This window comes from Lysobacter oryzae DSM 21044 (assembly GCF_059568595.1).
In genome coordinates this window covers 112,547-225,421 of the sequence record NZ_JCANTQ010000012.1, presented here as the reverse complement: position 1 = coordinate 225,421, position 112,875 = coordinate 112,547, and the positions used below count along the sequence as shown (strand labels likewise).

Here is a 112,875-nt window from a genome sequence, read left to right as displayed (position 1 = left end):
CCGCGGATTCTAGCGGGGGCCGGCGAGCTAGGCAAGCCCGCCCTACCGCGGCGGCGTCCATGGGCAACGGATCGCCGGCGCCGCGGCTGTGGATAGCAGCCGGTCCGGCGCCGTGGCGGCGCGGGGTAGAGCCGATTTCCCGCCTGTGGACAAGTCCTGTTCCGCGCCCCGTTCGCGGTGATAGTCTGGCCGCCTCCCGCCCCCTTCCCGACGCGATGCGCGCATCGCGTTGAGCCCCTTTTTCGCCGCGGCCACGGGCCGCGGGCCGATTGCGAGTAGTCCTCCCCGATGGAAGCCTGGCCCCGCTGCCTCGAACGCCTGGAAGCCGAATACCCGGTTGAGGACGTCCACACCTGGCTCAAGCCGTTGCAGGCCACCCGCCGCGACGACGTGACCGTGCTGTACGCACCGAATGCCTTCGTGGTCGAACACGTGCGCGAGCGCTACCTGGGCCGCATTCGCGAGCTGCTGGGGTATTTCGCCGGCAGCAGCGAAGTACAGCTGGAGATCGGCGCCCTGCCCCGCGCCTCCGCGCCGATCGCCGCGAACGAGGCGATTCCGGTTCGCGGCGGCAGCGACGCCGCGCGCAGCGAGCCGTTCGAGGGCAACCTGGACGCGCACTACACCTTCGACAATTTCGTCGAGGGCCGCAGCAACCAGCTCGGCCGCGCCGCCGCCATGCAGGCCGCCGCGCGTCCCGGCGATCGCGCGCACAATCCGCTGCTGCTGTACGGCGGCACCGGCCTGGGCAAGACCCATTTGATGTTTGCCGCCGGCAACGCCATGCGCGCGGCGAATCCGAAGATGCGCGTGCTGTACCTGCGCAGCGAGCAGTTCCTGGCCTCGCTGATGAAGGCGCTGCAGGACAAGACCAATGGCATGGCCGCGTTCAAGCGCCAGTTCCAGCAGGTCGATGCGCTGCTGATCGACGACATCCAGTTCTTCGCCGGCAAGGACCGCACCCAGGAAGAGTTCTTCCACACCTTCAACGCGTTGATCGACGGCAAGCAGCAGATCATCCTTACCTGCGACCGGTTCCCGCGCGAGGTCGACGGCCTCGAGCCGCGCCTGAAGTCGCGACTGGGCTGGGGCCTGTCCGTGGCCATCGATCCGCCCGATTTCGAGACGCGCGCGCAGATCGTGCTGGCCAAGGCGCGCGAACGCGGGGCGCATATCCCGGAGGACGTCGCGTTCCTGCTGGCGAAGAAGATGCGCAGCAACGTGCGCGACCTGGAAGGCGCGCTCAATACCCTGGCCGCTCGCGCGAACTTCACCGGCCGGACCATCACCACCGAATTCGCACAGGAAACGCTGCGCGACCTGCTGCGCGCGCAGCAGCAGGCGATCGGCATCCCCAACATCCAGAAGGTCGTCGCCGATTACTACGGCCTGCAGATCAAGGACCTGCTGAGCAAGCGCCGCACGCGCTCGCTGGCGCGCCCGCGCCAAGTCGCGATGGCGCTGGCCAAGGAACTGACCGAACACTCGCTCCCGGAGATCGGTGACGCCTTCGCCGGGCGTGATCACACCACCGTGCTGCATGCCTGCCGCCAGATACGCACCCTGATGGACACCGACGGCAAGTTGCGCGAGGACTGGGACAAGCTGATCCGCAAGCTCAGCGAGTAGCGCTAACCGGGCACGCGATCGGCACTTCTTGTGCCCCGACGGTGCGTCAGCCGCAATATTTTCGGTTCCCCGCTACGCGCCGTGGCCGCGTCGCGGTATCGTTCACCCCTGCGCGGCCGGCATGTGGGTAACCCGCCCGCGAGCCAGTCGGGTAAACGGTTGCAGCCTCCGGACGGCGGTGGACAAGCAGTGGATAGCGGACTTGCCCACAACGGTCTGCGGATGAACCGCCCGGAATCTGTGGATAACTCGGGTGCCGAGTCTGGCGCGCAAAGTTGTCCACAGCTTGTGCCCCGGCTGGCTGGCAGTTCTCACAGGCTTTTAATTCTAGTTTTTCCTTTACGGATCAAAGTGTTGTAATGGTTTTCCGCAGATTTTCGCGGCTCCATCATCACTATGCTTTTGATTTATTCACTACTTTTGTTTTGGGAATGGGGAGCAGCATCGAATGCGTTTCAGCCTGCAACGCGAAGTGTTCCTGAAGCCATTGGCGCAAGTCGTCAATGTCGTCGAGCGCCGGCAGACCTTGCCTGTCCTTGCCAACCTGCTCGTCCAGGTGAAGGGGGGGCAGCTGTCGCTGACCGGTACCGACCTCGAAGTCGAGATGGTGTCGCGCATCGGCGTCGACGACGCGCAGGACGGCGAGACCACGATCCCGGCGCGCAAGCTCTTCGAGATCGTTCGCGCACTGCCGGACGGCAGCAAGGTGACGGTCTCCCAGACCGCGGAGAAGATCACCGTGCAGGCTGGCCGCTCGCGGTTCACCCTGGCCTCGCTGCCGGCCAACGACTTCCCGTCGATTGACGAGGTCGAGGCGACCGAGCGGGTCCGCGTCGCCGAGGCCAGCCTCAAGGAACTGATCGAACGCACGGCATTCGCGATGGCCCAGCAGGACGTGCGCTACTACCTCAACGGGCTGTTGTTCGACCTGCGCGAATCGAGCCTGCGCTGCGTGGCAACCGACGGCCATCGTCTTGCCCTGTGCGAGGCAGCCCTGGACGGCGGTGCGAACACCAAACGCCAGATCATCGTCCCGCGCAAGGGCGTCACCGAGCTGCAGCGCCTGCTGGAAGGCGGCGAGCGCGAACTCGAGCTGGAGATGGGACGCAGCCACCTGCGGGTCAAGCGCGACGATGTCACCTTCACCAGCAAGCTGATCGACGGACGCTTCCCCGATTACGAGGCGGTGATCCCGATCGGAGCCGACAAGGAGGTCCGGATCGACCGCGAGGTCCTGCGCGCCTCCCTGCAGCGTGCGGCGATCCTCTCGAACGAAAAGTACCGCGGCGTGCGGATTGAGGTATCCCCCGGCCAGTTGAAGATCAGCGCCCACAATCCTGAGCAGGAAGAGGCGCAGGAGGAAGTCGAGGCCGAGACCCGGGTCGGCGACCTCGCGGTGGGCTTCAACGTCAACTATCTGATGGACGCCTTGTCTGCCTTGCGCGATGAGACCGTCGTCCTGGCCCTGCGTGATGCCAATTCGTCGGCCCTGGTGCGCGAGGCTTCCAACGAGCGCTGCCGCCACGTGGTGATGCCGCTCCGCCTCTGACGTCTCCGAAATGTTTCACGTGGAACGCCCGGCCCCGGCCGGGCGTTTTGTTTTGGCGTCCTCAAGCGCCCTTGTTCGCGAAGGATCACGGTAGATTTCCCCAATGCACGTCACTCGCTTGGACCTTCGCAACCTGCGTCGCTTCGAAGATGAAACCCTGCGCCCCGGGCCGGGCCTCAACCTGCTCCTCGGCGACAACGGCGCGGGCAAGACCAGCGTTCTGGAGGGTCTGCACCTGATGGCCTACGGGCGGAGCTTTCGTGGCCGGGTCCGGGATGGACTGATCCGGGCCGGCAGCCCGGCACTCGAGGTCTTCGTCGAGTGGAGCGAGCGCGCTACTACCGGCGCCAGGGTGGCGGAATCCGCCGACCAGTCAGCCGCGACGTCGATCGGGCGCTCGCGCAAGGCCGGCCTGCGCCACAGCGGCCAGGAGTGGAGCGGGCGACTGGATGGCAGTACCGTCAGCCAGTTGGGGGACCTGTGTGCGGCCCTCGCGGTCATCAGCTTCGACCCCGGCAGCCACATACTGATCAGCGGCGGTGGGGAGCCGCGACGACGTTATCTGGATTGGGGGTTGTTCCACGTGGAACCGGAGTTCCTGCCGTTGTGGCGCCGGTACTCGCGGGCGCTGAGGCAGCGCAACGCCCTGCTCAAATCGAGGGCCGGTGGGGCCCAACTCGATGCCTGGGACATGGAACTGGCGGACGCCGGCGAACCACTGACCCGCTTCCGGCAGGGCTATCTGGACGCGCTGCTTCCGCATTACAGCGCTCTCCTGGCGGACTTGGCACCCGCCGTGGGCATCGGGACACTCCAGTACTCGCCAGGCTGGCGGCGCGAAGAGATGTCCCTGGCTGATGCGCTGCTGGTCCAGCGCGAGCGCGATCTGGCCAGCGGGCACACCTCGGTAGGGCCGCATCGGGCCGACTGGGCCCTGTCGTTCGGAGCCCTGCCCGGGCGGGAAGCGCTGTCCCGGGGTCAAGCCAAGCTCACCGCCCTCGCCGCCCTGCTCGCTCAGGCGGAGCACTACGCCACCCGGCGCGGGGAATGGCCGGTGATCGCGCTGGATGACCTGGGATCGGAACTCGACCGCCCTCACCAGCGGCGCGTGCTGACGCGGCTGCTGGCCAGTCGGGCTCAGGTCTTCATCTCCGGAACCACGGCTCCGGCGGGTCTGGAAGACTTGGGAGCGTCACACTCCACGTTCCACGTGGAACATGGCCATATCCAGAAGCTCCCAACTTGACCTCGCGCCAAGCTGGCTCGCGCCCAACAGGACCCGCTCGCCGCAGTTCCGTACAGGCCCGGAGGCCACTCGCGGCGGCTATACTTCGCGTACATATATCTAAAGTAGCTCGGCGCGACGCGGCCTTCGTGGTCCGTTGTGCCGCAGGAGCCTGCTGCACCCCATGATGAGCCAGAACGAGCACGATCCCGCGCAAGACGCCATCCCCGTCGAACCCTCCCAGACCTACGATTCCAGCAAGATCACGGTGCTCCGTGGCTTGGAAGCGGTGCGCAAGCGTCCGGGAATGTACATCGGCGACGTGCACGACGGCACCGGCTTGCACCACATGGTGTTCGAGGTCGTCGACAACTCGATCGACGAAGCCTTGGCCGGTCACGCCAATGAGGTCGTGGTGACCCTGCACGAGGACGGCTCCTGCTCGGTCTCCGACAATGGCCGCGGCATCCCCGTCGACATCCACAAGGAAGAAGGCGTGTCCGCGGCCGAGGTGATCCTCACCGTGCTGCATGCCGGCGGCAAGTTCGACGACAACAGCTACAAGGTTTCCGGCGGCCTGCACGGCGTGGGCGTGTCGGTCGTGAATGCCCTGTCCGAGCACCTGTGGCTGGAGATCTGGCGCGACGGCGGCCACCACAAGCAGGAATACGCCCTGGGTGAGCCGCTCTACCCGCTCAAGCGCTTGGAAGATTCGAACCAGCGCGGCACCCTGCTCCGGTTCAAGCCCTCGGTCGAGATCTTCACCGACGTCGAATTCCACTACGACATCCTGGCCAAGCGCCTGCGCGAACTGTCGTTCCTGAATTCGGGGGTGAAGATCACCCTCATCGACGAGCGCGGCGAAGGCAAGAAGGACGTTTTCCAGTACGAAGGCGGCATCCGTTCCTTCGTCGAGCACCTGGCCCAGCTCAAGACCCCGCTGCACCCGAACGTCATCTCGGTGTCGGGGGAAATGAACGGCATCACCGTGGACGTCGCCCTGCAGTGGACCGACGCCTACCAGGAAACGATGTTCTGTTTCACCAACAACATCCCGCAGAAGGACGGCGGCACCCACCTGATCGGTTTCCGCGCGGCCCTCACGCGCACGCTGTCGAACTACATCGAACAGAACGGCATCGCCAAGCAGGCCAAGATCACCCTCTCCGGCGACGACATGCGCGAAGGCATGATCGCGGTGCTTTCGGTGAAGGTGCCGGATCCGAGCTTCTCTTCGCAGACCAAGGAAAAGCTGGTCAGTTCCGAGGTCAGGCCGGTAGTTGAAAGCACGTTCGGCGCACGTTTGGAGGAGTTCCTGCAAGAACACCCCAACGAGGCCCGCGCCATCGCCGGCAAGATCGTCGATGCGGCGCGTGCTCGCGAGGCGGCGCGCAAGGCGCGCGACCTGACCCGCCGCAAGGGGGCGCTGGATATCGCCGGCCTGCCCGGCAAGCTCGCCGACTGCCAGGAGAAGGATCCGGCCAAGTCCGAGCTGTTCATCGTCGAGGGTGACTCCGCGGGCGGCTCGGCCAAGCAGGGCCGCAACCGCAAGACCCAGGCGATCCTCCCCCTCAAGGGCAAGATCCTCAACGTCGAGCGCGCCCGCTTTGATCGCATGCTCGGCAGTGCGGAGGTCGGCACCCTGATCACCGCGCTGGGCACCGGCATCGGCAAGGACGAATACAACCCGGACAAGCTGCGCTACCACCGCATCATCCTGATGACCGACGCCGACGTGGATGGCTCGCACATCCGCACGCTGCTGCTGACGTTCTTCTACCGGCAGATGCCGGAACTGCTCGAGCGCGGCCACATCTACATCGGCCTGCCCCCGCTGTACAAGATCAAGCAGGGCAAGAACGAGCTGTACCTGAAGGACGATGCCGCGCTCGATGCCTACCTCGCCGGCAACGCGGTCGAAGGCGCCGCGCTGATTCCGGCCGATGGCGAACCGCCGATCGCCGGCGAAGCGCTGGAGAAGCTCTTGCTGGCGTATGCAGGCGCACGCGACGCGATTGCCCGCAACGCTCATCGCTACGATCCCAGCGTGCTCGAGGCGCTGATCGATTTCACCCCGCTCGATGCCGCCTCGCTCGCCACCAACACCGACGAACGCCAGGAACTCGACGTGCTGCAGGCCCGCCTCAATCGCACCGGTTTGGGCAAGCCGCGTTACAAGCTCGAACTGCACCCGGCGAGCGATTCGCGTCAGGCGGCGCTGCTCTTGCACCGCAGCCACATGGGCGTGGAACACACCCAGGTGCTGCCGATGGCCGCGTTCGAAGGCGGTGAACTGCGCGCGGTACGCGAGGCGGCGGCGCTGCTGCACGGCCTCATCCGAGGCGGTGCGAAGATCGTCCGAGGCAATCGCGAACAGCCAGTGCACAGCTTCGCCGAAGCGCAGGCGTGGCTGCTCGAAGAAGCGAAGAAGGGACGCCAGATCCAGCGCTTCAAGGGCCTGGGCGAAATGAACCCTGAGCAGCTGTGGGACACCACGGTCAATCCGGAAACGCGCCGCCTGCTGCAGGTGCGCATCGAGGATGCCGTTGCCGCCGATCAGATCTTCTCGACGCTGATGGGCGACGTGGTCGAACCGCGGCGCGACTTCATCGAGGAGAACGCGCTCAAGGTCGCCAACCTGGACGTGTGAAATCGCACGCCAGTCCCTGGTCTCCGCGGCTGTTACACCGGCATCGCGAGTACGCCCCGAATCGTTGACAAAGCGTTAATACGACCGGGGCTACAACCGGATCACCCATTCAGGAATATCGCGATGAAACGCTTGCTGCTTGCGGTTGCCGTTGGAGCTTTGCTCGCGGGTTGCGCCACCACAACGTCCCCTACCGGCCGCACGCAGGTCGTCGGTGCGGTATCCGAAGAACAGCTGGCGCAGCTGGGTGCGCAGGCCTTCGCCGAAACCAAGGCCAAGACCCCGCAATCCAGCGACGCGCGCGAATCGGCGTACGTGCGCTGTGTCGTGCAACGCGTGGTCGAACAACTTCCGCAGGAATGGCAGAACATCGGCTGGGAAACCGCCTTGTTCGTGGACAACTCGCCCAATGCCTTCGCGCTTCCCGGCGGCAAGGTAGGCGTCAACACGGGCATCTTCACCGTCGCGAAGAATCAGGACCAGCTCGCCGCCGTCGTCGCGCACGAAGTGGGTCACGTCTATTCGCACCACCACAACGAACGCATTACCAAGCAGATGGGGGCGCAAGGCGCCCTGCAGCTGCTGGGCGCGCTGGCAGGCTCCCGCTATGGCGAGGGCGCGGCCAATGCCGTCGTCCAAGGAGGCAGCATCGCGGCGCAGGCGGGCTTCCTCCTGCCCAACTCGCGCACGCAGGAGAGTGAGGCCGATGTGGTTGGCCAGCAGCTGATGGCACGCGCGGGCTTCGACCCTCGCCAGGCCGTGAACCTCTGGGAAAACATGATCGCTGCCAGCCGCAGCCGTCCGCCGGAATGGCTTTCGACCCACCCCAACCCCGAAACCCGCATCCAGGAACTGGGCAGCCGGGCGCAGAGTCTGGTGCCCGTGTACGAGCAGGCGCGGGCCAGTGGCCGTACGCCCAGGTGTGGATAAACGCCACAAGTACCGCACACAAAACCCCATATCACCGGACCGGCCGTTTCTGCTAGCGTGGCGGCCCCTTGGCCCGACCCTTCCACACGGGCAGCAACATAGGTGACTGTATGACTTCCACTTCTTCCCGTAGCACCGTCCTGGCCGCTGCTGTCGCTGCCGTGCTCGCGTTCGGCGCGGTGTCCCAGGCCAATGCACAGAGCGCCGCCGAACGGGCGCAGCAGCGTCGCGCCGAGCGCGAGGCAGCCAAGGCAGGCAAGGCAGGCAAGGAAGAGAAGAAGGAAAGCAGCTACCCCAACGCCACGCGCAAGGAGCCGAGCACCAAGGCGTCCGCGAAGGCCACGCCGAAGCTGCAGAAGATGATGAAGCTCTACGACGCCGACAAGGCCGCCGAAGCACGCGCCGCCGCCGACGAGATCATCGGCACCGAATCCTTCAACGCATACGACCGCGCATTCGCGGCGCAGATCGCCGCGCAGATCGCCTACGAGTCCGATGACAGCAAGGGCGCCATCGCCTACCTCGACAAGGCGTTGAGCCTGGACGGCCTCGACAACAATGGCCACTACAACGCGATGCTGATGAAGGCGCAGTTGCAGCTGCAGGAAGACAAGTACGCCGAAGGCCTCGCGACCATCGACCGCTTCCTCACCGAGACCAAGAGCCAGAATCCGGAACACCTGGTCATCAAGGGCAATGCCCTGTATCGGATGGAGAAGTTCCCGGAGGCGGCTGCGGTGCTCAAGCAGGCGGTGGACGCGAGCCCGGATCCGCGCGCCGACTGGCAGCAGCTCCTGATGGCGGCTTACGCGGAAAGCGGCCAGGCCGACCAGGCCATCGCCATGGCGGAAAAGGTCGCCGCCAAGACCCCCAACGACAAGCGCGCGCAGATGAACCTCGCGGCGATCTATCTGCAGTCGGACAAGTACGACAAGGCTGCGGCAGTGCTCGAAAAGCTGCGCGCCGCGGGCCAGTTCACCGAAGACCGCGACTACCGCCAGTTGTATTCGACCTACCTCAATTCCGAGGGCAAGGAAAAGCAGGCCGCCGCGGTGATCAAGGACGGTCTCGACAAGGGCATCCTCAAGCCCGATCACCAGGCCTATCTGGCGCTGGCGCAGTCGTACTACTTCTCCGACCAGCCGATCCCGGCCATCGACGCCTACAAGAAGGCCGCGCCGCTGGACGATGACGGCGAGACCTATCTCAACCTTGCCCGCCTGTTGTGGCAGGAAGAGCGCATCCCCGAGGCCAAGGAAGCCGCCAAGCAGGCCATTGCGAAGGGATTGAAGAAGCCGGATGACGCCAAGAAGATCCTGGCGCTCCCGGCAAAATAAGAGCCGCACAGCACAAAAAAGCCTATTCGCGCTTGGAAGCCCCGGCGCGAATTGGTATATGCTAGGAGGTTCCTGCGATCTCGCCGATGCGAGCGCGCCGGAATCGAACACCGCCCGCGGCGCTCTGGCGTCCGGATTTACTCCCCGAGCTACGGCGCATGACGCAAGCCCTCGAAATCCATACCCACGACGACGAGCCCGAAGGTCTTAATTGGGCGCGTATCACCGGCATCAGCATGGCGCTTGCCGTCCACGTCGGCGCCCTGCTGTTGCTGCTTGCTCCGCTGGCCGCACCGCCGAGCGAAAAGGCGAAAGAAGAAACCACGATCGTGAACATCGTGCGTCCGCCGCCGCCCCCGCCGCCGCCGCCGCCGCCGCCGCCGGAAGAGCCCAAGCCGCAGCCGGTCCGCCAGCTGTCGCCGCCGCAGCCGACGCCCCTGCCGCCGCCGCCGGAGCAGCCGCCGATCGAGGTCGAAGACCCGAGCCCGGTGGACCTGCCGCCGGTGCCGCCGTCGCCTCCGGCGCCGCCCCGCCCGACCGAGACCATCGCCGGCTCGATCGATCCGTCCTCGCAGCGCATGAACCCGCCGGATTACCCCGCGGCCGCGGCTCGCGCCGGCGCGACCGGCACGGTCGTCCTGCTGGTCGACATCGACGCCCAGGGCAACGTGATCAACGTCCGCGTCGAGAAGTCCAGCCGCAACCGCGATCTGGACCGCGCTGCCCAGGACGCTCCGAGGAAGAAGAAGTGGCGCTTCAACCCCGCCAAGGAGAACGGGCAGCCGGTGGCCAGCACCGTGCGCGTCCCGGTCGTCTTCAATCTCTAAGTTTCAAACCCCGGCTTCGGCCGGGGGCCCTGTAGTAATTAGCAATTCCACCTTCCACGACTAAAAGGTAAGCGTCATGTTGCAGGAAACCACCGCCGCCGCTGCGGCACAAACCGGGGGCTCCAACGCCGCCGCTCTGTCGCAGATGGGCTTCGGCAATCTGCTGCAGGAAATGATCAGCAACCCGGGCCACTACGCCGTTTCCTGGGCCGTGTTGCTCACCCTGACCCTCATGTCGGTCCTGTCGATCTATTGGATCGTCACCAACTTCATCAAGAACGTGCGCCTGAAGAGCACGTCCGACCGCGTCATCAGCACGTTCTGGGAAACCCCGAACGCGCAGGACGCCATCCGCTTCATGGAAGAGCAGCCGCGCTTCGAGCCGTTCTCCAAGATCGCCCTCGACGCCGCCCAGGCCGCCGCGCACCACCAGCGCCATGAAGGCTCGCGTCTGGTCGAGTCGCTGAACCGCTCCGAGTTCGTCGACCGCGCCCTGCGCCAGGGCGTCACCCGCGAATCCTCGCGCCTGGAAGCCGGCCTGACCGTGCTCGCCACCGTCGGTTCGACCGCGCCGTTCGTCGGCCTGCTCGGCACCGTGTGGGGCATCTACGGCGCGCTGATCCGCATCGGCGCCTCGGGCAACGCCTCGATCGACGCCGTCGCCGGCCCGGTGGGCGAAGCGCTGATCATGACCGCGATCGGCCTGTTCGTCGCGATCCCGGCGGTGCTGGCGTACAACTTCTTCACCCGCCTGAACCGCGTGACGAACAACAAGTTCGACACCTTCGCCCACGACCTGCACGACTTCTTCGCCACCGGCTCGCGCGTCGGCGAAGTTGCCAAGCGCTGATCCCGGCGTTAGTCCCAAAGATCCGTCAGTAGTCGCTCCGGAGTTCGAACATGGCTTTCAGTTCAGATAGTGGTGGTGGTCGCCCGATGGCGGAAATCAACGTCACGCCGCTGGTCGACGTGATGCTGGTGCTGCTCATCATCTTCATGATCACCGCGCCGCTGATGACGCATAAGGTCAAGGTCGATCTGCCGGAAGCGAACCTGGACCATCGCGACGAAGAGACCATCAAGGTCACTCCGATCACGATCGCGGTCGAGGACACCGGCGCGTTGTACTGGAACGACGAACCGGTGACCAAGGGCGTGATCGAAAGCCGCTTCTCGGTCGAGGCGCAGAAGACCCCGCAGCCGCAGATCAACGTGCGTGGCGACAAGACCGCCAAGTACAAGCTGGTGCAGGAAGTGGTCCAGATCGCCCAGCAGCAGGGCATGCGCAAGGTCGGCTTCGTCGCGATCAAAGATCGCTCGGGCCAGCAGTAACCGTAACCGGAGAAACAAGTCATGGCATTTGCAAGTGGTTCCGGCGGCGGTCCAATGGCCGACATCAACGTCACGCCGCTCGTCGACGTGATGCTGGTGCTGCTGATCATCTTCATGGTGACCGCGCCGATCCTGTCCTATCCGATCGACGTCAACCTGCCGCAGCGGACGCTCAATCCGCCGCAGAACCCGAAGACGCCGCCGCCGCCGATCAGCCTGCGCATCGACGCCAGTGGCACGATCTACTGGAACGACTCGCCGATCGACATGCGCGTGCTGCAGCAGCAGATGATCAACGAAGTGGCCAAGGATCCGACCAACCAGCCGTTGCTCGAAATCGATGTGAACCCGGATGCCGATTACGGCATCCTCGCCAAGGTGCTGGCGCGGGCGAAGAACGCCGACATGCAGAAGATCGGCTTCGTCCAGCCGCAGTAAGCCTGGCAAACGCTTCAACGCTTACCGCAACAAGTCGTGAAACGCCGCCTCCGGGCGGCGTTTTTTTATGCGCACGCAGCCTGACCAGCAGCGCTGGCGCGTGTTGGAAACCGTTCACTGGTTTCAACCCCAACCATCCCTTGCCGCCGTTGCAAACCAGGGCGTAGCGTGAAACCGGGCCTTCGGTGTTCACCGGCGCACCCGCCGGCGGCACCAAGGCCGGCAGCGGCATCCAACGTCAGCACAGGAGGGGACCATGGCGACTTCGGTATTTGCAGGCGACTCCCGCGAACCGCACCGGGCGATGGCGGAAATGAACATCACGCCGTTGGTGGACGTGATGCTGGTGCTGCTGATCATCTTCATGGTCGCCGCACCGATGGTGGCGCGATCGATTGACCTGCGCCTGCCCCAGGCTCCGCCCATAACCCAGGCGGAGAAACCGCCCCACGTGAAACTGCGGGTAGAGGGCGAGGGAAGCTTCGTGCTCGATGGTGTGCTGCTGGGCGAACGCGGCTTGGCCGCGGCGTTGGGCGATGCCGCGCATGCGGCGCCCGGCACGGTGCTCGAGGTGGCGGTGGACGAGGACGCCGACTACCAGGCATTTACCACCGCCCTGGCCACCGCGCGCCGCAGCGGCTTGACCAACATCGCGATGCAGCAGTGATGAAGGAGCCGTGCCGCGGCCAAACCGCGGCACCGGCTTCAACCCAGCGGACGGCAGGTCATACCGGCGGAGCCGCGATCGATGGCTGCAGGCACCGCGGACCGGCGTTTCGCGCCTGTCGCCTCAGACCGCCGCAAGAATGGCGATATAGCGCCGCACGGTGGCCTCCAGCCCGGCGTACAAGGCCTCGCCAACCAGCGCGTGCCCGATCGACACTTCCTGAACCTCAGGCACCGCGCGCAGGAAATCCCTGAGATTGTCCTGGCTGAGGTCATGGCCGGCATTCACCGCCAGGCCGGCGTCGCGCGCCCGCTGCGCGGTGGCGGCGAAGCGATCGAGCACGCTAGCAGCCGCGCCCGCGGCGTGGGCCTCGGCGTACGGGCCGGTGTACAGCTCGACGCGATCGGCACCGATCGCGGCTGCCCGCTGCATGTCGTCGCTCGCGGCGACATTGGCGTCGGCAAACAGGCTGATGCGGCAATGCAGTCCCTTCAGTCGCGCCACCAGCGGTTGCAGGGCGGCCGCGTCGTGGGTGAAATCGAAGCCGTGGTCCGAGGTGAGCTGCGCATCGCCATCGGGGACCAGCGTCGCCTGCGCGGGACGCACCTGATCGCACAGCGCCAGGAAGCCGGGATAGCCGGCGCGGGGTGGCGCGAACGGATTGCCTTCGAGGTTGAACTCGACACCGTACTCGCGGGTCAGTTCGGCGAGCGCGTACACGTCATCGGCGCGGATGTGGCGCGCATCGGGTCGGGGATGCACGGTGATGCCGTGGGCGCCGGCATCCAGGCAGGCGCGCGCGGCGCGCACCACGTCCGGTTCGGCGCCGCCGCGCGAGTTGCGCAGGACGGCGATCTTGTTGACGTTGACGCTGAGGACGGTCATCGCCGCAGTTTACGCCAGCAGTCCGCGTCGCCCCGGTCCGCGCGGCGCGGCACGCGCTCAGCGCACGGTGTCGTTCTGGGAGGCGGCGGCGAGCTTGCGGGCTTCGGCCTGTTCGCGCAGACGGCGCAGTTCTTCCGGGTCGAGGATCAGGTGCTCATCGCGGGCGCGGCTGCCGATGCGGTCGGAAGCCAGCTTCAGCACGAATGCCACGAACAGGCCCAGCGCCACGAGCAGGGCGAGGATGAGCACCACGGGCGAGGAGGTAGTGAACGCCACCCAAAGGGCGCCAAGGGCAAGCAGCAGGAACAACCAGGCCATGGGGCAACTCCGTATCGCACTGGGTGCAGTGTAACGCGCCTCCCGCCGCCGGATTTGTGCGCTTGCGCAGGCCTGCAGCCGCCGCTCGCAACGAGCCGGACCCGCGTCCGGCGCTGTTACAGCACCGGCGAAACCAACCGGGCCAACGCCTCGGGCAGGCGCACCGAAAACAGCGGCCGCTCGCGGCCGATCCGCACTGCCGGCGACGCGGCACATTCGCGTTCCAGCAGCGCCGCCAGCTCGGCGCACAACGGCGCGTCCGCGAACAGCAGCGAGACCTCGAAGTTGAGCCGGAAACTGCGATGGTCGTAGTTCGCGCTGCCGATGATCGCCAGGTCGTCGTCGCACAGCAGCGCCTTGCTGTGCAGCATGCGCGGGCCGTACTCGTAGATCTTGACCCCGGCGGACAGCAACTCGTCGAAATACGAGCGCGCCGCAAGCGTGACCAGCCGGCTGTCGCTGCGTCGCGGCACCAGCAGGCGAACGTCGAGCCCGCCCAGCGCCGCCGAGGTGAGGGCCATGCGCGCGGCCTCGCCCGGCACGAAATACGGCGTGGCCAGCCACACCCGCCGCCGGGCCGAATGGATCGCGCCCACGTGCACGCGATGGATCGCCTCCCACGGCGAGTCCGGTCCCGACACCAGCACCTGCACCGGCACGTGGCCGCGTTGCGGCGTCGGCGCGGGCAGGCTCAGCGGCGGCGTGGCGGTGGCGTAGGCCCAGTCCTCGATGAAGACCAGTTGCAGCGAGGCCACGACGTTGCCTTCCACGCGCAGGTGCAGGTCGCGGTAGGCGTCGTCGCGCAGGCGCTCGTCCTCCTCGTCGGTGACATTGATGCCGCCGGTGTAGGCGATGCGACCATCGATCACCACGATCTTGCGGTGGCTGCGCAGGTTCAGCCACGGGCGCTTCCAGACCTGGCCGAACCGGGCCGGATGAAACCAGGCCAGCTCGCCGCCGGCGGCGAGCAGCTCCTGGAAGAAGCGCGCCGGCGTCCGCCCGGAGCCCACCGCATCGAGCAACAGGCGCACCTTCACCCCGGCGCGCGCGCGCTCCACCAGCGCGTCGCGCAGCGCGGTGCCGGTGCGGTCGGGACAGAAGATGTAGTACTCCAGGTGCACGTGTTCCCGCGCTGCGGCGACGTCGCGCAACAGCGCCGAGTACTTCGCGCCACCGTCGATCAGCAGGCGGGCGTCGGTGGCGGTGGTCGGCGGCAGGCCGGTGGTGGCCTGGCCCAGGCGCGCGAGCTCCATACTCTCCGGACTGGGATGGAATCCGCCCGGCAGCGACGGGAACTTGGCCTTGGCGCGCACGCGGCGCAGGCGCTGGCGATGGATGCGCTGCGGACCGAGCAAGTAGTAGATCAGGAAGCCCAGGTACGGAAGCGCCGCCAGGCTGACCAGCCAGCTCAGCGTCGCCACCGGCTCGCGCTTCTGCAGCACGATCCAGCCCCCGAGCCACAGCAGGTACACCGCCCATGCCAGGCTCAGGTAGAGCTTGAGGTGGGGCACGGCGAGGAGCGTGGACCAGAGGTCGCGCAGGGCGTCGGGCATGCGGATCCGCGAGCGGTACGAGGGAAGGTCGCCATGCTGCGCGACCGCCCGAGGGTACCCCATGGCGACGAATCCGCAGCCGCGGCCCTGTCACGCCCGTATTCAGCAGGCCAGGCTTGCCGATTAGTAATAATGCTAATAGGCTCGTGCGACCGCCATCACCCGGCGCCAGCGAACACGGGCTGGCGCGATCGCAATGGAAGACGCCTACAAACCCAAGGCGCCCATCAAGGGCCGAGGCGCCGCGTCCTACGTGCACGGCCGCTACGCCGTCACCACCACCGAGGGCGCCGACGACGGCTGGGGTTCGGTGTACGCGGAGATCGCCGAGACCCCGCGGCCGGCGACCACGGTCACCGAGGAGCAGGCGCGCAGCATCGTCAGCCGCAACGATTCCCCGGACGTCGGCTTCGCCGCGTCGGTGAACCCGTACCGCGGCTGCGAGCACGGTTGCGTCTACTGCTTCGCCCGGCCCTCGCACGCCTACCTGGACCTGTCGCCGGGCCTCGACTTCGAAACCCGGCTGTTCGCCAAGACCAACGCCGCCGAGCGCCTGCGCGCGGAGCTGGCGCGGCCATCGTACCGGTGCACGCCGCTCGCGCTGGGCATCAACACCGATGCGTACCAGCCGATCGAACGCCGCTACCGCATCACCCGCCAATGCCTGGAGGTGCTGGCGGAAACCAGGCACCCGGTCAGCTTCGTCACCAAGAGCGCGCTGATCGAGCGCGACCTCGACCTGCTCGCGGCGATGGCGCGCGAGCGCCTGGTGAGCGTGTACTTCTCGGTGACCACGCTCGACAACCGGCTGGCGGCGAAGATGGAACCCCGCGCCGCGGCGCCGCACGCCAAGCTGCGCGCGATGCGCGCCCTGCACGAAGCCGGCGTGCCGGTCGGCGTGCTGGCGGCGCCGATGATCCCGATGATCAACGACCGCGAGCTCGAGCACATCCTCGAAGCCGCGCACGCGCACGGTGCACGCGCGGCCGGCTACGTGCTGCTGCGCCTGCCGCACGAGCTCAAGCAGATCTGGCGCGAATGGCTGGAGCTGCATTACCCGGACCGAGCCGCGCACGTGATGAGCCTGGTCCAGCAGATGCGCGGCGGCAAGGATTACGACAGCGCGTTCGGCAAACGCATGCGCGGCGAAGGTCCGTTCGCGCAGCTGTTGCAGCAGCGTTTCGCCAAGGCGCACGCGCGGCTCGGCTACGGGCGCCTGCCCCCGCTGGACGCGAGCCGGTTCATCCCGCCGCGGGCGGCGTCGCCACAGGGCGAGCTGTTCTAGCCGACCGGGCGGTTGCGCCGGCGCGCACACGCCGACGCATCGGTTCTGCGACCTGGACGCACGCGCGCGGCAGCGGCCGCGCCATAATCGCCCCGACCGTTGCCGACGTCCCCCATGACCGCAGACGCCTCCCTGCAGCAGGCCCACGCCCAGCTCGAAGCCGCGCGCCGGCAACTCCAGCTCCTGACCGATGCGATCGCGCACGACCTGCGCGCGCCGGTGCGCACGATCGACAGCTTCGCCGGGCACCTCGCCGCCAGCGCGCACGAGCGCCTGACGCCGCGCGAAGGCGAGCAGCTGCAGCGCATCCGCGACGCCGCGGTGCGCATGGGCGCGCTGCTGGACAAGCTCGGCGAGTTGTCGCGCGCGACCCACGCGCCGCTGCAGCCGTGCACGGTCGACCTCAGCCTGCTCGCCGAATGGATCCTCGCCGACCTGCAGGCCAACGAGCCCGACCGCATCGCGCAGCTGCACGTGCAACCCGGGCTGGCCGTGCATGGCGACGAGCGCCTGCTGCGGCAGCTCCTCGCCGAACTCCTGCACAACGCCTGGAAGTTTTCCGCGGGCGCCGCGCAGACCCGCATCGAGGTGCGCGGCGAGCATCGCGGCGGCATGCTGCACCTGACCGTGCGCGATGCCGGCATCGGCTTCGATCCGGCCTATGCCGGCAAGCTGTTCGAGCCGTTGCAACGCCTGCACGCGGTGGAACAGGGCGCGGGCCACGGCCTCGGCCTGGCGATCGCGCGGCGCATCGCCGAGCGCCACGGCGGCGGCATCTCCGCGGTTTCACAACCCGGTGACGGCGCGGACTTCACTGTCCAGCTGCCGGACGCATGAGGGCGGCGCATGGCGCACAAAGACATCCTGCTGGTTGAAGACAACCCCGACGACGTCGAGCTGACCCGGCTCGCCTTCGAGGAGGCCAACGTCGCCAATCGCATGATCGTCGTGCGCGATGGCGCCGAAGCGCTCGACTACCTGTTCGCGCGCGGCCAGTACGCGGGCCGGGATCCGAACGAGCTGCCCTCGATCGTGCTGCTCGATCTCAACCTGCCCAAGCTCGATGGCCGCGAAGTGCTGCAGGCGATCCGCGCCGAGCCGGCCACGCGCGAATTGCCGGTAGTGGTGCTGACCACCAGCGCCGAGCCGTTCGACGTCGAGGCCAGCTACGCGCTGGGGGTGAACAGCTACATCCAGAAACCGGTGGATTTCGAGCAGTTCGTGTGGGCGGTGCGCCAGGTCGGCCTGTACTGGCTGGTGCTCAACCAGCCGCGCGTGGCCTGAGCCGCGGCGTCAGGCCGGCGGGCCGAACAGCGCTTCCGCGCGCTGGAACAGGATCCAGCTGGTGGCAATGAACTTGTCGCCGCCCTGCGGGCGGTTGCCGCGGTGGGTGTGGGTGAATGCCGCCGGCGCGATCAGCAGCGAGCCGGTACGCGGGGCGATCCGGCGCTGCTGGTAGAGGAACTCGGTCTCGCCCTCGCCGAAGCCGTCGTTGAGGTAGATCGTCCACAGCAGGTGGCGGTGCAGGGTCTCGCCATGCGGGTCGCGCGGGTACAGCTCGCAGTGCCAGTACGGATAACCGCCGCGCCCGCCGGCGTAACGCTGCAGGTTGATCGCGCCCGGCCGCAGCACGGTCTGCACCACCGGCGTGAGCGTGGCGTCGTCCATCGCCTGCAGCCGTTCGGCGGTGAGGCGGTGGCGCGCGCCGTTCTCGCCGGGCACCTCCAGCATCAGCGGCGCGATCAGGGTGTGCGGGTATTTGCGCAGATACGCGAGCAGGCCGCGGAACACCGCCTGGTTCAGTTGCGCCTCGGCATCGCGCCACTCCGGCTTGCCGCTGATGGAGATGTCCAGGCTGTCCTTCAGGTCGGGCAGTACACCGCCGCCGACCCGGCCCGGTTGCGCGGCGTTGCTGGCGGCGAAGCGCGCGACCAGCGCGGCGCACGCCTGCGCCGGCAGCGCGTCCTCGAACACTTCGATGAAGTCGGCCTGGGTCATGCGCGCGGTCGGGGCGGGGAAGCTTGCAGTCGGAGCAGTAAAGCAGATTCCCCGCGCCGGCTGGATTCAGGCGACCGCAGCCGCGCCGTGCGCGGCGTCGTGCTCGCGGTGGTAGCGCGTGGCCGCTTCCACTTCCTGCTTCGAGCCCAGGAACACCGGCACGCGCATGTGCAGGCCGGTCGGCTGTACATCGAGCATGCGCACGCGGCCGGTGGTCGCCGCGCCGCCGGCCTGTTCGACCAGGAAGCTCATCGGGTTGGCTTCGTACATCAGCCGCAGCTTGCCGCCCTTGTCGCGGCACTTGCTGTCGAGCGGATAGCTGAAGATGCCGCCGCGGGTGAGGATGCGGTGCACGTCCGCGACCATCGACGCCACCCAGCGCATGTTGAAGTCCTTGCCGCGCGGGCCTTCCTTGCCGGTGAGCAGGTCGCCGACGTACTGCTGCATCGGCGCCTCCCAGAAGCGCTGGTTGGACATGTTCACCGCGAACTCCTTGGTTTCCGCCGGGATGGTCATGCCGCGCGTGGTCAGCACGAACGAACCGACCTCGCGATCCAGGGTGAAGGCATGCGTGCCGTGGCCGACGGTGAGCACGAGCATGGTGCTCGGGCCGTAGGTGCAGTAGCCGGCCGCGACCTGCGCGGTGCCGGGCTGCAGGAAGTGCTCGTCGGTGGGGTGGGTCACGCCGTCGGGACAGCGCAGCACCGAGAAGATGGTGCCGACCGAGATGTTGACGTCGATGTTCGAGGAGCCGTCGAGGGGATCGAACAGCAGCAGGTAGTTGCCGCGCGGGTACGCGTCCGGGATCGGGTGCGAGGTGTCCATCTCCTCGGAGGCGAGGCCGGCGAGGTGGCCGCCCCAGGCATTGGCTTCGAGCAGGATCTCGTTGCTGAGCACGTCGAGCTTCTTCTGCGCCTCGCCCTGGATGTTCATGCTCGCAACCCCGGGCGTGCCGGCGTCGCCGAGCACGCCGCCCAGGGCGCCCTTGCCCACGGCGATCGAGATGGTCTTGCAGGCGCGGGCGACGACCTCGATCAGCAGGCGCAGGTCGGCGTTGATGTGGCCGGCGCGCTCTTCCTCGATCAGGAAGCGGGTCAGGGAAATGGAACTGGACATGGGGCGGGGCAGGGTGGCGGCGGAAGGACCGCCATTGTCGCCGATGCCGGACGGCATCGCCCGCACCAGCGGGCGGCTGCGGCTGGGTCCCGCGCCCGCGCGGAATCGATCAGGCGACCTGGCGGGTCGCCCGCGCCGCGTGGCGATGCACCACCGTGGCCAGGGTCTGCCGCGCCATCGTCAGCATCAGCAGCGGCGCGGCCGGGTCGGCCGAGGTCAGCACCCGGCGCGCCGCTTCCAGCACGTCGTTGACCATCTGCCCGGTATCCGCACCGAGCAACGCGCGCAACCCGCGCGACGCGCTCTCCAGGTGCCGCTCGCAATCCGGCCCGCAACCGCGGCCGGCGCGGCGCACGACCATGCCCATCGCGGCATCGAGCCGGGCGAGGGCCTGCAACAGTTCATCGGAGGAGGCGGTGGCGTAGTGGGTGTTCATGCGGATCAGTCTCGACGGAAGCAGTCGCAGCGGTTGAGATGCGGTCCACCCCTGAGTACGCAGTCGGACCGGGGCGACGGACACCAAGCAGCGTGCGGGGCCGCCGGTGGGTAAGTGGTGAAGACGCGCGTCACCCCGGTGACTTGTTCAGCCGGCACCTGGATCCGCGCCGCCGCGCCCTGCTGCCAGCAGGCTGGCAGCAGGCGGCGCGCAGGCTGGCGGTTCCGATTCCGAGGACGCCCGCCATGCCCAATCCTTCCCTTGCCGCCGGCCACGGGGCGCCCGACCCCGGCCACGACGGCCGCCACGATTTCGATTTCCTCCACGGCCAATGGCAGGTGCAGAACGAACGCCTGCGCGAGCGCCTCGCCGGCTGCACCGATTGGGAGGTGTTCGGCGCCCGTGTCGAATGCCGGCCGTTGCTGGGCGGCGTGGGCAACCTCGAGCAATTCCACACCGCGTGGGACGGCGGCTACGAAGGCATCGCCCTGCGCCTGTACGACATCGCCGCGGGCCAATGGCGCATCCACTGGGCGAGTGACCGCAGCGGCGTGCTCGACCCGGCGCTGAGCGGCCGGTTCGCCGCCGGCGTCGGCACCTTCCATGGCCACGACCGGCTCGGCGGCCGCGCGGTGCAGGTGCGCTTCCGGTGGGCACAGACCAGCGCCAACAGCGCGCACTGGCAACAGGACTTCTCCGGCGACGCCGGCGCCAGCTGGGAAACCAACTGGCACATGTGGTTCCGCCGCCTCGACGCCGACGGCCACCTGCTGCACGACGACCGCGTGATCGAACTGCGCCAGTACACGCTGCGCGACGGGCAGCGCGACGTGCTGGTCGAACTGTTCGAACGCGAGTTCGTGGAGACGCAGGAAGCGGTCGGCATGCACGTGATCGGCACCTTCCGCGACCTCGACGCGCCCGGGCGCTTCGTCTGGCTGCGCGGCTTCGCCTCGATGCCGGCGCGCCGCGACGCCCTGCAGGCGTTCTACGGCGGACCGGTCTGGCAGCGGCATCGCGATGCCGCCAACGCGACCATGATCGACAGCGACAACGTGCTGCTGCTCAAGCCGGTGCCGGACGCCGACGGCGCAGTGCTGGCGCCGCCGCGCCCGCGCGTGGACGAAGCGCGCGCGCCCGGCGCGTTCTGCCTGGGCACGTGCGCACTGGACGCGCCGGCGGAGCAGGGCTTCGCCGCGCGCTTCGACCGCGAACTGGCGCCGCTGCTGCACCGGTACGGGGCGCGCCTGGTCGCGCGTTACGTCACCGAGGCCAGCGCCAATACATTTCCGCGCCTGCCGGTGCGCGAAGGCGAACGCGTGCTGGTCTGGCTGGCGCGCTGCGACGATGCCGCCGCGCTCGATGCGCACCTGCACGAACTGGACAACGACCCCGACTGGCACGAGGCCATCAACGCCGCGCAGGCCGCCGGACTGCGGCAGCCGCCCGAGTTGCGCCGCCTGCTGCCGACCGCGCGCTCGCAACTGCGCTGAAGCGGCCGTGCGCGTTCTCATCGCCGCGCATCCACGCCATCATGGTGCATGCGCCGCGCCGACCGCCTGTTCCTGCTCATCCATGCCCTGCGCGGACGCCGGGCCGCGATCACCGCGCAGCAGCTCGCGCAGACGCTGCAGGTGTCGCTGCGCACGGTCTACCGCGACGTCGCCGACCTGCAGCTGTCGGGGGTGCCGATCGAGGGCGAAGCCGGCGTGGGTTACATGCTGCGCAAGGGCGCCGACATCCCGCCGCTGATGTTCAGCGCGGACGAGCTCGAGGCCCTGGTGGTCGGCACGCGTTTCGTCCGCGCCTTCGGCGGCGAACGCCTGGGCCGCGGCGCGACCGCGGCGCTGCTGAAGATCGAGGCGGTGTTGCCCGAAGCGCTGCGCGAGCGCGCCGCGCGCACCCGCATCTTCGCGCCGCAGGTCGACGACCGCATCGAGAACACCGGCCTGATCGACGCCCTGCACGCGGCGATCCTGGGCGCACGGGTGCTGCGCCTGGACTATCGCGACGGCAACGGCCTGGTCAGCGCGCGCGAGGTGGAACCGCTGGCGCTGGCGTTCTGGGGCGGCAGCTGGACCCTGGGCGCGTGGTGCCGGCTGCGCGGCGATTTCCGCAGTTTCCGGCCCGACCGGATCGTGGCGCAGGCCGCCACCGGCGAGGTGTTCGCCGACAACCCGGCGCGCAATCTGGATGCCTACCTGCGCGCGGTGGCGCCCGCGACGGCGCGTGCGGGCTGAGCCGGGCGCACGGGCGCGGTCTTCACCCGGCGCACACATCGCCTGCGGCCTATGTGCGAGATGACACAGGGGACCTTCAAGACTTCCGCGGCACGTGCTCCGGAAAGCGACGACACGCCGTACCGCCTGCTGGTGGAGTCGGTACCGGACTACGCAATCTTCATGCTCGATCCAGAGGGCCGCATCCGCACCTGGAACCAGGGCGCGCAGCGGATCAAGGGCTACGCCGCCAGCGAAGTCATCGGCCGGCACTTCTCCCTGTTCTATCCCGAAGAGAAGGTCGCCCAGGGCTGGCCCGAGCACGAGCTGGCGATGGCCCGCGCCAACGGCCGCTTCGAGGATGACGGCTGGCGCGTGCGCAGGGACGGGTCGCGCTTCTGGGCCAACGTGATCATCAACCGCATCGACAACCCCGACGGGTCTCTGCGCGGCTTCACCAAGGTCACCCGCGACCTCACCGAGCGCCGCGAGCACGAGGAGCGCCTGCGCCGCAGCGAGGAGCGCTTCCGCCTGCTGGTGGAAAGCGTGCGTGACTACGCGATCTTCATGCTCGACACCAACGGCTGCGTCGCCAGCTGGAACGCGGGCGCCGAACAGATCAAGGGCTACCGCGCCGACGAGATCCTCGGCCGCCACTTCTCCACGTTCTACACCCCCGATGCGCTCGCCAGCGGCTGGCCGCAGCGCGAACTGCAGATCGCACTCGACGAAGGCCGGGTCGAGGACGAGGGCTGGCGCGTGCGCAAGGACGGCACCCGCTTCTGGGCCAGCGTGGTGATCACCGCGCTGCACGACGACGAAGGCCGCCACGTCGGCTTCGCCAAGATCACCCGCGACCTCACCGCGCACCGGCGCATCCGCGCGCTGGAGGACGAAGGCCACCGCCTCACCACGTTCCTGGCGATGCTCGGCCACGAACTGCGCAATCCGCTGGCGCCGATCTCCAACGCGGTGCAGATCATGCGCATGGAGGCGATGGAATCGGAGACGCTGCGCCATTGCCGCGACGTGATCGCGCGCCAGATCCGGCAGATGAGCCGGCTGGTGGACGACCTGCTCGACGTGGGCCGCATCACCAGCGGCAAGATCCGCATCGCGCGCAACACGCTCGACCTGCGCGGCGCGTTCGCCGACGCGGTGGAGACGGTCGAGGCCGATGCGCGAAGGCGCGCGCAGATCCTGCGCGTGGAGATGCCGGAGACCCCGGCCTGGGTTTCGGGCGACCACGAGCGGCTCGTCCAGGTGCTGGGCAACCTGCTCAACAACGCGGTCAAGTTCACCCAACCCGGCGGTGTCATCACCGCGAGCCTGCGCGAGGCGGACGGCTGGGTGGAATGCGCGGTCCGCGACAACGGTCCGGGCATCGCTCCGGAGCACCTGGTCGACGTGTTCAATCCCTTCGTGCAGGGCCAGCAGGATGCCGCCCGCAGCCAGGGCGGGCTCGGCCTGGGCCTGAGCCTGGTGCAGCAGCTGATCAGCCTGCACGGCGGCGAAGTCAGTGCCTCCAGCAGCGGCCAGCCCGGCGAGGGCGCGGAGTTCCGGATCCGGCTGCCGCGGGCCGGCGCGCCTGGCGCGGTGGCGAGCGGTCCCGCCCCACCCGCAACCACCGCAGCGCGCCACCTGCTGATCGTGGACGACAACCACGACGCCGCCGACTCGCTGCGGGTACTGCTGCAACGCGTGGGCTACCGCTGCCACGTCGCCTACGACGGAGACGGCGCCCTGCAGGCCGTGCGCGGCACGCGCTTCGACGCCGTGATCATCGACCTGGGCCTGCCCGACTTCAACGGCGTCGAGGTCGCGCGCGTGCTGCGTGGCGAGCTGCGCGCCGCGCCGCCGTTCATCGCGGTCACCGGTTACGGCCAGGACAGCGACCTCGCGGCCACGCGCGCGGCGGGTTTCCATGCCCACCTCACCAAGCCGGTGGCCGCCGAGCAGATCACGCGCACGCTGGCGGTGCTGTTCGAGTAGGCGTCCGGGCGCGGCTCAGGCCTTGGTCAGCCGCCGGTATTGCGACATGTGCCGCAGCGCCTGCTTCGCCTGCCCCTGCTCCTCGTACAGCAGCGCCAGGTTGTAGTGCGCGTCGGCCAGCTCGGGATCGCTGCGCAGCGCCGCCTCGTACTCGAGCATGGCCTCGTCACCGCGGTCGAGGTCGTCGAGCAGCACGGCCAGGTTGAAGTGGAGCAGGGCGGCATCGCCGCGATCGGAGTAGTTGCGCTCCGAGCGCACCAGCGCGAACGCGTCGCGATAGGCGGCCTCGGCCTCGTCATGGCGCTCCAGCTCGTGCAGCAGGCGGCCGAGGTTGATGCGCGCGTCCAGGCGCATCGGATCGGCGGCGACGGCGCGTTCGTACGCCAGCAGCGCATGCTCGGCGTTGCTGCGTTCCAGCGCCGCGCCCTGCGCCTGCCAGTCGCCGGTGTCGGCGGCCGCCCCGGCCGGCGGCGGTGGGGTCTCGATCACCCGCAGCGTGCCGTGCGCCGGATCGCCTTCGAACGACAACAGGTACTGCCCCGATTCGGCCATCCAGCGCGCCTGTCCGTCACGCACGACCACGTGGTCGGCGAAGGCGCCGATGCTCAGCCCCGACAGCGGCATCTCGTCGGGCAGGCGGCTGCGCAGTTCGCGCAGGGCGCGCAGGATGCGCCGGTGCGGGATCTTCGCCGCGGCCAGCGTCTGCGCGGTGCGCAGCACGATCAGGTCGCGGAAGGAAAAGCGCAGCGCGTTGCGCGGCCCGCGCTCGGGCGAGACGAAGCCCGCCGCGATCAGCGAACGGATGGCGCTGCGCGGCAGGCGGAGCAGTTTTTCGACGTCGCGCACGCCGTAGGAATGCATGCGGAGGCGCTCGCTACTTGGCCCGCTTGCTGGCCTTGCGCTTGGGCGCCGCGGCCGGTTCTTCCACCTCCAGCGCCTGCACGCGCTTGGCCGGCTTGCGCGCGGCCTTGGTCGCCGCCGCGCCCTTGCGCGCCGGGGCGGCGCCGCCTTTCTTCTCCAGGCTCGCGCGCAGGGCCTCCATCAGGTCGATGATCTGCGCGCCGCCCTCGGGCTCCTCGGCCAGGGTGATCTGCTCGCCCTCGACCTTCTTCTGCACCGCCGCCTCGATCCGGCTGGCGACGTCGTCCTTGTACTGGCTGGGATCGAAGCTGTCGGCGCTCTGCGAATCGATCAGCTGCTGCGCGAGCTTGAGCTCGGCCGGCCTGACCTCGGTGCGCGGGATGTCGAGGTCGGCGATCGAGCGCACCTCGTTGTCGTACAGCAGCTGCTGCATCACCAGGCCGTCCTCGACCGGGCGGATCATCACGATGTAACTCTTGCCGCGGGTGGCCCAGTGCCCGATCGCGCAGCGTCCGGAGTCGCGCAGCGCCTTGGCGAACAGCGCGTACGGCTTGGCGCCGCCCTTGTCCGGCGCGAGGTAGTAGGCCTTGTCGAAATACACCGGATCGATCGCCGCGATCGGCACGAATTCGACCACGTCCGCGCTGTGCGTGCCCACTTCCTCCAGCGCCTTGAGCTCGGCCGGCTCGAACATCACGTACTGGTCCTTGGCGAACTCGTAGCCCTTCACGATCTCGTCGCGCTCGATCGGGATGTTCTCGCGCGCGCACATGGTCTGGTAGCGCACGCGCGAGCCGCACTTCTTGTGCAGCAGGTTGAACGAGATCCCGCCCTTGGACTCGGTGGCCGTGTACAGCTTCACCGGGATGGCAACCAGGCCGAAGGAAACGGTGAGTGACGCGATCGAACGTGCAGCCATGACTGCTCTCCGATGGATCAGGCCTTGCCGCCCTTGGGGGCTTTGCCCGTGAGGGCCTGCGCCAGGTCCTGCTTGCGTGTGAGGGCGTCGCTCCAGCGGTCGCCCGTGCGTTGCAGCCGCTTTATAACACCGGGGATGCGGAAGTCGAGTGGATGCGCCGTGGCCAGTTCGTCCCACGAAAGCGGCATCGAAACCGGCGCCGCAGGCTCGCCGCGCGGGGAGTAGGCGACGTTCAAGGTCTTGCCGCGCACGTTCATGTTGTGGTCCATGAAAATCTTGCCACTACGTTTAGGGACGCTCCACTCCATGGTGATGTCCCGGGGGTGCTGCCGCATCAGGTGGCGGCTGACCAGTTCGGACACGTGGCGGGCGGCATCGAAGTCGATGGTCCGCCGGATCGGGACAAAAACATGCAAGCCGGTCTTGCCCGAGGTCTTCACGATCGGCTCCAGGCCCATGCCCTGCAGCAGCTCGCGCAGGGCGAAGGCGATGTCCTTGCCCTTCTCGAAGGCGACGGTGTTGAGCTCGGGTTCGGCGCCCTTGGCCTCCTGGCCCGAGTAGATGTACGGGTCGATGTCGAAGATCACGTAATCGGGGTAGTTGAGCACCGAGGCTTCCAGCGATTCGAGCGACGTCGCGTAGTCGGTCGCCTTCGACAGAGCATCGGGACCGACCTTCGCGCGCGAATGCCAGACGTGGAATTCCAGCGTGCCCGACTGCGCCAGCCACAGCAGCGTGGGCAGGTTGTTGCACAGCAGGTACTCGTGCTCCTCGTCCTTGCTGCCGGACCACACGGTGACGGTTTCGACGAAGTCCGGCCGCGCCTGCTCCCAGTGCTTCTGGAAGAAGCGCTGCCCGCCGATGCCATCGGGCATGCGGATCATGGTCAGCGGCCGGTCGGCGAGGTGCGGCAGCATCAGCGGCGAGACCTGGGCCAGGTACGCGAGCAGGTCGCGCTTGGTCAGCGCGGCCTGCTCGAGCGCCGCGTTCGCCGGCCAGTACACGCGGTCGAGGTTGCTCAGCTTGATCCGGTGCGCGCCCACCGCCAGGTCGAGGGTCTTGCGCGCGCCATCCAGTTGCGCGAGCACGGCGGCGATCTCCGCGGACGCCGCCGCGTTCGCCGGCTTGCCCCTGCGCGCTGCGGCGGCGGCGCCGGTCTTCGCGCGGCGCGGCGGCGTGGTCACGGCGCGGGCGACCTCGCCGCGCTGCACGGTCCTGGCGTCGATGTCGTCGCGCAGGCGCACGAAGATCGGCGCGCGCAGGTGCCCGTCCGCGGTCCACTCGTGGAAGTTCACCTCCGCCACCAGCTGCGGCTCCACCCAGGTGATGGGGCCGGCGACGTCGGGCTTCTCGGCGAACGGATTGCGCTCGCTGTGCAAGGGTTGCAGGCGCTTGAGCACGGCGGCCAGCGTGCGCTCGTCGAAACCCGAGCCCACGCCGGAGGCGAAGCGCAGCGCGTCGTCGTCCCAGTAACCCAGCAGCAGCGCGCCGAGGTCGCCGCGCGAACCGCGGCCGCGCGTGTAGCCGCCGATGACGAACTCGGCGCCCTGCGTGGGCTTCACCTTGAGCCATGCCGGCGAGCGCTTGCCGGCGTCGTAGCGGCTGTCCAGGCGCTTGCCGACCACGCCTTCGAAGCCGCCGGCCAGCGCCGCTTCGTTCATCGCCTCGCCATCGGGCGCCGCGTGCACCAGTTGCACCAGCGGCGAGGGCAGCAGGCATTGCGCCAGGTAGCGGCGGCGCTCGCGGTAAGGCCGCGCGCGCAGGTCGATGCCGGCGAAGTGCAGCAGGTCGAAGGCGAAGAACACCGTCGGCACGTTGCGATCGGCCGCGGCGATGTCCACCGCGGACTTGAGCTGGAAGCGGTTCTGCAAGGTGTTGAACGAGGGCCGGCCCTGCGCGTCGAAGGCGACGATCTCGCCGTCGAGGAGCATCGAGCCGCCGCCGGCCTGTTCGCGCAGCGCCTCGGCCAGGCGTGGGAAGGTATCGGCCAGCTCCAGCCCGCGCCGCGATTTCAGCCGCACGCGATCGCCGTCGACGAAGGCGAGCACGCGGTAACCGTCGAGCTTGGGCTCCCACAACCAGTCGTCATGGGTGAACGGCGCGTCGCCGCTCTCGGCCAGCATCGGCGCCAGCTTTGCCGGCAGCGCGCTCATATCGCCGGCGGGCACCAGGTGCGACGCGGGCATGCGCGGCGGCGGCGCGACGAACTTGAGTTCGCGCACGCGCAGTCCCGACAGCACCGAGCGGTCCTGCGCGGTGACATCGTCGGTGCTGACGAAGCGGTCCTTGTGCTTGATCAGCAGCCAGCCCTTGGCGTCCTTGGTGCGCACCAGGGCATACGAGCCCTTCAGCTTCACGCCGCGCAGCTGCAGGCTGAGCTTGCCGGCCTTGAGCCCGTCGCGCACGCGCTGCTCGGCCTGCGCGCGGTCGTGGAAGCACACGCCGTCCTCGTCCGGGCTGTACACCCCGCAATCCCACACGATCACCTCGCCGGCGCCGTACTGCTTCGGCGGGATCACGCCTTCGAACGAGGCGTAGTCATAGGGATGGTTCTCCACGAACACCGCCATGCGCTTGTCGGCGGGATCGGGCGAGGGCCCTTTCGGCACCGCCCAGGAATACAGCACGCCGTCGCACTCGATGCGGAAGTCGTAGTGCAGGCGGGTGGCCGCGTGCTGCTGCACCACGAACAGCAGCGGGCCGCCGGCATGCGAAGGCTCGGCCGGCGCCGGCTCGGGAGTAGCCTCGAAACGACGCTTGGCGGAATATTCGCTGAGCTTCGCCATCCGGTAATCACCTGTGGAAAGCGCACGGCGCTTTGCAACTACCTGCTGGAGCCGAACATGACAGCACGCGTGCGGGCAGCAGCGAGCGGCTATGCCTTCAAGGAATGGCAGGGCAGCGTCTATCCCGCGAAGATCAAGCCCGGGGACAGGCTCGCCTGGTACGCGCGGCGCCTGCCCACGGTCGAGATCAACCATACCTGCTACCGGGTGCCCGAGGCGTCAGTGCCGGCCCACTGGGCCGGGGTGGCGCCCGACGGTTTCCGCGCGCCGTGGGCCGTGCGCATCGGCGCGAGCGCCCGGACGCACGTGCGTGCCTGCTTCATGCACGAGCCCGCGCCCGGTTACACAAGGGCGCTGCGGCAGGCAACGGCACGGAGCTCGTGATGGACGCACAGCCACTCGCGTTGGCCATCGACGGCATGGAACCGGTATCGGCGCTGCTGCTGGCGCCGCCGCAGGCGCGCGCCGGCTACGTGTTCGCGCACGGCGCCGGCGCGGGCATGGCCCACGCGTTCATGGCCGCGGCGGCCCAGGGCCTGGCCGCACGCGGCATCGCCACGCTGCGCTACCAGTTTCCGTACATGGAGCGCGGATCGCGCCGGCCCGACGTGCCGCGCGTGGCCCAGGCCGCGGTGCGCGCCGCGGTGGCCGAAGCGGCGCGCCGCCTGCCGGGGCTGCCGCTGTTCGCGGGCGGCAAGTCGTTCGGCGGGCGCATGACCTCGCAGGCGCAGGCGGAACACGCGCTGCCCGGCGTGCGGGGACTGGTGTTCTTCGGCTTCCCGCTGCATCCGGCCGGGAAGCCGTCGACGGAGCGCGCCGCGCACCTGGACGCGGTGACGCTGCCGATGCTGTTCCTGCAGGGCACGCGCGACGAGCTGGCCGACCTGGCCCTGCTGCGGCCGCTGGTTGCGCGACTGGCGCCGCGCGCCACCCTGGTCGAGGTCGCCGACGCGGACCATTCCTTCCATGTTCGCGCGCGCAACGGCCGTCGCGATGCGCAGGTGCTGCAGGACGTGCTCGATGCGATGGCCGCCTGGGTCGAGACGCTGAACTGACGCGAAGCCGCTGGACGCGCCTTCGGCGCGCGAAGCACCGCGCTAAACTGCCGTTTTGCCGGCCCCGTTCCCATGCTTCGCATCGATCACCTGCCCGAATCGGCACTCGCCGCGCCCTTCCCGCTGGTCACCGCCGCAGGCCTGCTGGATCCGGCCCGGGCCGACGAGCTGCGCCGCGACTTTCCGCGCTATCGCGGCGCCGGTTTCTTCCCGTACGAGGACGGCGACTGCGGCCCGGCGATCAATGCGCTGGTGGCCGAACTCACGGCGCCGGCATTCGCCGACGCGATCGGCGCGCGCCTGGGTGTGGAGCGGCTGTCGCAGTATCCGGCGCTGGTCACGCTGTGCCGTTCGCTCAACCGCCGCCACGGCAACATCCATACCGACAGCCAGTCCAAGATCGTGACCGCGCTGATCTACCTCAACGCGGACTGGCCGCACGGCGACGCGGGCGCGCTGCGCTTCCTCGCCGATGTCGCCGATATCCAGACCCAGGTCGCCCCGCAGGTGGCGCCGGTGTACGGCAACCTGGTCGCGTTCCGCCGCACCCACAACTCCTTCCACGGCCACCTGCCGTTCGAGGGCGACCGCTACACCATCCAGATCGCCTGGCTCGCCGATGCCGCCGCGTACGCGCGCAAGACCCGCCGCGGCCGCACTTCGCGTGCGTTGAAGAAGCTGCTGGGCGGCCTCGACCGCTGGTGGAAGCCGCGCGCCGCGTGAGCGCGGCGTGCGAAGGCGCGGGGCTCAGATCACCCGCAGGGTGATCGCCTTCAGCACCGCGCGCGTGCGGTCGCGGGTGTCGAGCTTCTCCAGGATCACCGACACGTAGTTCTTCACCGTGCCTTCGGCGAGGAACAGCGAGCGCGCGATCTCCTTGTTGGAGTAGCCGCCGGCGAGCAGGCGCAGGATCGCGACTTCGCGTTCGCTGAAGCGCTCCTTGGGCGCGTCGGCCGCATGGAACTGGTAGCGCGTGCGCACCGCCTCGGTGCTCACCGGTTGCAGCAGGGTGTCGCCGCGCGCCACGCGTTCGATCGCCTCGCGCAGGTCCTCGGGGGCGGCGTCCTTGAGCAGGAAGCCCTGCGCGCCGGCCTCGGTCGCGCGCAGCAGCAGGTCGCTGTCGTCGAAGGTGGTGAGCAGCAGCACCGGGGTGGCGTCGCCGCGCCCACGCAGCCGCTGCAGCGCCTCGATCCCGTCCACGCGCGGCATGCGGATGTCGCTGAGCACGACATCGACCGGCTGCGTGGCCAGTTGCGCGAGCAGGTGCTCGCCGTCGTCGGCCTCGAACACGATCTCGATGCCCTGGCGTTCCAGCAGCGCGCGCAGGCCGGCGCGCACGAGGGCCTGGTCGTCGGCGAGGGCGATGCGGATGGAAGCAGTCATGCGACGCGCGATGCCGGGGCAAGGGAGAGGGAACCATTCACAGCGGCAGGCTCGCGTCGATGCGCAGTGCGCCACGGGCGGTGGTCGACAGCGCCAGGGTACCGCCGGCCGCGGCGAGGCGTTCGCGCATGCCCGCCAGGCCATTGCCTTCGCGCAGGGTGCCGTGCACGTAGCCGTCGTCCTCCACCCGCACGGTGAGGCGCTGGCCCGCGCGGACCAGGGCCACGCGCACGGTATCGGCGTCGGCGTGGCGCGCGCTGTTGGTCAGCGCTTCCTGCACCAGCCGCAGCACCGCCTCGGCCACCGCCGGGTTGCTGATGTGCACGTCGTCGCCGATCGCCAATTGCAACGCCGGCCGCGGCAGCGGCGCGGCCAGCGCACGCAGCGCGGTGCCGAGGTCGAGCCCGCTGGCATCGCGCAGCGCCTGCACCACGCTGCGGATGTCGCCGAGGAGCTCGGCCGACATCTGCTGCGCGACCTGCAGTTCACGGCGGTCGGCCAGCGCCGGCTCGGTGGCGAGCGCGCGCAGGTTGAGGGTGAGCGCGGTGAGCTTGTGCCCGGCGACGTCGTGCAGTTCGCGCGCCACGCGCAGGCGTTCGGCATCGCGCGCGGAATCGGCGAGCAGCGCGCGCGTCGCGAGCAGGTCGGCGTTGACCCGCACCAGGTCGTCGCGCGCGCGCTCGGCCGCGGTGGCGTAGAACGCGCACAGCGCCGCGAACGCCTGGAAGCCGCCGTACATCGCCACGATTACCAGCGGCGAGCGCACGCCCGCGGCCACCAGGATCGCGTAGACCACGGCGTCGGCGAGCAGCACCGCGAGCAACGCGCGGCGCGGCGGCCACGCGGCGGCGATCTGCGCGGTCCACACCACCAGCAGCACCTGGGCGGTGCCCAGGCCCGCGTCCAGCCACACCAGCAGCAGCGCCGCGGCCGCTTCCAGCCACAGCAGCACCGTGGAGCTGCGCGGAAAGCGTTCGCGCAGCAGGTCGTTGGCGAGCAGCGCGCCCAGGTACACGACCAGCAAGGTCCACGCGGCCGGGACCGCGGCGGCATCCACCCAGCGCATCGACAACGCGACCGCGCACCAGGTGAACAGGCCGGCGAGGTTGAACGGATGCAGCAGCGTGCGTAGGCGTTCGCGCAGCGGCAGGCCGCGTCGGTGCGGAGCAAGGGCGTAGGTGCGTGGCATGCACGCATGCTGCGACCTGCAGTGCGTCCACGGCAATGCCGTCGATGCAGAAAGTGACTTCCAGCACCCTGCTGCAATGACCGCGGGCACTGCGGCCGCGGGCGCCCCGCCGCGAAGCTGGCGCCACCTCTTCGCCACGGGATCCGGCCATGACCGCCTACCAGCTGCTCGTCGCTTGCCACGCCGGCATCGGCACCATCGCGCTCGCCGCGTTCTGGAGCGCCGCGCTGCTGCGCAAGGGCAGCCCGCGGCACCGCCGCGCCGGCCAGCTGTATCTGCTCGCGATGGCCGGCATCCTCGCCACCGGCGTGCCGATGGCGGCGTATGCCTGGCTGGTGCGCGAGCGTACGGTGACCGCGGCGTTCCTCGCCTACCTTCTGGTGATCACCGCGACCGCGCTGTGGAGCGCGTGGCGCGCGATCCGCGACAAGCATGATGTCGCGCGTTACACCGGGCCGGTGTTCGTGGCATTGGCCTGGCTGTCGCTGCTCGCCGGCGCCGGCGTGCTCGCGCTGGGCCTGCGCGTGGGCGCGCCGTTGCTCGTCGGCTTCTCCACGGTCGGCCTGTTCGCCGGCGTCGACATGCTGCGCAAGCGCCGCCAGCGCGAGCGGCTGGCGGCGCGGCCGCGCTGGTGGCTGGTCGAGCACTACACCGCGATGCTCGGCAATGGCGTCGCCACCCATATCGCCTTCCTCGGCATCGGCCTGCCGCGGCTGCTGCCGGGCATCGATGGCACCGCGCTGCATTACGCGGCGTGGTTCGGGCCGCTGGTGGTGGCGGTGGCCGCGAAGGGGCTGCTGGATCGCAAGTGGAAGCCGCGCCCCATCTCGACCGCGGTCGCCGCGTCGCCGGCGTGAGCGGCTCCCGCGTCCGCCCGATCGGTTGCAGCCGCGCCTGCGTCTAGAATGCCCGGGCCATGGGGAATGGCGCGGAACTGCGGCAGGGGCTGGGATGAAGCATTGGATGGCGGCGCTGCTGGCGCTGGCAACGGGCACGGTCGCCGCGAGCATTCCCGGCGTGACGATGCCGCAGAACTTCGAGGTGGCGTTCAACAGCTACCAACTCCCGTCCTTCGCGGACGCCATCGCCATCGGCGACCTGACCGGAGATGGCCTCGACGACGTGGTCGTCGCCACCGCCGATCGGGGCCGCGACGAAACCCCCGACCGCGCGGTGTACCTGTTCGTGCAGCAGGCCGACGGCTTGCTGCAGGTGCCGTGGCGCTACGAATACACAGCGCGCGCGAATCACTTGGGCCTCGGCCTCGCCGATCTCAACGGCGATGGCCGTCTCGACATCGCGCTGAGCCATTCGCAGGGCCTGACCCTGATGCTCAATACCGGCAACGCTGGCGATCGCTTCGTGATCAAGCCGCTGCCGGGCCTGCCCGAGCGTGCGCTGACCATCGCCGACATCGACCTGGACGGACGGCCCGATCTGGTGACGCCGGGCTTCGACAACACGATCCACGTGCATTACGGCGATGGCGCCGGCGGCATCCGCGCCACCGCGCCCCTGGCGATCGCGTCCGGGGCCAGCTTCGTGCGCGTTGCCGACATGAATCGCGACCGGCTGCCCGACCTCGTCGCCAGCTACGCGCCCGGCAACGAAATCGCGGTATGGCACCGCAAGCGCGATGGCAGCTACAGCCAGCCGGTGCACGTCGGCTTCTATGCCGAGTCGTTCGCGATCGGCGACTTCAACCACGACGGCCTGCCCGACGTTTCCGCGCACTACGACAGCGGCGACTATCCGGCGATCTATTTCCAGGAAGCCGCGGGCTTCGGCTACCGCGGACCCGTGCGCGTGCCGGGCTATTCGCGCCGGGGGCCGCGCGCGGCGGCCGACCTCAACGGCGACGGCCGCGACGACGTCATGCACCTCGCCTGGGCCTTTGGCGGGCTCTACAGCAACCTGCAGGGCGACACGGGCATGGAGCCGCAGCGGCTCGATCCGGTGCCGATGGACTCCGACCTCAGCCTGGCCAACGCGCTTGCGATCGGCGACCTCAATCACGATGGTTGCCCGGATGCAGCGGCGGCAATCGACAACTACGGGCTGGTGTGGCTGTACGGAAATACCTGCCCGGCACGCAGCGACCTGGCCGTCACGGCCGCATTCGACACGTCCGCGGTGACGGTGCAGTTGGCGAATGTCTCGCGGGGGCTGACGCCGGTGGCGACGCCCACCGCGGAAATCGACCTCCAGGCGATTGCGCCGGCGACCCTGCAGCTGGGTGCGCTGCCCACCGGGTGCCGCGTGCTGGCGGAAGCGCCCGACCGCGCGCGCGTCCTGTGCGGCGTGGCGTCGCTCGCGTTCGGCGAGCAGGCGCAGCTGTCGCTGCCGCTGCAGTTCGCGAGCACCGCGCCGAGTTCGGCCGCGATGGCCGTGACCGCGCGTACCCGCACGCTCGAACTGAGCCTGGCCAACAACCGCACCGGCAAGCGCATCGCCGTGCCAGCCACGCCACCCGTGGCCGCCGCCGCGCCGGTGGCTGTGCGAAAAACCGACCTCGCGCCTGCACGCAAGCGCGTCAACCGCACGGAGCCGCGCCGATGATCCGGACCCTGATGTGCACCGCGCTGTGGCTGGCCAGCGGCGCCGCCGCGGCGCTCGAATTCGCGCCTTACCAGGTGCAGGCGCTGCCGGACGCCGCGAGCCAGCCGGTGGCGATCGCGATCGGCGACGTCACCGGCGACGGCCGCAACGACGTGGTCATGACCAGCATGGAAGCGGGCCTGAGCTTTTCCGTGTGGATCTACGCGCAGCAGCCCGACGGGAGCCTGGCGCACACGCCGGTGCGGCAGGCGTTCCCGACGTCGGTGTACGCGGCGTTCCGTCCCGGCGTGGCGCTGGGCGACCTCGACGGCGACGGCGTGCAGGACATCCTGCTGGGCACCTCGGCCGGACTCACGGTCCTGCGCGGCGGCACGCTGGCGCCGGGCCAGGAGCCGACCACGCAGGAATTTCCCTCGCTGGTGTGCGGATTCCTGGTCGCGGCCGCGGACATCAACCGCGATGGCGCGATGGACGTCGTGGCCCACTGCAGCTATCCGTTCGCGGTGATCTATTTCGGCGATGGGCAAGGCGGCCTGCTGGGCATCGATTACGCCTACACCCATGGCGGCGGCGGCAACGACCTGGAGGTCGCCGATCTCAACCGCGACGGCTACCCCGATCTCGCGGTTACAGCCGAGGCGGGCGCCTCGCGCCTGAACATCGCCTACGCGAATCCGCCGTACGGCTACACCACGCTGCCCGCGCAGTATTTCCCCGGCTATTTCCCGAACGGTACCGCCGTGGGCGACTTCAACCACGACGGCCGCGTCGATGTCGTGACCGGCAGTTACATGAATCGCGGCACCGCCGAATCCGGCAGCGCGATCTCCGTGTACCTGCAGCAGGTCAATGGCCGCTTCACCGAGCCGCTGCCGCGGCTCGCCACCTGGGACCTGCCCGGGCCGATGCTCGGCACGGACCTGGACGGCGACGGTCGCGACGACCTGGTGGTCGAGCACGACGGCGGTTACGGGCTGGGCTACTACCTGCAGGGCGCTGCCGGGCTGGCGGACGAGGTACTGCTGCCGCTGCCCTGGGCCGGCGGCCGCCTGAATCCCATCGGCCTGGCGGTGGGCGACATCAACGGCGACGGCCGCAAGGACTTCGTCCTGGCCAATGTTTCCTCGGGCCTGGTCACGGTCCTGGCACGGGCCCCGGCTGCACCCGCCCGTGCCACCACCACCACCACGCAAGGCCGACGCGCCCACACGCGCTGAGCAGGCGCCGCCCGGCGGCTACAACCCGCTCGGCCACGTGTCGGGCGGGTCGTCATGACGCCAGCCGCTGCTCGCATCGAGCGGCGTCAGTGCACGGGTCTCGTCGACGTGCAGCAGCCAGTCGAACTGCTCCGGCAGGCGGCAGCGGAAGTAGTGGCTCAGGCGTTCGGTCTGCGGCCGGTAGACCACGCCGATCGCGCGCTGCAGCCGGGGCGAGGCGAGTGCGCCGCGCAACACCGCATCGCCGAGGTCGAGCTGGAAGCGCCCCAGTCCCGTTTCATGGCACAGCGCCTCGTAGCTGCCGGGCAGCCCGGGGCGCACGCGCTGGCGCTGCGCCGGCTCGTCCCAGTCCGACGCGGCGGTCACCGTGCCGCTGTAGGTGCTGAACCCGACCAGCACCGCGGCATCGCCGTGGCGCTCGCGCACCAGTTGGCCGAGGTTGAGTTCGCCGCGTTCGCCCATCTCGGTGGCGCGCGCGTCGCCCAGGTGCGAGTTGTGCGCCCACACCGCGATCCTGGCGGGATGGCCGCGTTGCACGCCGCGATCGACCAGCGCCTGCAGCGTTTCCATCATGTGCGTGTCGCGCAGGTTCCACGAGGACACGCGGCCGCGGAACATGCTGCGGTAGTAGGCCTCGGCGTTGCGCACCAGGCGCGCGTTCTGCTCGGCGACGAACATCTCGTCGTCGCGGTGGCCGTCGACGGCGGCGGCGTGGCGGCGCAGGTCGAGCAGTTGCGCCACCACCGCGTCCTCGCAGCTGTGCGACAGGTCGAAGCTCGCGGCATAGCCGTAGGCCTGCACGTCCTCGCCGAAATGGTCGAAGCAGGCGTAGCGCTGGCGCGCGCGCGCTGCCGCGGCCGGGTCGGTGCGCTCGAGGTAGTCGAGCACCGCTTCGATCGAGCCGTGCAGGCTGTACAGGTCGAGGCCGTAGAAGCCGACCCGATCCTGCGGGCGCGCCAGTGCGTCGTTGTACCGGCGCAACCAATCGATGAAGTCGCGCACCACGGTGTTGCGCCACATCCACGTGGGAAACCGCTGGAAGCCGGCCAGTGCCTGCTCCGCATCGGCGTCGGCGTCGTCGCCGCGCACGTAACGGTTGACCCGGTACGCATCCGGCCAGTCGGCCTCGACCGCGACCACGTTGAAGCCGCGCTCCTCGACCAGGCGCCGGGTGATGTCGGCGCGCAGGCGGTAGAACTCGTCGGTGCCGTGCGAGGCTTCGCCGAGCAGGACCAGGCTGGCATCGCCAATGCGATCGAGCAGCGCGTCGAAGTCGGCGGATTGCTGCAGCGGGCGCGCGGCGCGGCGCAGGAGTGCCGCATCGCCGCTGGCCTTGTCGGGCGCGGCGGCGGGCGGTGCGACTTCGGCTGCCAGCAGCAACGCGCGCACCTCGTCGTCCGAGGTCTGGTCGAAGTTGTCGTACCACATGCCCACGCCGCCAAACGGTTCGGGCGCCTGCAGGCACACCACCGCGTCGGCCTCGCGCCGCAACAACGCGCAGGCCTCGACCGCGCCGACCGGCACCGCGACCACGATCCGGGCGGGTCCGTGCTGGCGCAGCGCGCGTACCGCGGCGCGCATGGTCGCGCCGGTCGCCAGGCCGTCGTCGACGACGATCGCGGTGCGCCCGGCCAGCGCGACCTCGCCGCGGCCGGCGCGGTAGGCGCGTTCGCGCCGTTCCAGTTCGCGCTGCTCGCGGCGCGCGATCGCCTCGATCTGAGCCTCGTCCAGGTGCAGCGCACGCACGATCCCGGGGTTGAGCACGCGCACGCCGCCGCTGGCGATCGCCCCGGCCGCGAGTTCTTCCTGCCCGGGCGCGCCGAGCTTGCGCACCAGGAACACGTCGAGCGGCGCGCGCAGCGCGCGCGCGACCTCGTACGCCACCGGCACGCCACCGCGCGGCAGCGCCAGCACCACCAGGTCGTCGCGACCGGCGTACTCGTGCAGCGCCTGCGCCAGCTGCGCGCCGGCATGGCGGCGGTCGCGGAAGGTCATGGCGGCGCGTCCTGCGCGGGCAGGTACCGCCCGAACCACTCGGCGGCCAGGTGCGCGGCCTGCGCCAGCGTGCCCGGCTCCTCGAACAGATGGGTGGCGCCGGCCACCAGCCCCAGCGACTTCTCGCAATGCAGGCGCGCCAACGCGGCGCGGTTGAGTTCGATCACCCCGTGGTCGTCGCTGCCGACCAGCAGCAGCGTGGGCGCGCGCACCAGCTCGAGCGCGCCATCGGCGAGGTCGGGGCGGCCGCCGCGCGAGACTACGGCAAAGATCGGCGGCAGGTCGTTCGGCATGCCGGTCGCGGCTTCGGCCGCCGCCACCAGCGCGGCCGCGGCGCCGGTGCTCGCGCCGAAGTAGCCCAGCGCAAGCCCGGCAGTGTCGGGCCGCGCGTGCAGCCAACGCGTCACCGCCAGCAGCCGCGCCCCGAGCAGGGCAATGTCGAAGCGGAGGTGGCGGGTTTCGCGCTCGCGCCATTCCTCCTCGGCGGTGAGCAGGTCGAACAGCAGCGTGGCGAAGCCCGCGTCCTGCAGCGTCGCGGCGACGAACTGGTTGCGCGGACTCAGCCGGCCGCTGCCGGAACCGTGCGCGAAGACGATCACGGCGCGCGCGGCGGCGGGGCGCGCGAACAGCCCACGCAACCGCAGCGTGCCCAGCGGGATGTCCAAATGGACGGCGGCCGTGGCATTCGCCTCCATGCCGGCAGGCTAGCGATGCGGCGGTGAGTCCGCCGCGAAAAAGCCCAGCCCCGGCCGGGGGCGGGCGTCAGCTCACACGTCGCCGTCGTTCAACCAGCCCTCGCCGCTGCCGCGGTTGTACACGGTGTCGGTGGCGAGCACGGTGCCGGCGGGGATCGAGTCCTGCTGCGCCAGGCGCGCGTAGATCGGGGTGAAGTCCGGCGTCGTCGCTTCCATCAGCTGCTCGTAGCTGTCGATGACGAAGTAGGTCTTCTGGTAGGTGTCGATGCGGTAGCGCGTGCGCATGATCCGCTCGAGGTCGAAGCCGATGCGGTTGGGCGCGGCGCTTTCCAGGCAGTGGATCGATTCGCCCTTCGACGAGACGATGCCGCTGCCGTAGATGCGCAGGCCGTCGGCCTGTTTGATCAGGCCGAATTCCACCGTGTACCAGTACAGGCGGGTGAGGTTGACCAGCGCGTCCGGACCGATCGCATGCGCCTTCACGCCGCCGCGGCCGTAGGCCTGCATGTAGTCGGCGAACACCGGGTTCATCAGCAGCGGCACGTGGCCAAACAGGTCGTGGAACAGGTCGGGCTCGCTCAGGTAGTCAAGCTGCTCGGGCTTGCGGATCCACCACGTCACCGGGAAGCGGCGGTTGGCGAGGTGGTCGAAGAAGGTGAGTTCCGGCAGCAGGCCCTCGACGCCGACCAGCTCCCAGCCGGTGGCCGCGCGCAGCACCCGGTTGAGCTCGTCGAACTTGGGGATACGGTCGGGCGCCATGCCCATCGCGCGCTGCTGGTGCAGGAATTCGTCGCTGGCGCGGCCGACCAGGATCTGCTGCTGGCGCGCGAACAACGTCGCCCACACCTCGTGGTCGGCGGCCGAGTAGCTCGACCAGGGCTGCTCGACCACGGCGGTGGTGTAGACCGGGACGTAGCCCTTGTCGGTGAGCTGGTGTTCGACGCGGTTGGGGGCGGTGTTCATGGGGGCCGGTTTCCTGGGAGTGCGCTCCTGACAGGGCACTGTAGCGGCGGATCGGCGCAACAAGCTTGCGTTGTTGCGGGTGTCCCGGGCCTGAGCGCATGATTCTTGCGCGATCAGTCCAATCCCCGCAGGAAACCGCCATGAGCGCCGCCAATCTCGACCGCACCGACCTGCAGCTGCTGGCCGAGCTCCAGCGCAACGGTCGCCAGACCAACGCCGAACTGGCCGAGCGCGTGCACCTGTCGGCCTCGGCCTGCCTGCGCCGGCTGCAGCGGCTGGAGCGCGAGGGCGTGATCAGCGGCTACCGCGCCGAGGTCGACCCCGAGCGCCTGGGCCTGGGCCTGCAGGCCTTCGTCCGCGTGCAACTGCGCCACCACGACGCGGCCTCGATCGCCGCCTACGTCGACTTCGTCAACCAGTGGGACGAGGTCGTCGCCTGCCACGCGCTCACCGGCGACATGGACTACCTGCTGCAGGTGGCGGTGCGCGACCTCGAACACTTCTCGCGCTTCCTGCTCGACCGCCTGCTCAACCAGGCCGGCGTCGCCGACGTCAACTCGAGCTTCGTGCTGCGCACGGTCAAGGCGTTCCGCGGCCTGCCGCTGCCGCGTTGAGCGGGGTGACGGCGCTACTCCATACCTACGCCGTAAAGCAGGACCAGGCCGAGCAGGGCGATGAGCCACCACAACGAGCCCAGGGCGATCCAGACCCAGTTGGCCCAGGTGAACGTGCGGTTGGATTCGCCCTGCGGCTGCCCGCAGGCGATGTTGGCCGCGTTCTGGATGCCCCACAGGCAGTAGCCGATCGGCAGCAGGGACAGCAGGCCGAGGATGTCGGTGACCGGCGAGCCGATGTCGCGCACGGACAAACGGTCGCAGATGGTGCCGCCGATCTGGAACAGCACGTAGCCGGCGGCGAGCGCGCCGGGCGCCCAGCGATGGGCGATGCCGGCCCGCGCCAAGGAGTGATCGACTTCGTTGCCGAGCGAGTGGGTGTAGAAGATGGCGAAGATCGTCCGCCAGACCGGCGAGAGGTCCTCGCCACTGCGGCGGCGATAGCGCGCCCAGTGCTTGTAGAACCAGTACAGCTGGTAGGCGCCGAAGGTGGCGAAGAACAGGACCGCAAACTTGGTCCGTGACACCACGTAGAACTCCGGCACCCGGGCATTGCTGGCGCGCGGCAAATCGGTGACCGCCGCGACCGGCGGCGCGTAGAGATTGGTTTCCAAACTTCCCCCTGGGTTCACGGCGTCCGTCGGCGCCGGCTGCGGGTGCCGCGCAGTAAAGCCGGACCGGCGCCAAAAAGGAAACGGCCGCGCGAGGCGGCCGTCTCCGGTGCTGCTATGCAACGGCGATCAGAAGCGGAATTCGCCGCCCACGTTGATCGTGTCGGCATCCACCGAGACGCCGTCGAAATCGGCGCTGTGGAAGTCGTAGTTGAGGCTCAGGCCGAACGACTCGCTGAAGTCGTAGCCGGCGCCGACGCCGTAGTAGGCCTCGTTCGAGGTGTCGGAACCATCGACGTCGCCCTTGACGCGCTCGAAGCCGACGCGGCCGTCGATGAAGAAGCCGCTGTTGTTGGCGCCGAAGTTCTTCTTGCCGACCACGCCGACGCCGAAGCTGCTCAGCTTGCCGCCGTCCTTGTTGTACAGGTCGTTGTAGCTGCCTTCGACGGCGAAGTTGTCGGTGAAGTAGTAACCGCCGCGCAGGGAGTAACCGGTGTCGCTGTCGCTCGCGCTGCCCAGGCCCGAGATGTCGACGTCGACGTCGGTGTTGCCGACTTCAACGCGGGCGAAGCCCTGGCCGCCAGCGGCCATGGCGGAGGTGGACAGGCCGGCGAGGGCCAGTGCGCAGGACAGGATCAGGATCTTCTTCATTCGTTGGTTCCGTAAGAGTTGATGCCCTAATCGGGGCTGCGACACGGTGCCGCGAGCCTTCAGGCTTGTCAAATTTCCGTTAACGGAACCGCCAAACCCCGCACAGGGGGCCCTGCTCACCGCGGCGGACGGAAGCGCAGGACTACGCCACGTTCGACCGGTGGCGGGCGGTCCCACAGCACCGGCACGTCCGCCGGGCTGCGCGGCTCCAGTTCGTCGCGCTCGGCTTGGGCGGCCTCGCGCTCGAGCTCCTCCTCGATTTCCCAGCTGTAGCGGCGCCGCGGCGGCAGCGGGTCGCTGCGCCGGAACAGCCAGGCCGCGACCACGCCGGCCAGGGCGCCGCCCAGGTGCGCCTGCCAGGACACCCCGGCTTCGCGCGGCAGCACGGTCAGCAGCATGCCGCCGTAGAGAAAGAACGCGATCATCGCCGCCGCCACCGACGGCCGGTCGCGGCGCAGCAGGCCCAGGCCGAGGAGCAGGAACATCAGGCCATGGGTCAGGCCGCTGGCGCCCAGGTGGCGTGACCCGGCCTCGCCGAGCAGCCAGGCACCCAAGCCCGAGCCCAGCCACAGCAAGGGCAGTGCGCGCAGGGTGGCGCGCGGGTATACCGCCCCGGCGAGCGTGCCCAGCAACAGCAGCGAGATCGCATTGGCGGCGAAATGCTCGACCGAGCCGTGCAGCAGCGGCCCGGTCAGCACCCCGGTCAGCCCGGTCCAGGCATGCGGCTGCACCGTCCAGACGGCCACGTCGAAGGCCGGCTGGGCGAGGAACACCGCGCCCAGCGCGAGCACGAAGGCGAAGCTCAGGTTGAAGGCGCGCAGCAGCCGCCGGCGGTCGCGCGCGCGCTGGGCCGGGGTATCGGCGGGGAGTTCGGGAGTGGGCAGGTGCATGCGATTGCAGTGGCGGCGCCGGGGCGCCGATGCAAGGGCGGCCGGCCGGGACAAACCATCCCGCGTCGCGCCGCGATGGAACCGTGGCCGCAACTACCGCAACGCGCGGGAGCCGCGCCGCGCAGAACAGCCGTCTGCAGAAGACCCCAACCCGTTCCATCGTGCCGGAAACCGCCGCTGCGGGCGTTTCCTCGCGCCGGCACCCGGGGCACCTGCGGCCCACCGCGTAAAATGCCGCGATGAATACGCCCGAACCCAATCCCACCGTCCGTCTCAAGAACGCCTGGAACTCCACCCACCCCTGGATCTTCCAGCGCCTGGTCGACAAGCCCGCGACGCGCCCCAAGTCCGGCCAGATCGTCGACGTGGTCGGTGTCGACGGGGTCTGGATCGGCCGCGGCTTCTACAACGGCCACTCGCGCATCGCCCTGCGCATCCTCGAGCGCGATCCCGACGTGGCCGTCGATGCCGCCTGGTTCGCGCGCAAGATCGGCGAGGCGGTCGCGCTGCGCCGCGAGGTGCTCAAGCTCGATGCGGTCAGCGACGCCTGGCGCGTCGTGCACAGCGAGGGCGACGGTATCAGCGGCCTGGTCGTCGACCGTTATGCGGACCTGCTGGTGGTCGAGTTCTTCAGCGCCGGCGCGTTCCGCTACCGCGAATGGATCTACGCCGCCCTGAAGCAGCACTTCCCCGGTTGCCGTTTCCACGCCTCCGCCGACGAGCACGTGCAGAAGCAGGAGTCGTTCGACTTCCGCGGCTCCGAACCGGCGCAGCCGGCGGTCATCAGCGAGTACGGGGTGAAGTTCCGGGCCGATCCGGCGGGCGCGCACAAGACCGGCTTCTTCGCCGACCAGCGCGAGAACCGGCAGTGGCTCAGCCAGCAGGTCGAGGGCAAGCGCGTGCTCGACCTGTGCTGCAACACCGGCGGCTTCGCGGTCTATGCGGCGGCGCGCGGCGCCAGCGAGGTCACCGGCATCGACATCGACGAGGCGGTGATCGAGATCGCCAAGGGCAACGCGAAGTTGAACAACGTGCGCCCGCGCTTCGTCCAGGCCGACATCTTCCCGTGGCTGCGCGACGCCGGGCAGCGCGGCGACCTCTACGACGTGGTGATCCTCGACCCGGCGAAGATGACCCGCGATCGCGAGCAGGTGATCAGCGCGCTGAAGAAGTACCTGGACATGAACAAGCTCGCGCTCGGCGTGGTCAAGCCGGGCGGGCTGTTCGCCACGTTCTCGTGCACGGGTCTGGTCAGCGAGGACCAGTTCCTCGACATGCTGCGCCGGGCCGCTTTCTACGCCGGCCGCACGGTGCAGGTGCTGAAGATCGCCGGGGCCGGCGCCGACCATCCGTTCCTCGCCCAGGTGCCGGAGTCGCGTTACCTCAAGGCGGTGTTCTGCCGCGTGCTGGACTGAACGCGGTGCGCGGGATCGCGGCGCCGGTTCACAACCGCTCCTCGTACTTCTCGCGCACGTAGCGGTCGATGTACTTGCCCAGGCCGCGCCCGCTCATCGCCAGCGATTTCATCTGGCCGACGTGGTGGCGGCCGGGACGGCTGGCGCCATAGCGAACGCGCGAGCCGTCGGTGAACTCGACCACGATGTCCTCGTCCAGCACCGCGTACGCGGCGATGCCCGAACCGCCGCTGCGGTTGCGATACGGCGTCATCGGCAGCTGCGTCATCGAGTCCATGCACACAGCATCGTTCAATGCGCGTGCGGAGCGCATGAACGTCGCGCGCGGCAACGGCGCCGGAAACGCCGCCCACGCACCACGGCGCTAGAATCGCCACGTACCGTTCACGCCGGCGTCGCATGTCCCAGCGCAAGTCCATCGACGTCTACCTCAAGCCCGCCGGCGGCTGGGACGCGCTGAAGAGTTCCTGGCACGCCCTGCGCGAGCAGCAGGTCGGGATCAAGGGCGCGAACACGCTGCTGCGCACCAACCAGCCCAGCGGCTTCGACTGCCCCGGCTGCGCCTGGCCCGACCGCAACGCGCACTCGACCTTCGAGTTCTGCGAGAACGGGGTCAAGGCGGTCGCCAACGAAGCCACCGCCAAGCGCGTCACCGGCGAATTCTTCGCCACGCACACGGTGACCGAACTGCTGGCGCAGGACGACCACTTCCTCGAGGCGCAGGGGCGGCTCACCGAGCCGATGCGCTACGACGCCGCCAGCGACCGCTACCTGCCGCTCGGCTGGGACGATGCCTTCGCCACGATCGCCGCCGCGCTCAATGCGCTGGCCTCGCCGGACGAGGCGATCTTCTACACCTCCGGCCGCGCCTCCAATGAGGCCGCGTTCCTGTACCAGCTGTTCGTGCGCGAGTTCGGCACCAACAACCTGCCCGACTGCTCGAACATGTGCCACGAGCCGTCCGGGGTCGCGTTGATCGAACAGTTGGGCAGCGGCAAGGGCTCGGTGCTGCTGCAGGACTTCGAACAGGCCGAAGCGATCTTCATCTTCGGCCAGAACCCGGGCACCAACCACCCGCGCATGCTCGGCGAACTGCGCGAGGCGTCAAGACGCGGCTGCCGCATCGTCGTCTTCAACCCGCTGCGCGAGCGCGGCCTGGAGCGCTTCGCCGACCCGAAGTCGCCGAGCGACATGCGCCCCGGCGGCGCCGGCGTGCGCATCGCCTCGGACTACTACCAGCCACGCATCGGCGGCGACCTGGCGGTAGCGATGGCGATGGCCAAGGTCGTGGTCGAACGCGACGCGATCGACGCCGCGTTCATCGCCGCGCACACCCACGGCTACGAATTGTTCGCCGCCAGCGTGCGCGCGCTGGAGTGGGACGAGCTCGAACGCGAGTCCGGCCTCACCCGCGACCAGCTCGAACACGCCGCGCAGCTGTACATCGACAGCGACGCGACGATCTTCTGCTGGGGCATGGGCATCACCCAGCACCACCGCAGCGTGGCCACGATCCAGATGCTCGGCAACCTGCTGCTGCTGCGCGGCAACGTCGGCAAGCCCGGCGCCGGGCCGTGCCCGGTGCGCGGCCACTCCAACGTGCAGGGCGACCGCACGATGGGCATCTACGAGAAGCCGGCCGACGCGTTCCTCGACAGGCTGGGCGCGGAGTTCGCCTTCGCCCCGCCGCGCGCGCACGGCTTCGACACGCTCGACGCGATCGCGGCGATGCGCGACGGCCGCGGCAAGGTGTTCTTCGCCCTCGGCGGCAACTTCGCCACGGCCACGCCGGACACCGTGCAGACCCAGGCGGCGCTGCGCAACTGCACGCTGACCGTGCAGGTCAGCACCAAGCTCAACCGTTCGCACCTGGTGCACGGCCGCGACGCGCTGATCCTGCCGTGCCTGGGCCGCACCGAGATCGACGTGCAGGCCGCGGGGCCGCAGGCGGTGACGGTCGAGGACTCGATGAGCATGGTGCACCTGTCGGCCGGGATGAATCCGCCGGCGTCGGAGCAGCTGCTGTCGGAGCCGGCGATCGTCGCGCGCCTGGCCGCGGCGACGCTGCCGCACAGCCGCACGCCGTGGCTGGCGCTGGTCGAGGACTACGACCGCATCCGCGAGCGCATCGCGCGCGTGGTCGACGGCTTCGAGGGCTTCAACGAACGCGTGCGCACCGCCGGCGGCTTCCATCTGCACCATCCCAACCGCGAACGCGCCTTCCCCACGCGCGACGGCCGCGCGCACTTCCTCGCTCATCCGCTGGCCGCCGCGACGTCCTGGGGCGACGAGCTGCTCACGCTGATGACGGTGCGTTCGCACGACCAGTACAACACCACCGTGTACGGCTTCGACGACCGCTACCGCGGCGTGCACGGCCTGCGCCGGGTCTGCTTCATCTCGCCGCAGGACCTGCAGCGGCTCGGTTTCAGCGACGGCGAGCACGTCGACCTGGTGTCGGTGTGGCGCGAGGGCGCGCAGGTGCAGGAACGCGAGGCGCACGACTTCCGCCTGGTCCGCTACGACATTCCGCCCGGCTGCCTGGCCGCGTATTTCCCCGAAACCAACCCGCTGGTGCCGCTCGACAGCTACGCCGAACGCGCGCGCACGCCGGCCTCGAAGTCGATCCCGGTGCGCCTGCGCAAGCGGGCGCCATGAGCGAGGAGCGCGCCCTGGCGCTGCTGCAACTGCTGGCGGCGGAAGACGGCCAGTCGATCCATCGCGTCGCCAAGCGCATGGACCTGAGCCTGAGCGAGCTGCAGCGCCTGCTCACCGCCCTCGGGCCGGACCCGCGCTTCGACGGCCTCGACCTGGTCGAGCAGCGCGAAGACGGCGGCCGCACCCTGCTGTGGCTGAGCGCGAAGGGCCGGCGCCTGTGCGCGAGCGCATGAGCGACGCACTGGCCCGCGTGCGCGCGTTGCGGGTGCAGGCGCACGCGCACGCCGAGCACGAGGACACGGCGGTGGTCGAAACCCCGGTCGCGCTGCTGTGCAACGGCGAGCCGTTCGCGGTGATGATGGCCACGCCCTGCGACCTCGAGGATTTCGCGCTCGGCTTCGCGCTGAGCGAAGGCGTGGTCGCCAGCGCCGACGAATTCCGCCTGGTCGACGTGGTGCAGGGCGAGGCCGGCGTCGCCCTCCACGCGGCGATCCCGCAGGCGCGCTACGACGCCCTGCAGCGGCGACGCAATCTGGAAGGCCGCAGCGGGTGCGGCCTGTGCGGGATCGAGGCGCTGCAGGATGCGCTGCGGCCGGTGCCGCGCGTGCGCGAGCCGCAAGCGGTCGCACTGGCGCAGGTGCACGCGGCGCTCGACGCCCTGGCGGCGCAGCAGCCGTTGAACGCCCGCAGCGGCGGCGTGCATGCCGCCGGCTTCGCCGATGCGCGGGGGCTGCTCGTGCGCGAGGACGTCGGCCGCCACAACGCGCTGGACAAGCTGATCGGCGCGCTGCTGCGCGACGGGCGCGATCCGGCGCAGGGCTTCGTCGTCATCACCTCGCGCGCGTCCTACGAGATCGTCTACAAGGCCGCGGTCGCAGGCCTGGGCATCGTGGTCGCGATCTCGGCGCCGACCGACCTGGCGATCCGCACCGCGCAGGCCGCCGGCATCACCCTGGCGGCGTTCGCGCGCGGCGATGCGCTCAACCTGTACGCGCACCCGCAGCGGATCCTGCTTCCTTGACTGAGTTCCAGTCGCGCTGGCGCTGTTACGGCCGGCTCACTTCGAGCGGCCGTCGTAGTGGTGCACCGGCACCGACTCCAGCTCGATATCGGTGAGGCAGCGCAGGTTGATCGCCGCCACCGCGTTGCCCTTGGGATCGGTGCCCTCGCCGAACGGATGCATGCCGCAGGTCGGGCAGAAGCGGTGGCGGATGACGTGCTTGTTGAAGGTGTAGGTCGCCAGCGCGTCCTCGCCGCGGGTCACCCGCAGCTCCGCGCGCGGCACGAACCACAGCAGCGCGCCCTTGCGCTGGCAGATCGAGCAGTTGCAGCTGAGCCCGCTGTCGATGTCGCCGTCCACTTCGAAGGCCACCGTGCCGCAGTGGCAACTTCCCTGGTGCGTGGTCATCCTGAATCTCCTGAATGTGCGCCGAGGTCGGAGCATACCCGCGCCGCGGGCGGGTCTCATGTGCTGCGACCCGGGCCGCTACACTGGCGGCATGTCCGAATCCCTGCTTCTTACGCTGCTGCTCGTCGCCGTGCTCGCGGCCATCGTGCTGCTTGTCCTGCTCATGCTGCGCCGGCCCGACGCCACCCTGCAGCAGGCGCTCCGCGAGGAACAACGCGAGGGCCGCAGCGAGCTGCGCGAACAGCTGGACAGCTTCTCGACCCAGCAGGAGCGGCGCATCGACGCCTTCGCCGGCCGCCTCAACGAGGCCGCCGGGCGCACCGACCAGCGCCTGGAAGACCTGCGCGAGGCCCTGACCGAGGACGCGCGCAAGGCGCGCCAGGAAACCGCGCTGGCGCTGAAGGATTTCGCCGCCGCGCTCGACGCCCGCGTCGGCGAGCTGACCCGCAACAACGAGCAGCGCATCGGCGAGATGCGCGCCACGCTCGAGCAGAAGCTGCGCGAGCTGCAGCAGGACAACGCCGCCAAGCTCGAGCAGATGCGCGCCACCGTCGACGAGAAGCTGCACGACACGTTGGAGGCGCGCTTGAGCGAGAAGTTCGGCCACGTCGCGGCGATGCTCGCGCAGGTGCACCAGGGCCTGGGCGACATGAACCGCCTGGCCGCCGACGTGGGCGGCCTGCAGCGCGTGCTGAGCAACGTGAAGTCGCGCGGCGTGTTCGGCGAAGTGCAGCTCGCCGGCCTGCTCGAACAAGTGTTCGCGCCCGACCAGTACGCGGCGAACGTGGCCACGGTCCCCGGCAGCGCCGAACGCGTCGAGTTCGCCGTGCGCTTCCCAGGCTCCAGCGGCGAGGCGCCGGTGTGGCTGCCGATCGACGCCAAGTTCCCGCGCGAGGACTACGAGCGCCTGCTCGACGCGCAGGAGCGCGGCGACGTGCCGGCCGCGCACGCCGCCGGCGACGCGCTGGAACGGCGCGTGCGCGAGGAAGCCGCGCGCATCCGCAAGAAGTACGTCGCGCCGCCGCACACCACCGAATTCGCGATCCTGTTCCTGCCGACCGAAGGCCTGTACGCCGAGACCCTGCGCCGCCCCGGCCTGGTGGACGCGCTGCAGCGCGACCAGCGCATCGCCGTGGCCGGGCCGACCACGCTGCTGGCGCTGATGACCAGCTTCCAGATGGGCTTCCGCACCCTGGCGATCCAGGAGCGCTCCAGCGAGGTCTGGCGCACGCTCGGCGCGGTCAAGACCGAGTTCGGCAAGTTCGGCGCGGTGCTCGATTCGGTGCAGAAGAAGCTGCAGGAAGCGAGCAACAAGATCGAGGAAACCGGCAAGCGCACGCGCGTGCTGACGCGCAAGCTGCGCGAGGTGGAGGCGCTGCCGCTGGAGGACAGCCAGCGCCTGCTCGGCAGTGAGCTCGAGGTGCTGGACGAGGAAGCGCCGTAAGCAAAAAACGGCGCAGGCGGCGGCCGGCGTAAACGAAAGAGCCCGGGTACGCGTGCGTCCCGGGCCCTCGTCGCCAACGGACGGACCGCCGTCAGCCGTTGTTGGGCACCACCACCGGCATCGCATCCACCGGCACGGTCGAATCGTCTTCTTCTTCCTGCAGGTAGTCCGGCAGGTCGCGGCCGTCGTGCTTGGTGCGGTCGCCGAAGATCTGGTAATCGCGGCGCTGCGACCAGGCGTCGCGCACCAGCGTGTAGTCGTCTTCCGCGCCTTCGCGCAGCGAGTCGGTCGACAGCAGCTGCGAGCGCATGTCGACCAGCTGCAGGCCCTGCAGCGGGACGCGGATGCGGTCGGCTTCGACCTGGCGCAGCGGGCTCAGGGGCGCGTCACCGGCCATGCCGAACACGTCGCGCACGGTGCGCGGGCCAAACAGCGGCAGTTCGAAATAGCGCGAGCGCTTCCAGCCCCACACGCCGAGCGTCTGGCCGAAGTCCTCGCTCTTCTGCGGGATCTTCGCGCGCGTGGCCGGATCGAAGATCCCGGCGATGCCGACCGTCGAGTTGAGCAGGAAGCGGCCCAGCGACTGTCCGGCCTGCTTGGGCTTGCCCTGCAGCAGGCTGTTGACCATGGTCAACGGCTGGCCGAGGTTGTTGAAGAAGTTGCTCACGCCCAGGCGCACCGGCCGCGGCACCACCTTCACGTAGCCGCGCGCGAGCGGCTTGGCGATGCGCCGGTCGACCGCGTTGTTGAAGCGGTGCATGCGGCGGTTGTACTTCTCCCACGGATCGAAGGTGCCGGGCATCTGCGCGGCGGCCGGCAGGTTGGGATCGCCGTAGTCCTGGGTGCCGTAGATGTCGGAGAAGGCCTGCTCGGCGTCGGCCTGGTCGCTTGCGGCCGGCGCCGTCGCGGCGGTGGCGTCGGCGGTACCGGCTTCAGTGGTGGGCGGCGCGGCAACCACCGGTTCGGGCGCCGCCGCGCCGTCCGCGGCTGGTGCGGGTTCGGCGGTCACCGCAGGAGCCGGCACGGGCGCTGCGGCCTCGGTGCTGGCGGCTTCCGGCGGCGACGCTGGGTCCTGGACGTCCGCCGCCGGCAGCGGCGGCTGCTCGCCCGTCGTTTCGACGGCGGCGGCATTCGGGTCCTGCGGCGCGGGCGCCGTCTGGGCAAAGACCGCGGCAGGCGCCAGCAGCGCGGCCAGGACGAGGGGGAGGCCGTTCGAACGCATTGGGGGTCGCAGTGTGGGGAGAGGACGGCAGCGCAACGCTACCGCAAACAGGGCGGTGCCAGTTTAGACCGCGAAGGAAAGATCGTCCTGCAGGCGATACGCGGCACGCAGTTCGGCGAGGCCGTCGGGGGCGCCCTGCAGCGCGACACCGCCGGCCATCGCGGCCAGTTCCGCGAGCAAGGCGAGGCCGGCACTGTCCACGCGCGACACCGCGTTCAGGTCGAACCGACGCGCGCCGGCGACCGTCTTCTGCAATTGCGGCCATAGCGTGGCGACCGCGGCGCGGTCGAGCGTGCCGCTGAAGACCAGCGTGTCGTCGTGGCGGGTGCAGGTGGCGGTCATGGGCGAAGGCCGATGGCGACGCGATCGCAGGGCGACTGCGGACAGCCGCCCTGCGCCGGCGTCATTCCTTGGTGGCGTCGGCCTGCAGCTTGCCGGCCTTGAGGTCGGCGGCCACCTGCGCGATCGACTTGCGGTTGAGCGGGCCGTCGAACTGCGAGCGGAAGGTCTGCACGAAGCTCACGCCCTCGACCATCACGTCGAACACCTTCCAGCCGGTGCCGGTGTTGCGCATCAGGTAATCGACCGGGATCGGCTCGCCGCCCTGGCGCAGGAACTCGCTGGCCACGCGCACGCCGCGGCCGTTGGGCAGCGCGGTTTCCGACTTCACCCGCACCTTGAGCCGGGTGTTGAAGTCGAGCAGCGAGGAACCGTAGCGGCTCATCAGGCTGTCGGCGAGCGCGTCGGCGAACAGCTTGACGTCGCCGTCGGCGGCGCCGCGGCCGTGCACGCCCAGCACCAGGCGGGCGGCGTAGTCGCGGTCGAACATCGCGTTGAATTCGCTCGAGACGAACTGGCGCAGCGCGGCGCGGTTCTTGGTGAACTCGGCGCGGCGGGTTTCCAGCGTCGACAGGATGCGCGAGCTGTTGTCGAGCACCAGCTTGCTCGGCGTGCCGGCCTTGGTGGCGACGGCGGCCTGCGCGGCACCCTGGGCGAACGCCGCGGGCGTCGCCGCGACGCAGGCGGCGGCGAGGGCGAGGGAAAGCAGAGTCTTCTTCATCATTTCGTTGGCTCTTCCGTGGGGGCGGGAGATTGGTCGGTTGCGTTGCTGTCGGAGGCGTCGCCCGCAGGCTTGCCACCGCCGGAGAACATGTACTTGCCGACCAGCTGGATCAGGTCGACGGCGGGCTGGGTCATGAAGATCTCGTCGCCCGGCTTCAACGGTTCCGGATCGCCGCCCGGGGTCAGGCCGATGTAGCTTTCGCCGAGCAGGCCGTTGGTGAAGATGCCCGCGGACGTGTCGCCGGGCAGGTCCTTGTACTTGCTGTCGATGGCCAGGGTCACGACGGAATCGTATTTAACCGGGTCGACCTGAATCTCGGCCACCTTGCCGACCGCGACGCCGGCGATCTTCACCGGCGCGTTCGGGCGCAGCGCGCCGATCGCGGTGAACCGCGCCTTCAGGTTGTAGCTGTCGCGGCCGAACCCCCAGTTGCGGTTGGTCGAGGCCAGCGCCAGCACCAGCAGCGAGCCCAGGGCGATCAGCAGGAAGGCGCCGACGGCGAATTCGATTCTTGGACCACGCATAAATCACCTAATGCCGGCACGCGCCGGAGCGGAATCATTGGAACAGCAGGGCGGACATCACGAAGTTGAACATCAGCACCAGCAGCGACGCGTTGACCACTGCCTGCGTGGTCGCCACCGAGGTGCCCTCGATGGTCGGCTCGGCATGGAAGCCCACGTGCGCGGCGACCAGCGCGGCAACCGCGCCGAACACGCCCGACTTCACGAAGGCCATCAGGAAGTCGTCGTGGAAGTCGACGCTGTCCTTGAGCACCTGCCAGAAGAAGCCCTGGTCGATGCCGATCACGTGCACCGCCTCGAAGTAGCCGGCGCTGATCGCCAGGCTGCAGAAGAACGCGGTCAGCAGCGGCATCGAGATCACCGCGGCCCAGAAGCGCGGCGCCACCGCCTTGCCGATCGGGTCGATCGCCATCAGGCCGAGCGCGGTGATCTGGTCGGTGGCGCGCATCAGGCCGAGCTCCGCGGCGATCGAGGAGCCGGCGCGGCCTATGAACAGCAGCGCGGTCAGCACCGGCCCGAGTTCGCGGTACATGCCCAGGCCGAGCATGGCGCTGACCTGGTTGGCGGCGCCGTAGGTGTCGAGCGCGCGATACCCCAGCAGCGTCACCGAGAGGCCGACGAAGGCGCCACCGACGGTCACGATCGGCAGCGTGCGCGCGCCGATCTTGTAGATCTCGCGCACCAGCTCGTGGAAGAAGTCGGCGGTCGGCTTGCTCGCGCGCAGCACCGACAGGGTGAACAGCCCGGCGCGGCCGATGGCGCGGGTAGCGGCAACGAACGGCATCAAGCGGCCTCCGGACGGGTGCTGTTGAAGGCCGCGCTCTCGAACGGGATCGGGCCGTCCGGTTCGCCGTTGAGGAACTGGCGGATCAGCGGATCGTCGCTGGCTTCCAGTTCCTTCGGCGTGCCCGTGAACACGATGCCGCCGTTGGCGATCACCACCGCGTGGTCGGCGATCGGCAGGGTCTCGTGCACGTGGTGGGTGACGATGATGCTGGTCAGGCCCAGCGAATCGTTGAGGCGCTTGACCAGGTCCATCACCACGCCCGAGGCGATCGGGTCCAGGCCGGTCAGCGGCTCGTCGTAGATCATCAGTGGCGGATCCAGCGCGAGCGCGCGCGCCAGGGCGACGCGCCGCGCCATGCCGCCGGAGAGCTCGCGCGGATACGCATCCGCGGCGGCGCGCAGGCCGACCGCGTGCAGCTTCATCAGCACCAGGCGGCGGATCACCGCCGGCGGCAGCCGGGTGTGCATGCGCAGTGGCAGGGCGACGTTCTCGGCGGCGGTGAGGTCGGTCAGGAGGCCGTTGCCCTGCAGCAGCACGCCGATGCCCTTGCGCAGTTCCAGCAGCGCGCGCTGCGAGCGCGGCACCTCCTGGCCCAGCACTTCGACCCGGCCCGCGGCGGCGGGCAGTTCGCCGGTGAGCGCCGACAACAGCGTCGACTTGCCGCTGCCGGAGGGCCCCAGCACCGCGACGATGCTGCCGCGCGGCACGCTCAGGCTGATGTCGCGCAGCACCGTGCGGCCGCCACGGTCGAGGCGGAGATGGTCGATGCGGACGATGGGCGGGATGTCGGTCATGCCGAAGGAGTCGGTTCGCTTGCGCGGGCAAAACGCGCGCAAGAATGGGGGTGCGCGGCTGAACGGGAGATGGCGGCGCATTGTCGCAGACGCCGGGCGCGCAAGGTCGGCCGCGACCCGGTCTCAGCGGCTGCGATCCGCATCCGGCAAGATGCACGCCGATGCCCGCCGCGCCCGACTTCCGCCTCTACCACTCCAATGCCCTCGACGTGCTCGCGGGACTGCTGGCGGAGGAAGTGGCGAAGCCGCCCGCCGACGGCGACTGGCTGCGGCCCGACGTGGTGCTGGTGCCGCAGTTCTCGATGCGGCGCTGGCTGCAGCAGGCGCTGGCCGAACGGTTGGGCATCTGCGCCAACCTGCAGTTCCTTACCCCCGGCGAGTTCGTCGACCTGGCCCTCGACCGCAACCTGGGCGCAGCCGCCGAAACCGACCGCCTCGCCCCGGATGCGCTGCGCTGGCACGTGCTGCGGGAGTTGCAGGCCGCGCCGCCGGCGGCGCTTGCCGGCTTCCTCCGCGGCAGTGATCCGCTGAAAGCCTGGTCGCTGGCCAACGCGCTGGCCGAAACCTACGAAAAGTACCAGGCCTGGCGCCGTGACTGGCTGCTGGACTGGGAGCGCGGCGAACAGCGCCGCGACGGCGCCAGCGACTGGCAGGCGGCGCTGTGGCGGCGCATCGCCAAGGGTCGCGCGCACCGCGCCCGCCGCATCGACGACTACCTGCGCCGCGTCGCCGTGCCGCTGGGCCTGCCGCCGCGGCTGTTCGTGTTCGCCTGCCAGAACATCTCGCCCGACGTGCTGCAGGTGATCGCGCGCCAGGCCCGCGCCGGCATCCAGCATTTCTACCTGCACACCCCGGCGCGCGCGTTCTGGGGCGACCTCGCACGCTGGCCGGACTATGCGCCGGCCCGCGATGACGAATTCCTGGGGAGCGATGGCCTCGGCGGCGGCGACGCGCACGCCCCCAACCGCCTGCTGGCGTCGTGGGGCCAGGCCGGGCGCGACTTCGTCGCCGGCCTGGTCGCCGGCGAGTCGGTGCCGACCGCGTTCGAACTCGCTCCGCACGTCGAACCCGGTACCGGCACGCTGCTGGGCCGCTTGCAGCGCGACGTGCTCGACAACATCGATTCGCGCCAGCACACGGACCCGGCCACGGTCGCGGCGTGGCCACGCGCGACGGTCGCGCGCGGCGACCCGAGCCTGCAGTTCCACGCCTGCCACACCCGCCTGCGCGAAGTGCAGGTCCTGCACGACCAGCTGCGCGCCTTGCTGGAGGCCGAAGCGCCCGATGCCGGCGAACGCCTGCAGCCGCGCGACATCGCCGTGCTCGCCCCCGACATCGACGCGTACGCGCCGCACATCGAAGCGGTGTTCGGCGGTGCGCTGGGCAGTGCGCGTGAGATCCCCTACACCATCGCGGACACCAGCCCGCTGGCGAGTGCGCCGCTGGCCGCTGCGTTCCTGCGCCTGCTCGACCTGCCGTTGCGCGCGCTCGCCGTCAGCGACGTGCTCGACCTGCTCGCGGTGCCCGCCGTCGCGCGCCGCTTCGCCATCGACGACAACGAACGCGGCGCCCTGGCCGACTGGCTCGATGCCGCGGGCGCGCGCTGGGGCCTGGACGCGGCCGACCGCGCCCGCCATGGCGCGCAGGCCGGCGGCACGCTCCAGGACGGCGCGTACACCTTCGAATTCGCGCTCGACCGCCTGCTGCTGGGGTATGCGACCGGGGCCGATGCGGACATCGAAGCCGAGCATGGATACCTCGTGGCGCCCTGGCCGGAACTGGAAGGCCAGGCCACGCGCGCGCTCGACGGCCTGCTGCGCCTGCTCGACGTGCTGCGCCGTACCGGCATGCGCATGGCCGAGGCGAAACCGGCGGCGGCCTGGGCGCGCGAACTCGACGACCTGCTCGAAGCCCTGTTCGCGCGCGGCGACGAGGACGACGCGGTCGCGCTGAAGGCGCTGCACCAGGCCATCGCCAGCTTCGCCCGCGGCGCGGCCCTGGCCGGCTTCGACACGCCGGTGCCGCATGCGCTGGTGCTCGACCACTTCCGCCGCGCGCTGTCCGAGAGCGATGCGCGCGCGCCGTTCCTGTCCGGTGGCGTGTGCTTCGGCCGCATGGTGCCGATGCGGCTGATCCCCTTCCAGGTCGTGTGCCTGCTGGGCATGGACGAAGCCGCATTCCCGGCGCGCGACGCCCGCGACAGCGTCAACCTGCTGGCGCGCCAGCTGGGCACGCGCGAGCGCCGCGTCGGCGATCCCTCGCGCCGCGACGCCGACCGCTACCTGTTCCTGCAGTTGTTCGCGTCCGCCGGGCGCGTGCTGTACCTGAGCTGGTGCGGCATGGACCCGCGCGACAACTCGCGGCGCGAACCGTCCGCGGTGGTCGCCGAACTGCTCGACGCCGCCACCGACTGCCACCTCGCGGGCGACGAGAAGGCCCGCGCCGCGGTGCGCGAGGCGCTGGTGGTGCGGCACGCGCTGCAGCCGTTCTCGCCCGCCGCGTTCGGCGCCGCCCACGTGGACGAAGCGGCGGCCCCGGACGGCCGCGCCGATCCGCGCCGCCTCAGCTTCGATGCGCGCTGGCGCGAGGCCGCCGACACCGTGATCGCCACCAGGGTCGAACCGGTGTTCGCGCCACCCACCCTGTGGCTGCCGCCGGCCGACCGCGACGAACCCGTGGTCCTGCTCGAGCGCGTGCGCAGCGTGCTCAACAAGCCGCACGTCGCCTACCTGCGCGACGGCCTCGGCCTGCGCCTGCCGGAGGACGAGGACACCAGCGACGACCACGAGCCGCTCGGCCGCCCCGATGCGCTGCGCCATTACCAGCTGCGCGAAGCCACCTTCGCGAGCTGGCTGCGCGAGCAGCGCCGGCCCGATCCGCGGCGGCTGCAACGCGAACTGCTGGCGCGCGCGCAGCTCGCACCGGGCAGCGACGGCGCGGCGATCGTCGCCGACCTGCTCGGCGAAATCGCACCCTTCGCCGCGGCCGCGCTGGACGGCGGCTTCGGCGCCGACGCGCGGCGCGAGCCGCTGGACCAGCCGCTCGCCGCGCAGCGCCTGCGCGGCCGACTCGATGGCGTGCATCCGGGCGCGTCGCCGCGCCTGCTGCGCGTGGTCCTGCGCGCCAAGGGTCGCCATGGCGGCCACGTGTTGCGGCACGGGCTCGACTGGCTCGCGGCCTCGCTGCTGCGGCTGCCCGTGTTCGAGCTGTACAAGGACAAGGAAGACGCGCCGCCCCGCCTGCGGCCGCGCGACCTCGTCGAACCGGAACAGGCGCGCGCCGCGCTGGAAGCCCTGGTCGCGCTGCACGAGCACGCGCTGGCGCAGCCGCTGCCGTTCCTGCCCAAGAGCGGCTACGCGTTCCATGCCGCCGAGACGAACGGCCGGAACGGCCTGGCGGCGGCCGAAGCCCTGTGGTCGGGCAAGAGCTTCAATTCCCGCGAGCGCGCGCGCCCGGAGCGCAGCGCCGCCACGCAGATGGCCTTGCGCGGCCGCGATCCGTTCCTCGACGGCGATCCGGACAGCCGCGAGCGCTTCGCGAAGCTCGCGCGCGCCGTGTTCGCGGCGGTCGAACACGCCACGGCATTCGCCCCGGAGGACGTGGCATGAGCCAGGCGGTCCTCGCCACCGCGCTCGACGAACTCGGCCTGATCGAGGCCAGCGCCGGCACCGGCAAGACCTACACGCTGGCGGGACTGTTCGCGCGCGCGGTGATCGTCGAGCGGCGCGCGGTGCCCGACATCCTCGCCGTCACCTTCACCATCCGCGCCACCCAGGAGCTGCACGAACGCGTGCGCGACCGCCTGTTGCGCGCGGCCGAACTGGCCGCGTCCTGGCACGCGGGCGACGCCGCGGCGCACGCCGATGGCGACGCCGGCACCGCGTTGCTGCGCCGGTTGCTGTCCGACGCGCTCGCCGATGGCCGCGAGGACATCCGCGCGCTGCGCCGCCGCCTCGACCGCGCCGCGCGCGAGATGGACCAGGCTGCGATCACCACCATCCACGGCTTCTGCCAGCGCGTGCTGGCCGAACACGCGCTGGATACCGGACAGGTGCTGCGTCCCGCCGAGGTGGTGACCAGCGCGCGCGAGATGCACGAGGCGGTCGCGGTGGAACTCTGGCGCGAGTGGAATGCCGCCACCGACGACGCAGGTACCGACGCCAGTGCCTGGCTGCGCACGCGTTACGGCGGACCGTCCGGATTGGCTGCGGCGCTACCCGCGCTGCTGGCACCGGAACCGCTGCTGCCGCTGCCGCCCGCGCAAGCACCCGCGGACCCCCGGCCGGCGCTGGACGCCGCATGGCAGGCGTTCCGCGAGAGTTTCGCCCGGCACGGCGAAGCCGCGCATGACCTGATCGTCGCCGCGCTGCGGGACAAGGTGCTCAGCGGCGTGAAGTACAAGCCGGACCAGGTGGCATCGCTGTGGGCCTGGCTGCGCACGGCCACCGCGCACGAGGCCGCGCCCTCGCAATGGCACGAGCGCCTCGACCGCTTCACCCGCGCCGCGCTCGCCGACGGCTGCAACAAGGGCCGGCAACCGCCCGATTCACCGCTGTGCGAGGCCATCGCCGCGCTGCTCGCCGCGCGCGAGGCGCTGGCGCCGTGGCGCGAAGCCCATGGCCTGCAATGCCTGCACGCCTTGCGCGCACAGGCCCGTGACCGCGCCCGCGCGCGCAAGCAGGCGTTCCAGCAGCGCGACTTCGACGATCTGATCGACGCGATGCTCGCGGCGGTGACCGATGCCGAGCACGGCCCGCGCCTGTGCGCCGCGGTGCGCGGGCAGTTCCCGCTCGCGCTGATCGACGAATTCCAGGACACCGACGCGCGCCAGTGGACCATCTTCGAGCGGCTGTTCGGCGAACACGCGCGCCGCGCGGACCGCGGCGCGGACGCGAACGGCCTGCTGCTGGTGGGCGACCCCAAGCAGGCGATCTACCGCTTCCGCGGCGGCGACGTGCACACCTACCAGCACGCCGGCGCGAGCGCGACGCCGGTGCCGCCGCTGGCGGAGAACTTCCGCTCGCGGCCCCGGTTGATCGCGGCGGTCAACGCATTGTTCGCGCAGGCGTACGCCAAGGCGGAGCTTGCGGGCGAACCGCAACCGTTCGGTCATGGCATCGGTTTCGCCGCCATCGCCCCCGGCGGCCGCATCGACGACGACGCCCTGCGCATCGACGGCGCGTCGGCACCGGCGCTGGTGTTCAACGAACTTCCATCCATGGAGGGCGGCAAGGACTGGAACAAGGACGAGGCCATCGAGCACCTCGCGCGCGGCTGCGCGCAGGCGATCCGCGACCTGCTGCGCATGGGCGCGGACGGCCGCGCGCTGCGACGCGACGGCGGCGCGCTGCGCCCGCTCGAAGCGCGCGACTGCGCGGTGCTGGTGCGTGCGCACGCCGAAGCCGTCGCCGTGCGCCACGCGCTGGCGCAACTGGGCGTGCCCGCGGTTGCGACCGGGCGGCAGAGCCTGTTCGAGACCGAACAGGCGCACGAACTGCTGACCCTGCTGCTGGCGCTGGCCGCGCCCTTCGACGAACGCCGCCTGCGCGCGGCGCTGGCGACGCGGCTGTTCGGTTTCGATGCCGCACGCCTGCACGCGCTCGCCGACGACGGCACCGCGCTGGCGGCGATGCAGCACGACTTCGCCGCATGGCGGTTGCGCTGGGAGCAGCACGGCCCGCAGGCGATGCTGGCCGACGTGCTGGCGAAACAGGCCACGCGCCTGCTCGCGCAGGTCGACGGCGAACGCCAGCTCACCAGCTTCCTGCAACTGGGCGAACTGCTGCAGGAGGCGCGCGCCAACGCCACCCAGCCGCGCGGCCTCGGCCCGCAAGGCCAGGTGGACTGGCTGCGCGCCGCGATCGCCAACGCCGACAAGGACGACTTCGAACAGACGCCGCGGCTGGAGTCCGACGCCAGTCGCGTGCAGATCCTCACTTTGCACGCGAGCAAGGGGTTGGAGTTCCCGCTGGTGTTCCTGCCGTTCCTCGCGCTCGGCCGCCCGCGCCGCGATCCCGCCATGGCGCTGTACCAGTGGCGCGGCCAACGCGTGCGCCAGGTGCCGACCGACTCCCGCCACGGCGACGAACCCGCCTGGGCCGACGCCTGCCGCCTGCACCACGCGGAAGAACGCAGCGAGGACATGCGCCTGCTGTACGTCGGCCTGACTCGTGCGCGCGAGGCCCTCTGGCTGTGGGGCGGCGCGGTGTCGAACCACGAACAGTCGGCGCTGCATGCGCTACTGGGCGGCATGCGTCCCGCCGCCACGCTGCACGCGGCGCTGGGCGATGGCGTGCTCCGTATCGAAACGCCGCGTCTGCCCGACCCCGGCGACACCACGCGCCTGCCACCCGCAGCGGCCACCGCCACGCCCGCGGCCTGCCAGGCCGAACGCAAGCTGCGTCGCGACTGGTGGATCCACAGCTTCAGCCAGTTGCACCGGCAGAAGCCGCACGGAGTGCACGCGCTGCAGGACGAGGCGCCCGCGACGGACGAGCGCCCGCTGGCGGCGACCCCGCCCACCGTGTTCGCGGAAGTCGATCCGCGTTTCCGCGGCGAACGCTTCGGCAACGCCGTGCACCACGCGCTGGAGCACGCCGACTTCGCGCGCTGGCGCGACCACGCCGGCGAGGCGCCGCCCGCCGCGCAGCGCGAGGTCCTGGTCGCCGCGCTGCAGAGCCAGGACTATCCGCCCGACAGCGTCGACGACGGCGTGCGCGAACTCGCCCGGCTGGTGGCGGCCACGCTCAATGCGCCGCTGCCCGAAGGCGGGCGCCTGTGCGAGCTGGCGCCGGCCGCGTGCGTGGCGGAGATCGAATTCCACTTCACCCTCGCCGACGCCGACAGCGCCGCGCTGCTCGCCCTGCTGCACGCGCATGGCATCGCCCGCGACCGCCGCGACTTCGGCGCCTGGCCGCGCCTGTCGGGGCTGATGAACGGCAAGATCGACCTCACCTACCGCAACGACGGCCGCGTGTACGTGCTCGACTACAAGTCGAACCTGCTCGCCGCCTACGACCAGGCCACGCTGGCCGAGGCGATGCGGGCCAGCGAGTACGACCTGCAGGCGCTGCTGTACGTGGTTGCCCTGCACCGCTGGCTGCGCCTGCGCCGCGGCGCGGACTATGACCATGCGCGCGACTTCGGCGGCGTGCGCTACCTGTTCTGCCGAGGCCTGGACCGCAACGACCCCGAGCGCGGGGTGATCGCGCCGCGCTTCGACGCGGCGCTGGTCGCCAGCGTCGACGCCCTGCTCGGCGGCGGAGGACGCGCATGAACCGGCAACCGGACCGGCAACTCCTCCTGCACGCGGATGCGGCTGGTCGCGGCGTCGACCGCGCGCTCGCCGACACCCTGCGCCGGCTCGATCCCGCGACCGACGCGGCGGTGCTGAAGGGCGTGGAACTCGCCTCGCTGGCGGTCGGCTTGGGCCACGCCGCGCTCGACCTGCAGCGCCCGCAGCTGCTGGTCGACAGCTTCGACGAACTGCCGCAACCCACGCCGTGGCGCGAGCTCCTGCGCGCGTCGCGCTGGGTCGCGACGCCCGCCGCGCAGGAAGCCGCGCAGGCCGACGCGCCGCTGGTGCTGGAAGGCGACCTGCTCTACCTGCGGCGCTACCGCGAATACGAGCGCCGCCTCGCGGCCGGATTGGCGCGGCTGGCCGCGCACACGCCGGCCAGCGACGGCATCGCGGCGCTGGCGCCGCTGTTCTCGGTCCTGTTTCCCGGCGCGCGCGCAGGCGACGCGCAGGCTCGCGCCGCCGCCCTCGCGCTCGTGCGTTCGCTGCTGCTGGTGACCGGGGGCCCTGGCACCGGCAAGACCACCACCATTGCGCGGTTGCTCCTGCTGCTGGCCGCGCAGGCGGCGCACCTGGGGCGCGAACCGCTGCGCATGGCGCTGGCCGCGCCCACCGGCCGCGCCGCCGACCGCATGGCCGCAAGCCTGCAGCGCGCGCTCGCGCAGCTGCACGGCCAGGCCGGCATCGACGCCGCCCTGCTCGCGGCCTTGCCGAGCGAGGCGCGCACGCTGCATCGCCTGCTCGGCACGATCCCCGGCAGCCCGCGCTTCCGCCATGACGCGACGCAGCCGTTGGTGCACGACGTCATCGTGGTCGACGAAGCGTCGATGGTCGACCTGCCGCTGATGTGCAAGCTGGTCGAAGCCGTGCGCGAGGGCGCGCGCCTGGTCCTGCTCGGCGACGCCGACCAGTTGCCCTCGGTGGAAGCCGGCGATGTGCTTGCCGCGATCGTCGCGGCCTGCGGCGCCGGTGACGCCTTGCCCGCGGACGCCGCGCACGCGGTGCAGCCGCTGCTCGGCCCCGTGGCAACCACCACCGACGCGCCGGCGGTGCCGACAGCGGCCACGCCCCTGCACGGCCACCGCATCCACCTGCAGCGCGGCTACCGCCAGGCGCAATCGCTGGACCTCGCGCCGCTGGCCGACGCGGCCCGGTGCGGCGACGCGGCGCAGGCGCTCGCGCTGTTGCAGGCGGGCACGCTGTCCGGCGTGCGCTACCACGCCGACCATTTCGACCTGCTCGCACCGGCGACGCGGGAGGCATTGCTGGCGCCGTGGCGCGAACTCGTCGCGCAAACCGAACCGCAGGACGCGCTCGCCCTGTCCGACCGCGCGCGCGTGCTCACCGCATTGCGCGAGGGACCGCAGGGCGCGGCGCAGATCAACGCGCGCATCGAGGAAGCGCTCGCAGGCGCGCAGCGCGACCCCTATTTCCACGGCCGCCTGCTGCTGGTGACCGAGAACAGTTACCGCCACGGCCTGTTCAACGGCGACATCGGCGTGTGCCTGCGCGACGACGCGGGCCAGCTGGTCGCGTGGTTCGCCGGCGCCGGCGCGGTGCGTGGCTTCCATCCCGCGGCGCTGCCGGCCCACGGCGGCGCGTTCGCGATGACCGTGCACAAGGCGCAGGGCTCCGAGTACGACAGCGTGTGGCTGCAGTTGCCGAGGCAGGATGCACGCACGCTGTCGCGCGAACTCGTCTACACCGCGTTGACGCGCGCGCGCAGCGCGGTGCATGTCGCCGGCGGCGAGGCGGTGTTGCGGGCTGCGCTGTCGCGCCACGCGCAGCGCGTATCGGGTCTGGCCTGGCGCCTGCGGCACGACGCTGGCGGGCTCGCCGCGCCTCGCTGAACAACGCGAGGCCTGTTCAGCGATATTTGACCTCGACTGTACAGGTGCTTCCCTAGCGCGGCCGGCATCCGACGTCCATTCCGGCGCCGGCTTACCAACGCAGGAGAACCATCTAATGAGCGACATCAAGAAAGACCACAGCGTCGGCGCAGGCACGGGTGCAATGACGGGTGCCGTGGCGGGCGCGGCCGTGGGTTCGGCTGCGGGCCCGGTGGGCAGTGCGGTCGGCGCGGTGGTCGGCGGCATCGTTGGCGCGAAGGCCGGCGATTCGATCGCCGAGGCGGTCAATCCGACCGCATACACCGAGCACTTCAAGAAGGAATACGCCGCCGCGCCGTATTACGTGAGCGGCAGCGAATGGCGCGACTACGAGCCGGCCTACAAGTACGGCTACGACAGCTACAGCCAGTACCGCGGCCGCAAGTTCGACGACGTCGAAGCCGAGCTCGGCCAGAAGTGGGATGCCACCCGCGCCAACTCGCGTCTGGCCTGGAACGAAGCCCGCGGCGCCGTGCGCGACGGCTGGCACTACATCGAACGCGCCATGCCGGGCGATGCGGATCACGATGGGCGTTAAGCCCGCCGCACCTGGCAATCACCCTTGAAAAAGTCGCTGCGGGGCCGGCAAGGCCCCGCAGTTCTGCCTGCGGCCGCCGCTGGAGTACGATGCCCGTCCCCCGATAGACGAGGCCGGCCCCGCTGCCGGTGACCGCATGGCCAACGACAAGCCCCCGCGCGAACAGGCCGAAGCCGCCGTGCGCACCCTGTTGGCCTGGGCGGGCGACGATCCGACCCGGGAGGGCCTGATCGACACGCCCAAGCGCGTGGCCACCGCGTTCGGCGACTGGTTCAGCGGCTACGGCGACGACCCGGCCGAGTACCTCAAGCGCACCTTCGAGGAAGTCGAGGGCTACGACGAGATGATCGTGCTGCGCGACATCGAGTTCGAAAGCCACTGCGAACACCACATGGCGCCGATCATCGGCAAGGCGCACGTGGGCTACCTGCCCAACGGCAAGGTGGTCGGCATCAGCAAGCTCGCCCGCGTGGTCGAGACCTACGCCCGCCGCCTGCAGGTGCAGGAAAAGCTGACCGCGCAGATCGCCCAGGTGATCCAGGACGTGCTGCAGCCGCGCGGCGTCGGCGTGGTGATCGAAGGCGCGCACGAATGCATGACCACGCGCGGCGTGCACAAGCGCGGCGTCAGCATGATCACCTCCAAGATGCTCGGCAGCTTCCGCGAGGATGCGCGTACCCGCGCCGAGTTCCTGCAGTTCATCGACGTGGGCCCCGGGCGCTGAGGCGCACGACATGACGGAGGGAAGCGACGTGGCCAGACCCATTCGCGTCCTGCTCCTGCTGGCCGCCGCGATGCAGTTGGGCGCGTGCGCGCAGATGATGGCGCCGAAGACGGCGCCAGCCAGCGGCGAGATCGCGCGCCAGCGCCAGGCGTTCAACCAGCTCATCGCCTACCGGCGGATGGCCGACCTCGGCACGCTGGTCACCGACGACGTGCAGCTGGTCACCCCGGCCCGCACCATCAGCGGCAAGAAGAACCTGGTGCGCGGCTACGAAACCCTGGTGCAGAAGCGGCCGGACCTGCTGTCGGTCTTCACCCCGGAACGGGTCGAGCGCAATCCGCGCTGGAAGTTCGCCGCCGAGAGCGGCCACTGGATGGAGTCGTGGCAACAGGATGGCGAGTCGATCGAAATCCATGGCAGCTACCACGCGCTGTGGAAGCTGAAAGACGGACGCTGGCGGATCCAGTCGCAGATCGTGACCCCGGTGTCGTGCACCGGCGCCCGCTACTGCAAGTCCCTGGAGTCCTGAGCGCATGCTCGCCCGCTGGGGTCTGGCCGCGCTGCTGCTCGCCGTCCTCGCGCCGGCACACGCCGCGCCGCCGCGCACGCTGCGCGTGGACCTGCTGCACACCGGCAATGCGCTGACCGAGCAGTACGCGCTGGATCGGGTGGTGGTCGAGCCGCTGCCGTGGCCGGGCAACCCGGAGCGGCCGCTGGACGACAGCAACCGCGGCCTCAACCGTTTCGAGGTGGTCGACCCGAAGAGCAACCGCGTGCTGTATTCGCGCGGCTACAGCACGATCTTCGGCGAATGGCGCACCACCGACGAGGCGCTCAAGCGCAGCCGCGGCTTCCAGGAATCGCTGCGCTTCCCGGTGCCGGCCCAGCCGGTGAAGCTGCGCGTGCTGCAGCGCGACGAGCGCAACGAATTCTCGGTGGTGTGGTCCACCGACATCGATCCGGCGGCAATGGAAGTCGAGCGCGAGCAGCGCCCGGCGCCGGCCAAGCCCATCGCCATCCGCCACAGCGGCCCGTCCGCGCAGAAGGTCGACCTGCTGATCCTCGGCGACGGCTACACCCAGGCCGAACTGCGCAAGTTCGAAGCCGATGCGCGCCGCCTTGTCGATCATCTGTTCAGCGTGTCGCCGTTCCGCGAGCGCGAACGGGACTTCAACGTGTGGGCGCTCGCCGTGCCGACGCGCGAATCCGGCGTATCGCGGCCCTCGAGCGGAACCTTCCACCAGTCCGCGCTGGGTGCGCGCTACGACATCTTCGGCAGCGAGCGCTACGTGCTCACGCTCGACAATCGCGCGTTGCGCGAGCTGGCGCAGTACGCGCCGAACGAGTTCATCGAGATCCTGGTCAACAACGAGACCTACGGCGGCGGCGGGATCTTCGGCCAGTTCAGCACCGCCGCGGCCAGCAACGACTGGGCGAACTACCTGTTCGTGCACGAGTTCGGCCACCACTTCGCCGCGCTCGCCGACGAGTACTACACCTCGCCGGTGGCGTACGCGTCCGGCGAGGAACGCCCGGAGCCGTGGGAGCCCAACGTCACCGCGCTGCTCGACCCGGCCAACCTGAAATGGAAGCGCCACGTCGCCCCGACCACGCCGCTGCCGACACCGTGGCCCAAGGCCGAGTACGAGGCCTACCAGCGCGACTACCAGGCCAAACGCGTCGCCCTGCGCAAGGCCAACCGGCCGGAGTCGGAGATGAGCGCGCTGTTCGCCGCCGAGCGCAAGTTCACCGACGAACTGATCGCGCGCCAACCCAACCGTGACCTGATCGGTGCGTTCGAGGGCGCGAACTACCAGGCCAGCGGTTATTACCGCTCGCAGATGCAGTGCACGATGTTCAGCCGCACCGAGCGCTTCTGCCAGGTCTGCCAGGACGCGATCGGCGACATCATCGATCTGTATTCGCGCCCGCCGCCCGCGCACTGAGGGGCGGACACGCCGCCCCGGCCGTTACGGCATGTAGGCCGCGCCGGCGCGCCGCGCGAACACGCACTGGTCCTGCTGGTCGCAGCGCGAATGCGCACAGGCCGAGCCGTCGGCCGCGGTGCTCCAGGTACGGCGGATATGGACCGTCCGGCCCGCGATCGGGCAGGCATAGGCGGTTACGGTGCATTCGATGCGCTTGTTCGCCACGACTCTCTCCTTGAACTGGGGCGGAGCAACAGATTAACGGCCGGCGGTCACGGCTGCATGTGCATGCGGGTGGCAATCGCAAAGCATCCACCGCGCCTCAGCTTGCCAATGCACGCACCATCGCCGCCGCGGCTTCGCGCCCCTGGTACGCGGCCGCGCTAAACTCCGCGCCCGCACTGCCTCGAACCGACATCCGTGACCGAATCCCCCGCCGGCGCGCGCAAGGCCGCGCTGATCTTCATCTTCGTCACCGTCCTGATCGACATCCTCGCGTTCGGGCTGATCATTCCGGTGTTGCCGCACCTGGTGAAGCAGTTCGTCGGCGGCGACTATGGCGACGCCGCGCATTGGATCGGTTGGTTCGGCCTGGTGTTCTCGGCGATCCAGTTCATCAGTGCGCCGATCCAGGGCACGCTGTCGGACCGGTTCGGCCGCCGCCCGGTGATCCTGCTGTCGTGTTTCGGCCTCGGCGTCGACTTCATCTTCATGGCGCTCGCCAATTCGCTGCCGTGGCTGTTCGTCGGCCGGGTGATCTCGGCGATCTTCTCCGCCAGCTTCACCACCGCGAACGCCTACATCGCCGACATCACCCCGCCGGACAAGCGCGCGCAGGCCTTCGGCATGCTCGGTGCGGCGTTCGGCCTGGGCTTCATCATCGGCCCCGCGCTGGGGGGCTGGCTGAGCGTGATCGACCTGCGCTTCCCGTTCTGGGGCGCGGCATTCCTGGCGCTGTGCAATTTCGTCTACGGCTGGTTCGTGCTGCCCGAGTCGCACCCGCGCGAACACCGCTCGCCGCGCTTCGACTGGCGCCACGCCAATCCGCTGGGCTCGCTCAAGCTGCTGCGCAGCCATCCGCAGATCTGGGGTCTGGCCGCCGTGGTGTTCCTGATCAATTTCGCCCATTACGTGTATCCGAACGTGTTCGTGCTGTTCGCCGACTACCGCTACGGCTGGAAGCCGGAAACCGTCGGCAACGTGCTCGCGCTGGTGGGCGTGTGCGGCGTGATCGTGCAGGCCGGCCTGGTCAAGCACGCCGTCGCCGCCTGGGGCGAGCGCCGCGCGCTGCTGTTCGGCCTGTGCGCGGGCATCGTCGGCTTCGGCATCTACGGCTGGGCGCCGACCGGCATGCTGTTCCTGGTGGGCATTCCGATCATGGCGTTCTGGGGCTTCGCGATGCCCGCGACCCAGGCGCTGGTGACCAAGCAGGTCGACCGCAGCGTGCAGGGGCGGATCCAGGGCGCGCTGAGCAGCCTGATGAGCCTGGCGGGCATCCTGGCGCCGACGTTCTACACCGGCATCTTCGCCTGGTTCATCGGCAAGCATGCGCCGGCGCACCAGCCGGGCGCGCCGTTCTGGGCGGCCGGCCTGCTGCTGGTGGTCGCGCTGGGCATGGCATGGCGCTTCGCGCGCGCGCCGCGGGCGGTGCCGCAACCGGCCTGACGCGCGGTGGAAGGCCCGCGGGTGCGCGGTCGTGGGCGCGCACCACGCATGCCTCACGCGCGCGGGACGACACTCGAGCTCCCGCCAGGAGCTGTGCCATGGCCCGTTGCGACGTCTGCGGCAACGACTACGACAAGGCCTTCACCATCGACGGGCCGCGCGGGCGCGGCACCTTCGACTCGTTCGAATGCGCGATCCACGCGCTGGCCCCGGCCTGCGCGCATTGCGGATGCCGGATCATCGGCCACGGCGCCGAACACAACGGCCGCTACTACTGCTGCGCGCACTGCGCGCGCGAGGCCGGGGTCAAGGGGATCGACGACCGCGCCTGAGCGGGGTCAGATCGCGAGCTTCTCCAGTTCCTGCTGCGGCAACAGCATCAGCGCCCAGAACGGCACGCCCTGGTCGCCCCAGCTCGCCGCGGCTTCGTTGAGGATGTCGAGCAGCATGGCGAAGTTGTCGTCGTCGGCCCGGCGCCACGCGTCGGAGTGCTCGATCAGCAGCACGTAACCATCGGCCCGCAGCCACGACAGGTCGCCCAGGCTGTCGGCCAGCGCATCGAAGTTGCCGCCGAACGTCGACGGGAAGCGCAAGGCCTGGGCAAAGCGCTGCAGCACGCTGGCCTTGTCCACGCTGTGGCCGAGGTCGATCGGCACCACGGTGAAGTCGAGTGCGCGCGCGGCGTCGGACAGCGGCCCGCTCTCGCGCGCATCGACGAAGTAGGCGCCGCCCTGCGCGGGATCGGCCAGTACTTCGCGGACATCAATCGCCATCATGGCGACACCTCGAACCGCTGGAAGCTGCGGTAGTGATCATCCGTGTACCAATACTCGTGCGGGGGCTGGCCCCCGGTGATGATGCGGCGCGCGCCGCGGTCGGGCGAGCCGGGCGTCGCCACCGTGTACTCGTGGTAGTAGCCGCGCGGTTGCGCGGGCAGCAGGCGTTCGCGGTTCTGGAACACGCCGCCGTCCTGCCGGTAGTCGAAGGGACCACCGCGCGCGATGCGGTCGAGGACCGCGTGCGCCTCCGGCGGCAGCGCGGCGGGATGGCGGGCGCCGGTCCGCGGTGCCGGTTCGGCAGGATCGATCGCGCGCGGCGCGGGGGCCGGCAGCTGCACGGCCGGGCCATTGGCCGTCCCGGCGCCGGCCGGGAGCGGCGGACGTGGTTGCGCCCACAGCCACAGGCCGAAGGCGAGCAGGGCAACGATGATCCAGACAGGGCGCCGCATGCGCCTAGATCATGCAAGTACGGTGCCAGCCGCGGAAACGCGACGGAACCGCCGGAAAAGCAGGCATTTCACCCACGCCGGCGTCCTTGCGTGGCGGCGACGGAACCAGTGCGGCAGCTTCGGCCCCGGCTCCGCCGCGAACTCGGACGCTGTGCGTCACCCGCAACGGACGTTGGTGACCTTGTTGCCGGCGTCCACGTCCAGGTTGAGGCGGTTGCCGTTGAACTCCATCGTCACCGCCTGGCCCGGCTTGAGGGTGCGCGCGGTTTCGGCGCCGGCCGCCATGCGTGCCTGGTCGATGATTTCCGACGAAGCGATCTGGCCGACCGCGCTGCGCGCGGCGTCGGCGTTGCAGCCGCTTGCCGCGGAGTTGGTGGTGGTCGTTTCGCTGGTGGTGGTCGTGGTGGTCGAGGCCGACTGGGTATCCGCGGGCATGGCGGCGTCGGTGGAGGCCTGGCTCGCGGGTTCGGTGGTTTTGCATGCGCTCAGGACCACAAGCAGCGCTGCGGCTAGGGGCAGGACAGGACGGAACATGCGCGCGACTCCCGGGGGAAGGAGCCCGAAGTCTGGCATCGGGTTCGTTTACCGCGGGTCACGATGGCGCGAACGCCTGCGTGGACACGGCGCCCCACGAATCGTGCCAACGCGACCGCACGACGACGCCGGCGCGACGGCGCGGCGCTACATTGCCGGGGGCGGGTACGACCGCCCGCTTCGCGGAGTCAGCGTCATGGCGCACACCGTCACCTTCAGCGTTCCCGAACGCGCCCTGGGGCGCGAGGACATCGAATTCGTGGTCAGGCGCGACGGCGTTCGCTTCGGCACCCTGCTGGTGTCGAAGGGCGCGGTGGAATGGCGTCCGACCAACAAGGTGTACCGGCGGCGCCTGCGCTGGGAGCGCTTCGACCAGTTGATGCGCGAAAGCGGCCGGCGGGTCTAGGCATGCCGGCTGCAGCCCACAGCAAGCCGTATGCCCCGGCCTGCGACCGCAACCGCGAGCCGATCCTGGCGGTGCTGCGTGAGTGGTTCGGCGGACACCAGCGCGTGCTCGAGATCGGCAGCGGCACCGGCCAGCACGCGGTGCATTTCGCCGCGGCGATGCCATGGCTGACCTGGCAGTGCGCGGACGTTGCCGCCAACCTGCCCGGCATCATCCAGTGGCTCGACGAAGCCGCGCTGACCAACACCCCGCCGCCGATCGCACTCGACGTCACGGGCCCCTGGCCCGACGCGGCCTACGACGCGGTGTTCAGCGCCAACACCCTGCACATCATGGGTTGGCCGGAAGTGCAGCGCTTCTTCGCCGGAGTCGATCGCGTGCTCGCGTCCGCGGGCGGCGTGATCGCGGTGTACGGGCCGTTCAATTACGGCGGTGCCTACACCAGCGACAGCAATCGCGAGTTCGACGGCTGGCTGAAGGGGGGCGATCCGCGTTCGGGCCTCCGCGACTTCGAGGCGGTGGATGCGCTGGCGCGCGGCATTGGCCTGACCCTGGCCGCCGACCTTGCCATGCCGGCGAACAACCGCACGCTGGTGTGGCGGCGGTAGATCGCGTCGGTCCGTAGCGTGGTCCGGAAAAGAAAAAGCCCCGCCGAAGCGGGGCTTTTCAGCGATCGCGCCTGCGTTGGATCAGGCGACCTTCACGATCCGCAGCGGGTTGTTCCATTCCTTGAGCAACTCGGCCTCGCGGGCCTTGGCCTTGTGCAGGTGCTCTTCCTTGACGTGGCCGTAGCCGCGGATGTGTTCCGGGATCGAGGCGATCTCGGCGGCGAGGTCGACGTTGCCGCGGTCGAGCTTGCCGAGCAGGCCTTCCACCATGGCGAAGTAATCGACGATCAGCTGGCGCTCCATCCTGCGCTCCTCGGTCCGGCCGAAGATGTCGAACGCGGTGCCGCGGAAGCGGCGCGCCTTGGCCAGCCACTTGAACGCGGTGAACACCCACGGGCCGAATTCCTGCTTGATCAGGCGGCCCTGCGCGTCCTTCTTCGCCAGCAGCGGCGGCGCGAGGTGGAACTTGAGCTTGTAGTCGCCGTCGAACTGCTGCTCCAGCTTCTTCTGGAAGTCGCCGCTGGTGTACAGGCGCGCGACTTCGTACTCGTCCTTGTAGGCCATGAGCTTGAAGGCGTAGCGCGCCACGGCTTCGGTCAGGTCGGTGGAACCCGGCGCACGCTGCTCTTCGGCCTCGCGCACCTTGGCGACGAAGTCGCTGTAACGGCGGGCGTAGCCCGCGTCCTGGTAGTCGGTGAGGAAGGCGATGCGGCGCGCGACCAGCTCGTCGAGCGAGCGCGACAGGCGCGCGTCGTCGAGCGGCAGGAACGCGACGTTGTCGTTGCCGTGCGCGGGCACGTGGCGCAGTTCGTCGCTGTCGCGCGTCTTCAGCGGCGCGGCGTTGGCGCCCCACTCGTGGCCTTCCCACTCGCCGGCCTTCAGCAGCGGCAGCTCGTGCGGGGTGGCTTCGGCGGCGGTCGGCGCGTTGCGGATCAGGCCGGCGGCCTCGGCCACGGCCTTGGGATCGATCGCGGCCAGGCGGCCCCAGGCGAACGCGGTCTTGTTCATCTCGATCGCCGCGCCGTTGAGCTCGACCGCGCGCATCAGCGAATCGAACGCGATCGGCACCAGGCCCTGCTGCCAGGCGTAGCCGAGGATGAACAGGTTGGTCGCGATCGCATCGCCGAGCAGCCCCGTGGCGAGCTGGGTCGCGTCGACGACGTGCAGCTTGTCGGCGGCCTGTTCGCCGGTGCCCAGCGCCTTGCTGATCGCCGACACGATGTCGGTCGCCGGGAACTGCATGTCCGGGCGCGTGGTGAAGGTGCCCGGCATCGCCTCGTAGCTGTTGAGCACGACGTGGCTGCGGCCGCTGCGGATCTTCGACAGCACCCAGTAGTCGTTGACCACGACCATGTCGCAGCCGAGCACGAGGTCGGCCTCGCCGGCGGCGATGCGCACGGCGTGGATGTCGGCCGGCGTCTTCGCGATGCGGATGTGGGTGGTGACCGCGCCGCCCTTCTGCGCCAGGCCGGTCTGGTCGAGCACGGTCGAGCCCTTGCCCTCGAGGTGGCCGGCCATGCCCAGCAGCGCGCCGATGGTGACCACGCCGGTGCCGCCGACGCCGGTGAGCAGGATGTTCCAGGGCTGGTCGAGCGACGGCAGCGAGGGCATCGGCAGGTCGGCGAGGCGATCCTTGGCGTTGCTGCCCTTCTTCTTCCTCAGACCACCGCCTTCAACGGTGACGAAGCTCGGGCAGAAGCCGTTGACGCAGCTGTAATCCTTGTTGCAGTTGGACTGGTCGATCTCGCGCTTGCGCCCGAACTCGGTTTCCTTCGGCAGCACCGACACGCAGAACGACTTCTTGCCGCAGTCGCCGCAGCCTTCGCACACCAGGCTGTTCACCATCACCCGCTTCTGCGGGTCGACCATCTTGCCGCGCTTGCGGCGGCGGCGCTTCTCGGTGGCGCAGGTCTGGTCGAAGATCAGGACGGAGACGCCCTTCACTTCGCGCAGGCGCTTCTGCACCGCGTCCAGTTCCTTGCGGTCGAAGAACTCGACGCCGGACGGGAAGAGTTCGCGCTTGCTCCACTTGGCGATGTCGTCGGACAGCAGCACGATCGTGTCGACCCCTTCGCTGCGCACCTGGTGCGCGATCTGCGGCACCGACAGGGTGCCGTCGACCGGCTGGCCGCCGGTCATCGCGACCGCGTCGTTGTAGAGGATCTTGTAGGTGATGTTGACGCCGGCGGCGACCGACTGGCGGATCGCCAGCGAACCCGAGTGGAAGTAGGTGCCGTCGCCGAGGTTCTGGAACACGTGCGGCGTGTCGGTAAACGCCGCCTGGCCCGCCCAGGTCACGCCTTCGCCGCCCATGTGGGTGAAGGTGTCGGTGCTGCGGTCCATCCACGTGACCATGTAATGGCAACCGATGCCGCCCAGCGCGCGCGAACCTTCCGGCACCACCGTGGAGGTGTTGTGCGGGCAGCCCGAGCAGTAGTGCGGCACGCGCGGGAACTGCGCGCGCGGCAGCGCCAGCTCGGATTCCTTCTCGGCCATCCAGCGCAGCACGTTCTCGATGTGCTCGCTGTTGTGGAACTTCTGGATGCGCTTGGCGATGACGCCGGCGATGCGCGCCGGGGTGAGTTCGCCGGTGGAGGGCAGGATCCACTCGCCGCTCTCGTCGTACTTGCCGACGATCGACGGGCGGTTGCCACCGTCCCAGTTGTACATCGACTCCTTCATCTGGCTCTCGATGAAGGCATGCTTTTCCTCGACCACGACGATGTCCTGCAGGCCGCGCGCGAAGGCGCGCAGGCCGACCGGTTCCAGCGGCCAGGTCATGCCGACCTTGTACACGCGGATGCCGAGGTCGGCGCAGGCGCGCGCGTCGAGGCCGAGGTATTCCAGCGCCTGCAGCACGTCGAGGTAGGACTTGCCGGTGGTGATGATGCCCAGGCGCGCGTTGGGCGAATCGATCACGAGACGATCGATCCTGTTGGCGCGGGCGAAGGCCTGCGCCGCCTTCACCGCGTACTGGTGCAGGCGCATTTCCTGGTTCAGCGGCGGATCCGGCCAGCGGATGTTGAGGCCGCCTTCGGGCAGCTCGAAATCGGTGGGGATGACGATGTCGAGCGCGAGCGGATTGACGTCGACCGAGGCCGAGGATTCCACGGTTTCGGCGATCGTCTTGAAGCCGACCCAGCGGCCGGTGAAGCGCGACATCGCCCAGCCGACCAGGCCCATGTCGAGGATGTCCTGCACGCCGGCCGGGTTGAGCACCGGCATCATCGCGCTGACGAATTCGTGCTCGGAGCCGTGCGGCAGGGTCGAGGAGCGGCACGCGTGGTCGTCGGCCGCGAGCGCGAGCACGCCGCCGAACTTGCCGGTGCCGGCGGCGTTGGCGTGCTTGAACACGTCGCCGCAGCGGTCCACGCCGGGACCCTTGCCGTACCACATGCCGTAGACGCCATCGACCTTGGCGCCCGGGAACAGGTTGGTCTGCTGCGAACCCCACACCATGGTCGCGCCGAGGTCCTCGTTGAGCCCCGGGGTGAACTTCACGCCGGAGGCTTCCAGGTGCTTGCGCGCGCGCCACAGCTCCATGTCGAAACCGCCGAGCGGCGATCCGCGGTAACCGGAGATGAAGCCGGCGGTGTTGAGGCCGGCGGCCTGGTCGCGCAGGCGCTGCATCAGCGGCAGGCGCACCAGCGCCTGCACGCCGCTCAGGTAGATGCGGCCCTCGACGCGGCTGTACTTGTGCTCGAGGGTGTAGTCGGGATCGACCACCGAGTTGGTAAGCGACGTGTTCGCCGAGGACGGCGAGCTGAGTTCGGCAGTGCTGGTCATGGGGGTGGCTCGTGCGGCGGGGGCCGGATGGCTGCAGGGCGCCCGGCACTGCGCCTCACGGCCGAGGCGGCCGCGAGCAAAGTCCCGAGCAAAGACTCGGAATTGTAGCAGCCGGCGCGGTCCCACCCGGGCGGCACTGGGACCTGCGGGACCCGGGAGGAACGCGATGACCGCCGGGTCCGCACATCCGGCGCCCGCCCGGGGCGCGACCCCGCCGTGGCCCCAGTCAGGAATTCCCCGTGTCCGACCGCCCATTTCGGCAAAGTCGCCCCTGCCGCGGGACATGCCGGGCCCGGACGGCGGCGGTAGGATGGTTGCCGCACAGGGGGCCTCCAACATGATCAACCGTACGCTGTGCCTGCTCGTCGCAGGCCTGGTCGCGGCCGGCACCGCCGGCGCCCAGGCCCTGCCCAAGCCGGCCGAGTTCTATTTCGATGCCGATCCCGCCACCACCCGTCCGGTCGTGGCGATCAAGGACACCGGCGATGTCGCCGCGCAGAAGCTGCTCAAGGCGATCGAGCGCAATCCGCGCGCGAAGGCCGAGCACGCGCAGCTCGCGCACCTGGCCATGGAGCAGGGTCGGGTCGACCTGGGCAAGGAGCTGTATGCCCGCACCCTCAGCCGGGTTGGCAGCACCGATGCGCTGTGGCGCCCGGTGCTGTGGAACTACGGCTGGGACCTCTACCGCAGCGGCGACGCGGCCGGTGCGCTGGCGCAGTGGCAGCAGCTGGTCGTCGCCCGCCGCGTCACCGCGAGCTGGGTGCCGCCGACGCTGGCGCTCGGATTGTGGACGGCCGGTCGCAAGGACGAAGCCCTGCAGTGGTACGCCGCGGCGGTGCGCACCGAGCCGCAGCTGTGGCGCAACCCGGCCAACTTCCCGCGCCTGCTGCCCGATTGGCGCGACAGCGAACGCGCCACCCTCGCCGAGGTGCAGGCGGCGTGGGCGGCCAATCCGCCGGCGTGGCCCTGAACCGTTGAAGGATGAACCGGCGCGACGCAGGGCGTAGCGCCGCCGCCGCAGCGCAGGCAGTCGCGCATGGGCTTCCCCGGGGCTACAGTGGCCCCGGCTGAAATGGGACCGAACGCACCGCAGCTCCGCGGTGCGCGGCAGGGCCAGCTCACTGGGGAGGGCGGACCGGATGTCCCTGTCGGAACTGAGCGTGATGGTGGTCGAGGACCACGGCTTCCAACGCCGCATGGCGTTGCGCCTGCTGACCGACCTGGGCATCGGCGAGGTTATCGAAGCCGCCGACGGCCACAGCGCCCTGCATCTGCTCGAAGGCAACGGCCAGCCGCCGGACGTGCTGGTGGTGGATCTGGACATGCCGGGCATGGACGGCATCGAATTCATCGGCCATGTCGCCCAGCGCCAGCTCGCGCGCGCGGTCGTGGTCGCCAGCGCCCTGGATCCGGCCCTGCTCAACACCGTGCAGACCATGGCCCGCGCCTACGGCCTGCGCGTGCTCGGCAGCGTCGAGAAGCCGTTGACCCGCGACAAGCTCGCCAGCGTCCTGGGCGGCTACGACGAGGAGCTGCACGCGTACGACGACGTCGAGATCGTCGAGGTCAGCGCCGGCGCGATCCGCGAGGCGCTGGCCAACCACGAGATCGAGCCGTGGTTCCAGCCCCAGGTCGAACTCGGCAACGGCCGCACCGTCGCGGTGGAGGCGCTCGCGCGCTGGCGCCGCCGTGACGGCCGCATCGTGCGGCCGATGCATTTCGTGTCGCTGATCGAACGCGAGGGCCTGGTCGGCGACCTCACCGACCACATGCTGACGCAATCGTGCCGCTGGAAGCGCCACTGGGACCAGCAGGGCATGCGCCTGAAGCTGGCCATCAACATCTCGCCGCATTCGCTCGCCGACGAGGGCACCGCCGACCGCTACCAGGACATCGTGCGCAAGCAGGGCGTCGAGCCGAACGAGGTGGTGCTGGAGATCACCGAGAGCTCGGTGATGGCCGACGCGGCGCGCGGCCTGGGCGTGCTCGCGCGCCTGCGGCTGAAGGGCTTTGGCCTGTCGATCGACGACTTCGGCACCGGCTATTCGTCGCTGGCGCAGCTCTCGCAGATTCCCTTCACCGAACTGAAGATCGACCAGGGCTTCGTCTCGGGCGCGCACAAGCAGCCGCGCAAGCGCGCGGTGATCGAGGCCAGCCTCGACCTCGCCCGCAAGCTCCAGCTCGACGTGGTCGCCGAAGGCGTGGAAACGGTGGAGGACTGGCAGATGCTCGCCGACCTGGGCTGCGGCATGGCGCAGGGGCACCTGATCTCGCCACCGGTGCCCGGCAACGAACTCGCCGCGGCGCTCGGGCGGTGGCGGCGTCCTGAGTTCTGAGGCGCACGCCGCCATGAAGCCGCCGCCATGAAGCTCGGAATCCGCCACCAGCTCTGGCTCCTGTTCGGCCTGTTCCTGCTGACCGGCGCGACCGTGCTGGTGGTGGACGAAATCGCGCAGTACCGCGCGCGGCAATCGCTGCTGTCCCTGCGCGGCGACGCCTTGCTGTCCCTGCGCGAGATCAAGTCGGTGTCCGACGCCTACGGCCTGGACGTGGTCGACACCACCTTCCGCACGCGCAACTACCTGATCACCTGGGACGAGGCGCTGGCGACGCTGGACGCCGCGCGCACGCGCGCCGACCGCAGCTGGGCGGCGATCGCACGCCTGCCGCACACGCCCGAGGAGGCGACCCATTACCGCGCCGCCGAGCAGGAACGCGTCGCCGCCGACGCGGCGATGGCGGAGCTGCGCACGATCCTGCAACGCAAGGACATCCGCGCCCTCGGCCGGTTCGCCGACACCCGCCTGTACCCGGCGATCGATCCGGTCACGCTGCGGCTGAAGCTGCTCTCGGACCTGGCGACGGTGAAGGCGGATGCGGTCGTGCGCGCGAACCTGCGCGACAACCGGCGCGTGAGCGCGTTGCGCATCGGCCTGTCGCTGGCGGCGCTGCTGGTGGTCGCGCTGATCGGGCGCAAGGTGCTGCGCAACGCCTACCGCGGCGTGGAGAGCCTGACCTTCCTCGCCCGGCGCATGCGCAAGCACGACTACACCGCGATGCCCCGCTACCTGCCCGACACCGGCGAGCTGGGCATGGTCACCGACGCGTTCCTGGAAATGCGCCGCGACGTGCTCGGCTTCGAGACCGAGCTGACCGAACAGCTCGCGCGCAACGAGCGCGCCAACGCCGAGCTGGTGCGGCGCGAAGCGCTCCAGCGTTCGCTGATGGAGTCCGCGCCGACCGCGATCGCCGCGATCGACAGCCAGGGGCGCTACTTCCTGTTCAATCCCGGCGCCGAACGCCTGTTCGGCTACCGCGCCGAGGACTTCATCGGCAAGGACGCGCCGATGCTCGACCGGGTCGGCGATTTCGCGCCGTCGCTGGTGCCGCCCAGCACCTACGAGTCGCTGGCGCAGGCGCTCAGCCAGCGCACCGGCAAGCCGGTCGCCGCCGACTGGCGCGTGCTGCTGGCGGCCGCGGAACTGGGCCTGCCGCCCAGCGAAACCATGATGCTGCATCGCGATGGCCACCTGGTGCCGGCGCTGCTGGCGCTCGCCCTGCTGCCGGACGAACGGCACGGCGGCAACGGCCTGCTCGGCGTCGCCGTCGACCTCACCCGGATCAAGGAGCTGGAAGCCGACTTGCGCGCCAGCGAGGCGCGCGCGCAGGAAGCCAATCGCGCCAAGTCCTCGTTCCTCGCCGCGATGAGCCACGAGATCCGCACGCCGATGATCGGCGTCACCGGCATGATCGAGGTCCTCGCCCACTCCCGGCTCGACCACGACCAGCGCCATGCGCTCAACGTGATCCAGCAGAGCTCGCAGGCGCTGCTGCAGATCATCGGCGACATCCTCGACTTCTCGAAGATCGAGGCCGGGCGCCTGGAGATCGCGCCGAGCGTGGTCGATCTCGCTGCGGTGGTGCGCAGCACCGTGGCCAACTACAGCGGCGCGGCGTCGAGCAAGGGCCTGTCGCTCACCTGCGAGATCGACGAACGCATCGGTCCCGCGCACTGCGCGGACGCGCTGCGGCTGCGGCAGATCGTCGGCAACTTCCTCTCCAACGCGATCAAGTTCACCGCCAAGGGCGGGGTCGAGGTCGCGCTGGAATGGCGCGGCAGCGCGGCGCCCGATCCGGCGCGGCCGCTGGGCGCGGACCTGCTCAGCTTCCGCATCACCGACACCGGCATCGGCATCAGCGCGGAGGCGCAGCAGCGCCTGTTCCAGCCGTTCGCCCAAGCCGAAGGCGATACCACGCGCCGCTACGGCGGCACCGGCCTGGGCCTGGCGATCTGCGTGCGCCTGGCCGAACTGATGGGTGGACGGGTGACCATGGATTCGGTGCCGCAGGTCGGCACGACCATGCGCCTGGCGATCACCCTGCCGCGCGCCGCGGCGAGCGAGCTGCCGGCGGAGAGCACGGACGTGGTGCGGCAGCCGGCGTTCCGTCCGCGTCCGCTGCCGGACACCGAAGCCGCGGTGCGCGAGCGCAGCCTGGTGCTGTTGGTCGACGACCATCCAACCAACCGCATGGTGATCGCGCGCCAGCTCGCGCTCGCCGGCTACGCCAGCGAAGCCGCCGAAGACGGCATGCAGGCCCTGGCGCGCTGGCGCAGCGGCCGCTACGCGCTGGTGCTGTCGGACATCCACATGCCGCAGCTGGACGGTTACACGCTCGCCGCCCGCATCCGCGCCGAGGAGCGGCAGCGCGGCCTGCCGCGCACGCCGGTCATCGCGCTCACCGCTTCGGCGCTGAAGGGCGAGGCCGAGCGCTGCCTGGCCGCCGGCATGGACGACTACCTGGCCAAGCCGGTGGGGGTCGCCGTGCTGGCGGCGATGCTGCAGCGCTGGTTGCCGCACACGGCCGTCGCCGCCACTGCGGACGAACCGGTGGCCACGCCGGGCGCGAACGCGCATGCCGCCCTCGCGTCCGGCGGTTTTCCGCAACTGGACAAGGCGCCGCCGCTGCTGGACCACGCCGCTCTGGACGAACTCAGCGGCGGCGACGGGCAGGAAGCCGGCGTGGTGCTGCAGGACTTCCTCGAGACCACCGCGCTGGACCTCGGCCTCCTCGCGCGCGCGCGCGCCGATGGCGACCTCGCCGCGCTCACCCGCCAGGCGCACAAGATCCACGGCGCCGCGCGCCTGGTCGGCGCGATCGAGCTCGCCGCCGCCGCCGCCGCACTCGAGGCCGCTGGCCACGCGGGCGCGTGGCAGCAGATCCTGCCGCACGCCGCCCATGTGGAAACGGCGGCGGAACGGCTCAAGCTGTTCGTGGCCGAGCGTTACGCCAACGCGTGACGCGTCGGCGAGCGCGCTCGCACGTGGCCTTGGCGGCTATGCTGCTGCCACTTTCCGAACTGCGGTTGCGCCGAACATGAGCCCTGTCCTGCGACGGATCGCATTGGCGGCCAGCGGCATCCTGTTGCTCTGGGTAGCGATGGCGGGCGTGGACAGGCGCGCCGCGCCGGCTGCGTCGGCCACCAGGGCCCACAGCATCCCCGCTGCTGGAGCGAAGCCCCTCTCGCCGCGCGCCCGCGCCGCCGCGCGTGCGACCCGCAGCGCGACAGCGGCGGACCACGCCGCCGACGGACAGGCGTGGGCCGCGCGTGACCCGCGCGTGCAGCGATGCCAGCGCGACCTCGACGCGGCGACCCGGGCGCGCGTCGCCGCGCTGGCGCGGAGCGACGACGAACGCGCGCAGGCAGTGGCCGCGCTGCTGCAGCCGTTCGAACCGGGTGAGGCCGGCGGGCTTCGCCAACGCACGCAGCAGCAACTCGCGCGCCTGGCCGTCGCCGCGCAACGCGCACCGGACGATGTGCAGATCGCCTGGCTGTACGCCGCGCGCTGCCATGCGCAAGACCAGTGCGACCAGCGCGCGGCCATCGACCGGGTGCTGCGCCTGGAGCCGGACAACATGGCCGCGTGGCTGCTGGCCCTGGAGCAGTCCGATCCGCGCGACCAGCAGGCGCAGGCCGCCCTGCTGCAACGCGCGGCGGCCGCGCCGCGGCTGGACTGGCATTACGGCGCGCTCGGCATGCTGGTGATCGAACGGCTGACGCCGCTGCGTGTGCCCTCCTGCGAGGCCGTCCCGGAGTTGTTGGGGACGGCGCTGGGATCGCGCCAGCCGCTGGCGGTCGATGGCGCCGTGGCGGTGACTGCGTGCGCCGTCGCGCTGACGCTGCCCTTGGCGGCGGGCACCAGGACACCGTTGTGCCCGGCACGCGGCTCGATCGCGGCCGCGCGCCTGCCCGCATGCCGCGCCGTGTTCGCGCGCCTGGCCGATGGCGACGATCTGGTGTCGCGACTCATCGGCACCACGCGCATGCTGGCGTGGGCGCAGACGCCCGCGGAGCGCGCGCACTGGAGCGAACGGTTGCGCAACCTGCACTGGCTGCAGGAGCAGGGCGCCAACCTCATGCCGCCTGGCTACATGCGGCTGGTGCTGGAGCAGGGCGAAGTGCCGACCTTGATCGCGCTGCTGGAGGCGCAGGGGCGCTGGCCGGCGCCGCCCGGCTGGCTGCCGGCGACCCCGGCGCTGCGCGCGCAACTGGCGGGACTGCGCTGACCATGCGGCCACGTGTCGCAACCGCGGCGCTGGCGCTCCCCGCCACGATGGCGCGCCCGCGGTGCGTGGGGATCCACGGCCCGCTGCGCTTTCCACCTCATCCGGCACGCCGCGCGGACGGGGACGCCGCTAGGATGCGGCAGTCCGATCCGGAGCTGCGTCCATGCGTGCCTTGCTGCTTGGCTTCTTCCTGACCCTGCCCCTCACCGCCATGTGCGCCGACCGCATCACCGGCAAGCCGTTCGCCACCCGCAGCGAGGTCTACGCGCCGCACGCGATCGCCGCGACCTCGCATCCGCTGGCCACGCAGATCGCACTCGACGTGATGAAGTCCGGCGGCAGCGCGGTCGACGCGGCCATCGCCGCCAACGCCGCGCTCGGCCTGATGGAGCCCACCGGCAATGGCGTCGGCGGCGACCTGTTCGCGATAGTGTGGGATCCGAAGACGAAGCAGCTGTACGGCTACAACGGTTCGGGGCGCTCGCCGAAATCGCTGACCCTGGCCGAATTCCAGAAGCGCGGCCTGACCGAAGTGCCCTCGCACGGGCCGCTGCCGGTGACGGTGCCGGGCACCGTCGACGCGTGGTTCGCGCTGCACCAGCGCTTCGGCCGCAAGCCGATGCGCGACGACCTCGCGCCGGCGATTCGCTACGCGCGCGAAGGCCATCCGGTGCACGAGGTGATCGCCTACTACTGGGGCCGCAGCGTGCCGGCGCTGTCGAAGTGGCCCGGCTTCAGCGAACAGTTCACCGTCGCCGGCGACTCGCCGGGCACGCGGCGCGGCCCGCGCACCGGCGAGATGTGGAAGAACCCGAACCTCGCCCGCACGCTCGAGCAGATCGCCAGCGGCGGCCGCGACGCGTTCTACAAGGGCGCGATCGCGCGCACGATCGACGCGTACTTCAAGGCCAACGGCGGTTTCCTCTCCTACGAGGACCTCGCCGCGCACCATGGCGAATGGGTCGAGCCGGTCAGCACCAATTACCGCGGCTACGACGTGTGGGAACTGCCGCCGAACGGGCAGGGCATCGCCGCGCTGCAGATCCTCAACCTGCTCGAACCGCACGACCTGAAGAAGTACGGCTTCGGCAGCCCCGAGCACGTGCACCTGTTCACCGAAGCCAAGAAGCTCGCCTTCGCCGACCGCGCCGCGTCGTACGCCGATCCCGACTTCTACCGGACCCCGGTGGCCAAGCTGCTGTCGAAGGACTATGCGCGCGAACGCGGCAAGCTGATCGCGATGGACAAGGCGATGAAAGCCGCCGAGCCCGGCGTGATCCCGCAGCTCAACGAAGGCGACACCATCTACATGACCGTCGCCGACGCCGACGGCATGATGGTCTCGCTGATCCAGTCCAACTACCGCGGCATGGGCAGCGGCATGGCGCCGCCAGGGCTGGGCTTCATCTTCCAGGACCGCGGCGAGCAGTTCGTGCTCAAGCCCGGCCATCCCAATTCGTTCGCGCCGGGCAAGCGGCCGTTCCACACCATCATCCCGGCGTTCGTGACCCGGGACGGCAAGCCGTGGCTGTCGTTCGGGGTGATGGGCGGCGCGATGCAGCCGCAGGGCCACGCGCAGATCCTGATGAACCTGATCGATTTCGGCATGAACCTGCAGGAAGCCGGCGACGCGCCGCGGATCCAGCACGATGGCTCGACTGAACCCGCCGGCCAGGCCACGGCGATGAGCGACGGCGGCGAACTCGACCTGGAATCCGGCTTCCCCTACGAGACCGTGCGCGCGCTGATGCGCAAGGGCCACAGCGTGCGTTTCGCCGACGGCCCCTACGGCGGCTACCAGGCGATCATGGTCAATCCCAACGGCGGTTACATCGGCGCCAGCGAATCACGCAAGGACGGGCAGGCGGCCGGCTACTGACGCCGCCGGCTCTGCGCCCCCGCGGGCCGTGCACGGGGCATGCACGGCCACGGCCTAGGATGGCGGCCGCCTGATGACAGGCGCCGCTCGAGGTGCCGTGAACCAGCCCATCGCCGTGATCCTCAACGCCCGCGCCGGCGACGATGACTCGCCGGACGCCGACGCGGTGCGCGCGGCCTGCGCGCGCGTGGGCCTGAGCGCCGACGTGCACGCGCTCGACGCGGACGACGACCTCGACGCGGTGCTCGACGCCGTCCTCGCCCGCGATCCGTCGTGCGTGGTCGCCGGCGGCGGCGACGGCACCGTCAACACGGTGGCGGCGCGCCTGGTGGACCACCCGCACGCGCGCCTGGGCGTGCTGCCGCTGGGCACGCTCAACCACTTCGCCCGCGACCTCGGCATCCCGCTGGATCTGGACGCGGCGGTGCGGGTGATCGCCGACGGCCACGTCGCGACGGTCGACGTCGGCGAGGTCAACGGCCGCGTCTTCCTCAACAACGCCAGCATCGGCCTGTACGCGAGCATGGTCGTGCAGCGCGAACGCACGCGCCGGCTGCTCGGCCTGGGCAAGTGGCCGGCGATGGCGCGCGCCACCTGGGTGGCGCTGCGCGATCCGGCCAGCTTCGACGTCGCGGTCAGCGCCGACGGCGACGCCCAGCACCGTCGCACCCCGTTCCTGTTCGTCGGCAACAACGACTACACCCTGAGCGGTCCCGCGCTGGGCCAGCGCAAGCGTCTCGACGAAGGCGCGCTGTCGGTGTACGTGCTGCGGCCGAAGAACCGTTGGGGCCTGCTGTGGCTCGGACTGCGCGCACTCTTCGGCGCGGTGTCCGGCGAACGCGACCTGACCGCGCAGCGCGCCAGCGAACTGGTCGTGGCCGCGGCGCGCGAGCAGGTGCCGGTGGCGCGCGACGGCGAAGTCGCCGACTTGACCACGCCGCTGCGCTTCCGGGTGCGCCCGCGCGCGCTGCGGGTGTGCGTGCCGCGCGACGCGCGTGCCGCGGAGGCGGGCTGATGCGCACCCTGGTGCACATCTCCGACCTGCACTTCGGCCGCGTCGATCCCGCGCTGCTGGAACCGCTGGCGCAGGCGATCGCGCAGGCGCGGCCGGACGTGCTCGCGATCTCGGGCGACCTCACCCAGCGCGCGCGCCGGGAACAGTTCAAGCATGCCGCCGCCTACCTGCGCCGGCTGCCGCAACCGCAGATCGTGGTGCCGGGCAACCACGACGTGCCGCTGTACGACGTGCTGCGCCGCTTCCTGGCGCCGTTGAAGCGGTTCCGGCGCTACATCAGCGCCGAGGAATTTCCGTCCTTCCAGGACGAGGAGATCGCGGTCGTCGGCCTCAACACCGCGCGCTCGCTCACCTTCAAGGGCGGACGCATCAACCATGCGCAGGTCGCGGAGGTCGCGCGCCGTTTCCGCGACCTGCCCGAACGCGTGACCCGGATCGTCGTCACCCACCATCCGTTCGACCTCCCCGCCGGTGGCGACGAGAGCGACCTGGTCGGGCGCGCGACGATGGCGATGGCCGCCTTCTCCGGCTGCGGGGTCGACCTGTTCCTGTCGGGCCATCTGCACCATAGCCACGCCGGCAATACCGCGCAGCGCTACCGCATCGACGGTTACGCCGCGCTGGTGGCGCAGGCCGGTACCGCCACCTCGACCCGCGAGCGCGGCGAGGCCAACGCCTTCAACGTCATCCGCATCGGCGTCACCGACATGCACCTGGTGACGTGGCGCTGGCAGGCGCGTGCCGCGCGCTTCGCACCCGCGGCCGAGCAGGGGTTCCGCTACGTGTCCGGGCGCGGCTGGCAACCCCTGGCCTGAGCGGCCATGCCTGTGCCTATCGTGGCGAGCGGCCGGTGTGACGCGCGGCGCGCTTGAGCGCGACGGCGGCAGCCGCGACCATGCCGTTCCTCCTTTCGATCGATGCCGATGGCCTTCGATGCCTTCGCCCTGGTGCTGGCGATGCTGGTGCTGGGCTATGCCTTCCAGCGCCTGCGCGTGCTGCCCGCCAACGCCGCGCAGACGCTCAACCTGGTCGTGCTGTACGTGTGCCTGCCGGCGGCGGTGCTGCGTTATGCGCCGCGCCTGCACCTGGAGCCGGCGCTGCTCGGCGTGGCCGCGGTGCCGTGGCTGCTGTTGCTGGCGACGATCGCCGCCGTGGCCGCGCTGGCGCGCGGACTGCGGCTGCGCGACGAGGAACGCGCGGTGCTGCTGCTCACGGTGGCGCTGGGCAACACCAGCTTCCTCGGCTATCCGCTCACCCGCGCGCTGATCGGCGAACACGCGCTGCCGTACGCGGTGGTGTACGACCAGTTCGGCGCGTTCCTGATCCTGTCCACGTTCGGCCTGTGGGTGCTGGCGCGTTACGGCGGTGAGCATCGCCCTGGCGCGCGCGAGATGCTGCTGCGGATCCTGAGGTTCCCGCCGCTGTGGGCGCTGCTGCTCGGCTTCACTGTGATGCCCGTGGCGCCGCCCGCTTGGATCGCCGGTGGCCTGCAGCGCCTGTCCGACGCACTGCTGCCATTGGCGATGCTGACCATCGGTCTGTCGGTGCGCCTGACCCTGCCGCGCGAGGAGCTCAAGCCGCTGGCGGCCGGCCTGCTGCTGAAGCTGGCGCTGATGCCGGCGCTGGCCACCGTGCTGGTGCCGCTGCTGCGGCTGCAGGGCGAGATGGCGCGCACCACGGTGCTGGAGTCGGCGATGCCCTCGATGGTCACCGCCGGCGCGCTGGCGATCGCGCACAACCTCGCGCCACGGCTGGCCGCGGCGATGGTCGGGTACGGGGTACTGCTGTCGCTGCTGACCCTGCCGTTGTGGGCGCAGTGGAGCGGGTGACCCGCGCGTTCGGTCTGCACGACCGATCACGCACGCGTGTCGCCGGCGGGCAGCGATCTCCCCAAGCGGCCGTGTCCGTGGCGTGAAGGAAGCCATCACGGCGCACCGTCTAGGTTTTCACAGGTTCTCAACTTCTTGATCTGACCGGTCCACCGCGGCAACCGTGCTCCACGGCGGCGGACCGACGGGGGGCGACACGTGGCTACGGAACTCAAACGACGCGCGCGTTCGCGCGACGCGGACGACGCACGCGATCCGCTGCTGGCCCTGCTGGCGGCGATGCAGGCCGTGACGGCGGGTGACTTCTCGGTCTCGCTGCCGGTGCACTGGCCCGGGGTCGAGGGCAAGCTGGCCGAGGCCTTCAATTCGATCGTCATCCACAACCGGCGCCTCGCCGAGGACCTGCAGCGCGTAGGCGTCAAGGTCGGGCGCGAGGGCCAGACCCGGCAACGCCTGACGCCCGCCAACCGCCAGGGCGCCTGGGCGGGCATGGAGAACTCGGTCAACGACCTGATCGACGACCTGGTGCGTCCGGTCGAGACCATGACCGAGGCGATGGCCGGCGTGGCCAAGGGCGATCTCACCCGCACCGTGCCGCTGGAAGCCGACGGTCGCCCGCTGCAGGGCGAATTCCTGCGTTCGGCGACGATCGTCAACCGCATGATCGAGCAGATGGGCGAGTTCTCCTCGGAGGTCACGCGCGTCGCGCTCGAAGTCGGCACCGCCGGCAAGCTCGGCGGCCAGGCCAAGGTCAAGGGCGTGTCGGGCGTGTGGAAGGACCTGACCGACTCGGTCAACCAGATGGCGTCCAACCTCACCGGCCAGGTCCGCAACATTTCCGAAGTGACCATCGCGGTGGCCAACGGCGACCTCTCGCGCAAGATCACCGTGGACGTGCGCGGCGAGATCCTGCAGCTGAAGGAGGCCATCAACACGATGGTGGACCAGCTGCGCGGCTTCGCCTCGGAAGTGACGCGCGTCGCGCGCGAAGTGGGTACCGAAGGCAAGCTCGGCGGCCAGGCGATCGTGCCCGGCGTGGCCGGCACGTGGAAGGACCTGACCGACTCGGTCAACGCGATGGCGTCCAACCTGACCTCGCAGGTGCGCAACATCGCCGAGGTCACTACCGCGGTCGCCAAGGGCGACCTCTCGCGCAAGATCACCGTGGACGTGCGCGGCGAGATCCTCGAGGTCAAGAACACCGTCAACACGATGGTGGACCAGCTCAACGGCTTCGCCGCGGAAGTGACCCGCGTGGCGCGCGAAGTCGGTACCGAAGGCAAGCTCGGCGGCCAGGCCCAGGTGCCCGACGTCGCCGGCACCTGGAAGGACCTCACCGACCACGTCAACTCGATGGCGTCGAACCTGACCTCGCAGGTGCGCAACATCGCCGAGGTCACCACCGCGGTGGCCAAGGGCGACCTCTCGCGCAAGATCACCGTGGACGTGCGCGGCGAGATCCTCGAACTCAAGGACACCATCAACACGATGGTGGACCAGCTCAACGGCTTCGCCGCGGAAGTGACCCGCGTGGCGCGCGAGGTCGGCACCGAGGGCCGCCTCGGCGGCCAGGCGGTGGTGCCGGGCATCGCCGGCACCTGGAAGGACCTGACCGACTCGGTCAACGCGATGGCGTCCAACCTCACCTCGCAGGTGCGCAACATCGCCGAGGTAACCACCGCGGTGGCGCGCGGCGACCTCTCGCGCAAGATCACCGTGGACGTGCGCGGCGAGATCCTCGAGCTGAAGAACACCGTCAACACGATGGTGGACCAGCTCAACGGCTTCGCCGCGGAAGTGACCCGCGTGGCGCGCGAGGTCGGTACCGAAGGCAAGCTCGGTGGCCAGGCGCAGGTGCCCGGCGTGGCCGGCACCTGGAAGGACCTCACCGACAACGTTAACTCGATGGCGTCCAACCTTACCGCGCAGGTGCGCAACATCGCCGAGGTCACCACCGCGGTGGCCAAGGGCGACTTGTCGCGCAAGATCGCGGTGGACGTGAAGGGCGAGATCCTGCAGCTGAAGGAGACCATCAACACGATGGTCGACCAGCTCAATTCGTTCGCCGCGGAGGTCACCCGCGTGGCGCGCGAGGTCGGCGCCGAGGGCAAGCTCGGCGGCCAGGCGCAGGTGCCCGGCGTGGCCGGCACCTGGAAGGACCTCACCGACAACGTCAACTCGATGGCGTCCAACCTCACCACCCAGGTGCGCAACATCGCGGAAGTCGCGACCTCGGTGGCCAAGGGCGACCTGTCGCGCAAGATCGCGGTCGATGCGCAGGGCGAGATCCTGCAGCTGAAGGACACCCTCAACACGATGGTGGACCAGCTCAACGGCTTCGCCGCGGAAGTCACGCGCGTGGCGCGCGAGGTCGGCACCGAAGGCAAGCTCGGCGGCCAGGCGCAGGTGTCCGGCGTGGCCGGTACCTGGAAGGACCTGACCGACTCGGTCAACCAGATGGCGTCCAACCTCACCACCCAGGTGCGCGGCATCGCCAAGGTGGTGACCGCGGTCGCCAACGGCGACCTGCACCAGAAGCTGACGGTGGAAGCCAAGGGCGAGGTCGCCGAACTCGCCGACACCATCAACGCGATGACCAACACCCTGGCGATCTTCGCCGACCAGGTGACCTCGGTGGCGCGCGAAGTGGGCGTGGAAGGCCGCCTGGGCGGCCAGGCCAAGGTGCCGGGCACCGCCGGCATCTGGAAGGACCTCACCGCCAACGTCAACCAGCTCGCCGCCAACCTCACCAACCAGGTGCGCGCGATCGCGGAAGTGGCGACCGCGGTGACCCAGGGCGACCTGACCCGCTCGATCCAGGTGGACGTGCGCGGCGAGGTCGCCGACCTCAAGGACAACATCAACGCGATGATCGGCACCCTGCGCGCGACCACCGAGTCGAACCGCGAGCAGGACTGGCTGAAGACCAACCTCGCCAAGTTCAGCAGCATGATGCAGGGCCAGCGCGACCTGATCACGCTCGGGCACATGCTGCTGTCCGAGCTGGCGCCGCTGGTCAACGCGCAGCAGGGCGTGATGTACGTGGTCGACGACGAGAGCGGGGTGCGGCCGGTGCTGCGCCAGCTCGCCGGCTACGCCGACAGCGGCAGCGACGACGAGCGCACGCTGCACTTCGGCCAGGGCCTGATCGGCCAGTGCGCGGCGCAGGGCGAGGTGATCCTGCTCGACAACGTCCCGACCGGCTCGGTGGAGATCTCGTCCGGGCTGTTCAGCGCGATCCCGCGCAACGTGATCGTGCTGCCGGTGTTGTTCGAGGACCAGGTCAAGGCGGTGCTGGAGCTGGCGTCGCTGGGCGAGTTCTCGCCCAGCCAGCGCGACTTCCTGCAGCAGCTGACCGGCCTGATCGGCATCGTGCTCAACACCATCAACGCCTCGATGCGCACCGAGACGCTGCTGTCGCAGTCGCAGCAGCTGGCCGCCGAACTGCAGTCGCAGCAGAAGGAGCTGCAGCAGACCAACGAGGAGATCGCGCTCAAGGCCACGCTGCTGGCGGAGCAGAACCGCGAGGTCGAAAGCAAGAACCTGCAGATCGAGCACGCGCGCCGCGCGCTGGAGGACAAGGCGGCCGAGCTCGCGCTGACCTCGCGCTACAAGTCCGAGTTCCTCGCCAACATGTCGCACGAGCTGCGCACGCCGCTGAACTCGATCCTGATCCTCGGCCAGCAGCTGGCGGAGAACCCGGACGCCAACCTCACCGGCCGCCAGGTCGAGTTCGCCAAGACCATCCATGCCGCCGGCACCGACCTGCTGCACCTGATCAGCGACATCCTCGACCTGTCCAAGATCGAATCCGGCACGGTTACGGTGGAGAGCGAGGAGATCGCCTTCGAGCACCTGCGCGAGAACATGCTGCGCAGCTTCCACCACGAGGCCGAACGCCGCAGCCTGGACTTCGGCGTCGACATCGCCCCGGGGCTGGGCCATGCGCTCACCACCGACCCCAAGCGCCTGCAGCAGATCCTCAAGAACCTGCTGTCGAACGCGCTGAAGTTCACCGAGCACGGCAGCGTGCGCCTGCGCGTGGGTCCGGCGGCATCGGGCTGGACCAGCGGGCATTCGGTGCTCGACCACGCGCCGACGGTGGTCGCGTTCGAAGTGCTCGACACCGGCATCGGCATTTCCCCGGAAAAACAGAAAATCGTGTTCGAGGCGTTCCAGCAGGCCGACGCGGGCACCTCGCGCAAGTACGGCGGCACCGGCCTGGGCCTGGCGATCTCGCGCGAGATCGCCGGCCTGCTCGGCGGCGAGCTGCGCCTGCACAGCGAGGTCGGCAAGGGCAGCGTGTTCACCCTGTACCTGCCGCTGCGCTACGTCGGTCCAGACGCGCCGCACGCCGCGCGCGCGGCGAGCATCCTGCCGGCGGCCGCGCTGGCCAACGAAGGCACCGGCATGCTGGCCGAGCCCGAGCAGATCGACGATGACCGCGACATCGTGCAGGCCGGGGAGCGCACGCTGCTGGTGGTCGAGGACGACCCGCGCTACGCCGCGGTGCTGCGCGACCTGGCGCGCTCGCAGGGCTTCCGCGTGATCGTCGCCAACCGCGGCAGCGAGGCGCTGCGGCTCGTGCGCGAGTACAAGCCGACCGCGATCTCGCTCGACATCTTCCTGCCCGACATGCTCGGCTGGACGGTGCTGGCGCGGCTCAAGCAGGACTCCTCGACGCGCCACATCCCGGTGCAGATCGTGACCATCGAAGAGGAGCGCCACCAGAGCATCGAGCGCGGCGCGTTCGCCTACCTGGCCAAGCCGGCGACCACCGAGTCGATCGGCCACGCCCTGCAGCGGATCAAGGACTACACCCTGCCGCGGGTGAAGCGCCTGCTGGTGATCGAGGACGACGCCGGCGAGCGCCTGGGGATCGAGGAGCTGATCCGCCACGACGACGTCAGCATCGATACCGTCGGCACCGGCGCGGAGGCGCTGGAGGCGCTGCGCAGCGGCAACTACGACTGCGCGGTGCTCGACCTGCGCCTGCCCGACATGAGCGGCTTCGAACTGCTCGACCAGGTGCGGGAGATCCCGCAGCTGGAGGACCTGCCGATCGTGGTGTTCACCGGCAAGGAGCTGACCACCGAGGAACACCAGCGGCTGAAGAAGGCCGCGCGCAGCATCGTCATCAAGGGCGTGGAATCGCCCGAACGCCTGCTCGACGAGACCGCGCTGTTCCTGCACCGCGTGATCGCCGACCTGCCGCCGCACAAGCAGCAGATGGTGCAGCGCCTGCACGAGACCGATGATGCGATCCGGTCCAAGCGCGTGCTGGTGGTGGACGACGACGTGCGCAACATCTTCGCCCTGTCCAGCGTGCTCGAGCGCCACGGCATGGACGTGATCACCGCCGGCACCGGGCAGGAGGCGATCGAGAAGGTCGCCAACGATCCCGACATCGACCTGGTGCTGATGGACATCATGATGCCGGGCATGGACGGCTACGACACGATGCGCGCGATTCGCGAGCAGCCCGAGTCGCGCTCGCTGCCGATCGTCGCGCTCACCGCCAAGGCGATGAAGGGCGACCGCGAGAAATGCCTGGAGGCCGGCGCGTCCGATTACCTCGCCAAACCGGTCGTCACCGACCAGTTGCTGGGAATGCTGCGGCAATGGCTGCACCGCTGAGCCTCGACGCGGGCAGCCCGCCGGGCCGGTCCGGCGCGCACGATCCGGTCAACGTGCTGCTGGTCGACGACCAGCCGGGCCGGCTGCTGACCTATCGCGCCATCCTTGAGCCCCTGGGCGAGCGCCTGGTCGATGCCAGTTCCGGCACCGACGCGCTCAAGCGGCTGATGGAGGAGGAGTTCGCGGTGATCCTGCTCGACGTCAACATGCCGGGCATGGACGGCTTCGAGACCGCATCGCTGATCCACCAGCATCCGCGCTTCGAGAAGACGCCGATCATCTTCGTCACCGCGGTCAACGTCACCGACCTCGACCGCCTGCGCGGCTACACGCTGGGCGCGTTCGACTACGTGATGGTGCCGATCATCCCGGAGATCCTGCGCAACAAGGTCGAGGTGCTCGCCGAGCTGTACCGCAAGCGGCGCGAACTGGAACGGGTCAACCGCCAGCTCGCGGCGGCCAACGACGCGCTGCGCCAGGAAAAGGCGCGCGAACTCGAACTCCTCAACGACACCCTGCGCGAGGCCAACGCCGCGCTCGCCACCCGCAACGCCGCGCTGCAGGGCGAGATCGCCCAGCGCGCCCGCGCCGAGCAGCGCCTGCGCGAAGCCGACACGCGCAAGGACGAATTCCTCGCCACCCTCGCGCACGAGCTGCGCAACCCGCTGGCGCCGCTGCAGAACGCGCTGGGGATCCGGCGCCTGGCCTTGGCCGGCAGCGATGACGAACTGCAGGACCTGATGGAGCGCCAGCTCGGGCTGCTGGTGCGCATGCTCGACGACCTGCTCGACGTCGCCCGCATCACCCGCGGCAAGATGCTGCTGCGGCGCGCGCCCACCTCGCTGCAGCGCGTCCTGCGCACCGCGATCGACACCGCGCAGCCGTTGTTCAACCGCTGGGCGCACGAGCTGACGCTGGCGCTGCCGGAGGCGGACGTGGTGCTGGATGCCGACCCGGTGCGGCTGGCGCAGATCTTCGCCAACCTGCTCAACAACGCGGCGAAGTACTCCGAGCCCGGCACCCCGATCGAGATGCGCGCGGAACTGCGGCCGGCGCGCAACGGCCCGGCGGACGCCTGCGAAGTGGCCGTGCACGTGATCGACCACGGCATCGGCCTGAGCCGCGCCGACCAGGACAGCGTGTTCGACCTGTTCCGCCAGCTCGACACGCGCGTGGAGCGCTCGCACGGGGGCCTCGGCATCGGCCTGACCCTGGTGCAGCAGCTGGCGCAGATGCACGGCGGCGAAGTCACGGTGCACAGCGACGGGCCCGGCACCGGTTCGACCTTCACCGTGGTCCTGCCGTGCGCCGGCGCCGCACCGGCGGAAATGCCCGCGCCCGCGCCCGCGGTCCGCGAGCGGCCGGAAAAGGTGCTGGGCGTGCTGGTGGTCGACGACAACCAGGACGCGGCCGACACCCTGGCGACGATGGTGCGCATGCTGGGCCACCGCGCCGAGGCGATCTACGATCCGCGCACGGTGGAAGCCGTGGTTCAGCGGCTGCAACCTGACTTGGTGTTCCTCGACCTGGGCATGCCCGGGCGCAGCGGCTTCGATGTCGCGCGCAGCCTGCGCGCGCAGTCAGGCGGCAGTGCCCTGCGGCTGGTGGCGGTGACCGGCTGGGGCCAGGCGGAGGACCGTCGACGCTCCCTTGATGCGGGTTTCGACCAACATCTGGTCAAGCCACCGGATATGGAAGCAGTGAAGCAGCTTTGTGCCAACCCGTCGGGACGCAGCGACCGCCACACGGAGGTCGAATGACCCATCCCGAATGGTTCCAGCGTGTCGCCCACGACCTGCGCGACCCGCTGTCGCCGCTGCAGACGGCGGTGTACCTGCTGCGCAGCGGCGACATCAACGACGAGGACCGCAGCCGCATGCTCGAACTGATCGAGCGGCAAGGCGTGCGGCTGGCCGGCATGATCGACGAACTCGCCGACTGCCTGCGCGCCGAACGCGGACGCCTGCTCGCGCGCCGCTCGCAGGTCGACCTGATGGTGCTCGCGGCCCTGGGCATCGCCCGCGGCGATGCGGCGGCGCTGCAGTTCGATCCCGAGCTGGCGACCCTGCCGGTGTTCGGCGACGACCGCCGCCTGCTGCAGTTGCTGCGCATCCTGCGCGAGCTGCGCCTGTCGCCGGAGGAACTGCTACCGGCGCCGCTGTTCCTGGAGCGCGTCGACCGCTGCGCCCGCCTGCACCGGCGCCTGGCCTGCACGGCCGACGTCCTCGCCGATCCGGTGCGCCTGCTCGACGGCCCGCTGCCGGCCGCACTGGGCCAGGGCCTGGGCCTGCAGCTGCCGCTGGCGGCGGCGATCGCGCGCGAGCACGACGGGCAGATGCGCGTGGAGGCCGAAGCCGACGGCCGCGTGGCGCTGGTGGTGGACCTGCCGCTGCTGGCCTGACCGCCGCCGCACCGCGACGGCGGCGCGGATGACCATCCCCGGGCGGCCGTTGTACGCTGCGGGCTCATTGCGCCAATTGGGGGTTTGATGAAGACCGTTCTGGTGGCCAGTTCCAAGGGGGGCGCGGGCAAGACCACGATCGCCACCCACCTCGCCGCGCAGGCGGCCCTCGATGGCCTGCGCACGACCCTCGTCGACGCCGATCCGCAGGCTTCCGCGACCCGTTGGGCGCAGAAGCGTGCGGGCCTGGACAGTGCCGTCCTCGCCGTCGACGGCACCCGCCGCAAGAACTGGCGCAAGCAGGTGCCCGACGACAGCCAGCGCGTGATCGTCGACGGCGCCGCCGGCGCGATGGCGGACGAGCTCGACCCGTTCCTGGAAACCGTCGACGCGGTGGTGGTGCCGGTGGTGCCCTCGACCTTCGATATCGAGGCCACGGTGCCGTTCCTGGATTCGCTGGCGCAGCACCCGCGCGTGCGCAAGGGCACCCTGCGCGTGGCCCTGGTCGGCAACAAGCTCAAGCCGTGGACCAACGTCTCGCAGCAGGCGCTCGACCTGCTCCGGCAATGGCCCTACCCGCTGGTGGCGCAACTGCGCGACAGCCAGGGCTACGTGGTCACCACCGCGCTGGGCAAGAGCCTGTTCGACTACCACTCGGCGCAGGTGCGCGAGCACCAGGCCGACTGGCAGCCCCTGCTCAAGTGGTTGAAGAAATAACGCGCGATCCCCGCGGACCGCATCGAATCCCGCAGCCCACCATGAGACCGGCCCGCCCATGCGCGAACTGATCCTGCTCCGCCACGCCCACGCCGAACCGGCCGCTCCCGGCCAGGCCGACCTGGATCGCCCGCTGTCCGCGGAGGGCCTCGCCGAAGCCGAGGCGGCCGGCCGCTGGCTCGCGGACAACCGGCTCACGCCTGACTGCGTGCTGTGCTCGCCGGCGCGGCGGTCGCGCGAAACGCTGGAAGCGGTGCTCGGCAAGATCGGTTACGTCGACCAGCGCATCGAGCCCTCGATCTACGAGGCCACGCCCGGCGCGCTGATCGCATTGGCCGACAGCCATGCGCAGTCCGAGCGGCTGCTGATGGTCGGCCACAATCCCGGCTTCGAACAGCTGGCCGCGCTGCTGCACAGCGGCCAGTCGGGCGACTACCGCGGCATGCCGCCCGCGGGCATCGCCGTGCTCACGCTGCCGGTCGGCGCGGCGCTCGAGCCGGGCGCGGCGCAACTGAGCGCCTTCTGGTGGCCCTGATCCGGGACTGAAGTGCTGCGCGCCCTGCCCCCGCTGGTCCTGGCCGCGCTGTGCGCGGCATGGCCCGGCGTGGCGGCGGCGCAGGCGCTGGACCCCGCGCGCAGCCGCATCGACTTCGAACTGCAGACGCGCTGGGGCCAGACCATCACCGGGCACTTCCCGCGCTATGAAGGCGAGGTGGTGGTGCTGCCCGACGGCCGCCATGAAGTGCGCATGCGCCTGGCCACCGCCGCGGTCGTGGTCGAGGGCTCGCGCCGCTACACCCGTTTCGCCCGCGGCGCGGACTTCCTCGATGCCGAGCACCACCCGTGGGTCGAATTCCGCTCCGAACCCTACCCGGCCGAACTGCTGGCCAGCGGCGGCCGCCTGTACGGCACGCTGACGATGCACGGAGTGAGCCGGCGCGAGGCGTTCCAGGTCGCGCCCAGCGCCTGCGCGCAGCCCGCGCGCGAGTGCGAGGTGTTCGCCCAGGGCCGCGTGCTGCGCACCAACTACGGCGTCGAGAGCTGGCGCTGGGCGCTGACCGACGACGTCAATTTCCGCCTGCGCGTCCGCGTTCAGGATCCCGCCCCGTAAAATCGCGGGCCATGAAGTTCCTGTCCCGCCTCTGCCTGGCCGCGTGCGCGTGCATGCTCGCCGCCTGCGCCAGCCTGTCGCCGGCGCAGCGCGAAGACAGCGCGCGCGTCGTCGCCGCGGCGCGCCCCACCGCGGTCGATTGCGACGCCCAGGACAGGTGCGCGCAGGCGTCGCCGCTGCACGACCTCGCCGCGCGCGCCATGGCCGATTCCACGCCGGCGCAGCCGCGCCACTACGCGCTGATCATCGACCAGGGGACGGACGCGATGCTGGCGCGGGTCAACCTGATCCGCGCCGCGACCACGCGCATCGACCTGCAGACCTACATCTTCGACGAGGACGATGCCGGCCAGCTCGTGCTCGACGAACTGCTGCGGGCGGCGCGCCGCGGCGTGCAGGTGCGCGTGCTGCTCGACCAGTTGTCCGCGCTCCGGCGCGTGGAGACGCTGGCCGCGCTGGCGGGCGCGCACGCCAACCTGGAAGTGCGCATCTACAACCCGGTGCTGCACCGCGCGCGCATCACCTACCCGCAGTACGCGCTCGCCGCCGCGTGCTGCTGGCGCAAGCTCAACCAGCGCATGCATTCGAAGATGCTGCTGGTCGACGGCGCCATCGGCATCACCGGCGGGCGCAACTACCAGGACGACTATTACGACTGGGACCACGAGTTCAACTTCCGCGACCGCGACGTGCTCGTCGCCGGTCCGGTCGCGGCGACGATGGACGAAGCGTTCGTCACCTTCTGGAACGACCGCCGCAGCGTCCCGGTGGAGTTCCTCACCGACGTCGGCAAGCGCCTGATCCGGCAGGGCGTGCCGGCGCTGCCGGCGCCGGCATTCGAACGCCCGCAGCGCGCCGAGGCCATGCGCCGCGACGCCAGCGACGCGGCCCTGGTGACGCAGCGGCTGGCCGGCGCGGCGATCCCGGTCGGCGCGGTGCACTACGTCTCCGACACGCCGAGCAAGCAGCGCAGTTCCGGGCGCGAGGGCGAATGGACGTCGGACAAGCTGCGCCAGCTGATCGAGACGGCCAACCGCGAAGTGATGCTGCAGACGCCGTACCTGGTGATGTCCAGGCCGGCGCAGGCGATGTTCCGGCGCATGCATGCGCGTGCGCGCAGCGAGCGCCCGCGGGTGACGGTGTCGACCAATTCGCTGGCGTCGACCGACGCCTTCATCGCCTACGCGCTGTCGTACAAGTACAAGCGCCGCTACCTGCGCGAATTCGGCTTCGACATCTACGAATACAAGCCGTTCCCGCTCGATGCGCCGATCGACATCGCCGCGACCGGCGCGGACCTGCCCGCGTTGTTCGACGGCGGCCACGGCCCCACCGAGGCGATCGCGCGCCCGGGCCCGGGCTCGGGCACGATCGGTTCCTCCGGCGCGCGCCGGCATCCCGCTGGCAGTGGCGCCAGCGCCAGGCCCGGCTACGACCGCCGCAGCGTCCTCTACCGTCGCTACGAGGCGCCGCTGGCGCGCGAGTACGCCGCCAAGCGTTACGCGCGCCGCCGCGCCAACGAGCCGGTGCCGCTCAAGCGCGCCGGCGTGCGCATCGGCCTGCACGCCAAGTCCGTGGTGATCGACGAGCGCATCGGCGTGATCGGCACCCACAACTTCGACCCGCGCGGCGACAACTACAACACCGAGAGCGCGCTGGTGATCGAGGATCCGGTCTTCGCCCAGGCGCTGGCGCGGAGCATCCGCCGCGACACCAACCCGGACAACGCATGGGTGATCGCACCGCGCGACAAGCCGCCGGTGCTGTCCGGGCTGGACTATTCGATCGGCAAGCTGTCCGAACAGTTGCCGGTGTTCGACCTGTGGCCGATGCGCTACGCCACCAGCTACGAATTCGTGCCCGGCCCGGCGTGTCCCGCGCCGCTGCCGCGCAGCCATCCGCGCTTCCGCGCCTGCTACCGCCCGGTCGGCGACTTCCCCGAGGTCAACGTCGGCCTGAAGTCGCTGACGACGCGGATCTTCACCGCATTCGGCGCCGGGCTCGCGCCGATCCTGTAGGGAGGTTTCCCGGCTGCGCCTGGAAACCCCAGAGTTTGCTCCGCCACGCGCTGCCACACGCCCATTCGCGCCTTGGGCGCGAATCGCCCCTGACCCAGGGGGCTGGACCCGCGCGGGTTACGAGCCGCCGTGGAGGTAATCCAGCGTCACCTGCAGCATCGCGCGCAGGCCGAGGTCGAGCGCGGATTCGTCCAGGTTGAACTGCGGCGAGTGGTTGCTTGGCGCGGTGACCGGATCGATGCCCTTGGCGGTCGCGCCGACGAAGAAGTACATCGACGGCACCTCCCTGGCGAAATACGCGTAGTCCTCCGCGCCCATCTGCAATGGCGGCTCGACCACGTTGTCCTTGCCGGCGACCGCTTCCAGGCTCGAACGCATGCGCGCGGTCAGCGCGGCATCGTTCATCGTCACCGGATTGCCCTTCGCATCGGGCACCCTGGCCTCCACGGTCGCGCCGTGCGCGGCGGCGACGTGCTCGGCGACGTTCTTCAGGTCGGCGAAGATCTTCTCGCGCATGCCCAGGTCGAAGGTGCGGATGGTGCCGGTCACCTCGACGTCGTCGGGAATGATGTTGAAGCGGATGCCGCCATGGATGGTGCCGAAGGTGACCACCGCCGGCAGCCTGGCCAGGTCGGTGCGGCGCGACACGATGGTCTGCGCGGTGCCGATCATGTCGGCGGCCGCGACGACCGGATCGATGCCGCCCCACGGCCGCGAGCCGTGCGTCTGCCGGCCGTGGACCTTGATGGTGAAGCGGTCGGACGCGGCGAGCATCGGGCCCTGGCGCACGCCGATCTGTCCGGCCTGCAACGTGGAGAACACGTGCAGGCCGAAGATCGCATCGGGCTTGAAGGTCTTGAACACGCCTTCCTCCAGCATCATCGGCGCGCCGCCGTTCTCGCCCGGCGGCACGCCTTCCTCCGCCGGCTGGAAGATCAGCATCACCTGGCCGGGCAGGTCCTTGCGCATCGCCACCAGCGCGTCGGCGACGCCGAGCAGGATGCCGGCGTGGCCGTCGTGGCCGCAGGCGTGCATGACGCCGGTGGTCTGGCCGTTGAAGCTGGCGGTCAGCTTCGAGGCGAAGGGCAGCCCGGTCTGCTCGGTCACCGGCAAGGCGTCGATGTCGGCGCGCAGCGCCACCTTCGGTCCCGGCTTGCCGCCCTGGATGATCGCGATCACGCCGTGGTGGGCGATGCCGGTCTGCGGTTTCAGGCCGAGCGCGCGCAGGTGCTCGGCGATCTTCGCGGCGGTGCGTTCCTCGCGATTGGACAGCTCGGGATGCGCGTGGAAGTCGCGGCGCCACGCGATCACCTTGGCCTGCTCGGCCTGGGCCGCCGCGGCGACTTCCGGCCGCTCCGACGGCCCCACTTGAACGCCTTCGGCATGGACAGCGAGCGCGCACAGCGCGAGGGGCAGGACGGCAAGGCGGCGCATGGCGCTCTCCGAGGACGGAAAGGCCCGATGCTAACGCCAAAGCCGGCGCCTGCCCGTGCCCGCTGTGGCCATTGGCGGACCTGCGTCAACGCCGCGCGCCGCCATGCGTTGGCTTGGACAACGGACCACGGGGACGAAGATGCAGACGAAGCGCAATCCATCGGCGCGGCTGGCGGCATTCGCCCTCGGCATCGGCCTCGCCACCACGATGGCCGTGCCCGCTGCGGGCGCGCGCGGCCGCCTGGGCGAGCGCATCGCCGAGCGCATGGCCATGCGCCGTACGCTGCCGCTCGACCCGGCGGCGATTCCCGCGAACGTCCAGGTGTGGCGCGAGCGCGCCTACGGCGGCGATCCCGCCCAGCGCTACGACGTGTACGCGCCGCGTGGCGCGACGCATGCGCCGACCCTGTTCCTGGTCCATGGCGGCGGGTGGAAGCGCGGCGACAAGGGCGCGGCGAACCTGGTGGCGGCGAAGGTCGAACACTGGACGGCGCAGGGCTACGTGGTGATCTCCGCGAACTACCGCATGCTGCCCGCGGCCGATCCGCTGCGGCAGGCGCGCGACGTCGCCGCCGCCGTCGCGGCGGCGCAGCGCGAGAGCACGCAGTGGGGCGGGGATGCCGACCGCTTCGTGCTGATGGGCCATTCCGCCGGTGCGCACCTGAGCGCGCTGTTGGCGGCATCCCCCGACCTGCTCGCGCAGGCGAACGCGCGCCCCGTCCGCGGCGCCGTCCTGCTCGACAGCGCGATGCTCGACACCGCGCGCTTCATGGCGGCGCCGCACCCGCGGCTCTACGACGAGGCCTTCGGCGACGACCCCGCGTACTGGCGCGCCGCCTCGCCGGATGCGCAACTCGTTGCGCCGGGCGTGCCGTTGCTGGCGGTGTGCTCGGCGCGGCGCCGCGACTCCTGCGCGCAGGCACGCGACTTCGTCGCCCACGCCAACCGGCTCGGGCGCCGCGCGCAGGCGTCGCCGCAGGCGCTGAGCCATGGCGAGATCAATGCCGAGCTGGGCCGGCCATCGGCCTACACCGCGACGGTGGACCACTTCCTGCGCAGCCTGTAGCCGCGCGCGCGGCGCCAGCGCATAAGCAGATGCCGCGGCCGCACTTGGAGCGGGCCCGGCGCGCGTGCGACCCTGCGGCAACTCCGCCACGCGCCCGCCGATGAACGATTCCTCGTCCACCCGCTCCACCGCATTGCAGGGCGACGCGGCGCTGCTGCGCGCGGTCGGCAGCTTCGCGCTCACCGCCGCGGTGATCAACGTGATCGTCGGCGGCGGCATCTTCCGCATGCCCTCGGCGCTGGCCACGCAGATGGGCGCCGCCGCGCCGCTGGCGCTGGTCGCCGGCGCGCTGGCGATCATCCCGATCGCGCTGTGCTTCGCCGCGGTCGGCAGCCGCGTGCAGGTGACCGGCGGCCCGTACAGCTACCTCAGCGCGACGTTCGGGCCGTTCGCCGGTTTCGTCGGCGGCGCGCTGATGTGGATCAGCAACTTCACTTCCAGCGCCGGCGTCGCCGCGGCGCTGTCGGTGCAGGTCGCCAACCTCGTACCCGCGTTCGCGCCGCCGTTGCCACGCGCGTTGCTGCTGACGTGCGTGTACGCCGCGCTGTTCGCGCTCAATGCGTTCGGGGTGAAGCTGGGAGCGCGCGCGATCACCACCCTGGCCGCGCTGAAGCTGACGCCGCTGTTCGCGCTCGCCGCGATCGGCCTGTTCTTCGTCGACTGGAACCAGGTGAGCTTCGCGATCGGCGACGTGCCGTCGTGGGGGGCGCTGGGCGCTTCGATGGTGCTGGTGATGTTCGCGTACTCCGGCATGGAAACCGCGCTGGTGCCGTCGGGCGAACTCAACGATCCGGCGCGCGACGTGCCGCGCGCGACGCTGGTGGCGATCCTGCTGGTGGTGCTGCTGTACCTCGCCCTGCAGGTCGTCGGCCAGGGCCTGCTCGGCGCCGGCCTGGCGCAGAGCGGCGTACCGGTCGCCGATACCGCCGGCGCGTTGTGGGCGCCCGGTCGCGTCCTGCTGCTGGTCACCGCGTGCATCTCGATGACGGGCTTCCTGATGGGCAACCTGTTCGGCACCGCGCGCCTGGTGTTCGCCCTCGGCCGCGACGGCTACCTGCCGCGCATGTTCGGCACGGTGAGCCCGGTGCACCGGGTGCCGCTGTGGGCGCTGGCGGTGCATGCGCTGCTGGCGTGGGGCCTGGCGATCGCCGGCAACTTCGATGCGCTGGCGCTGATCTCCGGCGGCGCGATCTGCCTGGTCTACGGCCTGGTCAGCCTCGCCGCGTGGCGCGCACAGACGCTGGACCTGCGCGAGCGCGGCGATGCGCCGTTCGTGCTGCCGGGCGGGTTCGCGATTCCACTGCTGGCGGTTGCCGCGATGGTGGCGATCACGGCGACCCTGACGCGCAAGGAATGGCTGGCGATCGGCATCGCCCTGGCGGCGCTGGTCACCACCTATGCGCTGCTGCACCTGCGCAAGCGCGCGGCCTGATCAGAACGCGACGCAGGCGGGCGTGCGCACGCGCATGACCGCCTCCTGGCGGAAGCGCCGCCGGTAGTCCGCCATGATTTCGCGCACCGCGGCTTCGTTCGCGCGGTCGCGGGGATGCAGCAGGTCCAGCACGTACGCATCCTCGCGGGTGATCGATCCGTCGCTCGAACGCCACTGGCCCGACGCCGGCCACGTGCTCAGGCCCTGCGGAAACCGCGGCGTCACCACTTCGCCGAGGAACTGCGCCCACTGCGCCGGCGTGACCGCACCGTCCGGCGTCTGCGTGCCGAAGTACAGCCGCTCCTCGACCATCGCCTGCTCGCCGGCGCCGCACGACCCGGCGTGCAGCGAGGCGCACCCGGTGCACGCCAGCGTGGCCAGCACCAAGGCGATGCCTGGCAGGCGCTGCATCACGCGCCGGACGGCGCGGCGAGCAGATTGGCGTCGCGCGCCAGCCGCCAGCGGCCGTGCTCCTTGCGCAGGATCGTCAGCGTGTGGCCGCTGCGCACCACCGGTGCCTGCCCGGGCTGCGTCGTCGTCACGCTCAGGTGCGAGCGCAGGAAGGCCCAGTCGCCATGTACCTGGATCTCCTGGATGTCGCTGCGGCCGTCGAACGTCACCGCGGACGCCGCCTGCGCCTGCGCCTGCGCGGCCGCGGCGAATTCGTGCTTGCCGAACGGTGGCCGGCCCGCCACCAGGAACACCGCGTCGTCGGTCATCAACTCCAGCACCGCGGCGGTGTCGCCGGCACGCGTGGCGTCCATCCAGGTCTCGACCAGCGCGCGGATCGCATCTTCATCGCTGACTGCCATCGTGCCGCTCCATCGGGGGTGCCGGCGATTGTGCGCGCACCGGTGCGCCGGAGGCGTCAAGCACGCGTGGCCCCATTCACCGAACTGGGCACAGCGGGGCCGCGGTAGCCCTCTGCTATGCTCCGGGTCGAAGGGGAGTAGCTCCCGCTGCCGGATCGTCATTACGGGCTCAGGCCCCGGTCCCGCAGGCAACCGCAGCGCGGTTGCGAGCAAGACCTTCGCCGCGAGCGGCGAAGCGTCCCCTTCCTCTGGATGACGCCTCCTGGCCCGCGGCCGAGAGGCGTTTTTCACATCTGGAGATCCGACATGCAAACCATTGGCAGCCCGATGTTGTGGGCCGCGTTCGCGGCACTGGTCGTAGTCGCCTTGCTGGTCGACCTGGTGCTCATGCGCCACGGCGGCCCGCACAAGGTGACGTTCAAGGAGGCGCTGGGCTGGAGCGTGGGCTGGGTCGCGCTCGCGCTGCTGTTCAACGCCGCGCTGTGGTGGTGGGTGGCCCGCGAGGCCGGCGCCGAAGCCGGGTCGCGCGTCGCCCTGGAGTTCCTCACCGGCTACCTCGTCGAGAAATCGCTCGCGGTCGACAACATCTTCGTGTTCCTGATGCTGTTCTCGTACTTCGCGGTGCCGGAGGAGCAGCGCCAGCGCGTGCTGGTGATCGGCGTGCTCGGCGCGATCGTGTTGCGCGCGCTGCTGATCTTCGCCGGCGCGCTGCTGCTGGCCCGGTTCCACTGGATCCTCTACGTGTTCGGCGCGTTCCTGGTGTTCACCGGGATCAAGATGTTCCTCGCCGCCGGCAAGGCGCCGGACCTGGAAGCCAACCCGGCGCTGCGCTGGATGCGCGGCCATCTGCGCCTGACGCCGGGGTACCACGAGCGCGCGCTGACGGTGCTTCGCGACGGCGTGCGCTGGTACACGCCGCTGTTCGTGGTGATCGTGCTGATCGGCATCACCGACGTGATCTTCGCGGTCGATTCGATCCCGGCGATCTTCGCGATCACCGACGATCCCTTCATCGTGCTGACCTCGAACGTGTTCGCGGTGCTCGGCCTGCGCGCCATGTTCTTCCTGCTGCAGGGCATGGCCGACCGATTCCACCTGCTGCCCTACGGGCTCGCGCTGGTGCTGGTGTTCATCGGCGCGAAGATGCTGCTGCTGGACGTGGTCGAGATCCCGGTGCTGGCGTCGCTGGCCGGCGTCGCGCTGATCATCGGCGCCACCATCGCGCTGAGCCTGCGCCGGCCCGCCGCGACGGGCGGCTAGCCGCGGTGTTCCAGCGCCAGGTATTCGGCCGACTGCATCTCGATCAGGCGCGAGGTGGTGCGCTCGAAGGCGTGCGCGAGCTTGCTCCCCGCGTACAGCGCGGTCGGCGCGGCCGCCGCGGTGCAGACGAAATTGACGTGGCGGTCGTACAGCTCGTCGATCAGGTGGACGAAGCGCCGCGCCGGATCGTTGCGGGTGTCGTCGAACTGCGGGATGCCGCCGAGCAGCACGGTGTGGTGCTCGGTGGCGATCTCGATGTAGTCGCTGGCCGCGCGCGGCCCCTCGCACAGCGCGGCGAAGTCGAACCAGGCGTGGCCCTCGGCGGTGGCGCGCACCGGAATCTCGCGGCCGTCGATCTCGATGCGCCCGTTGGCGTTGGCGCACGGATCCTGCGGCAGGCCGGCGGTGAGTTCGCGCCAGCGCGACGCCAGCCAGTCGTCCGACTGCGCATCCAGCGGCGCGCGGTACACCGGCGACTTGGTCAGCGCGCGCAGCCGGTAGTCGTTGGGGCTGTCGAGCAGCAGTTCGACCGTGTGCGCCTGCAGCTGCGCGATCGCGGGCAGGAAGCGCTCGCGCTGCAGGCCGTGCGCATAGAGGTTGGCCGGCGCGGTGTTGGAGCTGGTCACCAGCGCCACGCCTTCGGCGAACAGGCGCTCGAGCAGGCGCCCGAGCAGCATCGCGTCGCCGATGTCGTTGACGAAGAACTCGTCGAGCACCAGCACGCGCAGGGTGCGCCGCCACTCGCTGGCGATCTTCGCCAGCGGATCGCTCTCGCCGGCGTGCTCGCGCAGGGCGGCGTGCACCTCGCGCATGAAGCGGTGGAAGTGGGTGCGGCGCTTCTCGGCGATCGGCAGCCCATCGAAGAACAGGTCGATCAGGAAGGTCTTGCCGCGGCCGACGCCGCCCCACAGGTACAGCCCGCGCGGGGTCTCCGGCTTCCTGCCAAGGAACCCATCGAACAGCCCGCGCTTCGCCGGTTGCAGCAGCAGCGCATGCAGGCGGTCGAGTTCGCGCAGGGCGGCGTGTTGCGCGGGATCGTCGCTCCAGTCGCCGCGCGCGACGCCCTGGGCGTAGCGCTGCGAGGGCAGCGGGGCGGGATCGGTCACCGGCGCGTCCTGCCGTGCTTCAACGACCGCATCGCTTCAGTCCGCCACCGGGTTGGGCAGGTACGGGCGCACGCCGGTCTTTATCGCGCCGCGCAGGTCCATCAGCCGGCGATGGAAGAAGTGGCTGGTGTCGGGCATGCGCACCAGCTCCGGCTGCAGGCGCAGCTGCGGCTGCAGCGACTCGAGCCAGTCGTACACCGCCTGCGGATCGACCACTTCGTCGGCGTCGCCCTGGATCACCAGCCACGGACAATCCGGCGGCGTGATCGCGTCGAAGTCCCAGCTGCGTCCGGCCGCGGGCGGGGCGATCGAGATCAGCATCCCCGGCTGCAGCTCCGCGGCGCACTTGATGGTCACGTACGCGCCGAAGCTGAAACCGGCCAGCCACAGCTGCGCATCGGGGCGCTGCTCGCGCACCCAGCCGGCGACATGGCGCAGGTCGTCGGATTCGCCCTGGCCGTGGTCGAAGTGGCCGTGCGAGGCGCCGGTACCGCGGAAGTTGAAGCGCACCGTGGCGATGCCCGATTCGCGCAATGCGCGCGCGGCCATCGTCACCACCTTGTTGTGCATGGTCCCGCCCTCGGTGGGCAGCGGGTGGCAGACGATCGCGACGATCGGCTGCGCCGGTCCTTCGGGCAGGTCGACCGCGGCCTCGAGGTCGCCGGCGGGGCCGGGCAGGGTCAGCGGCGTGGATTCGGTCGGGAACGTGGGGGCGTTCATGGGGAAATGATAAGGCGTGCAGCAGGGTTCGGCTCTCGCGCGCCGGACCAATCTTGAAATGGGCTGCTCCAGCACCGTATAAGGCCACTAATGGTGCTAGGGATGCTCGCACCAATTCGTGATGATTGGCGGCCGATACCAAGGAGTGGTGGGATGCACAAGCGGATGGTCCTTCCCCTGTTGCTTGCATTCGCGACAGGATGCACCTCGGGCTCCAGTTCGGAGTCGACCCGCGTCGCGGACGGTGCGCTCCTCGCCGGCATAGCGGCGCCGTCTACCGCACTGGCCAGCGCTTCGGACCAAGTTGCGCACTCGATGTGCGCCGGCCAAGAAGCGGTTCTGTTCGCTTGCAAGACAACGAAGGGCAAGCTCGTTTCGATCTGCGCTTCCAGGAACGTAAGCGCAGACCAGGGCTATCTGTATTACGCCTACGGATCACCCGCGGGGCCTGAACTCGTATTTCCCGGCCACAGGCGGCCACCCGGTGACTTCAAGCGAACCCAGTTGACCTTCGCCGGATCGACCGGCGGATACGCGTATTCATTTGCTACTGGCGGCTACCGATACATCGTCTATTCGGTGTCAGGTGCCCAGGGGCTCGAAGAGCAAGGCGTCATGATCACAAGAGGCGACGCGCGGAAGGCAGTTGCCGCACTGCCCTGCACCAAAGGCACTGTTGTCGAGGACGACGACCCGGCATTGCTTGACATAACCCTCGCGTGGCCCGCAGATGCGGATTTGGAGCAACACGGGCTACCACGGCGGGATTGATCGAGAACCAACACTCAAGGAGGAGTGATCATGTCCACGGATAATGCGAACTTTCTGTTGCGCAGGGCAATGGCGGCGGGAATCAGCGACCCGAAGGAGCTGGCCAACTTCATGGGCCAAATGCAAGTTGAGTCCGGCGGCTTCCGGCGGATGAGCGAGAGCCTGCACTACACGGGGAAACGACTTCTGGAAGTGTTCCCTGGTCGAAACGGCATGAACACCTTGGACGATGCCAATCGCATCGCTGCCGGCGGCCCACAGAGCATTGCCAATGCGGTCTATGGCGGCACATGGGGCAAAAAGAACCTGGGCAACGTCCATCCCGATGACGGGTGGGCCTATCACGGCAGGGGTTATGTGCAGCTGACTGGGCGTGCCCATTACGCCAACGTGGGGAAGCAGTTGGGACTGGATCTGGTCAACCACCCCGAACTAGCGGAACACCCAGAAAACGCCGCGCGCATAGCCATCTACTACTGGAAGACGCGGGTCGTTTCCAATGGGCACCAGCACGATGTGAAGGCCTCCACGCGCGACATCAATGGTGGATACAACCACCTCTCCGAAAGGAAGGAGGCGGTCCGGATGTGGGAGCGGCGACTCGCAGATCCCACCCGAGAAGCCCGCGAACAGGATGATGGAGCGCAGCAGTCGCGAGGTGAAGTGAAACGGCGGGAAGTGGAGCGACCCGCCGTTCGCGGCATCGATGTCTGCCACCTTCAGCAACAGCTGACACGGCTTGGCTATCGCGATGCCCATGGCCGTCCACTCAAGCCCGACGGCGACTTCGGCGACCGCACGCGCGAGGCCGTGCAGGCCTTCCAGCGTGCGCATGGCATCGATCCGCTCGGCGTGGTGGGGCCGCAAACGCGCGCGGCGCTGCGGCAGGCGGGGCACCACCCGACGCCAGTGGATCCCGCTCATCCCGATCACGCCCTGCATCGGCAAGGCATGGCGGCCGTGCATCGGCTCGATGCCGGTCTCGATCATCCGCGGGACGAGCACAGCGCACGGCTGGAGGCCAGTGTGACCCGGCTGGCCAAGCAAAGTGGGCTGACCGTCATCGACCATGTCGTCATCAGCCGGAACGGGAATGTGTTCGTGGTCCAGGGCGGCCTGGACGACCCCGCCCGACGGGTCGCGCACATGCCGTTGCAGGTGGCGCTGGCGACGCCGGCCGCCGAGTCCTTCCGGCAGCTAGCGACGCATCCGCCGAGGGCGCCGGATCGTGCCATCGAGCAGACGCACCAGGCCCGGCCGTTCGAACACCATGAGGGCCTGCGACGCGTCTTGGCCCCGTGACGCCCGCGATCATCGGGGCGCACAAACGACAACGCCGCCCGGAGGCGGCGTTGCTTGGGCGCGGCTGGCGAACCGCTTACTTGAGGTTCGACACCATCCAGTCGACCGTGGCCTTGATCTGTTCGTCGGTCAGGGCCGGGTTGCCGCCCTTGGCGGGCATCACGCCGGCGGCGCCGGTGAAGCCTTCGATCGCGTGCTTGTACAGCGTGTCCTTGCCCTGGGCGATGCGCGGACCCCAGTGCGCCTGGTCCAGGGTCGGGGCGCCGCCGGCACCGGAGGTGTGGCAGCCGGTGCACAGCTGGCCGAAGATCACCGAGCCGTCGGTGGTGCCGCCGTAGGCGACCTGCGAGGCAGCCTGGGCCGCGGCGGCGGCTGTCGCGGCAGCCTGGGCGGCGGCGCCGGTGCTGCCGGCATAGACCGCGCCGGCGGGGGCGATGCGTTCGGCGGTGCGCTTGGCCGCGACCGGGCTCACTTCCACCGGCAGCTGCTGGTGCACGTAGTAGGCGCCGAAGATCAGGCCCAGCGTGACCAGCATCAGGAAGCCGATCACCATGGAGAATTTCTTGAGGAATTCGAGGTCGTAATTGCGCACGAGGGACTGTTCCTGAGACGTGTTTCCCGGGCCGCGGATCGGGCTGGGCCCGCCGGGTCAAAGAGCGCGAATTATTCCAGAAGCGGGGAGCGGGCGCGAGTTTCCGCTGCAAACGCGGGCCCGATGCGGTGATCCGGGGCCGTAATCAGGCCTCCAGGCCCGCGGCCGGCGCGTCGCCCGCGACATCGCGCCACAGGTGGTACATGACCCCGAACATCACCACGTACAGGACCAGCACGAACAGCATGTAGAGCGGCAGGAACACGACCAGCGCCAGCACCGGGTGCAGCAGGCCGAGGATCGCCGCCACCAGCAGCAGGCCCACGCCGGCCGCCATCAGCAGGGCGAAGGCGACCAACGCCATCACCAGCAGCGGCAGCAGGTTGCGGGCCGCGCCGGACAGGCCTTCGAACACCGCCGTGCCCACGCCGCGCCCACGCAGCGCCAGCTGGCCCAGGCCGATCGAGAACACCGCCGCCACGAACAGGGCGAACAGCCCGCCCAGACTGAAGAGCCCGCCCAGGCCGTCCGGCGGTGGCGGCAGTTGCTGCCCGGGCTTGGCGTCCTGCAGCAGTGCGCTCACCTGCAGGTACCACTCCTGCAGGTGCTGCAGCGCGCCGCCGAACAGCGCCCACAGCAGCGAGAGCGCGCCCAGCTGCACCAGCAGCATGACGAAGCTGAAGGCGATCATCCGCTGCGCATCGTGGGCGTTGCGGAACGGCGCGAGCACGTCGGCGGCGTGCGCGGGCTGGCCGCGCTCGCTGGCGTCGATCACGCGCAGGTAGCCGCCCATCAGGGGCCCGAGCAGGATCACCGCCAGCACGGTCGTCAGCGCGGCGATGAACGTGGCGCCCGCGGGTCCGGGCCGCAGCGACGCGTGCGCGAACGCCTGCAGGAAGCCCGGCACCAGGGCCCCGATCATCAGCAATGCCGCGCCGCCGAAGATTGCGCGCGGGTTGTTCCGCCCGGAGTTGAGGCCGCGCTTGAGCCAAGTCAGGCCAGCGAGCGGTCCGTGGGCGCGTGTGGTCATTGCCGAAACATCTCCAGGGGAAGGGCGCAGCCGCAAGATGGGGCCGCGCAGGGACGACCCCAATGCTCGGCGCGGCGGCGAATGTTAGCGGGGCAGCTGGCGCGCGTGGCGCACGAAGCGGCGCAGCACCAGCCGTGCGTGCGGAGTGGCGCTGATCGTGCGCGCCACCTGCTTGTGGCAGCGGCCCTCGCGGGTCAGCGCTTCCTCGCGGGCGCGCACGTAGCCGCGCATGTGCGTGGCGGAAAACTCCGGGTGGAACTGCACGCCCCAGGCGCGATCGCCCCAGCGGAAGGCGTGGCAGGCGTCGTGGTCGGACTTGGCCAGCACCGTGGCGCCCTCCGGGGCGCGCAGCACGCTCTGCAGGTGGGTGGCCTGCGCCGGGAACTGCGCGGGCAGGCCGGCGAACAGCGGGTCGTGTTCCGCCTGCGGGTGCAGCGCGAGCTGGACCGTGCCCATCTCGCGGCCGGCCGGGTGGTAGTCGACCTGGCCGCCGAGCGCATGCGCGATCAGCTGGTGGCCGTAGCAGATCCCGAACAGCGGCAGGCCGTCGTGCGCGGCATCGCGCAGCCACTGCGCGGAGCGCTCGCTCCAGGCATGGCGGTCGGTGACCATCGCGCCCGAGCCGGTGACGATCGCGCCGGCAAAGCCCTCGCGCGCGGGCAGGGTTTCGCCGGCCTCGACGTTCACCACCACCGCGTCGTCGGCTTCGAGTCCGGCGGCGACACGGATCCAGTGCGGGAAGCCGCGGTGGCGGCGCATGGATGCGACCGGCTGGCCGGTCTCCAGGATCAGGAAAGGAGCATTCACGACAGGCGGAAAAACATGGGAAAAAGCGGTGGAAAACCAGTGGCGGCGAGGCTCGTGGCTATACTACCGCGCTTTGCCCCGCGGCCTTTCCGAACCCATGTCACAAGCCAGCGCGCCGCCGCCGTCACCGATCACCTTCCAGCAGCTGATCCAGCGCCTCAACGCCTATTGGGCCGAGCGCGGCTGCGTGCTGATCCAGCCGCTGGACCTGGAAGTGGGCGCCGGCACCTTCCATCCGGCCACGTTCCTGCGCGCGCTCGGTCCGGAGCCGTGGAACGCCGCCTACGTGCAGCCCTGCCGCCGCCCCACCGACGGCCGCTACGGCGAGAACCCCAACCGCCTGCAGCGCTACTACCAGTACCAGGTGGTGATGAAGCCCAGCCCCGACAACATCGTCGAGCTGTACTTCGATTCGCTCAAGGCGCTCGGCGTGGATCCGCTGGTGCACGACCTGCGCCTGGTCGAGGACAACTGGGAATCGCCCACCCTCGGCGCCTGGGGCCTGGGCTGGGAAGTCTGGCTCAACGGCATGGAAGTCACCCAGTTCACCTACTTCCAGCAGGCCGGCGGCCTGGAGTGCCGCCCGGTGCTCGGCGAGATCACCTACGGCCTCGAACGCCTGTGCATGTACCTGCAGAACGTCGACAACGTGTTCGACCTGATCTGGACCCACGGCCCCGACGGCACGCCGGTGACCTACGGCGACGTCTACCACCAGAACGAGGTCGAGCAGAGCACCTACAACTTCGAGCATGCCGACGTCGCCGAACTGTTCCACCGCTTCGACGCCTGCGAGCGGGAAGCACAGAAGCTGATCGAGCTGGGCCTGCCGCTGCCGGCCTACGACCAGGTATGCAAGGCCAGCCATTCGTTCAACCTGCTCGACGCGCGCCGCGCGATCTCGGTGACCGAACGCCAGCGCTACATCCTGCGCGTGCGCAAGATCGCCCAGGGCGTGGCCGAGGCCTATTACCTGCAGCGCGAGAAGCTCGGCTTCCCGGCGTTGCGCAAGGGCGCCGCGGAGACGACCGCGGCATGAATCCGCGGCTGACCCCGGCGCACGCGCTGGATGCGCTCGCGCGCCGCGCGGATGGGCAACGCTGGGTCGGCCTGTTCCGGCACGGTTCGCTCGAGGTCGAGTTCTACCAGCCACGCGGCACCGACCCGCAGGCGCCGCACGCGCGCGACGAGGTCTACGTGGTGGTCGCCGGCCGCGGCGACTTCGTCTGCGGCGGGCAACGGCAGCCGTTTGAAGCGGGCGAGCTGCTGTTCGCGGCCGCCGGCGTCGAACACCGTTTTGAAAATTTCAGCGACGATTTTTCCACCTGGGTGCTGTTCTACGGCCCCCAGGGCGGCGAAGCCGGCGCCACGCACACCGCAACACAGGACCCTGCATGAGCACGCAACTGCCGCTGCTGATCGAACTCGGCACCGAAGAACTTCCGGTCAAGGCCCTGCCGGGCTTGGCGCAGGCGTTTTTCGACGGCGTGCTGGACGGCCTGGCCAGGCGCGGAATCGCCTTCGACCGGGGTGACGCCAAGCCGCTGTACACCCCGCGCCGGATCGCGGTGCGCCTGCCGGGCGTGGCCAAGGAGCAGCCCGAGCAGGCCTCGGAAGTGCTCGGCCCCTATCTCAACATCGCGCTCGACGCCAACGGCGAACCGACCCGGGCACTGCAGGGCTTCGCGCAGAAGGCCGGGGTCGAATGGACCGCGCTGGACAAGACCAGCGACGCCAAGGGCGAGCGCTTCGTGCACCGCGCGGTGAAGCCGGGCGCAGCGACCGCGGCCCTGCTGCCGGAGATCATCAACGAGGCGATCGCGGCGATGCCGATCCCCAAGCCGATGCGCTGGGGCGACCACGACTACGGCTTCGCCCGGCCGATGCACTGGCTGGTGCTGCTGCTGGGCAAGGACGTGGTCGCCGGCGAAGTGCTGGGCATCCGCGCCGACCGCATGAGCCGCGGTCATCGTTTCCTGCACGACAAGCCGGTGTGGATCAACAACGCCGGCGAGTACGTCGAGGCGCTACGCGGCGCCAGGGTGCTGGTCGATCCGGACGAACGCCGCGCGCGCATCGTCAGCGAAGTCGAGCATGCCGCGCAGGCCGGTGGCGGCGCCGCGCGCATCGACGCGGGCATCCTCGAGGAGGTCAACGGCCTCACCGAATGGCCCAAGGCGATCGCCTGCAGCTTCGACCGCGACTTCCTCGCGGTGCCGCAGGAAGCGCTGATCGCGACGATGGAGGCGAACCAGAAGTTCTTCCCGGTCCTCGATGCCAGCGGCAAGCTCAGCGAGCGCTTCATCGGCATCGCCAACATCGAATCCAAGAACGAAGCGGAAGTGCGCAAGGGCTACGAGCGGGTGATCCGCCCGCGCTTCGCCGACGCGCAGTTCTTCTTCACCGAAGACATGAAGCAGGGCCTGGCCGCGATGGCCGAAGGCCTCAAGAGCGTGACCTACCAGGCCAGACTCGGCAGCGTCGCCGACAAGGTCGCGCGCGTGGCGGCGCTGGCCGAAGTGATTGCGCCCCAGGTCGGCGTCGATCCGCAACTCGCACGTCGCGCCGCGGAGCTGTCCAAGGCCGACCTGCAGTCGCGCTTGGTCAACGAGTTCCCGGAACTGCAGGGCGTCGCCGGCCGCTACTACGCCGCGGTGGAGAACCAGCCGCTCGAAGT

At 70.1% G+C, this 112,875-nt stretch carries 101 protein-coding genes (1 of these 101 running past the window's edge); 63 read left to right on the top strand and 38 right to left on the bottom strand.

Annotation, left to right across the window (positions count from 1 at the left end):
• Positions 1–288 precede the first annotated feature (288 nt).
• The 11 genes from dnaA (at position 289) to BP05_RS11445 (ending at position 12,584) form a co-directional block, all read left to right on the top strand.
• On the top strand, positions 289–1,629 hold the full coding sequence (gene dnaA, locus BP05_RS11495) for a chromosomal replication initiator protein DnaA (RefSeq protein WP_496363531.1): 1,341 nt from the start codon (positions 289–291) through the stop codon (positions 1,627–1,629).
• A gap of 448 nt (positions 1,630–2,077) precedes the next feature.
• Positions 2,078–3,178 (top strand): DNA polymerase III subunit beta, encoded by a 1,101-nt coding sequence (gene dnaN, locus BP05_RS11490; RefSeq protein WP_496363529.1) that lies wholly within the window; start codon positions 2,078–2,080, stop codon positions 3,176–3,178.
• A gap of 103 nt (positions 3,179–3,281) precedes the next feature.
• On the top strand, positions 3,282–4,424 hold the full coding sequence (gene recF, locus BP05_RS11485; RefSeq protein WP_496363527.1) for a DNA replication/repair protein RecF: 1,143 nt from the start codon (positions 3,282–3,284) through the stop codon (positions 4,422–4,424).
• 166 nt (positions 4,425–4,590) lie between these two features.
• Positions 4,591–7,053 (top strand): DNA topoisomerase (ATP-hydrolyzing) subunit B, encoded by a 2,463-nt coding sequence (gene gyrB / locus BP05_RS11480; RefSeq protein WP_496363526.1) that lies wholly within the window; start codon positions 4,591–4,593, stop codon positions 7,051–7,053.
• Positions 7,054–7,176: 123 nt separating this feature from the next.
• Positions 7,177–7,983, top strand: coding sequence for a M48 family metallopeptidase (locus BP05_RS11475; RefSeq protein ID WP_496363525.1), 807 nt, complete (start codon positions 7,177–7,179; stop codon positions 7,981–7,983).
• Between the two features lie 110 nt (positions 7,984–8,093).
• Positions 8,094–9,320 carry a tetratricopeptide repeat protein gene (locus BP05_RS11470; protein WP_496363523.1) on the top strand — a complete coding sequence of 409 codons (1,227 nt, stop codon included), beginning with the start codon at positions 8,094–8,096 and terminating at the stop codon, positions 9,318–9,320.
• Positions 9,321–9,478: 158 nt separating this feature from the next.
• The gene (locus BP05_RS11465; RefSeq protein WP_496363521.1) at positions 9,479–10,147 is read left to right on the top strand and encodes an energy transducer TonB; all 669 of its coding nucleotides are present in this window, start codon (positions 9,479–9,481) and stop codon (positions 10,145–10,147) included.
• A 76-nt stretch (positions 10,148–10,223) separates the two neighbouring features.
• Positions 10,224–10,997, top strand: coding sequence for a MotA/TolQ/ExbB proton channel family protein (locus tag BP05_RS11460; protein ID WP_496363519.1), 774 nt, complete (start codon positions 10,224–10,226; stop codon positions 10,995–10,997).
• A gap of 50 nt (positions 10,998–11,047) precedes the next feature.
• Positions 11,048–11,479: an ExbD/TolR family protein gene (locus tag BP05_RS11455; protein ID WP_496363517.1), complete on the top strand. Its 432-nt coding sequence runs from the start codon at positions 11,048–11,050 to the stop codon at positions 11,477–11,479.
• 21 nt (positions 11,480–11,500) lie between these two features.
• Complete coding sequence (locus tag BP05_RS11450) at positions 11,501–11,917, top strand: ExbD/TolR family protein (protein WP_496363515.1); 417 nt, start codon at positions 11,501–11,503, stop codon at positions 11,915–11,917.
• A 256-nt stretch (positions 11,918–12,173) separates the two neighbouring features.
• Positions 12,174–12,584, top strand: coding sequence for an ExbD/TolR family protein (locus BP05_RS11445; RefSeq protein WP_496363513.1), 411 nt, complete (start codon positions 12,174–12,176; stop codon positions 12,582–12,584).
• A 123-nt stretch (positions 12,585–12,707) separates the two neighbouring features.
• On the opposite strand, the gene BP05_RS11440 is transcribed toward BP05_RS11445, so the two are convergent.
• The 3 genes from BP05_RS11440 to cls form a co-directional block, all read right to left on the bottom strand.
• On the bottom strand, positions 12,708–13,469 hold the full coding sequence (locus tag BP05_RS11440; RefSeq protein ID WP_496363511.1) for a pyridoxine 5'-phosphate synthase: 762 nt from the start codon (positions 13,467–13,469) through the stop codon (positions 12,708–12,710).
• A gap of 57 nt (positions 13,470–13,526) precedes the next feature.
• On the bottom strand, positions 13,527–13,787 hold the full coding sequence (locus BP05_RS11435) for a hypothetical protein (protein WP_496363509.1): 261 nt from the start codon (positions 13,785–13,787) through the stop codon (positions 13,527–13,529).
• A gap of 116 nt (positions 13,788–13,903) precedes the next feature.
• Positions 13,904–15,340 carry a cardiolipin synthase gene (cls, locus tag BP05_RS11430; protein WP_496363828.1) on the bottom strand — a complete coding sequence of 479 codons (1,437 nt, stop codon included), beginning with the start codon at positions 15,338–15,340 and terminating at the stop codon, positions 13,904–13,906.
• Positions 15,341–15,497: 157 nt separating this feature from the next.
• Between cls and BP05_RS11425 the strand changes: the two genes are divergently transcribed.
• From BP05_RS11425 to BP05_RS11415, 3 genes are all read left to right on the top strand, one after another.
• Entirely contained in the window at positions 15,498–16,625 is a 1,128-nt protein-coding gene (locus tag BP05_RS11425) for a PA0069 family radical SAM protein (protein WP_496363826.1), read from the top strand.
• Positions 16,626–16,739: 114 nt separating this feature from the next.
• Positions 16,740–17,462, top strand: coding sequence for a sensor histidine kinase (locus BP05_RS11420; protein ID WP_496363507.1), 723 nt, complete (start codon positions 16,740–16,742; stop codon positions 17,460–17,462).
• A 9-nt stretch (positions 17,463–17,471) separates the two neighbouring features.
• Positions 17,472–17,909 carry a response regulator gene (locus BP05_RS11415; RefSeq protein WP_496363505.1) on the top strand — a complete coding sequence of 146 codons (438 nt, stop codon included), beginning with the start codon at positions 17,472–17,474 and terminating at the stop codon, positions 17,907–17,909.
• A 9-nt stretch (positions 17,910–17,918) separates the two neighbouring features.
• Here the strand turns inward: BP05_RS11415 and BP05_RS11410 are convergent, their stop codons facing one another.
• The 3 genes from BP05_RS11410 to BP05_RS11400 form a co-directional block, all read right to left on the bottom strand.
• Entirely contained in the window at positions 17,919–18,623 is a 705-nt protein-coding gene (locus BP05_RS11410; RefSeq protein WP_496363503.1) for a 2OG-Fe(II) oxygenase, read from the bottom strand.
• 66 nt (positions 18,624–18,689) lie between these two features.
• Positions 18,690–19,739 carry a class 1 fructose-bisphosphatase gene (locus BP05_RS11405; RefSeq protein WP_496363501.1) on the bottom strand — a complete coding sequence of 350 codons (1,050 nt, stop codon included), beginning with the start codon at positions 19,737–19,739 and terminating at the stop codon, positions 18,690–18,692.
• 109 nt (positions 19,740–19,848) lie between these two features.
• Positions 19,849–20,175: a hypothetical protein gene (locus BP05_RS11400; protein ID WP_496363499.1), complete on the bottom strand. Its 327-nt coding sequence runs from the start codon at positions 20,173–20,175 to the stop codon at positions 19,849–19,851.
• Positions 20,176–20,420: 245 nt separating this feature from the next.
• Between BP05_RS11400 and BP05_RS11395 the strand changes: the two genes are divergently transcribed.
• Genes BP05_RS11395 through BP05_RS11385 form a run of 3 tightly spaced genes read left to right on the top strand, consistent with a single transcriptional unit; the run spans position 20,421 to position 24,386 of the window.
• Positions 20,421–21,668, top strand: coding sequence for an NIPSNAP family protein (locus tag BP05_RS11395; protein ID WP_496363497.1), 1,248 nt, complete (start codon positions 20,421–20,423; stop codon positions 21,666–21,668).
• A gap of 48 nt (positions 21,669–21,716) precedes the next feature.
• Entirely contained in the window at positions 21,717–22,415 is a 699-nt protein-coding gene (locus BP05_RS11390; RefSeq protein ID WP_496363495.1) for a helix-turn-helix transcriptional regulator, read from the top strand.
• Between the two features lie 60 nt (positions 22,416–22,475).
• Positions 22,476–24,386 (top strand): PAS domain-containing hybrid sensor histidine kinase/response regulator, encoded by a 1,911-nt coding sequence (locus BP05_RS11385; RefSeq protein WP_496363493.1) that lies wholly within the window; start codon positions 22,476–22,478, stop codon positions 24,384–24,386.
• A 15-nt stretch (positions 24,387–24,401) separates the two neighbouring features.
• Here BP05_RS11385 and BP05_RS11380 read toward each other — a convergent pair whose 3' ends face one another.
• Genes BP05_RS11380 through ligD form a run of 3 tightly spaced genes read right to left on the bottom strand, consistent with a single transcriptional unit; the run spans position 24,402 to position 28,952 of the window.
• Positions 24,402–25,247, bottom strand: coding sequence for a tetratricopeptide repeat protein (locus BP05_RS11380; RefSeq protein WP_496363491.1), 846 nt, complete (start codon positions 25,245–25,247; stop codon positions 24,402–24,404).
• Positions 25,248–25,260: 13 nt separating this feature from the next.
• Positions 25,261–26,166: a non-homologous end joining protein Ku gene (gene ku / locus BP05_RS11375; RefSeq protein ID WP_496363489.1), complete on the bottom strand. Its 906-nt coding sequence runs from the start codon at positions 26,164–26,166 to the stop codon at positions 25,261–25,263.
• Positions 26,167–26,183: 17 nt separating this feature from the next.
• Positions 26,184–28,952 carry a DNA ligase D gene (gene ligD, locus BP05_RS11370; RefSeq protein ID WP_496363487.1) on the bottom strand — a complete coding sequence of 923 codons (2,769 nt, stop codon included), beginning with the start codon at positions 28,950–28,952 and terminating at the stop codon, positions 26,184–26,186.
• 57 nt (positions 28,953–29,009) lie between these two features.
• On the opposite strand from ligD, the gene BP05_RS11365 reads away from it, so the two are divergent.
• From BP05_RS11365 to BP05_RS11355, 3 genes are all read left to right on the top strand, one after another.
• Positions 29,010–29,336, top strand: coding sequence for a DUF72 domain-containing protein (locus tag BP05_RS11365; RefSeq protein ID WP_496363485.1), 327 nt, complete (start codon positions 29,010–29,012; stop codon positions 29,334–29,336).
• Positions 29,336–30,007, top strand: a complete 672-nt coding sequence (locus BP05_RS11360) for an alpha/beta hydrolase family protein (RefSeq protein WP_496363483.1) — start codon at positions 29,336–29,338, stop codon at positions 30,005–30,007. Before BP05_RS11365 ends, BP05_RS11360 begins: the two co-directional genes overlap by 1 nt.
• Before the next feature lie 72 nt (positions 30,008–30,079).
• Positions 30,080–30,730: a 2OG-Fe(II) oxygenase gene (locus BP05_RS11355; RefSeq protein ID WP_496363481.1), complete on the top strand. Its 651-nt coding sequence runs from the start codon at positions 30,080–30,082 to the stop codon at positions 30,728–30,730.
• 24 nt (positions 30,731–30,754) lie between these two features.
• On the opposite strand, the gene BP05_RS11350 is transcribed toward BP05_RS11355, so the two are convergent.
• A complete protein-coding gene (locus BP05_RS11350) occupies positions 30,755–31,390 on the bottom strand; it encodes a response regulator transcription factor (RefSeq protein ID WP_496363479.1) in 636 nt (211 codons plus the stop codon).
• A 37-nt stretch (positions 31,391–31,427) separates the two neighbouring features.
• Positions 31,428–32,579 carry a sensor histidine kinase gene (locus tag BP05_RS11345; RefSeq protein WP_496363477.1) on the bottom strand — a complete coding sequence of 384 codons (1,152 nt, stop codon included), beginning with the start codon at positions 32,577–32,579 and terminating at the stop codon, positions 31,428–31,430.
• A gap of 149 nt (positions 32,580–32,728) precedes the next feature.
• Between BP05_RS11345 and BP05_RS11340 the strand changes: the two genes are divergently transcribed.
• The 3 genes from BP05_RS11340 (at position 32,729) to BP05_RS11330 (ending at position 36,355) form a co-directional block, all read left to right on the top strand.
• Positions 32,729–33,436 carry a hypothetical protein gene (locus BP05_RS11340; RefSeq protein WP_496363475.1) on the top strand — a complete coding sequence of 236 codons (708 nt, stop codon included), beginning with the start codon at positions 32,729–32,731 and terminating at the stop codon, positions 33,434–33,436.
• A gap of 94 nt (positions 33,437–33,530) precedes the next feature.
• Positions 33,531–35,138, top strand: a complete 1,608-nt coding sequence (locus tag BP05_RS11335; protein ID WP_496363473.1) for an FG-GAP repeat domain-containing protein — start codon at positions 33,531–33,533, stop codon at positions 35,136–35,138.
• On the top strand, positions 35,135–36,355 hold the full coding sequence (locus BP05_RS11330) for an FG-GAP repeat domain-containing protein (protein ID WP_496363471.1): 1,221 nt from the start codon (positions 35,135–35,137) through the stop codon (positions 36,353–36,355). Before BP05_RS11335 ends, BP05_RS11330 begins: the two co-directional genes overlap by 4 nt.
• An 18-nt stretch (positions 36,356–36,373) precedes the next feature.
• Here BP05_RS11330 and BP05_RS11325 read toward each other — a convergent pair whose 3' ends face one another.
• From BP05_RS11325 to phhA, 3 genes are all read right to left on the bottom strand, one after another.
• Positions 36,374–38,350 (bottom strand): erythromycin esterase family protein, encoded by a 1,977-nt coding sequence (locus tag BP05_RS11325; protein WP_496363469.1) that lies wholly within the window; start codon positions 38,348–38,350, stop codon positions 36,374–36,376.
• The gene (locus BP05_RS11320; RefSeq protein ID WP_496363467.1) at positions 38,347–39,045 is read right to left on the bottom strand and encodes a dienelactone hydrolase family protein; all 699 of its coding nucleotides are present in this window, start codon (positions 39,043–39,045) and stop codon (positions 38,347–38,349) included. Before BP05_RS11320 ends, BP05_RS11325 begins: the two co-directional genes overlap by 4 nt.
• 72 nt (positions 39,046–39,117) lie before the next feature.
• A complete protein-coding gene (gene phhA, locus BP05_RS11315; RefSeq protein WP_496363465.1) occupies positions 39,118–40,008 on the bottom strand; it encodes a phenylalanine 4-monooxygenase in 891 nt (296 codons plus the stop codon).
• Between the two features lie 140 nt (positions 40,009–40,148).
• On the opposite strand from phhA, the gene BP05_RS11310 reads away from it, so the two are divergent.
• The gene (locus tag BP05_RS11310; RefSeq protein WP_496363463.1) at positions 40,149–40,622 is read left to right on the top strand and encodes an Lrp/AsnC family transcriptional regulator; all 474 of its coding nucleotides are present in this window, start codon (positions 40,149–40,151) and stop codon (positions 40,620–40,622) included.
• A 14-nt stretch (positions 40,623–40,636) separates the two neighbouring features.
• Here the strand turns inward: BP05_RS11310 and BP05_RS11305 are convergent, their stop codons facing one another.
• The 3 genes from BP05_RS11305 to BP05_RS11295 form a co-directional block, all read right to left on the bottom strand.
• Positions 40,637–41,236, bottom strand: coding sequence for a hypothetical protein (locus tag BP05_RS11305; protein WP_496363461.1), 600 nt, complete (start codon positions 41,234–41,236; stop codon positions 40,637–40,639).
• 126 nt (positions 41,237–41,362) lie between these two features.
• Positions 41,363–41,884, bottom strand: coding sequence for a porin family protein (locus BP05_RS11300; RefSeq protein ID WP_496363459.1), 522 nt, complete (start codon positions 41,882–41,884; stop codon positions 41,363–41,365).
• 116 nt (positions 41,885–42,000) lie between these two features.
• Complete coding sequence (locus BP05_RS11295; RefSeq protein ID WP_496363824.1) at positions 42,001–42,768, bottom strand: rhomboid family intramembrane serine protease; 768 nt, start codon at positions 42,766–42,768, stop codon at positions 42,001–42,003.
• Between the two features lie 245 nt (positions 42,769–43,013).
• Here BP05_RS11295 and BP05_RS11290 point away from each other — a divergent pair, with 245 nt between their 5' ends.
• Positions 43,014–44,189, top strand: a complete 1,176-nt coding sequence (locus tag BP05_RS11290) for a class I SAM-dependent rRNA methyltransferase (RefSeq protein WP_496363457.1) — start codon at positions 43,014–43,016, stop codon at positions 44,187–44,189.
• A gap of 28 nt (positions 44,190–44,217) precedes the next feature.
• Here the strand turns inward: BP05_RS11290 and BP05_RS11285 are convergent, their stop codons facing one another.
• The gene (locus BP05_RS11285) at positions 44,218–44,466 is read right to left on the bottom strand and encodes a hypothetical protein (protein ID WP_496363455.1); all 249 of its coding nucleotides are present in this window, start codon (positions 44,464–44,466) and stop codon (positions 44,218–44,220) included.
• Positions 44,467–44,588: 122 nt separating this feature from the next.
• On the opposite strand from BP05_RS11285, the gene BP05_RS11280 reads away from it, so the two are divergent.
• From BP05_RS11280 to fdhD, 3 genes are read left to right on the top strand one after another with little or no spacing between them, the layout of a single operon-like run.
• Entirely contained in the window at positions 44,589–46,847 is a 2,259-nt protein-coding gene (locus BP05_RS11280) for an FdhF/YdeP family oxidoreductase (RefSeq protein WP_496363452.1), read from the top strand.
• Entirely contained in the window at positions 46,844–47,080 is a 237-nt protein-coding gene (locus BP05_RS11275) for a helix-turn-helix domain-containing protein (RefSeq protein WP_496363450.1), read from the top strand. Before BP05_RS11280 ends, BP05_RS11275 begins: the two co-directional genes overlap by 4 nt.
• The gene (gene fdhD, locus BP05_RS11270) at positions 47,077–47,868 is read left to right on the top strand and encodes a formate dehydrogenase accessory sulfurtransferase FdhD (RefSeq protein ID WP_496363448.1); all 792 of its coding nucleotides are present in this window, start codon (positions 47,077–47,079) and stop codon (positions 47,866–47,868) included. The genes BP05_RS11275 and fdhD overlap by 4 nt, the downstream gene beginning before the upstream one ends.
• A gap of 36 nt (positions 47,869–47,904) precedes the next feature.
• On the opposite strand, the gene BP05_RS11265 is transcribed toward fdhD, so the two are convergent.
• Positions 47,905–48,255, bottom strand: a complete 351-nt coding sequence (locus BP05_RS11265; RefSeq protein ID WP_496363446.1) for a GFA family protein — start codon at positions 48,253–48,255, stop codon at positions 47,905–47,907.
• A 91-nt stretch (positions 48,256–48,346) separates the two neighbouring features.
• Here BP05_RS11265 and BP05_RS11260 point away from each other — a divergent pair, with 91 nt between their 5' ends.
• On the top strand, positions 48,347–49,699 hold the full coding sequence (locus BP05_RS11260; protein WP_496363444.1) for a DNA recombination protein RmuC: 1,353 nt from the start codon (positions 48,347–48,349) through the stop codon (positions 49,697–49,699).
• Between the two features lie 91 nt (positions 49,700–49,790).
• Here the strand turns inward: BP05_RS11260 and BP05_RS11255 are convergent, their stop codons facing one another.
• The 6 genes from BP05_RS11255 to BP05_RS11230 form a co-directional block, all read right to left on the bottom strand.
• Entirely contained in the window at positions 49,791–50,921 is a 1,131-nt protein-coding gene (locus BP05_RS11255; protein WP_496363442.1) for an MlaA family lipoprotein, read from the bottom strand.
• Positions 50,922–50,984: 63 nt separating this feature from the next.
• Positions 50,985–51,263 (bottom strand): STAS domain-containing protein, encoded by a 279-nt coding sequence (locus BP05_RS11250; protein ID WP_496363440.1) that lies wholly within the window; start codon positions 51,261–51,263, stop codon positions 50,985–50,987.
• A 61-nt stretch (positions 51,264–51,324) separates the two neighbouring features.
• Complete coding sequence (locus BP05_RS11245) at positions 51,325–51,981, bottom strand: MlaC/ttg2D family ABC transporter substrate-binding protein (RefSeq protein ID WP_496363438.1); 657 nt, start codon at positions 51,979–51,981, stop codon at positions 51,325–51,327.
• Positions 51,981–52,508: an outer membrane lipid asymmetry maintenance protein MlaD gene (gene mlaD / locus BP05_RS11240; RefSeq protein ID WP_496363436.1), complete on the bottom strand. Its 528-nt coding sequence runs from the start codon at positions 52,506–52,508 to the stop codon at positions 51,981–51,983. The genes BP05_RS11245 and mlaD overlap by 1 nt, the downstream gene beginning before the upstream one ends.
• Positions 52,509–52,542: 34 nt before the next feature.
• Complete coding sequence (locus BP05_RS11235; protein ID WP_496363434.1) at positions 52,543–53,292, bottom strand: MlaE family lipid ABC transporter permease subunit; 750 nt, start codon at positions 53,290–53,292, stop codon at positions 52,543–52,545.
• Entirely contained in the window at positions 53,292–54,089 is a 798-nt protein-coding gene (locus BP05_RS11230) for an ABC transporter ATP-binding protein (RefSeq protein WP_496363432.1), read from the bottom strand. Before BP05_RS11230 ends, BP05_RS11235 begins: the two co-directional genes overlap by 1 nt.
• A 161-nt stretch (positions 54,090–54,250) precedes the next feature.
• Here BP05_RS11230 and recC point away from each other — a divergent pair, with 161 nt between their 5' ends.
• The 7 genes from recC to BP05_RS11195 all read left to right on the top strand — a co-directional run bounded on the left by recC (position 54,251) and on the right by BP05_RS11195 (position 66,483).
• Positions 54,251–57,697: an exodeoxyribonuclease V subunit gamma gene (gene recC / locus BP05_RS11225; RefSeq protein WP_496363430.1), complete on the top strand. Its 3,447-nt coding sequence runs from the start codon at positions 54,251–54,253 to the stop codon at positions 57,695–57,697.
• The gene (locus tag BP05_RS11220) at positions 57,694–61,365 is read left to right on the top strand and encodes a UvrD-helicase domain-containing protein (protein WP_496363428.1); all 3,672 of its coding nucleotides are present in this window, start codon (positions 57,694–57,696) and stop codon (positions 61,363–61,365) included. The genes recC and BP05_RS11220 overlap by 4 nt, the downstream gene beginning before the upstream one ends.
• Entirely contained in the window at positions 61,362–63,236 is a 1,875-nt protein-coding gene (recD, locus tag BP05_RS11215; protein WP_496363426.1) for an exodeoxyribonuclease V subunit alpha, read from the top strand. The genes BP05_RS11220 and recD overlap by 4 nt, the downstream gene beginning before the upstream one ends.
• 115 nt (positions 63,237–63,351) lie before the next feature.
• Positions 63,352–63,813 carry a hypothetical protein gene (locus tag BP05_RS11210; RefSeq protein WP_496363424.1) on the top strand — a complete coding sequence of 154 codons (462 nt, stop codon included), beginning with the start codon at positions 63,352–63,354 and terminating at the stop codon, positions 63,811–63,813.
• 136 nt (positions 63,814–63,949) lie between these two features.
• Complete coding sequence (gene folE, locus BP05_RS11205; RefSeq protein WP_496363422.1) at positions 63,950–64,537, top strand: GTP cyclohydrolase I FolE; 588 nt, start codon at positions 63,950–63,952, stop codon at positions 64,535–64,537.
• 28 nt (positions 64,538–64,565) lie between these two features.
• Positions 64,566–65,066, top strand: coding sequence for a nuclear transport factor 2 family protein (locus BP05_RS11200; protein WP_496363420.1), 501 nt, complete (start codon positions 64,566–64,568; stop codon positions 65,064–65,066).
• A gap of 4 nt (positions 65,067–65,070) precedes the next feature.
• Positions 65,071–66,483, top strand: a complete 1,413-nt coding sequence (locus BP05_RS11195) for a M64 family metallopeptidase (protein WP_496363418.1) — start codon at positions 65,071–65,073, stop codon at positions 66,481–66,483.
• A gap of 24 nt (positions 66,484–66,507) precedes the next feature.
• Here BP05_RS11195 and BP05_RS11190 read toward each other — a convergent pair whose 3' ends face one another.
• Positions 66,508–66,690, bottom strand: coding sequence for a hypothetical protein (locus tag BP05_RS11190; protein ID WP_496363417.1), 183 nt, complete (start codon positions 66,688–66,690; stop codon positions 66,508–66,510).
• Positions 66,691–66,885: 195 nt separating this feature from the next.
• On the opposite strand from BP05_RS11190, the gene BP05_RS11185 reads away from it, so the two are divergent.
• Complete coding sequence (locus tag BP05_RS11185; RefSeq protein ID WP_496363415.1) at positions 66,886–68,130, top strand: TCR/Tet family MFS transporter; 1,245 nt, start codon at positions 66,886–66,888, stop codon at positions 68,128–68,130.
• Between the two features lie 98 nt (positions 68,131–68,228).
• On the top strand, positions 68,229–68,462 hold the full coding sequence (locus tag BP05_RS11180) for a metallothionein (RefSeq protein ID WP_496363413.1): 234 nt from the start codon (positions 68,229–68,231) through the stop codon (positions 68,460–68,462).
• A 6-nt stretch (positions 68,463–68,468) separates the two neighbouring features.
• Here BP05_RS11180 and BP05_RS11175 read toward each other — a convergent pair whose 3' ends face one another.
• The 3 genes from BP05_RS11175 to BP05_RS11165 all read right to left on the bottom strand — a co-directional run bounded on the left by BP05_RS11175 (position 68,469) and on the right by BP05_RS11165 (position 69,892).
• Positions 68,469–68,903, bottom strand: coding sequence for a barstar family protein (locus BP05_RS11175; protein ID WP_496363411.1), 435 nt, complete (start codon positions 68,901–68,903; stop codon positions 68,469–68,471).
• Positions 68,903–69,358, bottom strand: coding sequence for a guanyl-specific ribonuclease (locus tag BP05_RS11170; RefSeq protein WP_496363409.1), 456 nt, complete (start codon positions 69,356–69,358; stop codon positions 68,903–68,905). Before BP05_RS11170 ends, BP05_RS11175 begins: the two co-directional genes overlap by 1 nt.
• 156 nt (positions 69,359–69,514) lie before the next feature.
• On the bottom strand, positions 69,515–69,892 hold the full coding sequence (locus BP05_RS11165) for an I78 family peptidase inhibitor (RefSeq protein WP_496363407.1): 378 nt from the start codon (positions 69,890–69,892) through the stop codon (positions 69,515–69,517).
• A 196-nt stretch (positions 69,893–70,088) separates the two neighbouring features.
• Here BP05_RS11165 and BP05_RS11160 point away from each other — a divergent pair, with 196 nt between their 5' ends.
• Both BP05_RS11160 and BP05_RS11155 read left to right on the top strand, forming a co-directional pair.
• Positions 70,089–70,298 carry a hypothetical protein gene (locus BP05_RS11160; protein ID WP_496363405.1) on the top strand — a complete coding sequence of 70 codons (210 nt, stop codon included), beginning with the start codon at positions 70,089–70,091 and terminating at the stop codon, positions 70,296–70,298.
• Positions 70,299–70,300: 2 nt separating this feature from the next.
• Positions 70,301–70,906: a DUF938 domain-containing protein gene (locus tag BP05_RS11155; protein WP_496363403.1), complete on the top strand. Its 606-nt coding sequence runs from the start codon at positions 70,301–70,303 to the stop codon at positions 70,904–70,906.
• Between the two features lie 81 nt (positions 70,907–70,987).
• Here BP05_RS11155 and BP05_RS11150 read toward each other — a convergent pair whose 3' ends face one another.
• Positions 70,988–74,692, bottom strand: a complete 3,705-nt coding sequence (locus BP05_RS11150) for an indolepyruvate ferredoxin oxidoreductase family protein (RefSeq protein ID WP_496363402.1) — start codon at positions 74,690–74,692, stop codon at positions 70,988–70,990.
• A 337-nt stretch (positions 74,693–75,029) separates the two neighbouring features.
• Here BP05_RS11150 and BP05_RS11145 point away from each other — a divergent pair, with 337 nt between their 5' ends.
• The 15 genes from BP05_RS11145 (at position 75,030) to BP05_RS11075 (ending at position 97,866) form a co-directional block, all read left to right on the top strand.
• The gene (locus tag BP05_RS11145) at positions 75,030–75,662 is read left to right on the top strand and encodes a tetratricopeptide repeat protein (RefSeq protein ID WP_496363400.1); all 633 of its coding nucleotides are present in this window, start codon (positions 75,030–75,032) and stop codon (positions 75,660–75,662) included.
• Positions 75,663–75,831: 169 nt separating this feature from the next.
• On the top strand, positions 75,832–77,028 hold the full coding sequence (locus BP05_RS11140; protein ID WP_496363398.1) for an EAL domain-containing response regulator: 1,197 nt from the start codon (positions 75,832–75,834) through the stop codon (positions 77,026–77,028).
• Positions 77,029–77,055: 27 nt separating this feature from the next.
• Complete coding sequence (locus BP05_RS11135; RefSeq protein ID WP_496363397.1) at positions 77,056–79,992, top strand: ATP-binding protein; 2,937 nt, start codon at positions 77,056–77,058, stop codon at positions 79,990–79,992.
• Positions 79,993–80,068: 76 nt separating this feature from the next.
• On the top strand, positions 80,069–81,259 hold the full coding sequence (locus BP05_RS11130) for a hypothetical protein (RefSeq protein ID WP_496363395.1): 1,191 nt from the start codon (positions 80,069–80,071) through the stop codon (positions 81,257–81,259).
• A 163-nt stretch (positions 81,260–81,422) separates the two neighbouring features.
• Positions 81,423–83,138, top strand: a complete 1,716-nt coding sequence (ggt, locus tag BP05_RS11125) for a gamma-glutamyltransferase (protein WP_496363393.1) — start codon at positions 81,423–81,425, stop codon at positions 83,136–83,138.
• Between the two features lie 97 nt (positions 83,139–83,235).
• Positions 83,236–84,153: a diacylglycerol/lipid kinase family protein gene (locus BP05_RS11120; RefSeq protein ID WP_496363391.1), complete on the top strand. Its 918-nt coding sequence runs from the start codon at positions 83,236–83,238 to the stop codon at positions 84,151–84,153.
• Positions 84,153–84,968, top strand: a complete 816-nt coding sequence (locus BP05_RS11115) for a metallophosphoesterase family protein (RefSeq protein ID WP_496363389.1) — start codon at positions 84,153–84,155, stop codon at positions 84,966–84,968. The genes BP05_RS11120 and BP05_RS11115 overlap by 1 nt, the downstream gene beginning before the upstream one ends.
• A 108-nt stretch (positions 84,969–85,076) precedes the next feature.
• Complete coding sequence (locus BP05_RS11110) at positions 85,077–85,982, top strand: AEC family transporter (protein WP_496363387.1); 906 nt, start codon at positions 85,077–85,079, stop codon at positions 85,980–85,982.
• Between the two features lie 198 nt (positions 85,983–86,180).
• Positions 86,181–91,619, top strand: coding sequence for a HAMP domain-containing protein (locus tag BP05_RS11105; RefSeq protein WP_496363385.1), 5,439 nt, complete (start codon positions 86,181–86,183; stop codon positions 91,617–91,619).
• Positions 91,604–93,379, top strand: coding sequence for a response regulator (locus BP05_RS11100; protein ID WP_496363383.1), 1,776 nt, complete (start codon positions 91,604–91,606; stop codon positions 93,377–93,379). The genes BP05_RS11105 and BP05_RS11100 overlap by 16 nt, the downstream gene beginning before the upstream one ends.
• Entirely contained in the window at positions 93,376–94,020 is a 645-nt protein-coding gene (locus BP05_RS11095; protein ID WP_496363381.1) for a histidine kinase dimerization/phospho-acceptor domain-containing protein, read from the top strand. Before BP05_RS11100 ends, BP05_RS11095 begins: the two co-directional genes overlap by 4 nt.
• A gap of 87 nt (positions 94,021–94,107) precedes the next feature.
• The gene (locus BP05_RS11090; protein WP_496363379.1) at positions 94,108–94,737 is read left to right on the top strand and encodes a nucleotide-binding protein; all 630 of its coding nucleotides are present in this window, start codon (positions 94,108–94,110) and stop codon (positions 94,735–94,737) included.
• 58 nt (positions 94,738–94,795) lie between these two features.
• On the top strand, positions 94,796–95,272 hold the full coding sequence (locus tag BP05_RS11085; protein WP_496363377.1) for a SixA phosphatase family protein: 477 nt from the start codon (positions 94,796–94,798) through the stop codon (positions 95,270–95,272).
• A 12-nt stretch (positions 95,273–95,284) separates the two neighbouring features.
• Positions 95,285–95,848 (top strand): YceI family protein, encoded by a 564-nt coding sequence (locus BP05_RS11080; protein WP_496363375.1) that lies wholly within the window; start codon positions 95,285–95,287, stop codon positions 95,846–95,848.
• 11 nt (positions 95,849–95,859) lie between these two features.
• A complete protein-coding gene (locus tag BP05_RS11075; RefSeq protein ID WP_496363373.1) occupies positions 95,860–97,866 on the top strand; it encodes a phospholipase D family protein in 2,007 nt (668 codons plus the stop codon).
• A 117-nt stretch (positions 97,867–97,983) separates the two neighbouring features.
• Here BP05_RS11075 and BP05_RS11070 read toward each other — a convergent pair whose 3' ends face one another.
• Positions 97,984–99,300 (bottom strand): amidohydrolase, encoded by a 1,317-nt coding sequence (locus tag BP05_RS11070; protein ID WP_496363371.1) that lies wholly within the window; start codon positions 99,298–99,300, stop codon positions 97,984–97,986.
• A 139-nt stretch (positions 99,301–99,439) separates the two neighbouring features.
• On the opposite strand from BP05_RS11070, the gene BP05_RS11065 reads away from it, so the two are divergent.
• Positions 99,440–100,366, top strand: coding sequence for an alpha/beta hydrolase (locus BP05_RS11065; RefSeq protein WP_496363369.1), 927 nt, complete (start codon positions 99,440–99,442; stop codon positions 100,364–100,366).
• 100 nt (positions 100,367–100,466) lie between these two features.
• Positions 100,467–101,798, top strand: a complete 1,332-nt coding sequence (locus tag BP05_RS11060) for an APC family permease (protein ID WP_496363367.1) — start codon at positions 100,467–100,469, stop codon at positions 101,796–101,798.
• On the opposite strand, the gene BP05_RS11055 is transcribed toward BP05_RS11060, so the two are convergent.
• Both BP05_RS11055 and BP05_RS11050 read right to left on the bottom strand, forming a co-directional pair.
• Positions 101,799–102,209 carry a DUF3574 domain-containing protein gene (locus BP05_RS11055; protein ID WP_496363365.1) on the bottom strand — a complete coding sequence of 137 codons (411 nt, stop codon included), beginning with the start codon at positions 102,207–102,209 and terminating at the stop codon, positions 101,799–101,801.
• On the bottom strand, positions 102,209–102,610 hold the full coding sequence (locus BP05_RS11050) for a YybH family protein (RefSeq protein ID WP_496363364.1): 402 nt from the start codon (positions 102,608–102,610) through the stop codon (positions 102,209–102,211). The genes BP05_RS11055 and BP05_RS11050 overlap by 1 nt, the downstream gene beginning before the upstream one ends.
• Before the next feature lie 306 nt (positions 102,611–102,916).
• Here BP05_RS11050 and BP05_RS11045 point away from each other — a divergent pair, with 306 nt between their 5' ends.
• The gene (locus BP05_RS11045) at positions 102,917–103,870 is read left to right on the top strand and encodes a TerC family protein (protein WP_496363363.1); all 954 of its coding nucleotides are present in this window, start codon (positions 102,917–102,919) and stop codon (positions 103,868–103,870) included.
• On the opposite strand, the gene zapE is transcribed toward BP05_RS11045, so the two are convergent.
• Both zapE and BP05_RS11035 read right to left on the bottom strand, forming a co-directional pair.
• Entirely contained in the window at positions 103,867–104,976 is a 1,110-nt protein-coding gene (zapE, locus tag BP05_RS11040; RefSeq protein ID WP_496363362.1) for a cell division protein ZapE, read from the bottom strand. The two genes, BP05_RS11045 and zapE, sit on opposite strands and share 4 nt — an antisense overlap.
• Positions 104,977–105,012: 36 nt before the next feature.
• Positions 105,013–105,696 carry an alpha/beta hydrolase gene (locus tag BP05_RS11035; protein WP_496363361.1) on the bottom strand — a complete coding sequence of 228 codons (684 nt, stop codon included), beginning with the start codon at positions 105,694–105,696 and terminating at the stop codon, positions 105,013–105,015.
• A gap of 153 nt (positions 105,697–105,849) precedes the next feature.
• Here BP05_RS11035 and BP05_RS11030 point away from each other — a divergent pair, with 153 nt between their 5' ends.
• Both BP05_RS11030 and BP05_RS11025 read left to right on the top strand, forming a co-directional pair.
• Positions 105,850–106,467, top strand: a complete 618-nt coding sequence (locus BP05_RS11030) for a hypothetical protein (protein WP_496363360.1) — start codon at positions 105,850–105,852, stop codon at positions 106,465–106,467.
• Between the two features lie 30 nt (positions 106,468–106,497).
• Entirely contained in the window at positions 106,498–107,769 is a 1,272-nt protein-coding gene (locus tag BP05_RS11025; RefSeq protein ID WP_496363359.1) for an XVIPCD domain-containing protein, read from the top strand.
• Positions 107,770–107,845: 76 nt separating this feature from the next.
• Here BP05_RS11025 and BP05_RS11020 read toward each other — a convergent pair whose 3' ends face one another.
• The 3 genes from BP05_RS11020 to BP05_RS11010 form a co-directional block, all read right to left on the bottom strand.
• Complete coding sequence (locus BP05_RS11020) at positions 107,846–108,361, bottom strand: c-type cytochrome (RefSeq protein WP_496363356.1); 516 nt, start codon at positions 108,359–108,361, stop codon at positions 107,846–107,848.
• A gap of 145 nt (positions 108,362–108,506) precedes the next feature.
• Positions 108,507–109,391, bottom strand: a complete 885-nt coding sequence (locus BP05_RS11015) for a hypothetical protein (protein ID WP_496363354.1) — start codon at positions 109,389–109,391, stop codon at positions 108,507–108,509.
• 84 nt (positions 109,392–109,475) lie between these two features.
• Positions 109,476–110,198 (bottom strand): glutamine amidotransferase, encoded by a 723-nt coding sequence (locus BP05_RS11010; RefSeq protein ID WP_496363352.1) that lies wholly within the window; start codon positions 110,196–110,198, stop codon positions 109,476–109,478.
• 97 nt (positions 110,199–110,295) lie between these two features.
• Here BP05_RS11010 and glyQ point away from each other — a divergent pair, with 97 nt between their 5' ends.
• The 3 genes in view from glyQ to glyS are tightly spaced (each overlapping or abutting the next) and all read left to right on the top strand, a layout consistent with a single transcriptional unit that may run on beyond the window.
• Positions 110,296–111,237: a glycine--tRNA ligase subunit alpha gene (gene glyQ / locus BP05_RS11005; RefSeq protein ID WP_496363350.1), complete on the top strand. Its 942-nt coding sequence runs from the start codon at positions 110,296–110,298 to the stop codon at positions 111,235–111,237.
• Positions 111,234–111,596 (top strand): cupin domain-containing protein, encoded by a 363-nt coding sequence (locus BP05_RS11000; RefSeq protein ID WP_496363348.1) that lies wholly within the window; start codon positions 111,234–111,236, stop codon positions 111,594–111,596. Before glyQ ends, BP05_RS11000 begins: the two co-directional genes overlap by 4 nt.
• Positions 111,593–112,875 carry the 5' portion of a glycine--tRNA ligase subunit beta gene (gene glyS / locus BP05_RS10995; protein WP_496363346.1) on the top strand. It continues 811 nt past the right edge of the window, so only the first 1,283 of its 2,094 coding nucleotides appear in the window; it begins with the start codon at positions 111,593–111,595; the stop codon falls past the right edge of the window. Before BP05_RS11000 ends, glyS begins: the two co-directional genes overlap by 4 nt.

Bases quoted from the DNA above. Each gene is read 5' to 3' on its own strand.
- BP05_RS11015 (WP_496363354.1), bottom strand. From the start codon at position 109,391: ATGACCACACGCGCCCACGGACCGCTCGCTGGCCTGACTTGGCTCAAG.
- BP05_RS11050 (WP_496363364.1), bottom strand. From the start codon at position 102,610: ATGGCAGTCAGCGATGAAGATGCGATCCGCGCGCTGGTCGAGACCTGG.
- BP05_RS11405 (WP_496363501.1), bottom strand. From the start codon at position 19,739: ATGTCCAGTTCCATTTCCCTGACCCGCTTCCTGATCGAGGAAGAGCGC.
- BP05_RS11235 (WP_496363434.1), bottom strand. From the start codon at position 53,292: ATGCCGTTCGTTGCCGCTACCCGCGCCATCGGCCGCGCCGGGCTGTTC.
- BP05_RS11300 (WP_496363459.1), bottom strand. From the start codon at position 41,884: ATGAAGAAGATCCTGATCCTGTCCTGCGCACTGGCCCTCGCCGGCCTG.
- BP05_RS11310 (WP_496363463.1), top strand. From the start codon at position 40,149: ATGAGCGCCGCCAATCTCGACCGCACCGACCTGCAGCTGCTGGCCGAG.
- BP05_RS11035 (WP_496363361.1), bottom strand. From the start codon at position 105,696: ATGAACGCCCCCACGTTCCCGACCGAATCCACGCCGCTGACCCTGCCC.
- recD (WP_496363426.1), top strand. From the start codon at position 61,362: ATGAACCGGCAACCGGACCGGCAACTCCTCCTGCACGCGGATGCGGCT.
- BP05_RS11110 (WP_496363387.1), top strand. From the start codon at position 85,077: ATGGCCTTCGATGCCTTCGCCCTGGTGCTGGCGATGCTGGTGCTGGGC.
- BP05_RS11030 (WP_496363360.1), top strand. From the start codon at position 105,850: ATGCACAAGCGGATGGTCCTTCCCCTGTTGCTTGCATTCGCGACAGGA.
- BP05_RS11355 (WP_496363481.1), top strand. From the start codon at position 30,080: ATGCTTCGCATCGATCACCTGCCCGAATCGGCACTCGCCGCGCCCTTC.
- BP05_RS11130 (WP_496363395.1), top strand. From the start codon at position 80,069: ATGAGCCCTGTCCTGCGACGGATCGCATTGGCGGCCAGCGGCATCCTG.
- BP05_RS11090 (WP_496363379.1), top strand. From the start codon at position 94,108: ATGAAGACCGTTCTGGTGGCCAGTTCCAAGGGGGGCGCGGGCAAGACC.
- BP05_RS11335 (WP_496363473.1), top strand. From the start codon at position 33,531: ATGAAGCATTGGATGGCGGCGCTGCTGGCGCTGGCAACGGGCACGGTC.
- BP05_RS11280 (WP_496363452.1), top strand. From the start codon at position 44,589: ATGTCCCAGCGCAAGTCCATCGACGTCTACCTCAAGCCCGCCGGCGGC.
- BP05_RS11140 (WP_496363398.1), top strand. From the start codon at position 75,832: ATGTCCCTGTCGGAACTGAGCGTGATGGTGGTCGAGGACCACGGCTTC.
- BP05_RS11260 (WP_496363444.1), top strand. From the start codon at position 48,347: ATGTCCGAATCCCTGCTTCTTACGCTGCTGCTCGTCGCCGTGCTCGCG.
- BP05_RS11465 (WP_496363521.1), top strand. From the start codon at position 9,479: ATGACGCAAGCCCTCGAAATCCATACCCACGACGACGAGCCCGAAGGT.
- BP05_RS11230 (WP_496363432.1), bottom strand. From the start codon at position 54,089: ATGACCGACATCCCGCCCATCGTCCGCATCGACCATCTCCGCCTCGAC.
- BP05_RS11055 (WP_496363365.1), bottom strand. From the start codon at position 102,209: ATGCAGCGCCTGCCAGGCATCGCCTTGGTGCTGGCCACGCTGGCGTGC.
- BP05_RS11435 (WP_496363509.1), bottom strand. From the start codon at position 13,787: ATGGCCTGGTTGTTCCTGCTGCTTGCCCTTGGCGCCCTTTGGGTGGCG.
- BP05_RS11150 (WP_496363402.1), bottom strand. From the start codon at position 74,692: ATGACCAGCACTGCCGAACTCAGCTCGCCGTCCTCGGCGAACACGTCG.
- BP05_RS11380 (WP_496363491.1), bottom strand. From the start codon at position 25,247: ATGCATTCCTACGGCGTGCGCGACGTCGAAAAACTGCTCCGCCTGCCG.
- BP05_RS11210 (WP_496363424.1), top strand. From the start codon at position 63,352: ATGAGCGACATCAAGAAAGACCACAGCGTCGGCGCAGGCACGGGTGCA.
- BP05_RS11155 (WP_496363403.1), top strand. From the start codon at position 70,301: ATGCCGGCTGCAGCCCACAGCAAGCCGTATGCCCCGGCCTGCGACCGC.
- glyQ (WP_496363350.1), top strand. From the start codon at position 110,296: ATGTCACAAGCCAGCGCGCCGCCGCCGTCACCGATCACCTTCCAGCAG.
- BP05_RS11255 (WP_496363442.1), bottom strand. From the start codon at position 50,921: ATGCGTTCGAACGGCCTCCCCCTCGTCCTGGCCGCGCTGCTGGCGCCT.
- BP05_RS11060 (WP_496363367.1), top strand. From the start codon at position 100,467: ATGAACGATTCCTCGTCCACCCGCTCCACCGCATTGCAGGGCGACGCG.
- BP05_RS11180 (WP_496363413.1), top strand. From the start codon at position 68,229: ATGGCCCGTTGCGACGTCTGCGGCAACGACTACGACAAGGCCTTCACC.
- BP05_RS11095 (WP_496363381.1), top strand. From the start codon at position 93,376: ATGACCCATCCCGAATGGTTCCAGCGTGTCGCCCACGACCTGCGCGAC.
- BP05_RS11415 (WP_496363505.1), top strand. From the start codon at position 17,472: ATGGCGCACAAAGACATCCTGCTGGTTGAAGACAACCCCGACGACGTC.
- BP05_RS11360 (WP_496363483.1), top strand. From the start codon at position 29,336: ATGGACGCACAGCCACTCGCGTTGGCCATCGACGGCATGGAACCGGTA.
- BP05_RS11390 (WP_496363495.1), top strand. From the start codon at position 21,717: ATGCGCCGCGCCGACCGCCTGTTCCTGCTCATCCATGCCCTGCGCGGA.
- BP05_RS11045 (WP_496363363.1), top strand. From the start codon at position 102,917: ATGCAAACCATTGGCAGCCCGATGTTGTGGGCCGCGTTCGCGGCACTG.
- BP05_RS11320 (WP_496363467.1), bottom strand. From the start codon at position 39,045: ATGGAGGCGAATGCCACGGCCGCCGTCCATTTGGACATCCCGCTGGGC.
- dnaA (WP_496363531.1), top strand. From the start codon at position 289: ATGGAAGCCTGGCCCCGCTGCCTCGAACGCCTGGAAGCCGAATACCCG.
- ggt (WP_496363393.1), top strand. From the start codon at position 81,423: ATGCGTGCCTTGCTGCTTGGCTTCTTCCTGACCCTGCCCCTCACCGCC.
- BP05_RS11265 (WP_496363446.1), bottom strand. From the start codon at position 48,255: ATGACCACGCACCAGGGAAGTTGCCACTGCGGCACGGTGGCCTTCGAA.
- BP05_RS11165 (WP_496363407.1), bottom strand. From the start codon at position 69,892: ATGTTCCGTCCTGTCCTGCCCCTAGCCGCAGCGCTGCTTGTGGTCCTG.
- BP05_RS11160 (WP_496363405.1), top strand. From the start codon at position 70,089: ATGGCGCACACCGTCACCTTCAGCGTTCCCGAACGCGCCCTGGGGCGC.
- BP05_RS11325 (WP_496363469.1), bottom strand. From the start codon at position 38,350: ATGACCTTCCGCGACCGCCGCCATGCCGGCGCGCAGCTGGCGCAGGCG.
- mlaD (WP_496363436.1), bottom strand. From the start codon at position 52,508: ATGCGTGGTCCAAGAATCGAATTCGCCGTCGGCGCCTTCCTGCTGATC.
- BP05_RS11470 (WP_496363523.1), top strand. From the start codon at position 8,094: ATGACTTCCACTTCTTCCCGTAGCACCGTCCTGGCCGCTGCTGTCGCT.
- BP05_RS11410 (WP_496363503.1), bottom strand. From the start codon at position 18,623: ATGACCCAGGCCGACTTCATCGAAGTGTTCGAGGACGCGCTGCCGGCG.
- BP05_RS11400 (WP_496363499.1), bottom strand. From the start codon at position 20,175: ATGAACACCCACTACGCCACCGCCTCCTCCGATGAACTGTTGCAGGCC.
- BP05_RS11250 (WP_496363440.1), bottom strand. From the start codon at position 51,263: ATGACCGCCACCTGCACCCGCCACGACGACACGCTGGTCTTCAGCGGC.
- BP05_RS11330 (WP_496363471.1), top strand. From the start codon at position 35,135: ATGATCCGGACCCTGATGTGCACCGCGCTGTGGCTGGCCAGCGGCGCC.
- BP05_RS11275 (WP_496363450.1), top strand. From the start codon at position 46,844: ATGAGCGAGGAGCGCGCCCTGGCGCTGCTGCAACTGCTGGCGGCGGAA.
- BP05_RS11145 (WP_496363400.1), top strand. From the start codon at position 75,030: ATGATCAACCGTACGCTGTGCCTGCTCGTCGCAGGCCTGGTCGCGGCC.
- BP05_RS11135 (WP_496363397.1), top strand. From the start codon at position 77,056: ATGAAGCTCGGAATCCGCCACCAGCTCTGGCTCCTGTTCGGCCTGTTC.
- BP05_RS11395 (WP_496363497.1), top strand. From the start codon at position 20,421: ATGCCCAATCCTTCCCTTGCCGCCGGCCACGGGGCGCCCGACCCCGGC.
- BP05_RS11085 (WP_496363377.1), top strand. From the start codon at position 94,796: ATGCGCGAACTGATCCTGCTCCGCCACGCCCACGCCGAACCGGCCGCT.
- gyrB (WP_496363526.1), top strand. From the start codon at position 4,591: ATGAGCCAGAACGAGCACGATCCCGCGCAAGACGCCATCCCCGTCGAA.
- BP05_RS11440 (WP_496363511.1), bottom strand. From the start codon at position 13,469: ATGACCGTCCTCAGCGTCAACGTCAACAAGATCGCCGTCCTGCGCAAC.
- BP05_RS11175 (WP_496363411.1), bottom strand. From the start codon at position 68,903: ATGGCGATTGATGTCCGCGAAGTACTGGCCGATCCCGCGCAGGGCGGC.
- BP05_RS11000 (WP_496363348.1), top strand. From the start codon at position 111,234: ATGAATCCGCGGCTGACCCCGGCGCACGCGCTGGATGCGCTCGCGCGC.
- cls (WP_496363828.1), bottom strand. From the start codon at position 15,340: ATGCCCGACGCCCTGCGCGACCTCTGGTCCACGCTCCTCGCCGTGCCC.
- BP05_RS11340 (WP_496363475.1), top strand. From the start codon at position 32,729: ATGACCGCCTACCAGCTGCTCGTCGCTTGCCACGCCGGCATCGGCACC.
- phhA (WP_496363465.1), bottom strand. From the start codon at position 40,008: ATGAACACCGCCCCCAACCGCGTCGAACACCAGCTCACCGACAAGGGC.
- BP05_RS11070 (WP_496363371.1), bottom strand. From the start codon at position 99,300: ATGCGCCGCCTTGCCGTCCTGCCCCTCGCGCTGTGCGCGCTCGCTGTC.
- ku (WP_496363489.1), bottom strand. From the start codon at position 26,166: ATGGCTGCACGTTCGATCGCGTCACTCACCGTTTCCTTCGGCCTGGTT.
- BP05_RS11450 (WP_496363515.1), top strand. From the start codon at position 11,501: ATGGCATTTGCAAGTGGTTCCGGCGGCGGTCCAATGGCCGACATCAAC.
- BP05_RS11065 (WP_496363369.1), top strand. From the start codon at position 99,440: ATGCAGACGAAGCGCAATCCATCGGCGCGGCTGGCGGCATTCGCCCTC.
- BP05_RS11245 (WP_496363438.1), bottom strand. From the start codon at position 51,981: ATGAAGAAGACTCTGCTTTCCCTCGCCCTCGCCGCCGCCTGCGTCGCG.
- BP05_RS11025 (WP_496363359.1), top strand. From the start codon at position 106,498: ATGTCCACGGATAATGCGAACTTTCTGTTGCGCAGGGCAATGGCGGCG.
- BP05_RS11195 (WP_496363418.1), top strand. From the start codon at position 65,071: ATGCTCGCCCGCTGGGGTCTGGCCGCGCTGCTGCTCGCCGTCCTCGCG.
- recC (WP_496363430.1), top strand. From the start codon at position 54,251: ATGCCCGCCGCGCCCGACTTCCGCCTCTACCACTCCAATGCCCTCGAC.
- BP05_RS11385 (WP_496363493.1), top strand. From the start codon at position 22,476: ATGACACAGGGGACCTTCAAGACTTCCGCGGCACGTGCTCCGGAAAGC.
- BP05_RS11455 (WP_496363517.1), top strand. From the start codon at position 11,048: ATGGCTTTCAGTTCAGATAGTGGTGGTGGTCGCCCGATGGCGGAAATC.
- BP05_RS11420 (WP_496363507.1), top strand. From the start codon at position 16,740: ATGACCGCAGACGCCTCCCTGCAGCAGGCCCACGCCCAGCTCGAAGCC.
- BP05_RS11170 (WP_496363409.1), bottom strand. From the start codon at position 69,358: ATGCGGCGCCCTGTCTGGATCATCGTTGCCCTGCTCGCCTTCGGCCTG.
- ligD (WP_496363487.1), bottom strand. From the start codon at position 28,952: ATGGCGAAGCTCAGCGAATATTCCGCCAAGCGTCGTTTCGAGGCTACT.
- BP05_RS11075 (WP_496363373.1), top strand. From the start codon at position 95,860: ATGAAGTTCCTGTCCCGCCTCTGCCTGGCCGCGTGCGCGTGCATGCTC.
- BP05_RS11285 (WP_496363455.1), bottom strand. From the start codon at position 44,466: ATGGACTCGATGACGCAGCTGCCGATGACGCCGTATCGCAACCGCAGC.
- fdhD (WP_496363448.1), top strand. From the start codon at position 47,077: ATGAGCGACGCACTGGCCCGCGTGCGCGCGTTGCGGGTGCAGGCGCAC.
- BP05_RS11290 (WP_496363457.1), top strand. From the start codon at position 43,014: ATGAATACGCCCGAACCCAATCCCACCGTCCGTCTCAAGAACGCCTGG.
- folE (WP_496363422.1), top strand. From the start codon at position 63,950: ATGGCCAACGACAAGCCCCCGCGCGAACAGGCCGAAGCCGCCGTGCGC.
- BP05_RS11100 (WP_496363383.1), top strand. From the start codon at position 91,604: ATGGCTGCACCGCTGAGCCTCGACGCGGGCAGCCCGCCGGGCCGGTCC.
- BP05_RS11350 (WP_496363479.1), bottom strand. From the start codon at position 31,390: ATGACTGCTTCCATCCGCATCGCCCTCGCCGACGACCAGGCCCTCGTG.
- BP05_RS11220 (WP_496363428.1), top strand. From the start codon at position 57,694: ATGAGCCAGGCGGTCCTCGCCACCGCGCTCGACGAACTCGGCCTGATC.
- BP05_RS11365 (WP_496363485.1), top strand. From the start codon at position 29,010: ATGACAGCACGCGTGCGGGCAGCAGCGAGCGGCTATGCCTTCAAGGAA.
- recF (WP_496363527.1), top strand. From the start codon at position 3,282: ATGCACGTCACTCGCTTGGACCTTCGCAACCTGCGTCGCTTCGAAGAT.
- BP05_RS11445 (WP_496363513.1), top strand. From the start codon at position 12,174: ATGGCGACTTCGGTATTTGCAGGCGACTCCCGCGAACCGCACCGGGCG.
- BP05_RS11115 (WP_496363389.1), top strand. From the start codon at position 84,153: ATGCGCACCCTGGTGCACATCTCCGACCTGCACTTCGGCCGCGTCGAT.
- BP05_RS11460 (WP_496363519.1), top strand. From the start codon at position 10,224: ATGTTGCAGGAAACCACCGCCGCCGCTGCGGCACAAACCGGGGGCTCC.
- BP05_RS11345 (WP_496363477.1), bottom strand. From the start codon at position 32,579: ATGCCACGCACCTACGCCCTTGCTCCGCACCGACGCGGCCTGCCGCTG.
- BP05_RS11475 (WP_496363525.1), top strand. From the start codon at position 7,177: ATGAAACGCTTGCTGCTTGCGGTTGCCGTTGGAGCTTTGCTCGCGGGT.
- dnaN (WP_496363529.1), top strand. From the start codon at position 2,078: ATGCGTTTCAGCCTGCAACGCGAAGTGTTCCTGAAGCCATTGGCGCAA.